This is a genomic window from Bradyrhizobium sp. ISRA464 (genome assembly GCF_029910095.1).
GTDB lineage: Bacteria > Pseudomonadota > Alphaproteobacteria > Rhizobiales > Xanthobacteraceae > Bradyrhizobium.
Window position 1 is genome coordinate 7,813,517 of record NZ_CP094526.1, and the last position, 114,326, is coordinate 7,927,842.

Below are 114,326 nucleotides of genomic sequence, written 5' to 3' on the forward strand. Positions count from 1 at the left end.
TCGGCGAGACCGCACAGGGCACGACCAGCAAGAGCATCAGCGCCGGCTTCAAGCGGACGTGGTGAAGACTCCGTTAGTCTTGTCGTGCTAATGATCAATCATTGCCGCAACTTGGCCCAGATGCGGTCAAATTCGGCGGGACACATAGGTCTGCAACTATCATCACATCAATTCGTCGTGCGGGGGACAGCCGCGCTTCGCCATGCGAACAGGGGAAAGCCGATGAACGTTACCAATCGATCCGAAGACGCTGAGACGAATTCGGACGTCGACACCAACCTCGCCGCCGTCTCGGAGGTCGAGGCTGGAATCCGCGACTTCGTGCGCAACGACATCGCCTATCTGCGGCGGCCCGTGGCGAGCCCGGAGACCGCGCCGGTCGAGCCGAACACCGACGCCACCGTCAACAACGTCAACTCGCTGATCCAGCGCGTTGCCGGCACGTCGCTGGCCGAGATCGAAAAGCTGATCTCGGAACTCGAGAGCCTGCGCGACCTCCTGCATGCCGAGGGCCAGCGCGTGCAGCGTGAGATTTCCGGCTATGCCCAGCTCAGCCAGGCCGCGATGAAGTCGACGCGCATGATCGCCGACAACGTCACGCAGTGGAAGCGCGCCGCCGACGGTCTGCGCAATAGCTGATCTGGCACCTTCACCAAGACCGACAGCCGCCGCCTCTCCCAACGGGAGGCGGCGGCTTCATTTTTGCCATGGCCCTCGAAGCATGCTCGAGCTGGCCCTGGCGGTAGACGGCCTCCGTGCCTGTGTGACGCAACACATCACACAGGCAATTCTTGCGGGAATTGAATTGAACCTTAAATGCAGAGGCCGCACCAAATCCCAAGCGCCATCGGGGCGATGGACATCTTTGGGGGAAATTCATGCAAAGCGTTCGACCGGATAACACCGCTCCGATTCCGCTGCGCCGGTCGCAGCAAGGCGTCGGTACGATCATGATCCGGTTTATCGGACTGCTGGCAGTGGCAACCGCGGTGATGGTGCTGATCTGGAATCGATAGAGATCCGCGCGCCTGCGAATCGGGATCAGCGTCTATGGTGAGAGGATTCCGACCTACCGATTGATGCTCGCGGTGGTCTCGAACGAATAGTCGCCGTCGGCAAAGCCCTTCACGACCATTCCGGTGGCCAGCATCACAACGAGCGTTACCGTCGCGAAGATCAAGCCGACCAGTTTCAGCGCGCTGCGATCTGCCATGGGTATCCCCTGAAGCTGTGCCCTGAAACCATAGGCAGGCACAAAGGTTCACAACGCGTTAGCAAAAAATGCGTTTCACGCAACGCACAACAGCGTGGGCGCGTGTAAGTCGTCTGCTAACCATGGCGTTCCTGCAACATCAGGTGCTTGCGGGCAACATCAGGAACCGGGATGCCGTCGCGGCACGAACGCGGTCGCCAGGAAAGAGAACACCACTTCGCCGCGCTGATTGGTGCCGGTGTTGCGCCCCTGCAGGATGCCCCATTCGGGACGGCTCGACGAGGTGCGCTTGGTCTCGACCTGATTGGAGAAGCTGACGGTGTCGCCGGCGAGCACCGGACGGATCCAGCGCAGTTCGCGGAAGCCCGGCGAAGGCCCCCATACCGCGACCGGCTCGCCGCGCGCGGCGGCCTCCGCCGAGAGCCGCTTGCCGTCGGCGACCAGCAGTTTCATGCACACCGCCGCGACGTGCCAGCCGGATGCGGCGAGTCCGCCGAACAGCGACTTGCGTCCTTCCTCCTCGTCGAGATGGAAACGCTGCGGATCGAACTGCGAGGCGAAGCGCTTGATGTCCTCGGCCGTGAAAGTGAACGAGCCGAAGTCGCGCCGCGCGCCGATCTCGATATCCTCAAAAAAGCGCATGCGCATAACATCCTGACTTGAGCATGATCTCCGCGCAAACGCCTTGCGTTTGTCGCGAGGAAAACCGCTCCACAATTCTCCGGATCATGCTCTACCCGCCCGCACTGTCGCGACGGCTGACGATGATCGGCGACTCCATCTCGCACAGCACCTCGCCGCGCGCATTGCGGATCGTGCCCTTGAAGGTCACGATGCCGGTGCTCGGCCGGCTGCGCGAGACGCGCGCCTCGACGACGTCGACATCCAGCGTCAAATCGTCGCCCGGGCGCAGCGGCGCCATCCAGCGCATCTCGTTGACCCCGGGCGAGCCGAGCGAGGCGGTGCGGCCGATAAAGCCGTCGAACAGCATCCGCATCATCAGCGAGCCGAGATGCCAGCCCGAGCCGGACAGCCCCCTGAGCATCGACTTCCGCGCCGCCTCTTCGTCGAGATGCATCGGCTGCGGGTCGAATTCAGCGGCAAAGGCCAGGATTTCGTCGCGGGTGACATGGCGCGGGCCGAACGTCCCGAAGCGGCCCGGCGTGAAGTCTTCAAAGGTCAGCGTGGTCATTGGGTGAGGATATGCCGGAAGGAAGCCCGATTGTGGCCGTTATTTGCAGCAATCACAACCTGTCCACTCGCATAGCTCGTCCCTGACTTGCCCGGCGCCCGGTTCAGGGCTAGCCCTTGGCCGCAAGGGGGCAGGCTAGGCGGACTGCGGCATCCATCCCCATGGTGAGGAGACGCCTCTCACTCCGTCTCGCGCCATGCGGCCCGGCTGGTGGCCTCGTCCTTCGACAGGCTTGCTTCGCAAGCTTCTTGGGATGAAGTGATCAAGCCGGTTATCACGCAGTAGGATGAGACGCGAATCATGTTCGGCTTGCCGGGAGAACTACCGATGTTCGATTTCCAGGATCTGTTTCAGTGGGACCGTTTCATCACGCCCACGATCATCAAGACGTTCTACTGGCTGGTGATCGGCGTCATCGTGCTGTTCGGGATCTCCGGCATCCTGTCGAGCCTCTCGGCCATGGCGATCAGCCCATTCGTCGGTTTCGTCCTGCTGCTCGCATCGATCGCCAGCATCATTGTCGGCATCGTGTTCTCGCGCATCGTCGCCGAATTCATCCTGATCGTATTCCGCATCAACGAGCATCTCGGCGCGATCCGCGACCAGGGCGGCATGCGCTGAGGCCTTCGGGGGGCGCGGGCTTCCGGTGAAGAAAGGGTGAATGCGGCGCCGCCAACTTGGACGGCGCGGCGAGCGGGAATCTTAGAGCTTTTGGCGTACTGCTCTCCCCCGGGGACGATATCGGGGGGCGACCTCTTGAACACCGACATCGATCACGATCGGCGCTATCCGATCAGCGAACGCGCCCAGCGGCGGCATGACGTATTGATCGGCTCGTCGTTTTTGATCTGGGCGATGCTGATCGGCTTCGCGCGGTTATAAATCGCCTGTGATCGCCTGACGCGACGCCGTGGGCACCGCCATGGTTAATCGGCGGTAGCACCTGTGGTCAAATCCGAGCGAAATTGCGGCCGGGATATTAAAACCGATCGCGTATCACCGTCACCGCCGCAAACAAGAATTGCACGGGGGCGTCGTGAAGTCGGAAGTGCGTTCGATTGCCGTGAGGCCCAAACTTGCTGCCAGGCCGGGCTTCACGATCGAGGATATTTTGTGGGCCGTCGGCATCTGGTCGGTGATCCTGACCCTGACGCCGGTCATCATTTTCTACATGCTGATGGTGGCGTAAGGCCACCTGCCTCGTCATTCCGGGCTCATGCTTCGCATGCCCCGGAATGACATTTCAAATATTCACGACCACAAAAAACGCGCGGAGCCCGCGCGTTACTTCCAGGTCGAAGCGGCGTGATTACGCCGCCTGCTTGTGCATCGCGCCGGACGCCGACGCCGAACCGCGGATCGCCTTGATCGAGCGTTCGATCGCGGCCCACAGCCGATTGATCTCGGCGGCGGCGCGGCCTTCCGCGTAATATTCGCGGGCGCCTTCACCCTGGCCGAGCGCCATCAACAGATCGGCGCGATTGGTGATCTGGCCGCTCCACACCGGCGCGCGGAATTTCGCCAGCGCTTCACGCGCGATCGCAACGATGCGGCTTTCGGCGCCGTCGCGCTGTGCGGGCGCGCCGTTGATCACGACCGCATAGGGCTTGCGCACCGAGCGGCAGGTCTGGATGGTTTCCTGCACCGCGTTGACGTCGAACACGCCGGGCCGCGCCGGAATGATCACCATGGTGGCGTGCTTGATCGCGTCGCCGACCACGGCCGAGAGATTCGGCGGCGTGTCGATGAACACCCATTCGATGCCGTCACGCTGGGCTTGAGCGATGATGCCGCCGACCGAATTCACCGCCGTCTTGATCGGCGGTTCGTTGGTGCCGCGCAGTTTGTGCCAGAGGGTCAGCGAGCCCTGCGGATCGGCGTCGATCAGCAGACAGGGCTTCGTTGCCTTGTGCACTTGCGCGGCAAGGTGAGCAGCCAGGGTACTTTTCCCCGAGCCCCCCTTACGCGAAGCGAAAACAATGACGTTCATACCTTGGCCTCCACATTGACCCCAGAAGCCAAAAATGAATCAGCACGCTGATTCGTGAAAGAAAAAAAACTTGCAATTCGCAAAGTCGCCCAGATTACCGGCGCGTTTTGGCTTTTGAGTCACACTTCGCACATGACACAACTGGAAATGGAGCGAGCTAACCGCTTGATTGGCTCATCGCGCGCGCTTTGCGGCGCGTTTGTTGCGCTCGCGCTCGAGCCATTTGCGTTCGATCCAGCCGAGCAATTGCGCGGTCGGCTTCTGCAGGAATGGAACATCCTGCGCGAACAAAAGGAGTCCGAGCGGCAGCATCCAGAGCCCGAGCACCGGCAGGAAGCTGAAGATGCCGCCGAGCACCAGCAGTATCGCGAGCGGAACCCGCACGTAGCGCGACGACGGCTTGCGCAGCCACGCGACGAACCGCGCCGGCCGCGCCGGAAGCTTGGCTTCGAACCAAGCGAAGTGCCGATCGATTTCCCGCTTATAAAAGTCGCTCACGCCTCTCTCCCGGTCCATCCCGCGCACGGCGCGATGGAGTCTTCATCCGCACAGAACGCCAAACACGAGAGATGATGCTGCGTGACAACGTCACAAGGCGTCAGTCTGTCGCGCGCGCGGGTCTTGAAATTGTCGTGACGGCATCCTGGCGCGGCCAGACCGGCAACCGCGTCTAGCTCGCGGTGGACTTGGACTTCTTTACCCTGTGCGGATGCACCGGTTTGCGCTTGGTGACCGGCCGGAGCGCGGGACGCGCAGTCACCCCTCCCGGTTCCGGAGCTGACCGGAAGAACACCTTGCAGGGCGGCGACAACAGCTCCCGGTTCCGGATCATGCAGGCCGTGATGCGATCGACATCGGGAATCTCGGAGTTGCAGAGCCGGAACGCATCGGGCGTGCAGGCCTGCTGCTGCTCGTCGGTATAGGCCTCGCCCCGCGCCGGCAACAACGCGGCCGCGAGTCCCGTCGAGAGCACAAGCGCAAACGAAAAGCTTCTTGAACGGGCGATTGCCATGCGTCCCCCCAAGGCGTCGTTTGCGGGAATTGTGGGAGAACAGCTTGAGAAGTGCAAGCAGGTGAGATGACGCGCTGAAGTCGCAACGAGCTTGGACTTGTGAGCTTGGACCTGTGAGCTTGGGCTTGCGCTTGGACCTGGAAGGCTTCGCGGTGTCGCTGTCGCGTGCGGGCCGCTTCCGTGGGATGGTACAGTCGGATGGGGACTGCCCGCCCCCAGCTTCAGCATTGACAAATATGGCGAATTTTTCACTCGAGACGGCTTCGCACTGAGCCCCGCACAAGGGATGGCGATCGTGCTGAGATCGCCATCTAGTTGCCCAAGTCGGCGCTGCCTACTGTGGGTTTTCTAGACGGCGGGCCGCCCGTGAACCCTGACGAGTATCTCTTACGACTTCTCAACCAGTTTGCGCACCGGTCAGCGATATTTGATACGGCGGTAGGCTTCGTGGCAGGCCAGGCCGTATTCAAAGGCGCCCTTGTCACATCGTTGCTGTGGCTGGGTTGGTTTCAGCGTGACCCCGATCAAAAGCGGCGCCGGTCTCTGGTCATCTCAACGCTTGCGGCGACAATCGCGTCACTTTTGCTCACAAAGATCATCAGGTCTTATCTGCCGTTCCGGCTACGCCCAATCCATGATCCTGCGGTTGGCTTTACATTGCCCTACCACGTCAGCACTGAGACGCTGTGGAACTGGAGCTCCTTTCCGAGCGACACCGCTGCATTTGAATTTGCGTTGGCTGTTGGTGTGTTCATGATCTGGCGCCGCTGGGGTTGGCTCGCGATCCTGTACAGTCTTGTTGTGATCTCCCTTCCGCGCGTCTATCTCGGTTACCATTATCCTTCTGACATCGTGGTGGGTGCCCTAATCGGTGCTGCTGTCACGCTCATAATGGGCCGTGAAAAAATCAGGATACCGCTGAGCCAACGGCTTTTGCTTTGGAGCAATGAGTATCCCGGCGCCTTCTATTGCGCCTTCTTCCTTTTCACATATGAGGTCGCGGCAGTCTTTGAGAACACTCGCCAGATTTTAACTGCTGCCTGGAAGCTCCCGCACCATTGGTAGAGGTAGCCGCTCATACTCATCGCGCACGTGCGCCGGGATATGGCGATCTGTGCAAACGCGCCCACTTCATTCAACCGTCCAGCGTCTGCGTGCTTGAACGTGAGGTGATCGCCGTAAGCGATCCATTCGCAGCGATGGCGCTGGATTGCTTCCTGCCTGATCCGGAAGGCACGGTGGCGAAGATGAAAGCCTACACGATGTTCCAATCGCGGTGTGCACAACGCGGCCACATCGCGCTCGCCAAGCTCACCTCCGAACGGAATTTTGGAAAGAAGCTCGTGGGGGTCGCCGGGTTCGAAGGTGTGATCACTGGGCCCCGCGCCCACGGTCAACCTCGAACGTGGCTCGGGATGCGCCTACGCACTGCTCAAGAGCGAAAGGCCGGTGATGACTGAACACGCTGAACCACATAAAATACGTGGTTCAGCGACCAGCCCGGCCATGCGCCAGCCGGGACCGATCCCGCCGCCAGCGCCCCCCGGCCCGGCCGGGGCAAAAAGGCGGGCGCGCCTCCGGCACTGCGTGGAAAATTCCATCATGCATACAATCTGGGCCCCGCCCCTGGCCCTCTACGCTGCCCAGTCCATGATTGCGTCAATGAAAGTCTGAGCTTGGCGGATCGCATCCAGCCTAGTAGCGCAAACGCCGACCGAGACTGTCCGGCCCTTTCCCACGGTCCATTTCCAACCGCTCGGATAGCTCATCTCTATGACCGAAAAGCTGATGCCTCGATGTTCCACGGAGGACCTCCGCTAACATGGGTTGTCACGCGCCAATGAGGTTACTGCATTGGATCGGCCCAGCCTAGGTGCCACCCCCGGCTGCGGCCCTGCACCTAATGGCGGCGCACCTAGGGGGACCCCGCCGAATGCTGGCAAAAATGAAAAATAATGCGGGTGGAAATTCCGATCCGGCCCCGACAGTTTTCGAGGTGATAAGCGTAGGGGACTCGTCCACGCTACCTTGCGAACAGGCGGCAACTCTCACATGTGCGTGGCCGGGGCCGGTCCAACCGCCAAGCTAGTCCGGCCCGCCCTTGTCACTGGCGATCCCTATCGGGGACCTGAGCTACAGCGGATCGGCGATCTTGTCGGGGGCGCCAAATTTATCCGCCGCAGGTAAGAGCGAGTCGCTATAGTCCAGTAAAATGCGCGGTTCGAATTCGTGCGTGAGTCGGATTCTGCAATAACAGCGAGTCGGAACCGCGGGTTTTCAGGATAACGGCGAGTCGATGTACTTCGATCTATCTCTAAGCCATTCTACTATCTATGTTTATTGGCGCGTCTTACATTGGCTCTTCGTTGGTACCGTCACTACGCGATGGCACCTGCGGCTGAGACCAGCCTACCGGTTTCTTTGCCGCGGCCTGCCCTATTCGGCTTCAGCAGCTGAGGAGTCATCGCCGGCGTCGACCGGACCTGTCGCGCGCGGGCTCGCGCTCATGATCGTGTCGTACGATACCGGGCTCCACCTTCTGGTCTCGCGATCGAATTCCACGAACTGCCCGCCGTGCACGGAGAATATCCGAAATTGCGGAAAGCAGGCGAAGGCGGCGTCCCGATCGACTTCTCCCTCGCCGCCAGAGAAATGCCTAACGAGGATCGGGCCGAAGGCGAATATTCCGACCGTGCGGTAGCCGCGAACGAGCCACTCGTTGCTGGTTCTTCGCTCGTCGATGCTCCGTCCGCAGCTTTCCGGGGTAGGAGCGTAGCCGCCCGATATGATCTCGCCGGTCGACGGATTGAACGAGGTGCCGTCGTCGTTGGCCCCAACGGTGACAACGGAGTCGTTCGACGGGATATCGACAATGATGCCGATGCTGCCACCGGCATTCGCGTCCGCGGGGTGCATGCCGGGACGCTGATATGGCCCGACATCGCCGGCCATGATCGTGCTGAAGGAGAGCGGGACGTCGGCCAGACCGGCCGCCTGCCGAAGGTCGTCAGGAAAGACCAGGCCGGGGTGGTTGCTCATCAGCGTCGAGAAATGGACCAGCAGTGCCTGGCGCTCCCGGAGGAAAGACCGGATCGAGAAGTCGGTCTGGTCGGACGGCGTGGTTTCGGTGGTGCCTTGAGTGTTCATCGGTATCCTTCTTGGGACCGTTGATATCGTCCTCAGGTTCCGGTCAGGCCTAGGGAAGGAGCCCAGGAATGGGATCGTTGTATTTAGAAATCTGCAGATGGTTTCCGGGCATTCAGGGCGCCAAAACCGATAATATATTGGCGTTCTGGCAGACCTCTCGGCACCCGGGCATGGTCTGCTTCCTATGGAAATCGCGATCTTAACCCTCAAGGACCCGGCCCGAAGCTCCAGGAAGCGAGGCTTCCGGGCGAGCAACACGGTGATCGCCCGGAAGATTTGCCCACTACCCCATCATGGGCCGCGGCGGACCTGATTTCTCCCGTAGCTGGAGATCCCTCAGGACTCCCGCCGGCATCCGAACGTTGCCCACGGACGTGACCATCAGCGGCAACAGGTCGATCAGCAGCGGCAATCCGGTGATACCGAACGACCTCAGGCGGGCCTCTTCCTCGGCCTGGCGGTGCCGATCCTCCCACGGTGCAGTGGCATCTTCCCAGAACCACGTTTCGTCCTGGTGCTTGATCCAGTCTGTCGATGGGACCTGCTGCGGCCGCTGTCCGTCGCGCAGGCGCCAGAGTGGAGCGTAATCTCGCGAGAACAGGACTTTGCTGCCGTCCGGTTCCGTCCAGGCGCCGTAGACGAAGTAAAGCCGGTGCGGCAGAAACGGCGGCAGCGGATCGCGAGGAATGGAGATCTCCTCGCGTGTGCAGATCCCACAGCGATTATCGGTGATGATCTGCACCGGGGAATCGCGCCCACGGCCGAAGTCGGCCGTCAGCATGGCAAGGCGTCGGGGTCCGGCGAAGCTCCCGTGGAAACGAACGGTGGTCCCCGCCATTCCGTAAGCGGGCCGAAGCTCGCCCAGGCTCTCGACATCACGGCCGGGGAGGCGCACCGCGCGGCGAGGTCGAGGATATCAGGTGAGCTCGTCCCGGCGGGCGGATAAGTTTGCGCACGCTCATGGCGCCGCGGCCGCGGGATTGCCACCTTCCTGGGGGAAGGTAGTCGCCCCCTCCAGCCTGGCTTCACGACATGTGCAATGCCGCCAATCATTCCGACGCCTGCGACTGCGGATTCGGTGGAGACACGGGCGGTGGTGGCGGCGGCCGCTGGGGGAGCGTTTCGAATTTCGTCCTCAACTACTCGCCGCCAGCTTTCGGATGGTCTCGCGACAGCGACGGGACGGTCGCAAGCTACGTCAACCCCAATGCGCGTTGCCCGGTTTGCGGATGTTCGGTTTTCTTCTACCGCAGCCCATACAACGGGCGCGTCTATTTCGACGATCTCGGCTGGCCTTGGCCGAAGCACCGCTGCACCGACAATCGCCAGGAGCCCCGGCGAGCGACCCGCACGTCCATAGTGCCGAAGTCGCTCGGGGACACTCGATGGCATCGGGAGGGCTGGAGTCCGCTCCTGTCGCTGCATGTAGCTCAGGAGGGCGGTCGCGCCGCGGTCCGTGGCGACCTCGACGAAACCTTCGTCGACCTGGTCTTGCCGGCGGGTCAGAGGATCGACCGCGAGACTCCGGTCCTGATCAAGCGGATCCTTCCCCGCCTCTTCCGGATCACGTGCCTCGCCTCCGATCCGACGTCGACGAGGCCCGTCGAAAGTCTGGCGTTCGATAGACGGCTGCTCGGCGCCCGCGACGATGCGATCAGGCGAGCCGCGGACGGGGACGCATCCGGCCTCCAGGCGGTCGGCGGCTATCTCCTTTGGAAGCTCGAAGACCCGGCCGGAGCCAGACCATACCTTGAGGCCGCGGCGGCAGGTGGAAGCTTCGAAGCGATCCTCGACCTGTTCGTGGTCTCGCTCTTCGAGACCGCCCGTCCCTCCGATGCCGCTGCGGTTCTGCCGGAGGCCGAGCTCGCGTCGTAGTGCGTATCCGTCGCCACGCGGGACGCCCCCGTGTCGCGGTCTTTTTTGCTGAGGCACGATCCCTTCAGCGGGAGCCAACGATCATGCGCGTTGTGTTCGGGTATCTCGTCAAGGCGGCGCTGTTCATCGGGCTCGATCTCTTCTTGCGTCGATTCCTTGGACCGGTCGTCAGCAATCTTTCCGCCTTGATCGGGTTCGGATTGTGCGAGGCTTGGTCGCTCGTCCGGCACGCCGGAATCGACGCCGTCGTCGATTTTCTCATGGACAAGCCGAAGGAGATTTTCGAATTCGTACTCGGGCTTGCGGTGCTGACCGTCCCGCTCTGGGTGGGTAGTCTGCTGTTGTGGTATGGACACCCGCTCCTCGCATGGCCGCTTATGATCGTCGGCGAACCCGCGTGGCTGGCTTTGGTGTGCGAGGACGAGCGACGCGAGATCATCGAGTGGTCGTTCGCAATTCCGGTGATTGCGGCGCCTCTCCTGGTCGGATGTCTGCTGTCGTGGTTTGAACACCCGATCCTCGCAGCGCCGTTGATTTTCGTCGGCGAGCCCGCGTGGCTCGTCTACGTGGTGAAGCATGCCCCGCCCAAAGAGGCGGGCCCGGAGCCGCCTCCAGGTGGCAATAGGCCTACGGATCCGCCACCGGAAGCCGGAACGCCGGGTGCCGTAGCGCCCGCATAGGCTCGATCCGCACCTTCAGAGGAAAGCAGGGCGTGTATTTATAGATCGAGGTTCATGGGCGAGCTTGACCCATGTCCTACGCCGTCAGATCTCACACGCGGCGATGCGAACTTCTGTTCCGGATCACTGGCGCTGGGACATCACAGGGTGCTCCGTCAAAGCGGACGCGTGCGGCATGGATACCTGACGAAGCCGATGGCCGATCAGATTTCGAGGGCGTTCAGGGAAAAGTAGGGCGCCGGTACGGCGCGGCCGACACGCCTAGAGGCGGCCTGCATAGCGTCGCCGAGGGCTGGCCTCTTCGTCGAGCCGCTCGGCCCAGCACTTGATCTTAGCATCGACCCGCTGCATGAGGTCGCCCTCGAAGTCGGGCTGCGCCGTCATGGTGACGCTCACGAAGCCGGGTTGCCCCGGCGGAAGCCGCCACACCTCGTAGCCCGTCACACCATCCTTGGTTCCCTTCGGCGGCAGCGGATTCGGACCCCAAAGCTTGGCGGCATCGGGCGCGGTCCGCTTCATCTCATCGAAGTCGATCGTCCATTTGTGGTCACTCACCGTACCAAATTTGGGGACGATCTTGGGCAAGAGATAATCGCGCACGATGTTGTCGAGGTCATGTTGCGTGCCAACCGTCACCAAAGCATTTGGCTGAACGATGACCTGCAGGCCCACCGGCACCACAAGCGGCGTGATCAGCCAGCCCCATCGGTTTTGGAAATCCTCGAGCGCCTCGTCGATCTTCTGCTTGAACGCCTCGGACTCGCCTGTTCGAGATGGGAGTTCGCCCAATTGAATGCGGAGACCCGTTTGCCGTATGACCGACGGCCACGGTTCGAGTAGCGGCTGCATGAACGGTCCTTTTGGACGGCCGTAGAGCCACCCGAGGACCGGGATGGAGACAGCCGAAGTACCGTTCAGGAAGGCGCGTTGAGCGTAGAAGCGCTGCATCTTGATCATCGACTCGTACAGTCGATCGCCACCTCGGGTCCGATACTGCGCCTCGTTCGTAAGCAGACGCCTGAAGCTGCCGATCCAGTCTTCTTCACGCTCCCGCTCCACCTCGTCTGAGCCGTCGGCGGCGAGCGCGTGTGTGGCTTCGGCGGCCAACTCGACATCGTCGATCATGTTTGCAAAAGGGCGCGCCACGACGGTTATCGATGGATGTTCCTGGCCGTGCGCGCAGGACACGGACAGCGCGTGAATTTGCACGTCGTTCTTGTAAAGCCGGGTCTTCTGCCAGTTGTTGTCCTTCGGGCCCTGACAGCCCAGGAGATCCAAAAGGTTTTTTGCGATCGTGTGCGCGTGCGGAGGCGATTTGTGGGTCGTTGACAGCTGCAGTTGTAGCGCGATGCCGCCGCGAAAGGCGGTGCGATTGGAGTCCGAGAGCGCTTCTGCGACTTGGCGCTGGAATTCGACCTTGTTTGCCGACGGCATGTTTTTAGAGCCCGGCTCGAGGTCATGAATCACGACGGCGAACCTCCGACGACGGCGGACACGGTATCGCGCCAACTTGCCCGCGACCTTTTTCATGTATTCGGCTATGTGTTCTTTGCGATCCACGCTGTCGGCCCGTCGATGAATGGCTGAACATAGCGGGTTTCGCTGGAAGATGAAGGCAGCACCAGGTTCGCGCGCGCGTGCACGAGGCCGCTGCGGCTCTCGGCGGCGGCGCACCCTATTCAAGTCCGTTCTGGCCGCTAAGGTGCCTAAACAGGAGCTTTCCGGCAGCGGCTTGAACGGCTATGGATCAGGCACAGCTACGCTGGGATCGTCGGCCCGGACTGAAGTCTGCAACTCGCTTGGATCCACGTTCTTGCGCCGAGCCCATTCCACGAGGTTCTGCGGCCGGTAGGTTGGATCGGCCCGCCATCGTTTGAAAACATTGGCGTCAATGGTCTCGTTGACGTTGGTGTGGGTGCCGTCGTCGCGCACATCCGGCGCCGCGCCGATGGTTCGATAAAATGGCCGGGGGGAAATGATCTGGTAGGCGCCGTACAGGAACTCCCGGTAGGAGTTCTTGATCTTCGCGGTGACGTCGTCGCCGTCCAGATTGACTTCCGACCGGAACGACAGCCCCTGCGATTCCGCCTTCTTCATCAGCCAGCGCAGAGGAGGCTGCGCGAGCAGATCGGTCTCGTAGCCGCCGCCGACGTTGGCGTGAGCGCCCACGAACCACCGCTGTTCGACGCTCGAAAGCGGCCTCGGCTTGGCGGTGCTGCGATGGACGTCCCAGATCGTGGGAGCGAACTTAGCGCGGTGTTCATCGATGGCGAGTGCATGATAGCCGTTCTGGATGGGCAGACGCAGTCCCGTCTGCAGATAGTCGAACTGCGAACTGCTGATGCCGGTGAAGTCGCCCGCCGCGATACCTATCGAGCCGACGGTATCCCACACGCCGACCACCTTGACGTTCACAGGCCGCGCGTATTTGAGAAGCCACTTCTCCTGGGCGGATATATTGGCGATGTCGCCGGCCGCTTGCTTCTCCTTCAGCCTCCAGATCGTCTCCTCGTCGCCCCTTTTGTAGCGATCGAAGAGTTCGTTCACGCCGATCGGCGAACCCTGCTCCAGCAGTCCGTCGATGGCGATCAGACCCGCCAGCGCTCTGGCGGTGTACGCGCCGCGACTGAAGCCGAAGATGAAGATCTCGTCTCCGTCCCGGTAGTTCTCGATCAGCCACTCGTAGGCCAGACGGATGTTCTCATCGAGTCCTTGCCCGAAGGTGCCGCCGAGAAAGCCGTTCACGCCGACAGAATAGTAGATCAGTTGAGGCTTGCCGTCCTTGCCTGTCGGCGCGCACAGAGAGCGCATGCGCCACACGTTCGTGTTGGTATCGACGCTGTTCCATGTACCGTCGAGGAAGACCGCCAGGCGCTTCTGCTGCTGCTGGTCCGCGCCGGCGACGTTCGACTGGTTGCCGCCCTTCTCTCCCGGACGACCGATGAAGACGCCAATAGCGATCATCGCCGCGATCACGGCCAGAAGAATGATGGAATGCGCGATCTGCCAGACCCAGTGCCAAACTTTCATGCCTCACCTCCTATTGCGCCTTCGTGCGTTTCCGCGGCGTGCAATTTTCTTCCGTCGTCCGTCGTCGCGTCTCCGGTCCGCAGCGGGCATTCGCGCATGGTGCCGCAGCAAGAAACGCGTCCACGCAGCGTCCGCCAAAAATCGTCTACCAGGACGCGCCGGCGATGCTCGAAAATGATCGGACAGCCGAGTCCGTTGTCATGACAATCCCTCCGGAGCAGAGGGCGTCCCCGGCGGTCTGTGCGTCCGCAGATGCAGGCGCTTCGCCCGTTGCGCAGCATCCCCGTCTTCGCGTTGATCCTGCGTACGCCGAAGGCGATGACACCGGTGTCGAATGCGACTGCTTCGCGATAGGCGGCTCGCAGCCCCAGCTGATCGGCCGCGTTCTCGGCCGCGAGCTCTATCTCGCCGGCTTCGCCATGCGAGAGTTGCGCCTCGCTCGGCCAGAAGCCCGTCTCCTCCGCGGTCTCTTGCCACAGTGCGAAAGCGTGCAGCTTCGTCCACCATGCTGGCGCCGTCTCGTCCGTGATGCCCTCGCCGGCGCGCAGGCCGATGCAGAAGGATCCGCCCCGGTTGATGTGCCGCTCGGGGCAGCACGCCGGCAGCGTGCTTCCGACCGATCGTTCGGACACGATGATCTCGCCGCCGAGAGAGACGGCCCTGAGTTGGAAAACTCGGGTCAAGGCCTTGCTGCTCCGCACCGCGACCACATCGATCTCCGCCTCACGGGCGTGGACAGACCGGAACTCCGCCCAGGTCGGACAGCATCGTGCGAGCGCGTCGAGCGACATGATCGTCGATCATCCCCGCGACGGCTTCGGCGACGCCGCGTGGGACCGTGCTGCCGGTTCGCTGCGCAAGATCTGGACCGCCGGGGCCTGCGGCGTCATCAGCAGGTCCGAGGCCGAATCGAAGGACATCAGCCGCCCGGACGAGAAGTGCTTGCGGACAGTGGGATCTGCGATGGCCGCTGCGGCCGCACCGAGGCGGATACCGCCATGTTCGATGGCTTGCTGGGTGCGTTCGGCGTTGATCGTGGCGCGGCTGGCGGCGCAACGCACGCTGTCATCGCCACGATGGCCCAATCGCGTCATCGGGGTCGGCCCGTATTCGATGCCGACGGCGAGGTCGATTGCGGCATCAGGTTGGACGGCTTCCAGGCAGAGGTCGAAAGACGACCTCATAGCCGAAGCGCACAGCGCGGCCTCACGCACGCTTGCGGCAGCATCGTCGGCGCGTTCGCCTTCGGCAACGCAGCCGTGGATGCAATCACCGATGAAGCGCACGCGCTTGCCGCCGAAATCGTCCTTGAGGACAGAGTTGAGCTCCTCGCGGATGACGTGGACGATCTTGACCGCATCACGGATCGCTTCCGAGCCGCCTTGGATCGACTGGTCGACGAAATTGGTGAACCCGTCGATGTCCGCGAAGATCGAGGCCATCCCCATGCGGATCGAGTTCGCAGGAGAGAGCTCGCTGAACTTCACGGAGGACAGCGGCAACGTGGGGCGCTTGAAGCGGAACATCGGCTCGGAAGAGTCGGAGGCGATGGCCGAAGCGGTCCGGTCGAGGCTGTCGAAAGCATACTTCCTTGCCGCGGTCGCGATGTAGGCTTCGTCCAGCGTCAAGCCGCCCGCATGCTTGCGCATCGCCGCGGCGGCGACACGCTTCTGGGCCGTTTCGGTCAGGAAGATGCCCTCCTCGGCTCCGGATGCGACGAGCTTCGCCGCGTGGTTCGCGGGCCGCCCCAGAAACAGGGTGTCCTTCTCGTGCGCGCCGCGTCCCGTGGTCATGGCGAGGCACTTGCCGTGATCGATGCCGAAGCGGATGCGCGAGGGGAAGCCGTGAGCCTCGCCGACCTTCTGTGCGGCTTCCGTGAGCTTGCGGGCAAGCGCCACGGCTCGCTCGATCTGCGCGGCGGGGTCGCCTATCGGCGAGGCGACAACGGCATGAAGGCGGGCGCCGTGATAATCGATCCGGTCGCCGTCGTCGCCGTCGACGAGGGAATCCCACACCCGATAGTGCATGTTGAGGAAGCGCAGCAGGCGCCGGTGCGCCGCCTCCGTCTCCTGGCCGTGCTCCGTCACCAGGTCCTCGAAGTCGAGAAGCTGGCCGTAGAGATGGGCGCCTTCGACGACGAAGGCTTCCCTGAGCGGCATGCGGCTGAGCAGTCCGCGTTTGGCCAGAACCTTGCTGTCGAGCGCGATATGGCGATCGACGTCGGGCACCGTCTTCAGATGTTCGCGGATCCTCGATTTCGCGCGGTCTTGATTCCAGGACATTACCTTCTCCTCAGATGGAATAGACGTCGAGTTCGACGCCGTGCTTCACTTCCACCTTCGTCGGGCCCCGGAAGGTGTCGGGGTCTGCACCCGACCCGACCATCAGGTCGCGCAGGGTCGGGCTGATTCTGATCTCGCCGAGTTCGGGAGATTTCGCTTGTTCGTACCTGGCCGCCATGTTGACGGCGGCTCCGAGCAGCGTGACGGCGATCCTGTTCTCGGCGCCAAAGTCGCCGAACGCCACGTCACCGGCGTGCAGGCCGATGCGCAGGCCGAGCGGCAAGCCGTGCTTCTCGAAGTAGGCCCGGCATTCCGCGGCTACCTTCAGCACGCAGGCGAGCACAGCGGTCGGCACGCACCTCTCGCGATCGCCGGAATCGACGAACCAGTAGGCCATCGCACCGTCGCCCATAAGCTTGTCGATCTGGCCGCCGCCATCGCGCACCGCGTTGATCTGGATGGCGGCGAGTTCGCTGAGATGCGCGGCGACTTCGCTGGAGGATTTGGAGGCCGACCAGACGCTGAATCCGGCGATGTCACTGAAGAAGATGACCGCGCGGCGGCTCTGGATCGCAGGTCGGTCGCCGCGCGTCGCTATTTTGACGAGCCCGAGGGCGTCTCCATCAGAAAACCTGCGGAGGAGTCGTTCGTGCTGGGAGGCCAGGCTGCGCAACTCGGAGCGCATGTCGGTGGCCTGTTCGAGCTTGTGGTTGATGACGCCCGCCAGCGTCAGCGTCCAGATGACCTTCTCTTGATCTTGCAATCGCTCCTGGAAGGATGCGTCGATGCACAGCAGTTTGACCGGTCCGACAGCCCGCACATCGGCCGTGCGGGTGCCGTCTTTGCCGGACAGGACGTGGACGAGCCCCTGCTCCCCGAAGAGTTCGCCGTCGGCGCGAAAGACGACGATCTGGTCGTCGGCGCGGACCTCCACCTGACCGGCGATGATCAGCCAGCATCCCTGGACGCGCTCTCCGCGTCTGCAGATCGATTCGCCCGGGAGAGCGTCTTGCACGGTCCCCAGTCCCGTCCGCTCGAGCGCTTTCTGGATCGCGACCGGATCCGGGCAGAACTGCCGGAGAAAAACTTCGAGCTTGTCCTCGACATCGGAGGGAAAGGGCATATCTCGTGTTCCACCTGGACGTGTATCAAAGGTTAAAGGGCAACCATTTTGTTTTGCGGCATATTAAGTATGTCTATTCCGAACATACAAAGGCCTTTGCCGCCGGTCAAGGACGGATTATGTTGCTACTCCGAACAGAACGCGAAGGGGAAGCAGCGCGTGGCAGAGACCATCCGGGATCGAATTAAGGCACTGAGAAAGAAGGCGAAATTGACGCTAGATCAGGCGGCAGAACAGGCAGGATTGAGTAAGTCCTACCTGTGGGAGCTCGAAAATCGAGACCTCCCGCGCCCATCGGCGGAGAAGCTCGCCGGGCTGGCGCGCGCCTTCAACGTGACGGTCGATTACCTTCTCGGCGGCGAAGCTGTCGAGAACCTGGGGTCAGCCGAAGACAAGGCGTTCTTCCGCGAATACCAGTCCATGTCGCCGGAGGCCAAGGCTCGTCTGAGGCGGTTGGCGAAAGCTCTGGACGATTGACATGAATTTCGAGGGGTGGGGGCTTCAGAGGTGGGCCAACCACTTCAACCAGATGCTGAACCTGGCGAACCCACCCGACCGTTACCGCTTCGACGTCGGCCGGCTCGCCATGGAAACGACCGCGCAGATGTTTCCGAGCGACCCGATCACGAAGGTCGAAGAAGAGGACCTCGATGGCTTTGCCGGTGCCCTCGTCCCAGCCGAATCCAGGACTCGCTGGGGCATCGCTTACGGCAAGGGACAGTCGCCTGGAAGGCGCAGGTTCACCATCGCCCATGAATTCGGGCACTTCCTGCTCCACAGGAAGAAATATCCGAACGGCATCCATTCGAGCGAAGCCGATGTGGACGGCCGGACGAAAATCGAAGTCGAACGCGAGGCGAACGAGTTCGCGGCGTGGCTGCTGATGCCGCTGGACGATTTCCGACAGCAGATCGCGCCGAGGGACAAGCCCGACTTCGATGCCATCGGCAACTGCGCGGATCGCTACGAGGTCTCTTTGGTTGCAGCGGTTCTGAGATGGCTCAGATACACCGATAGACGGGCCGTCTTCGTCACCTCCGTCGACGGATACGTCAAGTGGGCGTGGTCCAGCGACGCAGCTTTCAAGAGCGGCGTCTTCATCCGCACCAGCCGGGGCCCCGTCGAGCTTCCGGCCGCGTCCGCCGCGGGGCAGGAGCAGTTCACGCCCGAAGTCCGGAGCGGCGTCGATCACGCAGCCGGGGTGTGGTTCAACGAGCGCGTCAGGGAGCATTCGTTCAGGAGCGAGAAGTACGACACCGTCTATAGCCTGCTGCATCTTGGCGATGCCGAACCCAAGTCCTGGAGCGAAGGAAAACCGCTCGAGGACACGTACGAACGTTTCGTGCGCCGCGGGTGAGATCGAGCGTCGCTTCGTAGTTCGGGCCTTACCGCCAGCCCCGACGCATGTGCGCTTCGATGTCGTGGGACGAAAGCACTTTCTCCGTGAACCCCCAATCGAGTTGCAGTTGGCGCAGCGCGCCCGCCAGGTGCCGCCCGAGGCCTGAAGATGTGCAACCTTTACTCAATGACAAAGAACGTTGATGCGATCCGTCGGCTGTTTGGGGCGCTCAACAGCCGCGTGGGCAACCTGCCTAGCATGCCGGGAATCTTTCCGGACTATCCGGCGCCGATCGTGCGCAACGCGCCCGACGGGCCAGAAATCGTCACGGCGCGCTGGGGCATGCCGTCGTCGCAGCGGGCGCTGATGGATGCCACGAAGAAGCGGGCGCAGAAGCTGGAGGCCAAGGGGCAGGCCGTCGATTTCAAGGAGCTGCTGCGCATGGAGCCGGACAGCGGCACGACCAACATCCGAAACGTCAACAGTGCACATTGGAAACGGTGGCTTGCACCGGACAACCGGTGCCTGGTGCCGTTTACGTCGTTTTCCGAGTACGACACGATCGACGGCAAGAAGGTTCCGGTGTGGTTTGCACAGGACGAGAGCCGCCCGCTGCTGGCGTTTGCCGGCATCTGGACGAACTGGACCAGCGTGCGCAAGGTCAAGGAAGGCGAAGTGACCTCCGATGTGTTTGGCTTTCTGACTAGCGATCCCAACGCCGAGGTGAAGCGCGTCCACCCGAAGGCAATGCCGGTTATCCTGACGACTACGGAGGAACGCGACGTGTGGATGCGCGCCCCTTGGGACAAGGCCAAAGCGCTGCAGCGGCCCCTGCCCGACGACGCGCTCGAGATCGTCGCCAGGGGCGAGAAGGAAGACCCATTCCCGACCGCCTAGCCTTGTACACAGGAGCGCGGAACAGGTGGAAAAGCGGCAGACCCCGCAATCCGGAATCCCTGCCCTGTGCTAACCGCCGGGAACAGAGGTGAGACGGGCGGATTCGTTCGGGCAGGAAAGATCTCGATGCTGATGACGAAAGAACGGCGGCCCGCGATCCGGACGCTGCGCGGCTGGGCCATCTCGGCGCTCAACGAAGCCGGCGCCATCCGTGAATGTGAGGAGCACGGCTGGATGCGGGATCGCGCGGATCCGCACGCACGCGACCGCGCGTTCGATATCGCCCGCCGGGATCCGACGACTGGCGTTTCGCCGGAAGCTGCGGCCGTCGCGATCGCCGAGGTGTTGGATTCGATCGGCGACACCTGCCCTGAATGCCCGCCGGCGGATTGCGGCTGACTTCGCCGCGACTCGACTTGCGGATCCCTGTACAATCCGCGCATGATCCCTTCCGATCAGGAACACGACGTCTCAACGTCGCCTCACCGCAAGATCATCCATATCGACATGGACGCCTTCTACGCGTCGGTCGAGCAGCGCGACAATCCGGACCTGCGCGGCAAGCCAGTCGCGGTGGGCGGTTCGGCCGAGCGCGGAGTCGTCGCCGCCGCGAGCTATGAAGCCCGCAAATTCGGCGTCCGCTCCGCGATGCCGTCGGTCACCGCCAAGCGACAGTGCCCCGACCTGATCTTCGTCAAGCCGCGCTTCGAAATCTACAAAGCGATCAGCCGGCAGATTCGTGAAATCTTCGCCGAGCACACGCCGATCATCGAGCCCCTCTCGCTCGACGAAGCCTACCTCGACGTCACCGAGAATCTGCAAGGCATTCCACTGGCCAGAGACGTCGCGCTGCGGATCCGCGAGAAGATCAAGGCTGAGACTGGCCTGAACGCCTCGGCGGGCATCTCCTACAACAAATTCCTGGCGAAGCTTGCCTCCGATCACCGAAAGCCCAACGGTCAGTACGTCATCTCGCCGGAGATGGGACCGGCTTTCGTCGAGACGCTGCCGGTCGGAAAGTTTCACGGCATCGGGCCGGCGACCGCGGCAAAGTTCAACGCCTTCGGGATCCGGACCGGCCTCGACATCCGCAACCAATCCCTCGCCTTTTTGCAGGAGAATTTTGGCAAATCCGGCACCTACTATTACTGGATCTCACGCGGCATCGATGAGCGTCCTGTTCGAGCCAACCGCATCCGTAAATCCGTCGGCGCCGAGAACACGTTCTCCACTGACCTCACTGAGTTCGACTCCATGGCGGCAGAGCTCGAACCGCTGATCGACAAGGTCTGGCGGCACTGCGAGTCGGCGAACACTCGGGCGCGAACGGTAACGCTCAAAGTGAAGTTCGCCGACTTCGAGATCATTACGCGCAGCCGATCCGTTTCTTCGGTCGTCGCGAGTCGCGATGACCTCGCACACCTGGCGATCGGTCTACTGGAAGACAATATGCCTCTTCCGAAGGCGGTGCGTCTCTTGGGTGTGTCGTTGTCGTCCCTGCTAGACGAGAACGACACGGAGCCACAACTGGATTTCGGGATTTGAACCGGACTAGACTTGTAGCTCCAGCAGACTCAATGCGCGGATAACGTGTCCAGAGGATCGCAACACTCCAATGCTTGAACCCGACCTGACTCTGGCCGCCATGGCCGAGGCATTGGCCAAATCTACCGACTATCGCGTCCTCCGACGCCTGGTTCCTCGGACGATGTTCAGCTCATCCATCGGCCAAAGTACAAAAACCGGCATCCTGATCGACACCGAGACTACAGGTCTCGATGTGCAAAAAGACGAGGTTATCGAACTGGGGATGGTAAAGTTCGACTATCTGGCCGACGGCCGCATCGCCGGCGTACGGGATGTCCTCTCTTCGTTCAACGAGCCGACAGTGTCGATCTCACAGGAAGTCACTGCGCTCACCGGCATCACCGACGAGATGGTCGCCGGACATCGGATCGATGCGGACGCGGTTTCTGCGTTCGCCGAGGATGCGGTAATCGTCATCGCCCACAATGCCGGCTTCGACCGCAAATTCGCGGAGCGCTACTGGCCCATCTTCGAACGGAAAGCGTGGGGATGTTCGGCCACGGAAGTCGAGTGGCGCAAGCACGGCTTCGAAGGCTCTCGCTTGGGCTACCTCCTCAACGGAACCGGCTTCTTCCACCACGCCCATAGGGCGGTCGACGATTGCCACGCCCTTCTTGAGATCCTCGCGTTCGAGTTGCCGACGACCGGAACGCCAGCGCTCGCCGTTCTGCTGGAACGGGCCCGCAAAAAGACGATACGCCTATGGGCAGAGCAGTCGCCCTTCGATCTCAAGGACGCGCTCAAGCGGCGCGGCTACCGCTGGAGCGACGGGAGCGATGGCAGGCCGAGGTCATGGTACGTCGACGTCGACGAAAGCATGCTGGACGACGAAATCGCATTCCTCACGACCGAGATCTATTTTTGTGACGTCGAGCCACGTCTTCAGGCCTTGACCGCCTTTGATCGGTTTTCGATCAGGGCCTAGGCGAGCCCAGAGTCGGACGGCGCTGCCCTCAACGTTCACGGCACTTTCTCGACGCGCTCGCAGCCGCCGCCAGCCGAGCTACCCGCAAAGGTTGCCGACGGGCGCCAAACCGGGCATGCTACGGCAATTAGAACAACCAAATGCCCGGGCTTTGCGAGGAATGGCGGCATCGTCATCCGAATTTCAAACGAAAATTTTGCGTCGCAGCGTCCTTCCGGACGAATACAGACTGTATCGAGCGGCGCTCGAATGGGACCTGACCGACCCCATCGTCATCGAGACACGCAAGGACCTCAAATCCGAAAAGCGGTGGCAAGACCACCTACAACCCTATCACCATCAGGTCACTAACCTCATCACCTTTTGCCGCCGCCTCCCGGTGACGCTGCTCGCCGACGACGTAGGCCTGGGCAAAACTATTAGCGCCGGACTGATTGCCAGCGAACTTATCGCGCGAGCGAGGGTCTCCAAGATCCTTATCGTGTGTCCGAAACTGCTTGGACCGCAATGGCAGGCGGAATTACAGGCAAAATTCGATGTCCCTGCTCAAATCGCCACCGGCAGAGAGCTGATAGCCGCCGAACCGGACGATGTTGGCGCGGTGATAACGACCTATGCTTCAGCACGCCTGCATCTCGAGAAGATCCCTCAAGATCGTTTCCAAATGCTGGTGCTCGACGAGGCGCACAAGCTGCGCAACCTCTACGGCGTCGATCCACCTCCGCAGGTCGCTTTGCGCTTCAAGGAGGCTCTTGAAAAGAGGCGCTTTCGCTACGTTCTGATGCTCACCGCCACTCCGATCCAGAACCGGCTTTGGGATCTCTACTCGCTCGTCGACCTCCTTACGGTAGCCCGTGGTCACCAAAATCCGTTCGGAAGCGAGGGGATGTTCGCGCGCAAGTTCATCGCCGACAAGCGCGATACGGCTCGTCAGCTCAAGGCCGAAGCTCGCGAAGAGTTTCGCTCGATCGTGTACGGTTACATGTCACGGGTGCGGCGCGGCGACGCGAAGCTGTACTTCCCGGATCGCGTCGTCCAGCTTCACCGGGTCGAACCGACTCTCGCTGAGCTCGAGCTTATCCGTGTCATCAGCAAACCGATTCAAAAGCTCAATCGGCTCGCCCAAATCGGAATCCTGCAGGCGCTCACCAGCAGTCCACATGCGCTGATGGCCCACCTCACCAACATGGCACGAAACGGGACCGTACCCCGGGAGCTTGCTGCTGCGGTCTGCAGCATCGTCGCTGGCATGAGCACCAGCGCGAAACTGAACGGACTCGGCACGCTGATTGATCAATTGATGCGTCAAAACCCTGAGCGATGGCGCATGGTGGTGTTCACTGGCCGGCTCGAGACGCAGACGACGATTCAGGCTTTCCTGGAGGCACGGGGCCTCAAGGTCGGAATCATCAACGGCAATTCAGGACAACGTAACCAAGACACCATCGCCCGCTTCTGGAAAAATCCGCCCGCCTGCCATGTGATCGTGTCGACCGAAGCGGGCTCAGAGGGCGTGAACTTGCAGATCGCCAACGTGCTGGTGAACTTCGATCTTCCGTGGAACCCGATGATCGTTGAGCAGCGCATCGGCCGAATTCAGAGGCTCGCGTCCGAACATGCGAGCGTCAGCATCCTCAACATCACGCTAAAGGGAACTTTCGAAGAGTATATCGTCGGTCGCTTAATGGAAAAGCTGCAGATGGCAGCGCATGCCATAGGCGACATCGAGTCGCTTCTTGAGGCGTCTGGCGTCGACGACGACGATGGGGAGGATTTCGAGGACAGGATCCTTCGGCTGGTGCTGGCGGCGCTCGCCGGTAAGGACTTTGAAAAGGCCACGAAGCAGGCAGAGCAAAGCATACTCGATGCGAAGGAAAAGCTGGAAGCGGAAGAGGCTAACATCAACGACATGCTCGGCAGCATGGATGGTGCGGAATATGTCGGACCGCGGGCTCCCAAGCTTCCTCCGATCGTGAGGTCGATGGAGCTACGGGAGTTCGCACTCGCCGGCCTCAAGAGCCTTGGAGCTACGGTGACGCCTAAAGAAGGCGGCCTTTATCTACTGGAAGAGGATACTGGCCGCGAATGGATTTGTTTCGAAGAAGGCGCCCGCAATGGCCGCGCCACCTTGTACGCACCCGGATCAGCCGCGTTTTCGAGATTGGTAAGCCGAATGATCGCCACTGGGGTTCATCAGGTGGAGGATATGGATGAGGACCCGGCCGGCCTAGCAAATGAAATCTCGCGTCGTTGGGTCGACAGCTTCGGCGCATCGCCCATCACGACAAAGGTGGAAGGGGTGCGCCGCTGCTTCGAAGGCAAAGCGCTTATCCGGGTGCGCGCGACTGTGGCGCACGACAGCTACGAACGCCTCGTCGAAGTGGAATGTCGGCCCGGCGAACACCGAGCACACGCCGTCCGGTCCGGTCTCTATAAATTGGCCGATACGATCGAGAACGCCCAACATCTCGGAATTGATACCGAACGGCTGGCCGATGCAGCCGGACGTGATCAAGGCATCGGCGAGTTCTGCCGTTTCTATGTCGAGCGGCGCGTTCAGGAGCTGGCGGCCGCTGGCGATGATGCTCGCAAACGCAAGAAGATGGAGGACGACTTCACTCCGCGGCTTGAATTGACGGTCGTCGCGTTGGAAGGCGGCATTCACCGCGAAGTCACCTCAGAGGTGCAGTATAAGTTCGACAAAGGCCCGCATTATGAGAGCCGTTTGACCGTGATACCGCGGACGGGCGATTGCCTTTCCGCTCCGGAACTGGGCCGATGCGACAGCAGCGGCACTCTCGCGCCAAAGGAATGCTTGGGCCATTGCGTCATGACCGGCGTGGATGTCTTGCGACACCTGCTCGTCACCTCAGAAATCAGCGGCCGGATGGCCCTCCCGGACCACGCGCTGCGCTGCAGCCTAAGCGGCAAACTCATCCTGACGGACGAAGCGGAACTTTCCGCGGTTACAGGAAATCCTGTCGCGAGCTCGCTTCTCAAGACCTGCGTTTTGACAGGAAAACGGGCAGAACCAGAGCACTTCGGTCGGTGCGAGTTCACTGGCATCGAGCTACTGAAGAGCGAATTGGCCGTCAGCGACATCTCGGGCAAACCCTATCGTCGCGACCAGAAATCGAAGTCAGTAGTATCTGATCAAACGGGCCACAAGGACGAGTTTCTCCTTTGTCATGAGACACGGCAACCGATAACAAAACAAGAGGCCGAACGGTGCGAAATCACCGGGAAGTTCGTTCGGCCCGGCGTGCTCGAGCGCTGCAGCACCACCGGGAAAGCCGTCTTACCGTCTGAGCTGGAGCGCTGCGCGGTTGCGGATTCTCGCGTGCTGAAAAGGTTACTTGTTATCAGCAGCGTTTCTGGCGCTCGCATCCAGCATCAACTAGCGATCCGTTCGGCTGGCGGCAAATACTGTGCTCCGGCCGAAGCTAGACCCTGCACGTGGAGCGGGCGCAGATCGCACCCGGATGATCTTAGGGTCTGCAGCCTTACCGGAATTTCCTTCCACTTCGACTTCGCCGCCCCCGGCGGCAGTCCCTATCTTCAGCCGCTGGGTGATTTGCTGCATGGGGTGCGCCACACGACGGACGCATCAGATCGCTGGAGCGAGATCGCCCTAAAGGCATCCAACGCCTTGCGCGGAGGCCGCTGCCGTGTGGAATCCGCCTTCACTTCGCCGGATAGGCGGCATCTAGCCCTATGCACTGAGGTTCGCACGCTGTTGGGCTTGCGAGTTCAACAGGCGGGTTTGCTGTACTCGATTGAGGAAGGATCTTTCGTCGGCCGCTTGGCCTTAGGCAAGCGCACGCCGAAGGGATGGATCCAGTCGGCTGTCTAGGCCTGGACCGAGCGCCTACCGGCATCAATCGGCAAGTCCTCTGATTCCGTCCAGCAACACTCGGGTGGCGCGACAATCGTCCTCGTTGTAGTCGAGTATGCGTTGCCGGATGACCGGACTTCGTTCCCGACACCAGCGGTCGAACCATTCGACGGAAGCGGCTCCCGAGGGATGCGTGTCCCTCCACGCAAAGCCTAAGAATTTGGCCAAGGTTTTGATCGAATGATCTCTGGTGGGCCATTCGGTCGCTTTCAGAACGATATCTCCGTAGAGATCAATCGCCCGTCGTGGGTCGAACAACTGTTCTATATCCTCAGGTGTGCAGATGTCCGGATACTTCTGCTGGAGCTTCCGGTAGATTGTCCGTTCGTACTTGGAGTAATAATAGATCCCAGCATCTTCCCGAGAGGCAAAATAGTCGAGGGCTGCGGCGAAAGTCTCGCGTTCTGCTTTCGGCGTCGGCTCGTCCGCAAAGAACGAAACGAAGCGCTCAGTGTCGTTGTCTCCATTCTTCCGCTCAACAAATCCATGCAGGTAGCAAACTCCGCGGAGCGGATCGACTTCGATATCGAAGAACAACTCGACCGAGAAGGAGTCCAGCCTTATGGGCAGGCGCAAATAGGGCTTCGGCGAAGAAGCCTTCAGCATGACGGCACGTGCCTGCAAAGCCCGGAAGCGATCCGCTCCAACGCCGGCGAATACGGTCTTCTTGCCCTTGATGAACGCTTCCGGATCGATCGCCGCCAGGGAGGCGATCGTGGGTATCTGATCATTCATCGTGTCGCGATCTGATCGTCGAAGAAATGGGATCAACGTCAGATCGTCCGACGAGACGAGCTGTTGGATACAGAAACTATACCAATGGCAAAGTTTGCAGGCGCTGGCATAGCCGGGGAGCGGGACGATTTGCCGCGCCAGTATCGACCGCGCTTCGGCGAGCGCATTTTCGTAGTCACCCCAAAGATCTTGACTGGAAAGGTCGCTGAAATCGTACGTGACTTCATCCCCATGAACGTCCAAGACGAACGCCCGACGTCCCGCCGAAAGATTCAATTGCTCAAGGATATCGACATACAGCCCGAGCTGGACAGCATAATGGCGCTTCGGCCTGCCGTCCTGATCGTCATCTCCGCCCTCCTTGCCGCGCCCTGACTTGATGTCGCCCGGGACGTAGCCGCCGACCTCTTTGCGTAATAGGTCGGGCTTACCAAGCAGATCGCCGGCCCTTATGCATCCTCCGTAGATTAGGGGCTCGCCCTTGCTCATAGCGTCGAGCGTGAGCCGCTCACGGTCGACCTCGTTGGCGCCCGAGAGATCGACAAAGGGGACTTGCAACTTCGAAATCGCGTCCTGCTCAAACAGACTCCCCCTTTCCCAGAGCAATCGGACGAAAGGACTGATCTGGTCTCGCTTTGCGGACTCGCCGAACGCGTCCAAAGCAAGACGCTGCGGGCATTCGACGAGGTTGTACAAAATCGTAGCCGTTACGGTCACGGTCTAGCTCCGAGCGCTTGATCGAGAAGTTGTCCCATGTGCGGGCTACAGCGAGAAAAATCGAGCTTAGCTGAAGCTATTTTGAAGCAGCAAACTATACATATGTGGTCGGCGCAGCCTAAATGAAGTTCTAAATCGGAGGAAGCTAGGCTAGCATTACAGTTGTAATTTTTGCTTGAGATGCGCTTTGCGCGCGTTGGCTTGATGAGCCCTGCGCCAGGATGACCATGCGAGGATGTGGGCATGCGGGATGCGCCGCTGGGCGAGCTTCATGGCGATGCGGCGGATTTCCTGGATCGACCAGCGGATCAAGAACGATGCTTCGGTCGGGGCCGCGGTCGCGTTTTTTTAAGCAATGCTCCGGTGTTGGCCCGATGACGGATGACGGCCATCGTGGCGAAGGCAAGCATGACCAGTGAGACATGGCGATGCCAGCCATGCCAGGAGCGGGTTTCGTTGTGATCAAGACCGAGCTCGTTCTTGGCGGTTTCGAAGCTGTCTTCGATGGCCCAGCGATGGCCTTCCACGGATACCAGCTTCTGCATGGACGTGCCCTTGGGGCACCATGTGGAGAAGAAGGCTAAGCTGTTGTCGGCAATATTGCGGCGGATCAGAAGACCTCGGGTCCATTCCCCGGCAAGGTCGTCGTTGTATTCGCCGGCGTCGAGATCGGCCAGCTCAAGATAGGCCCAGTCGTGCCAGCGCGGACCTTTGGTTCCTTCGCCGGACGGCAGGCGGCGCCAGGCCTTCTTGGGAAGGCTCTGCGCGATCGTAGAGGCAGTGCCGGCGACAGGCTGCTGCTTGCCCCAGGAATAGAACACGTGATTGGAAGCAACCCCCAGAACAAGCCTTTGCCCGCCTTGCGCAGCAGGGTTTCGATCGCTCCCGTGCCATACACGCTGTCCGCTGCTACGAACGAGAACGGCACCTTTGCGGCGATCGCGCGAGCGATCATTTGATGCGCGATCCGGGGCTTCGTCGCAAAGCTCACATCGCTCGGGACATGTGCGGCCTTCAGGCGAGCGGGTTCGTCCGTCCATTCCTTTGGCAGGTAGAGCGCCCGATCGATGAAGGCATGGCCATGCCGCGACACATAGGAGGCAAACACTCCGATCTGGCAATTGGTGATCTTGCCCGCCGAGCCAGTGTACTGGCGCGCGACCCCACACGAGGCCTTGCCCTGTTTCAAAAAGCCGGTCTCATCGATGACCAGAACCGCGTCCTCGTCACCCAGCGTTTCCAGCGCGTACTCACGTACAATATCGCGCAGCGCGTCGGCATCCCACTGCCCCCGACCCAGAATCGCCTGCTGGCGCCACGGGCCTGGATCGCCAGCCGCTTCCGCCCGCATCCAACCCGTCTTGCGCGGCTCGTTGCCCAACAGTCCGTCGAGAAATTGCCCCGCCGAGGCCGCGACCCGCTCTTGCGTAAACAGCGGACGGATGCGTTGCTTGGCATCTCGCAACGACGAAGCCCACAGCGTCAGCGTATCCTCAACCGACGCGCCACCAATCATCAGATCCCGAATCATGGTCGCCCATAGATTCAGAACCTTCAGGAAGATGCAACTGTAATGCTAGGACGTGGACTCATTAACGCGAAGCCATAGCCTGATCGAGGCGAGCTGAACGAAAGCAAGATAGTTCGCTGCCAGCTTGTCATAGCGAGTTGCCACGCGACGGCACTGTCTGATCCTGTTGAAGAACCGCTCGACCTGGTTGCGAGCGCGATAGAGATACGGGCTGAAGCAGATCGGATCGCTACGATTGCTCTTTGGCGGGATGTTGGCCCACGCGCCCTTCTTCATCGCAAGTTCTCTGATCCAGTCGGCGTCATAGCCACGGTCGGCGAGTAACATTGCCCCGGATTTCAGACGAGACAGCAGTTTTCCGGCTAGTCGAACGTCGTGCGCCTCACCGGGGCTCAGCGCCAGCCGTACCGGCAGACCATTGCTATCGACCACCGCATGAATTTTGGCTTTCCGGAATATCGTGTTGAAATGCGATCATCCACGACACGGAAAGCTCGGATTATCGTGTTGAGAGTTACCGTGGTGGCCCTCAAAGCAGTCGGCAAAAGGCTGGCCAATCGGATGCGATTGTGCTAGGTTACATGTAACCAACAAGGAGGACGGATGGCGACGGCATCAAGGCCCAAGCCTGGTCGGATGAAGGTGCGGGAACATCGTGAGAGGCTGCGGGCACAGGGCTTGCGACCTATCCAGATTTGGGTGCCCGACGTGCGGTCTTCATCCTTCCGCAAGCAGGCTCATCGTCAGTCACTTGCTGTTGCGGCCAGCAGCCATGCGCGCGACGATCAGGCTTTCATCGACGACGTGTCCGACCTGGACGATGAATGAGACGCGGTGAGATCTGGACCGTCGCTGGCGGCAAGGATTACGCAGACAAGCCGCGCCCCGTCGTCATCGTGCAGGACGACAGGTTCGACGCGACCGACACCATCACCATTTGCGCCTTCACCACCGATCCGACGGATGCGCCGTTGTTCCGGCTCATCATCGAGCCGAATGAGCGCAACGGCTTGCTCTCGACATGCCGGCTGATGGTAGACAAAATCACAACCGTTCCCAAGGTCAAGGTCGGCAGGCGTGTTGGGCGTCTCGACGACGAGAATATGGTACGGCTCAATCAGGCAATGATGGTGTTCCTCGGCATGGCCGTATCCCCCAGGGGCGGAAGAAAATGAAGCCATGGCCGCCGCCTTAGGCGCCGAGCCGCCCACACGGACGGCCATTCCCAGAGCATGGACATTTCAACACGAAAATCCGGATAGGCTGAATTTTGCTCGTCAAGCCGCCGCGTGACCTTCCCATCGATTGGCGCTGGTTTCTCGTAACGCAGGCTCCATGCTGGTGCACGCGGACAATAGATGTGTCGATCATCTGGACAGCGGCATCATGAGCAGTGGCAAGTGCGTCTATGATGCGGCCCCAGACACCAGCCCGCCGCCAACGGACGAAACGGTTATAGCAGGTCGTGTAAGGGCCAAAATGATCCGGCAGATCGCGCCAAGGTGCCCCGGATCGCAGGACCCAGAAGATGCCGTTTAAAACACGTCGGTCGTTTACCCGAGGAACGCCACGAGGCTTGTTTGGCAGCATCGGCTTGATGGCAAGCCATTCATAGTCGGCGAGTTCGTAGCGCATGATTCGTCCCCCAGTTTGGGAGTTTGAATCATGGGGGGCGGTCCAAGCGCAACGCTTCTGGCCTGGCTCGGCGCTCTCTGGGCAAAGCTTCAGCTAACCGCCCACTTGGTCGTTGTCACGGTGCGCGGCGATGAACATGGCGACGGCCGACCGGCAATAGGATTCGATTTCGTTATCGTCCTCTGCTTTCGCCTGATCGAAGCGTGCGATCATCAGGAGATCGGATCCTTTGAAAAGCGCGGCGAACAAGCGGGCGGACCGGAGAGGATCGGGCACGTTCAGAACCGCCTTCGCGTGCAACTGACGCAACAGGGCCTCGATTTCGGCGATGACATGGGCGGGGCCGGCTTCGAAATGGAGCTTGCTTAACGCGTTTTGACTCGTCTTGTCGGCCATGACCATGGCTTCGAGGCTGCGGACGTCTGATCTCAACAGCGTGCGAAGCAGTGATGATCCCACCGCCACGAGCTGATCTTCGACCGAACCGTCGACGCCTTCAAGAAGGGCCTGTGGTGCAAACAACTGTTGGCAGCCGGCCGCCATGGCCTCGCCGAACAGCGCCTCCTTGTTCTCGAAGTGCCTGTAGATGCTGAGCTTGGATATCTTCGCTCGCTGGGCGACCTTGTCCAATGTCGTCGCTTGAAAACCCAACTCCACAAAGAGCTCGCGCGCGGCGTCGATGATGGTTTGGCCAAGCGCCTCGTTGGCGGGCCGGCCGCGCCGGCCCCGGCTGTTTTCGGTCACGGAAATTCCAGTACTTGACAGTATCCTAATTCTTGAATTACGATACCATGAAGTATCTGAAATGTGCAAGCCAGGGGGTAGGGTGACTCCTTCGATGCAACGACGAGCCCTGCTGAAGTTGGCTGCGCTTTCCGCCATCGGCCTCGCCCGCGCTCAGGCCACCGCCAAGCCCAACTCGTCTCCCTCCATCCACAACACGGAGCCCATCACCATGGATGACGTCATCATCATCGGCGGCAGCTTTGCCGGTCTCGCCGGCGCCTTGCAGCTCGGCCGCGCCCGCCGCAAGGTCACCGTTCTCGATACCGGTCTGCCACGCAACCGCTTCGCCGGCCACTCGCATGGACTGCTCGGCCACGATCACAAGCCGCCGCTGGACATCCTGGCGGAGGCGCGGCGGCAGCTGGCGCGTTATCCCGCGATCAAGCTTGTCAGTGCCCGGGCCGACAGCGTCTCCGGCGCCATCGACAATTTCTCTGTCCTTACTGGCGATGGTGAAAGCCTTGCGGCGCGTCGTCTGATCCTGAGCTATGGCGTCGCCGACCAGATGCCTGATGTTCCGGGCTACGCCGAAAGCTGGGGCACGTCCATCGTGCCATGCCCCTATTGCGACGGCTTTGAAGTCGCCGGCCAGCATTGGGGCCTCGTCTGGTCCAGCCCGCAGTCGCACAATCAGGTCAGGCTGTTCCACGATTGGACTGACAAGTTGACGCTCTTCGCCGATGGTCACGACATTCCGCCCGATATCCAGGCCGATCTGGCGCGCCGCAACATACCTCTCGTCGATGGCCGGATCGTCGAGATCGCCCATCACCAGGGCCATATCGCCACCGTCAATCTCGATACCGGCCGCAATGTCGCGGTCGACATCCTGTTCGCCAATCCGCGCAACAAGCCGTCCGCAAGCCTGCATGAAACACTGGGCCTTGCCACCGTGGCTACGCCCGCCGGCATCGTCCTCAAGGTCGACGAACGCCGTCAAACCAGCACGCCTGGCATCTACGCCGCCGGCGACCTCACCACGCCCTTCTTGCCCTCGGTCACCCAGGCATCATCGCAGGGCGCGATGGCGGGCATCTTCGCCCAGCAGTCGATGCTGGTTTGAGAGCACAGATTCCCTCCTCCCGAACTCAGGATCTCCGATGACGGACGACCTCCCCCTTGTGCTCCTCCATGGCTCCGCCACCGGCTCCCACTCCTGGGCCGCGGTCCGCACGGGTCTGGAGGCGCACGGCGCCAGGGTGTTGGCACCCGACATGCTCGGCTACGGACGGTCGCCGACACCGAGCAAGGCGTGGCAGCTAAAGGACGAGATGGCCCACCTGCGCGGCTGGCTCGACATGCAGGGCGTCGGCGCGTTCCACCTCGTCACCCACTCGATCGGGGCCTTTGTCGGACTTCACCTGCGGCTGGCCGTCGGGTCTCGCGTGGCGCGCCTCACGTTGGTCGATCCTGTGGTCGTCAGCGTGCTGCGCGTGCCCGGGGAGGAAGACGCCCTGCGCGAGGTGCAGACCCTCTGCGATCGGTTCATGCGCGCGCTCCCGGATCACGATGCGGCCGCCTGCCTGTTGGTGGAGCACTGGAGCGGCGCCGGCGCGTGGAACGCGCTGGGCGAGAAGGGCCGTGCGCTAGTTGCAGGGCTCGCACCGCGGCTGCGGCTCGATATGACCGCCAGCGCAGCCGATCGGACCACGCTCGCCGAGCTCACCTCGACCGCGGTGCCGACCTCGGTGCTCGTCGGAGAGCGAACGTCGGCCGCTCCGCGGTCGGTGAGCCGTCTGCTCGCGGAAGCGTTCGACGCTCGCACGGTCGTTGTCCCGGGGGCTGCACACATGATCCCACTGACCCACCCCGCCGCGGTCGTCGAGGCGATTCACGCCGACATGGTGGCATCGTGAGTCGCGCCGAGCGCTCGCTCGATCCCAGGTGATCGGCCTCGAACAGCCCCGTCAATCAATTCAACACCAATTCCAGGAGTCGCCAGTGAAGTTGTCCGGTCACACCATTCTCGTCACGGGCGGGAGCGCCGGTATCGGTCTCGCGGAAACCTTGACATGAAACACTCCCATCCCATCCTTGTCACCGGTGCCGCTGGCCAAGTTGGCGCGATCGGACCGAGCGTGACGAAGTCTCTGCTGGAGCGCGGGCTGAAGGTGCGCGCCATGCTCCGCCGGGATGACGGCCGGGCGGAATCGCTGAGGGCACTTGGTGCCGAGGTGATCGTCGGAGATCTGTTCGACCTGGACGCGGTGCACCGCGCCGTGGATGGCTGCAAGCGCCTGTACTTCAGCATGTCGGTCAACGAGAAGTATCTCGAGGCTACGACGAACGTGGCGGTGGTTGCCCGACACCATGGCGTCGAAGCATTCGTCAACATGTCGCAGATGACGGTCTCGGAGATGAGCATCCGCGAGACCGCGCGCAGCCCGCAGCACAAGCAGCACTGGCTGGCCGAACAGGTCTTGCAGTGGAGCGGCTTGCCGGTGGTCACGATGCGTCCGACCGCCTTCATGGACGCGTTCTTCTGGCGATTTGCCGTTCCGACGGTCACCGCTCAGGACGCGCTGATGTTGCCCTTCGGAGAGGGAAAGACGTCGCCAATCGCCGCCCACGATGTTGCGCGGTGCGTGACAGAGGTGTTGGCCAATCCCGAGTCTCACCTTGGAAGGGTATACGAGCTGACCGGTCCCCGTGCGGAGACGCTTCGCGAGGTCGCCGAAGATTTCACAAGAGTCTTGGGGCGTCCAATCACCTACAAGAACATTCCGTTGGAACCGTGGCTGGAGAGCCTGCGATCCATTGGCGCATCCGCACACGTGGTCGCGCACTTGGAGTCGATGGCACTGCTGCACCGGGACGGCCGATACGACCGATCCTCGGGCGATGTGGACCTGCTGACTGGTGTGCCGCCGATGTCGATCGAGGACTTCGTGCGCGCGCATCAGAACGACTTTCTGAAGGCAGACGCGCGCAAGCCGTAATCTTTCGCTTGTCGGCCGGATGAACTGCATCGTCTCGGAAGTCCACGGCGGTCGCCACTGCGCCCAGGGATCGGGTAGCTGGAGGCGGGATCGCTGGAGACGATGATCGCTTTGACATCGGATGGCTTAGTTGAGAACCATCAGAACAAGGATATGTCATGGCACAGCACAATGCCGGTCGGGTCGCCGACTGGAATGGCCAAAGCGGGCAGCGCTGGGTCGCCCACCAGGCCCGGCTCGACGCCAGGCTGGCGGTGTTCGGCCAGGCCGCGATCGAAGCCGCCGCGCCCGCGGCGGGCGAGCGCGTGCTGGACGTCGGCTGCGGCACGGGCGCGTCGAGTCTGGCTCTGGCCGCTTGCGTCGGCGCGGGGGGCCAGGTGCTGGGCGTGGACATATCCGAGCCGCTGATCGCCCGAGCGCGCGCGCTTGCGCCAAAGGATACCCAGGTCCTGTTCCGGGTAGCCGACGTCAGCAGCGCCGAGCTGCCTGAGGGCGGGTTCGACATCCTGTTCTCGCGTTTCGGGGTGATGTTCTTCGCCGATCCGACAGCGGCGTTCGCCCATATGCGCCGCGCGCTCCAACCGGGCGGCCGGGTCGCGTTCGTCTGCTGGCGCGGCGTGGCCGAGAACGATTGGATGCGCCTCCCGATGGGCGCGATCAGAGGCATCGTCCCGCCGATGGCGCCGCGCGATCCCGAAGCGCCCGGTCCATTCTCGTTCGGCGACCGGGGACGGGTGGCTCGCATCCTGACGGCGGCCGGCTTCACCGATATTGCTATCGAGCCATTCGATGCTTCCGTCCCGTTTGGCGAGGGCGCGACGCGGGACGCGGCGATCGACGACGCGGTGAAGATGACGTTCGAGGTAGGCCCGCTGTCGCGCGTACTCGCTGATCAGCCCGACGACATCCGCGCCCGCGCCTCGGCCGCGGTTCGTGCCGCCTTCGCGGGCCGCCCCGGCGAGCGGTCGGTGATGATCAACAGCGCGACGTGGATCGTCACGGCGCGCAATCCGGCAAGCTGAGGGATTAAGAGGGGAAGACGCCCCCGCTCGGTGGCCTTTGGCCGGTCAGCGGGATCAGATGAGGGCGTATCCGCGGTGTCGGAGCAAAGCGATTTATGAGTACGCGCCCTAGGGATTCGTGCCGAACTGTTCCGTTGCGCGGTCGCGGGGGCCTTCCCGACCTACACGGAGTTTTTCAATCGGATCCATCCCGGCAAGCAGATGGGCAACTTTCCCTACCAGACCCATTTCAACGAGATCGCGAAGGAAGAGCGTGACCTCGGATATTCGGACATCACCTTGCTTGTCAGGGGAGTGAATGGATTTCCAGACCAGATCGATTTTCGCGATGCTCGGAAGGGGCCCGACGACGATCAGCTCCCAAGTCTGCGTGCCGGCACAGACAGGCTTATCGAACTCTACTGCCCGCCGCGCACTCCGAATCCTTACTGATCTGCAGAGCCATTAGCTCACCAAACCTCGCGCCCGTTCGCGCTCATTCGCGAAAACCGAGACACAGGGACCTCGCCGGACAAGTCCTCATTTCCGGCCTTGCACAGGCGTTGAACAATTGTTATATTTTGTTCAACGCTGGAGGTTGCTATGGTTATGCGGACCCGCACGTCGACAGAGACCGAGGAGCAAATTGCGCTTAAGCGCAACCGGCTCGTGCTCGAACAGGCGCGCGCCGTCGGGCTGCTCGGTGAGGCAAAGAACACGCGCTTGTCCGGCCGCGTGTCGGCAGGCCTGATAGAAGCTGCAAAGAAGCGGGCTCACGTATCTTCCGATACCGAACTTCTAGAGCTCGCGTTGTCGCGTCTGGCGCTCGAGGACGATTTCGGCGCGCGTCTTGTCAGGCGCAAGGGAAGCGTCCCGGCAGATATCGATCTTGCCATTTGATCTCCAGGGAACGTTGCGGAGGCTGAAGCCGCACAAGCGTTTGGAGCGGTTGACGCGACGAGCAGATTCCGAACTTGCTTGGGCATCCGACGAGCCGCTCATCGGCGGCGCGCTAATTCTCGATACCAGCGTTTACCTCGACGTCTTGCAGGCACGCACGCCGGCCGCCGTCGATGAATTGCTGACATATCGCGTCTGCTACCATTCGGCCGTCTGCCTAGCCGAACTAACGCATGTCTTCGGGCGGCTCGATCCGGCCCACCCCTCAACGAGTGGGGTTCTGCAAACGGTACGCGATTTGATTGAAGACATTCCGCAGCATCGCTTGCAATCTGCAGATACGGCGATGTGGGGCGAAGCGGGAATACTTGCGGGCGAGCTATTTCGTCTCAGCGGCGCGCCGAAAGGTGCGGGTCATGAGCGGAAATACCTCAACGATGCGCTCATCTATCTCCAGGCGCGGGGTATCGGTGCCAGCATATTGACAGGGAATGTCGGCGACTTCGACTTCCTGAACCAACTTGCTCCAGGCGTTCCAACCATTCTGTATCGGCATGCGTGAGCCAATGAGTGAGCGTCGAACAGGCAATTCTGGTCGCGAAGTCTGCCGAGCCGACAGGAGCCCTCCAGCCGCCCGCAGGAGCCTGCGACGGGCGTGGAGGTAGGCCGCGTTGGGCTGCTGCTTGGGCCGCGGCAGACTCCGATTGAAGCAGAAAGACTCATATCGAACGAGAAACGACAGCCCCGACGGCTCAACATCCTCCAACTGCGGATAATTCGGTTTTTCCATCACCCCCACACCGTAGTCCGGATAGCTTTTTTTTGCTGAACGGGTGCCAGGTCGGCTGAGATCGCGGCGGCAATATTGGCTCCGTCGTGCAAAAAATAGACTGACGTGACAAGGCACAACCGATACAGCTCTCCAGGACTATCTCAAGGACTACAACCTGAGGTAGATCAGCGTTTCCGATTGCCCCGCTTTGATCGCCGAACCGGAGCAATCTAGCCTCTGGTCGACTGCGGCGTTAAGCTTTGGACGGAAATGTCCGGTGAATCGGCATCAGCCATAAATTCGTGCCGGCCAGTTGGCCTCGCCAGCGTGGCTTCCGCGAGTTCGCGGTCCGGTGATTTCAAGGAGATATGGCCGTGGCGAGGATGGTAGGTTCCCTTCCCAACACGATGTCCTCGCCGCAGACTGGCGAGATCTTAACTCGTGGCGTGCGACCGTTTGAGGTCACGTATCGGGGGCAAAGTATTACTGTGGACCTGCCAGGATACTACCCGGAGGCCGAGGGCGAGGGTGTGCATGTGGGAGACGATATGAGCGTCGTCGACTGCGCTCGGCGCGCTGAAGAAGAAATTGGGTAGCTATTGAACCAGCCGCTGTGCGATCAGTGGAGCACCCCTTGCTAACCCAGATCTACGAAATATCCACCCCGGACGAAGCGCGAGCGGTCTCGAAAATCGGAGTTGACCACATCGGCGTCCTGGTCGGCGACGGCGAGTTCCCGCGCGAACAGCCTCTCGCCCGGGCGGCCGAGATCGCAGCGGCGATATCGGGTCCATCGAAGTTTTCGGCGCTCTTTCTCACGGCGAGGGAGGACTTCATCATCGAATGGGCGCAAGCGTTGAATCCTGCGATTGTTCACTTGGGCGCAGCGCCTGAACTACTCGATCCGGCTCAGATCGCGGCTATCAAGGCTGCGCTGCCTGATAGCATGATCATGCGGAGCGTGCCGGTGTTCGGGGAGGAGAGCGTCGAGATCGCCCGGAGCTACGACGGTATTGCGGACTATCTTTTGTTAGACAGCCATCGTCCTTCAGACCGGCAAATTGGTGCGCTTGGCGTGCCGCACGACTGGACCATCAGTCGGCGCATCGTCGAACTGGTGAGTAACCCCGTAATCCTTGCCGGGGGCCTGGGTCCCGACAACGTCGCGCAGGCGATCGCGGCCGTCCGGCCGTCCGGTGTCGATTCAAAGACGAAGACTGACCGAGACGGCTCTCACACAAAGGATTTGGAGCGCGTAAGACGCTTCTACGAAGCGGCGCACCCGCTCTGAGCCGCATTGGTTCCCGCTAGGTTGGCTGCCCGAGAAGGCGATCCCCGCGTAGCCGCGAAGTCAGAGAGGCGGTTCTTGGCGCAGCACTCAATTGCTCTCCCCAAGCTCCCCATGGTTGGCTTCCCCGAGCGATTGCAGGAGGCGCGCAGCGTTAGCTGGACTCTTCAGAAGATGGATCGTCTCCAGAAGACCCTCGTAGTCTTCCTCGGATATAAGAACTATGTTGCGAGAATTCTGGCGGGTTACAAGAAGGGTTGCGTGGCCGTCGCAGACCTTATCATATAGCCTGAAAGATCGTTTTGAAACTCGCTAAGAGACATATGTCATTGCTTTCACTCAACCGGATGTTGCTACAAGATATTTGACTGGAATGACTTAGCCGTCGTCGTCAGGGCCAGCGATCTCGTCGAGCGCGCTCATAACCTGGTGCATTCTCTCCACGTCTCTGAGCTGGACGTGGATGATCTCACCGACGTAAGCCTGAACGTCCTTACCTTCACGGGCGGCCGCTTGGGCTAGCCGGCTGTACAGCTCTTCGTCGATCTCAAGGGTTACCGGCACCGGTCGTCCTCCGCATGCCGGCCGAAGATATCAAAATCACGGACAAGAGCCTACCACGGAACGCTCATAGTTAGGGACTCCTGAGAGAAAAGGTGCGGTTCTCGTCAGGAAGAGGATTCCGACTTGCAGCCGCGCCTCATAGTCTCTCTTCAGAACAGGAGAGAGTTCATGAAAGCGCAGGACTTTTGGGCCATTTCGCCAAGAAGATCGCGAAGCCGATCGCCTAGACGTATCTGATGAATGACCGCGGGATTTACATTGAGCGCAACTACGTGGTCGAGCCGTAGCTGTCGATGAAAACACCCTTCATGCAATGGTAACGCTGAAGAGCGAGACCATGCGCGCGGGCCGGGACAAGCCTCCCCGGCCAACTGTTCTCTGTGGCGAAGTTGAGATCCCGTTTCAGGACGGCGATTCAGCACTGGAAGTGCTAGCAATGGCGATTGCCGACGCCGACTTCAGCGAGAAATGCATGCGTTTTGCGAACGAAAACGTCATGCGCCTGGCGTTCCAGGAGCTGAATGCTCGGCGAGCCGACTTGGAAATGCATCGGATCGGCATCATCAAGTTCTGAGGGGCGCGGGAACCGGTCAGGCGACGGCCGAGGAGGCGAACCGGCCAAAGGGCCATCCTCGCCCGCATCTACTATCCGGATTTTCGTGTTGAACTGCCCCTTGGCGCCTCCGCGTGACGGCCGAGGACGAACTGGCTGGCGTCAACGACGCGGCCGTGGAAGGCGAGGTCCGGGATCTTCTGCTTTGTCAGCCTTGGCTGACGTACGGGTCCGATTCGTTCCAGGGCACCGTACCATCGCTCACGAGCTACGTTCGGCCTGAACCACAAGCCGGGAATCCGGCCCGACATGAAGGTCGATGCTAAACCGATCGCCGGGGTGGGCTGCGTCTATCGCCGCACGCCAAACCTTCCCCCATGCGCGCGCCAATTCATCGGACCGTACACGGCAGTCGCGCAAAAGCGGTACGCGGAGCTCACAACGAACATCGCTCTCCTGTCCGCGCCGGATCAGAAGCTTCGTCGCGCGAGACCTTCCAAAATCCTGAAGAGCGTCGACGAGCTGTAGCGGCAGCGGATCGCCATGAGCGTCCTCGTCGTTCCAGATCGCAATCGTGAGCGTCTCGATCGCCATGCCCTCCTATAGAGGACCGTGCGCCGCTGCCCATACTCCATGTAACGTTTACTCCATCTCGGAAGGCAAATGCGGCCCCAATAAAGCCGCAGACGCGGCGAAAACAAACTGCTGAGTGTTAGGATTATTACCTAGCCTGCTCTTCCCCGGTCAGACCCGATGCAAGCGCCTTTGCGTTGGAACGGCCAGCGGGAAGGATGGCAGGCGAAGGTGTCGGCAAAGACATGAGCCTTGTCGAACGCGCCCTTCGCGAGCTAAGATTGCCCGAGTCCGATAGCCACGCCTGCTATCGTGAGTACATGGACAGAGCGAACGAATATCGAGCGGCTTGCTCCGGTCCAAGAATGTAACCGCGCCTTCGCTCAAATTTTGGCTTTCCGGATTTTCGCGTGGAATTGGCCGCGTCCGAACCACAATCTAGTTGAGGATTATCGTGTTGGTGTTCCCTGGTCCGGGCTCGGCACCCGCTTGACCAATCCTCGGGCTGTATCTACATTGTATCATCAATGTCGGAGCCCGAATATGAAGGTAGCATTTCAGAAGTGGGGCAACAGCCTGGCACTGAGAGTTCCAAAAGCATTCGCCGATGAAATCGGTGCCAGCGACGGCAAGGCCGCCGAAATGACCGTGAGCGACGGCAAACTGGTGATCGAGATCGCGCGCTCGCCGCGGCGCAAGCGTCGCTACGCACTCGACAAGCTGGTTGCAGGTATAACGCCGGACAACCGTCATGAAGAGGTTGATTGGGGGCGACCCATTGGCAACGAAGTCTGGTAACTACTGTCCCGAGGCCGGCGACTTCGTCTGGATCGATCTTGATCCCACGATCGGCCACGAACAAAGCGGCCGACGACCGGCCATCGTATTATCGCCGCACAACTACAATGCCGCAGCCGGCCTTTGCGTGATCTGCCCAATCACAAGCAGCGTACGCGACTATCCCTTCGAGGCCAAGCTGCCCGACGGCGCCAGCTTTCACGGCGTCGTGCTCGCCGACCAACCCCGCAGCATCTCGTGGGAGAAGCGACCGATCCAGCATGCCGGACGAGCGCCTGACGTCCTGCTCACCGAAGTCCGTGAGCGTTTGGCCGCGTTGCTCGGAATCGACTGAACTCCCTCCCTTATCTCCGAGAGGGACAGCTTTAGATATTCCGCTTGGCCCATCTCCACGAAGCAGCCATGGAATCCACACGTACCAGCCCAATACCCTTGACTGCGATTCAACACGATAATCCGGATAGCCCAAATTTTAGCGATCTCTCGGACGGACCTTTCAAGGATTCGATTTATACGTTGGGTCATGAGCATCACGACCCCACTTCCCGTCCGCACGCCTCGCGCCCGCGGCCAAGCCGTCTCTCCCAGCCTGAGACCGGCGCGCGCAAGCGCGAGCTCCCGAACAGTCTCCTGATCTCAGGCAAAACACGCGGGCGGTGTCGCCTGCGAACGGCCGAACTTTGCCCGCTGCCCGCGGACGACCTCGCTCGTCCATGCGCCACGGGCGCAACGAAGAGGCAGCCATGGCTAGCGCCAGCTTACTCGTCACCGCCCCGCAATCACCGTACCGGGACTGAGAAATCGAAATCATTCGGTCCGCAGACCAAGCAAGTCCGCCAGGCGGTCTGCACCGAGGCGACGACCGGCTTCATCATCGGAAGCCCGTCCATCTCGTCGGGCCGCGAGCAGGGTCATCAAGAGATCAACGCAGAGGACGTCATCCGCATGATCGGCGGCAGCTACCGCCTAGCCTCGATCGCGGTCGACATCGCGACGGAGGAGTTGGCCCGGTAGACCCGCCGGCTATCTGACGAATTATAGGTGCGACGGCGCTTGTGGCGGCGGCGCCACTAGGAGGCGCTGCCTGCATCCAGCCCACCGGGTCGAAGGTCCAGAACCTGGATCTGCGGCTTCCCATCTCCCTTGAGAACAGCGGCGACTCGTTCCGGAAAGAGCCGATGATACTTCTCCACGAGCCCCTTCTCGGTGCGCCAGCCTGCGTCGCGCAACTTGTCTGCTAGGGGGCGGTCGATAATGACGTATCGAATTCCAATATCAGGAGGCGCGATGGATATCTGCCTCAGTCGGTGCTCTGGCTCAATGTGCATCGCGTCCACAATGACGTCTCGTCCCGTTTGCAGCACGCCGGAGCTTCCTGCACGCACCTGATGAAACACCCAGGCTTGATGCCCCGGAATCTCGCCGTCGGCCTTTTTTTCCCGTCTGATCGCGTCTGACGATACGACCGCGGCCCCCTGTTCCGCCGACCAGGCAGATTTGCCGGCCCCACTCGGGCCGACCGTTAGGGTCAACATCTGACCGCATCTCGGCCAATTCCAGCCTGGAATATCGCTATCAAGCGCGTGTTCGTTTGCTTCGTAGTGTTCTGAAAAGCGCTGGATCCGGCTCGCTGCTATGACATTGCGGTGGCACACCGCATTTCGAGTCCATCGCGCAATTCGCGCCAGTTCATATTCGGGAGGAGTCATGACCTCCTTTGTGAGCTCCATCATGTCGTGGAATTCGAGCTTCCAAAAGTCGGTAACAGGCTCTGCTGCGCGGTCGCCGTACTGTTTGAGCAGAGGCGTTTCGGGCGAAACTTTCTTGGCGAGGGCGTCCCGGTACTTCGATATCAGTGACCGAAGGATGCGATAGGTGAACGGCAGAAGTATGCTAGCCTGAGCGCTCCAAACCCGCCTTGCTATATGGTCCCTGAGCCCATGTTTCACGGCTGCGATGGCGTGCGCCGTTGGTTCATCGTCCCAGTAGTCGACAAGACCGTTCTCCCAACACGGATACGAAAAGGAGACTTGGTCGGCAAGACGCTCCAGTAATGCGAAAGGGTCGAGCTGATCGGAAGTCTCCCAAGCGATCATCGTCTCCAGAAGTTCGCGAGACCAAGCAGCCACATCGATCGCAACTGCATGGCCGACGCGAGAAGCCAAATCGGATGTGGGGCGCGCTCCGATACCTGTTACGTAGCTGACAGTGTCGTACCGGTCGACGCAGCCGAGCGTCGAGACGAGGTTCGCGGGGCCGCGGAGTTCTGCGATTGCCTCGCTGGTCAATTGATTGGGCAGTACGACAACCACCACCGGTCCAATGACCGCGTCGCTGGCTCGTTCCGAATGCAACTGCCGCAGGAAAAGACTCCAACGCCGTATCTGGGCCGGATCAATCCCGTCCACAATCAACGCTTGGTCGACGAGGCCGGGATGGGCCGCAAAATCTGAGATTGAGCCGATTTCGACGGCGGATATCCCGAGCAGGCCCGCCAAAAGGTGCGGAATCGGTTCGGTTTGGTCGAGCCGCGACACGTCTAGGATCGCACCCTCCAGGGATAATTCCGCCCTGAGCTTTTGTTGAATGGCTTTGCACATCCCGGCAGGCCGTGGATAAGGCGCCGAGACGCAGACAACTCTGTCCCGATCTCCAACGGCATGCGTGACCTTGTTGATGACACTTGCAGGCCCGGGCAGATCCCACCACAGCTGAAGCCGTTCCATCGGCTCACTCCGCACGAAGAAGAGCGGCGTGGACAAGAGGATTCAGGTCCACTTTCCGGTGACCTTGCCCGGATGGGTCGGGCGGAAATGACAGTATTCCCAGAAGGTCCGCGTAAATACCCACTGCCCGCGCATGCACGTTTCGGCCGTCGGTGGATAGGTACTGGAAATCTGCTGTCGTTACTGTGGATCCATCGGAGTATGCGGCGAGATCCTTGAAGAAGCTCATGAGCTCAGGCTCCGCAGGGATGCCAAGCCGTTCCAGCAAGTCAGGAGACTTCAGGACCGCCTCCTTTTCGTCGCTGATCATTGACCTAATCGCTGCGGACGCATGGCCGGGACGTTCCGCTATGCGGGACAGCAAAGGACCAGCAGTCTGCGACCAGCCACCAGTCGCCAGGAAGATTCCGTCGACATGTTCGCCTGGCAGATGAAGCGATTCGATACGGTTGCCAAGATAGGACCGAGCCCAAGGTCGTAGCTTCACGATCTTGATCTGCGGAAGGACGCGATTGAGTATCAGCCGATCCCGCGACCATTCCCCAGCGTGCTCAGGTCCTCCGATGAAAATCATTCGGAGATCGCCTTTCCGGATTCGGCCAGCGCGTTCGGCTTCGACGACCCAATCAGGACGCCACGCCGTCTTGTGGGAGACGACTATCACCTTCGGACGCAGCGGCTTGGGGCCTCGCTTCGCGTCGTCGAGCATGTCCTTCTTGCTTTCGTAGGTTTTCACCTCGACGTCGACAAGTTTGTCCTTTACGCGCTTGGCGTCCAACAGCGCCGCTTCGACGAATTTGATTCCAGCGCACTCAGTGCCAAATACCACGCCGACGCTCGATGGCCGCGGATCGTCGTCATTTCCGTCCAATACGGCGACATTGAAGGGCGCCAACAGATCTGCCTCCTGTCCGTCCGTCAGCGGCGAGACGCGGCCTATCGTCTCGAGGCCGGGCATTGGCTTGCCAAATTGCCGGCGGTAGTTTTTTGGGTCGAACGGCTTCGGCGGGGCCCTTAGATTTTTGTAGCTCTCAAGTTTCCTGCTGAGGTCATCCTCGGTAGCCGCCATTAACTCGAGCAGGCTCCTTGACCGCAGCGCAAACGAGCCGGCAACGGTGCGCCGAGCGATGCCAAAGCCCTCCATCTCCTCCAGAAGATATTCGAGCTCGTTTGGATCGGTCCCGCGGGGGAATGCGGCCGGCCAGTACGCCATCGCTCGTTCGGCGACTTCCGCGGCGGTCATTCCTTCCGCGGTCATGCCCGAATCGCGCTCCACGAGTTCTCGAACCGCAAGAATGTACGTTAGGAGTTCGTACCTCCGCTCGATTGAGCCGATTGTCGCCTCGAACGTGGCGAACAGCTTGCTCCTCACGTCGGACGAGGACAGCGCACGCTCGACCAGCACGGTGTTGATGGTGGCGGGAACTTGACCTGTTTTTTGTGCGTGATCGTGAATAAGTCGGAGTAATTCTTGGCAGAAGACCTGGATCAGCACCGGATAGTAGTTTGTGAAGGTCAAAATCCGCCAAACGTCCTCCCGCTTTTCGAACTCGAAGCCCATTGCCGCCAACGGGCCGCGAACCAAAAATTCCGCGTCCCCGACGTCGCGGTTGAGCAATGGGCCGATCTTCAGCGGGCTGCTCGCAATCTGTACGAGGGGAGAGTTTTCGGCTCGCACCATGCGCGAGACGTTGTGTAGACCGGCGAGCACGAACTTGAACCGGTGTTTCGTCTCAGCCATGAGCTGCAACAGCGTCTGGATGCAGGGGAAACCGTTCTCGACCTCCTTGCGGACGAAATTGTCCGCTTCGTCGATCAAGAGCAAAATGCGTCGCCTGTCGTCGGCGTTGAGCCAACTCGTAATCGTCGACGAAAACTCTTCTGCTGTTCGAACCGAGGATTTGAACACGGTTGACTCGACGCGACGCGATATCTGCTCGAAATCATCGGAAGTGTCGTTCACCATGTCGAGATCGACGTAGGCGAAGACAGCATGCGGAGGCTGTGTCGCGTGAATTTGTTGGAGAAGAGCCGTCTTGCCGAGCCGACGACCGCCGAACACGACGTAAGATCCGAATGGTTCGAGGATCGCGTTTCGCTCTAACGTGCGCCCTTTGAACATCTCAGGCGGGACCGCAGACTTTCCATGATCTCGGTAGGGATCGGCGCTGGAATAGGCTTGAGCGATCTCGATAATGGCGCGACGCGGATCTTCCGAGTCAGCGATCGCGTATGCAACCAATGCCTCATCTACAATGAGCATGGTACGCTTCCGTCTGATCATCTCGATCCGAAGTTGCTGTCGGCGTTCAGCGTTGAGAACTCCACGATAGAGAACAAGTACGCCGCGGTGACCGGCTCCGTCGCCAAGGCTCAGCAAGGTCTCCTGCGGAATCGCGGGCGTCACGACGCAAATGCGCCAGGAACCTTGCGTCAGGCTTCCGAACTCGGGCAGGAGTAACGACGCTGGATCCGGAGGCGGGAGCGATACTGTGGCGTCGAACACGAATATCTGTTGCAGCCGCCTCGTCATTGTCGGCTCTTCTACGCACTTCGTGACTTCGTACAGCAGTCGGGACACGACCTCTGTTACGTGGTGCGCGATTTGGGCCGTCGAGGCATTCTTCGTAGGCTTTAGGTTGGGGAAGGCGCGGGTTACACTCCGGGCCTCTTGCCGACGGTCTTCGTCCAGAAGGCTGTAGTCGAGCGGGCCATAGGCTTTCGCAAGATCGATTGCGCGGCCGACCTGTAGCAGATCGACAGCTCCAAGTTGTGGCAAAACCGACTTGAAGTTCGCCAATCGCCAGTTCAGGGGCCCGCTTGCCAGGAGAGGATGGTTCCGAACCTCATCGCCTCGTAACAGGATCAGGCGATCGGCAAGCGTAGTGAATTCGCGTCGCTCCAGGAGGTGGAGGAGTTCTAGACGCGTCTGGGTGTCCAACTTGCCTTTGCGATCCAGGTCCTCGATGCTGGAGGCGTATTCGTTCTGCGATTTGTCGAACTCGCGCTGCGCCTCCGTCTCGACTTCTCGGATACGAGCGAGTGCTGAGTTGAAGTCTTCGATCCTGTCGCCGGTCAAGGTCTCAGGCAGGAACGTGGGCGGAAGCTCGACCGGGAGATTCGATGGTTTGATGGTTGAAAGCATCTCCTTGAGTCGTGCCGATTGCTCGAGCGAGCCAACCGCCATGCGCCTCATTCGGTCTATCGTGCGCTCGGCCTCGCCCAGCAACAATGAAACCTGATGCTTCTTGGCTTCCTTGTCGGCATCGAGTTTGGCCCGCCAGCCGTCCGTCGTCTGGGAGCTGACGCCGAACCAGTGAGCGACGTTCAGCAACATGTACGCGGGAACGAAAGCCGACTCGCTCCGGCGGGCCTCGAACGCTTGATGTATCGATTCCGTCGGATTCTGTCCGATCAGGGGGACGGGAGCGTTGAGAGCCTCCTGGAGGATCTTCTCTGGAACGTAAGGGGAAGGTCGCCATCCTCCGGTCCAGGTAAGTCCAGGAAGCCAAAGTAGCGGAGTATGCAGACCGACCGCCAGAGGGGCCGCCTCTCTTCCACTCGCACCGACGCCTTGAAGAATATTGCGACTGGCTTCCAGAATTCTGTTGCCCTGACGTACGGCCGATTCCGTCAGGAGGCCGAATTCAGCCTGAGGTGTGTAGGACAGCGCTTCCGAGATGCCGGTCAGCGCGAGGTCCCGAAGACGTTTGACCGTTTCAAGACGGCCAGCGTTCCGTCGCAGCACATCGAAGCCTTCGACCGATTGCAAGAGGTGGTGGCACTGTTGGCCGAGCCGGGACAGTGCCCCGAATATTCGTTCGCGTCCCGGTCCGTCGAGTTCGCCGCCGCCCCCGAATTCCTCGACGAGCTTGGCGACGAAGCTGGCGGTCTTGTCTCGACTCTGGAAGAGGTCGGCGACCTCCCGGGCGGAGGTATGGTCTGCCTGCGCAATCCGGGATTCCAGTTGACCCAACACCCCCTGCGGCCGAGTGAGAGCGTGTCGAATGCGCTCGCCCGTCTGGAATCGAAAACGAGCAGAGCGCAATCCCGCGATTGTTTCCTTTATGGACTCGATTGACTCCGAGACGAAAGTTGCCTCCCGGGAATGAGCTTCAATAGCCAAGAGATTGGCGGGCGTCAGCGGGAAGTTCAGCTTTCGGTTTTCCTCTACCGCCTGCACCAATTTTTCGTAGTGCCTGTACCCATCTTGCCGGCCAATGTCTTTTATCACCTCGATGGCGGCGGGGTCGTCGGATCGGAAAAGCGCGGAGGAAAGAGCGCCCGGAAACAGAAGGGTTAGCCTGGCGCGGGAGCGATCGTCGTCGAAGCCATAGAGAGATTGTGCAACGGATAGAGCCTCACCCGTCAACTCCGAGAGAGCTTGAAGGTCATCGGTCGAGAGGCCGACAGTGCGTCCGGTGGCGGCTGCCAGACGGAGTTCAACAGGCGTATAGACGTTTCTCTCTGAGGGCGGGATGACCGACATAGCTGCTGTGCGCAGGTGGTAGGCCAATCCGTGCTCTCCAAGAGAGAAGAGATGATCCAGCCGTTTGGTCAACTCCTGGTACAGCGGATCAACGGGCGGCTGCGCCGGCAGCACTACGTTTGTCGCTTCCAGCACAGAAGTGAAGTGAGGATCCTCTTCGTGCGGTTCCTCGACGGCGAGCGCTTCGTCCTCGGGCCGAACGTCGAGGTCGTCTTCAAGCGCGACGGACGCTTCAGAGTGAACCAACGGTCCTTCCGGCGGCTCTTCAGGATGAGGCTCCGGAGAAGCTGCCGACGATGGGGTTGCAGCCACCGGCGTCCCCTCCGTGGCCAGAAGCCTGACTGCACCCGCGATGAGTTCGAGCGCGCGACGAAGATGCGCTTCCTGCGCATCAATGAGCGGTTCGGTCCGCTGCCGTGCGAGCTTGATGGGAAGGCTGCCCTCGAGACTCTCGATTTCATTCGCCAGTGACCTGGCTTCCGAAAACGCCAGCTCGGCGTCTCTGCGGAGAGAACTGGCCGTGTCCAGATCTGCTACGGGGACCTGATCATTTATCTTGAATAGCTGCAACAGAATGGTCGGAACACTCAGCGGCTCTCCGATGAGGCTTGTCAATGCGTCGGAGATCTGCGCCGTAAGCGATCGAATAGCTTCCTTGATTTCGTCCGTTGGCGCTTCGGAGGGCCTAAGCAGCGCGGCTTTCGCTTGCAACGCCTCCAGTCCGGCGAGCATTGTGGCGAGCTTGGTCGTTGCGTCGCCATCCGGACCAGATGACCTTGCCTCGAAGGCAAGCTTAGCGATTTGGTCGCAATGATGCTGCCACGACTCTAGCACTTCTTCCAGTGTTGGCCCTGCCGCGGAATCCGAGGGTCCGGCTGTCTCGTCCGGAGCCGCTTCGATCGGTGTGTCGGCAAGGCAGACTGCATCATCCTTCGATGGTGGTTGGGAGGTCGCGTCCGGATTCCTTCGCACGTATGGGATGATTACGTCTTGCAGAACCTCTCCGATTGTCCGGTCGTCTCCGAACTGCGCGAACGGACCGACCACCGCTCGGAGGTACCGGCCTAATTCGGCGCACTCATCCTGACGCCCCTCAAGACGGTCGAGCCCCGCGGACGCTCTTGCGCATGGAGATCGCCAGGCCGCTTGCCCGGGAAGCGCCAGAATGTCGGCTAGTAGCGCCTTCTGGTCGCCGCCGTTGTCCAATGCGTGAAGGGAGCACAAGACGCTCAGGTCAGCCTCTCCCTTCGGGATCGGCTTCTCCTTGCGGATGCGTCGAAGGAAATCGCGATTCTTCAGCAGGATCGCCCGCTTGGGCAGGCCACGCTCTTTCTCGTCGGGAAAAAACTGATGCTGGAAGGCGATTGCGAAAGCGGGATAGCGTAACGCGTCGAGATAGAGTCCGGGGAAGTCGTAGGCCGCGGGTCGCTCCTCAGGCCAAGGAAAGCCCGTGACAGTGCGGATCCATTCGCGATCCTGGTGAATCTCTCTGGCGTCGGAATTGACGACGTGCATCGCGTCCGCAAGGAATTCCTCTGTTACGAAGCTTGGAAGCGGCGCAGAAGGACTCCTTAGCAAACGAACAAGTGCGCCAAGGTCGTCGGAGCCATCCGGATAATCGGAGCCACCCGGATAAGATGCATCAGAAGTCGTTGCGACCGCGGGCTGAAGCGGCTCCAGAGTCGCGATGGCCATGGATTTTTCCTCGCCTGGTTTTTGGGGGTTATGTTCGCGGAGCGGTGAGTTATCGAGAGCGACTTGATCGAGCTGAAAGGAGTCGCCGCTCTCGTCCTCGAACGGAGGTATGTCCTTCTCCCCAAACTCAGAGGAGCCCTCGTACCAACGTCGAGTTTCACCATATCCGATCGCCGTCTCGGCGACGTCGCTCTCCTCCGGAAGCTCCGGTTCGTCTACTGAGCGATCATCCTCAGGATCGTCGTCCTCGGTCTCACTGGCGTACCGATCCATGTAGTCCAGGATTTTGGACTTGAACGACAGCGGCGCCGGAAGGAAGGTGCCATCGGCCGTGTGCGAGTATCCGTTCCGGAGAGCCGCGACCAGTGTTGCGGTTGCATCCGCCTCGTCCTCCCGCAGCGTCGGCAGGACGGTTACCTCAAGCGTCACCGGAATTCGGGACGGAACGTCCCATGGAGCAATCGTGGCCCGTTTCCAAAGCACCTTGTTTTTGTATTCAGCGTTCGATTTGGGAGGGCCGGCCTTTTGGAATCCGTCCTTGCTGCGATACACGGATTGCCCGCGCGCGCCTCGATTACGGACGTCGAAGCCATGGGCCGTGAGGTAGTGGCGAGCTCGCGCATTTCCTTCCGGAAGACTTTCCGCGAGACGTTCAGTGGCGGTCGCATATATCTCGTCGACCGGCTCGGCGGCTCTCGAGTTGCCGTCTCGGTTTACGGGCATCCATCTTCTGCGCGCCTCGACCGCAAGCCGTCCCGCCGACCGCTCCCTAACACGGACGAACCGTAACCCTTTCCAGGACGACGGTGCCCTGACGGTCGGATCGTCCAGGTAGAGATCGGAAGAGATGTTTTCGTCCGACAGCCATGGCCACAGCGAGCGAGCTGTGGTCGATTCGACCAGTATCAGAGCGTGCGGATCTTCCGCCGCGACCTCATCCACGACCGCACGCACGAAACTCAAGAAATTCATGCGGCAATCAGGTTGGGTATCGCCAAGAGATGTCCGGCCCGCTGACGCAACACCGATTAATGTCTTCGATAGGGTCTGGAATAGACCGGTATTCATCGCGCCGTTCCGGACGCTGCCGAACCGCCCGGAAATCCGACCGGTGGCAATATCGATCTTCATTGCCGCTGCCAGCGTGGCGCCATTGGGTCGGCCCGTGCGGGTTGCGGCTTGTGAGATCACCGACAATCCGACAATCGATCTCGGACGATTGGATTCCCCAAAAGTGGAAGCTACCAAGTTTGCGAGAACAGGACCTAGCCCAGCATGTCCGAACAGCAGATCGTACAGCGCCGCCTGTACACGATGCATGTACTCGGCAGCCTTACCGGCAGCTGGCGGAAGCAGATACTGCACATTGCAGCCGGCTATCGTGGCAAGCGTATTGCGACCGACGTCCTTATTGACCTTATCGTCGTTTCGCCCGTCGTACTTGAGGGCGGCTTGGACGATGACAGGTGAGTTGGGGAATTCATCTCGAATTTGAGTGGCCAGCGGGGTCCAGGCTTCGCGACGCAATGCTGCGCGATGCATTCGCTTGTGCCTAATCTCTCCGTCGAGATCCTGGCGGGCACCGTGAACGCCCGCGGGCATTGCATGACGCACGACGTTGATGCGGTCTCCGAAGAGAAGCGCAACGACTGAACGAAAGATGTGGGCTTCCTGTTCACGTCGGCAAATGAATATCAGGTCAATGCCGCAGTCCTTACCAAATGCTTTGTCGAGCCGTTCCCGATTCGCGAGCACCATCGGCTCAAGATCGACTGTCTTGATGGGCTGCTTCTTGCCGCGGGCCTTGCTTTCCGGCGATCCAAAAAGCTGTTCAACGCGGCTCGGCAATTCCTCTTCTGTCACCCTCCCGAAATGGTGGGTGATGAGATTGTACAAGGTAGCCTGAAGGTGAAACTCTTCGGAGCGCTCGATCCTTGAATTCAGGAGCCTAAGTCGAGACTCGGCGAAGCCGAACGAGGCAATCCGCTCCTTTACCGCGGACGTCAGATCCACCTGGTCTTGCAGCGTCACCCCAAACGGTATCTTAGGAGCGGCGCTGTAGCCGTGGCGGAATGGCACGCCGACGAACAGATCGGGCATCCGGCCGCGGGACTTTATCAGATCCGGTAAGTCGCCGGTGAGAGATACATCGGTATTACGACCGGCTTCGTGGACGATGGCGTCCAGATTCACGGTCGGAACACCCCTCCCCACGCGGACGGTCAAAGTTGCAGCACGCGCAACCGACGAACGCGTTACAACGCGGACGGATATCCGCCGGCGCCCAAACAAATCATTTGCGGTGGGAAATTCGTTGCACCAAATCCGCTTGGCGGCCCGGACCACGAGGAGCGGCAGTCTAGACGAAGGGCGGGTTTCGACAGAAACCTCGGCTACCATCGAAAACAAGTCGCTCTTGCCGGGTAGCGAGGTCGGCCAGGTCTCGAAGGCGATGGTGTTGCCGTAGTCGCGGTCGAGCAAACGATAGACCGGCCCGAGACCGGGGAATAGTTCGGCTCCTTCCAGCGAAGAAGCTACGATTGCCAGAAGGATATCGGAGAACTGATGGAAGTCGGAACGTAGCGCGTCGGGAGCGCGGCCCTCATCGGTCAAGTGAGGCGTGGAGCGCTGCTCGAACAACTGTTGCTGTCGAGCACGGGTCTCGAAGAGGTCGACATCGCCACAGTCGGCCCCCAATCGTTCTACCCAAGGCCGGAGCGTAAGTTGCGCCCAGGCTGCTACCAAACGGTGAGTAGCTGCCAAAATTTCCGACGGAGCCCCCGTCGCCGCGAACAACGGAGCGTTATCGTTGCGCGGTAAAATCCAGCTCTCCAGGAGGAGCATTCCGCCGACGCGGGCCTGAAGGGCAGCCCGAAGGTCCGCATAGGGAATTTCGTTTCCTTCAGGGCGCTCGCTGCGCAGTGCATTGCGGTGTATGCGTTCAAGCAGGCTTTTGGCCGTCGCTGTCCAACCAAAGCGAAGGGGAGATACGGGGAGAGGCACGCCGGCAGGCAAGCCACGCCAGACAAACGCGCATTCGCGCGTTAGCTGCTCGCCCAAACTGCGGCTCTGCGTTCGAACGAACAGTTCATCCTGCTGGGTACTCATTCCGGATCCATCTCCGGAAAAATGACGTGGGCGCAGTGTCGCAGCGGATGAAGGAACGGTTCGTAGAGCAAGCGGTAAATTTCCCGTTCAACCGGATCAGGGCAGGAAAGCAGGTCTTCCAAGACGTCACGCATTGCGACGATCATGCTCGTGCGCTGAGTGTCGCGCCGGTTCTTGGCGGATTGCGGCGCGAACGATGCGTCCACGAAAAAGACCCTCGTCTTGCACCCGTTGCGCATGGCGCGCCCGATCGTTTGGAGAAGATCGACCATGCCGTCTGCGACGAACGGTCGGATCATGCGGCCAAGACGACTCATCTGTTGCGGGCGGCGGAGTAACCACCTGAGAGCATCCAGCGCCTCGTCGCGCGCCGAGCGCCATTCCCGCGCCAGCCCGGCAAGATCAGCATTCGGGGGGATCACACGTTGGTCGAACCGCAATGCGAGTTGGCCGGCAAGACCGCCCGTGAATGCCAAGCTATCAGCCGTCGGATGAGGTCTGACGAAGAAAGCGATGTTCCCAAGCACCGCGTCCCGCACCCGAGATCCATCAGGGAAGACGATGTTGACGCCGCGCCCGATCGCTTTCATCGGGAAGACGAGTGCATCCCAATCGTCACGGGTGCCGAGCATCTCTACCTGGCTGGCGGAGACCCATTCTGCGCGCTCCTGCGAAGGAACGTTCCTGATATCAGACGTCACCCCGATCACCCGGTGCGCCGACGAGGAGGTTCGTCTGAGGTGCGCTTTGATGAAGGCGACTTGTTCATAGGAATTGACCACGATCCCGGTCCGCCGACCGGGATCGAACTGATCCTCACGGAATTTCCGGACGAGCGGATCTGCCCCGGAGAAGAAATGGTCGGTCAAGAGTCGTAGCGAATGGTTTCGCTCGCGTTCAGACCCTGCGCCGCTCACACGAACGAATTCGCCGGGCCTGTCGGGATCGCGAACCGGAAGGAATGCATAGGCACTGTGTCGCCAGGCGTCACTTTCTCCCTCCCGTCGAAGCACATAGCTGGGTCGGACTGGGACGTGATAGCTCGGACTCGGCGCGAGATAGCTCGTGGCGGATGCCATCAGCACCGCCGGCCCCTTGATTCCGTCTTCTGTCAGTAGTTCGGAAAGATGATACAGAAGTAATCGGGGAACGCCGGCAAACGAGAGATATTGCAGCCTCAACGAGCGCTGGCCGCGATCGTTGGTTTCGTAGGCGAATCGAATGCCCGAGAGACGGCCGATCAAGGATTCGGGCAAGGTCCTCCTGAGATCAGCCGTGACACCCTGACCGAAGACCCTCTCGGTGTGCACGCCCTCGGCAATCATGGCGTACTGCGCTGGAACGAGCGCGAGGAACTGCAGCACGACAGTCGTAACCTCGACCAAAAACCGAAACAGTATTCGCGCCTCCTGAGGATCCAGCCCTTGTCGATGGGGAAGTATTCCGAAGAAGGCGTCTCGCATCTCGTCGTAATTCTCTTCGAACCGCTCGACGAGTCGCACATTGAGAAGGGAGTTTAAGGCGCCGCGAAACCTTGTTGTCGCCGAGATTAGCGCGCCGTGATCGATCTCCAGATCTCTCGCGACGCGCTCCAGGTCGAGCTCGGACAGATCATCCTCACCGTCGCCGCCAACGTCGCTCGCCAGCACGGAGCGGACCAGTTGCTCGAACAGCCGCCTAACCAGGTCGAAGCGTCTGCTGCCATGTTCTTCCTCGTCCGTTTCCGGATCGAGGTACATGCTAGCCAGGATCGAATTGCCGGTAACGAAGGCGTCTTTGAACCTTGCCAGTACGCCGCCTTCCTCTGCCATTCGCTCCAAGAGATGAGCCCGCAATGCGCGGTTGAGACGCATGAAGCGGTTTGATGCAAGTGTATAGTTCTCGATCGAATTTGAGACGGCAAAGCCTCGCCCGGAAGCGACCGGATCGAACACGTCATCCAGGAGAATGGTTTCGTAGGACTCCGAGGAGCCGAACAGGTCTAATTCGGCGAAACCCTTTTGATCGAGGGCGGCTTGTGCGCCGTCGACCTCGTCGATGATCACCAGATCGCTCGTGCGGGCAACGCGCTCGAAATGACGCATCCTTTCGGTGTGGAAATGAGGGGACGCCATGACTTCTGTGGAGATTACGTGCCCGATTTGCACAAGAGCGTCGGCGTCGGCCAAGCGACGGGCCGAACGTTGCCGTCCGCAGGCTGTCGCAAGCGGACACGATCTGTAGCCTTCCTTTCCCTCCTTTCCATCCTTCTTGATGCTGGCCTGTCGCAGCGATGTGCAAGGAGGACGGTCGTGCGGAAATTCGAAGGCGGGGGGCGGCACGGAGACGAAGGCGGATAACGCGCAACGCGTTCCGAGAAGCTCGGCTCCGGGGGCGGTCTGTCCGAATCCCCCGCTGTCCATGGTGGCGATTCGTTCGGCCAGCCTTGTTGAGTGGCTCCTTCTCGCGTCAGGAGACTGACCAACCAGCAAGGCAGTGGGGATCGAATAGCGGGTCAGGTCCGCATCGAGTGCCAGGGCGAATTCGATGGACGGAACGAGGAGAGTTATTCGTCGTCCTTGGCGGGCGAGGAGAACAACGAGAAGGAAGATCAGCGTCGATTTGCCGGCGCCGGGAAGCCCGATCATGTGGCTCACACTGTCGAGCGAGATGACATCAGTGCGGCGGAGCGCCGCGCCCTGTGGCGAAAGCACCGAAAATACCGCCTGCCCCTCCTCGGATCGTAGCCTCGTCAAGAAGTTGCGGGGGACCCGCGCCGGATCGCGAGCATCCTCTTCGTCGAGAGTCCTCGCGATGTTTTCGAGTTCCTCGATCGTCACGACGATAGGAGCTCGGCTTGCCTTGTCCTGAGCGGTAGCGGGACGCGGGGGCAGATTCATTATCTCGCGAGTATCGCAGATGACGTCGGAGCCGTTGTCGCCGTCGATGCGGAAGCGGAAGCGCCTCGTGTGATCGGCAGGGACGAGGTTGTGAATGTCATTGGGTAAGACGCCGAGCAGGGCATCAAGCATTGCATTGCGGCGTGCATCGTCGCGCCGAACGCGTTCACGAATTGCAAAACCCGTTCCCGGATCCGTAGAAATCTCGAACGGAGGCTCGACGTAATCGTCATCCGAAGCGTGATCATCCTCCCAGGCCCTGGCTTCAATCACGGCTTCCTGAAGATGCGCTTCGGATTCGATGTTTACGCCTATCAAGCGGAGGTTTCGCAGTGCCGTGCGGGCTTTCCCAAGAGCTGGATGCCTGGTGATAGATCGATAGCCGGACAGGAGCGCCGGCGCTCCGGATAGTGACTTAAGCCCCAAGAGGTCGTGCATGACGCACGCCATCCATTGTGCCCGCAAAGCGGGGACGAATCCTTCCGGAGCACGCCTCATCCGATCACCATTCTCGCAACATCACTGACTTTCGCGAAAGTCACCGATGTCGCGCCTTGGTAAGCGTGCCGGAGGTCATCCAGGTAGTGAGGACGACGGTTCACGATTGCGTCCGGAATGGCGACGTACCTTTGGTCAAAGGTGGCCAAACCGCCTAGGCGCTCGGAAAGCGTCTCACCGAGCAATCGGGGGCACGAGTAGCTTTTCACGTCGATTCCGAGTTCATGGGATCGGCCTACGTCGGCCGCGTCGTCTCTCGGGTAGAGGGTGACGTCCACGCCTGCGCGGCGTAGTTCGTCGTGGAGCCGGATTTCCGCTAGGCCGGGGCCTACCCAATAGGCGAGGATGTCGTCGGCGAAGGCCCGCCATCCCGTCGCATTCTCGATTGTGGCGCCTGCCCGCGACGATGGCACCTCTTCGAGACATGGCCCGATTCGACAGCGACCGTCGGGGAACGCAGCCCTGTCGCGGTGGGGATAGAGCAGCCCGCCGCAGTTTGCGCATATCTTGAACGAGCCGTCCCGCAGCAACGCGCCGAGCGGAATTCCGGTGGACCAGCGGCGCAGCACGTCGTCCGCCACCACGATGGCGTGGTCTTCAAGAAAGTCGGACAACTCCCGCCGTTCGTATACGGGCTTGCGCACAATTCGTTCGCGTAGGAGCGAGTAGATCTGCAATCGGCTTTCGGTACGAACCCGTTGCACGATCTCGCGCAGCTGCCGGTGATGAATGTCCTCGAACGCGTCGTCCGTCTGCCCTTTTGCCGCTAAGGCACGGCACTCCTCGCTCGGCGCGACAGGCTCACTAGAGAGAAGCTTGACCTCGGCGAATCGAAAGGGCGCAGCGAGGGCCGGCACTCCCCAGTCACCAACCGGCAGACGACGAGCGATATCCGAAAGGCAGTGAATGCTGTCGCCCAAATCGTTGACTGAGGACGTTATGCAGATTTTCGACAACATCTGCATGCCCGCGCCTATCGTTTCCGGCAGGGTATAGGGGTCGACGATATCTCCTGCGCGAACCCCAAGATGAAGATCCAGGAAGCCCCGGCTCAACACACGGAGCATGACTTCGACCTCGTCCTCCGAATCTGTTTGATTATTGATCATATGATTATTAGAATTGAAGATACGATGTCTGTAAAGTTACTATCCGAACTTAATCAGAAGAGGGGTGGGGCAGCGCTGCGTGCCCGGCTGAAGCACATCGACGACAGATTGATCTGGTTTGGTTTTCTGCGACTCGCGGACCATGCCTCAAAATTTGGCATATCCGACGTGCAAGGAAAAATAGATATTAAGACTTATCGCAACCTTTCGACTACACCTCCTCCGGAGCGAAAACCGGGGCCGGCTGCGGCAGGAGTGCGGGCCGGGACCTACACACGACCTGACAGGTTCGTCCCCGTTTTTGACGCGCCGGGGACGCTAGATGATCTCGCGCGGACCCTCTTGCAGGAGGCCCGGCCGGACGAATCCCTGGCGATCGAGCGAGTTCTGCCTCCAGCGCGCTGGATCGAGCCTGACAACGTCAGGGCAATTCTCGCTGCGACAGAGCTTCGGGAGAGTTGCAAGCTTCAGTATCAGTCGATGACAAGCTCCGAAGGGAGCGAGCGCGTCATTTGTCCCCATGCGTTGGTAAAAGCTTCGGGACGTTGGCACGTCAGGGCCTTCGATTTCTCGCGGAAGAAATTCATCGATTTCTCGCTCTCGCGCGCGCTCTCATCTGTGCCGCTACCGAGCCAACCTCCTGTACCTGCGGCCTTAGACGATGATTGGCACGCGACGGTCGCGGTAGAATTCGTGCCTCACCCGAAGCTCTCCGCGGCCCAACGCCAGGCGATCGCACGGGAGTTCAAGATGCAGCAAGGGCTGTTGGTTGTTCCGGTCCGTCGTGCGCTGTTGTTCTATCTGCTTGATGAAATGCGATTGCTGGGGCCAGTCAGGCGGCAGGACAAGGACGCGGCAGACGTGCCTGTCTGGGTGAAGAACGTTCGCGAGGTTGCATCTGAATTGGAGGCAATGGAAGCCGACAGCTAACTTTTTCCTGCGCTTACCGGCCACCGCCTTGCAACCTCTTCCATCACATCCCACGCAGCCCGGTACTCCTCGATGGCGACCTGCCTGAAGTGAGGAACTGCCGTCGATCGCTGAGCTGCGCCATGCTTCTCGCTCTCATGGCCGAAGGCGGTCTGATAAAAGGGGAGCCGCGGAACATTTAATCTGTGGGACGGAAAGCAGCCTCCCCGCGTAGCACGGCCGCTTGCAGTTTCTATTCAAAAGAGTCGGTAGGAGGCGCAATCGATATCCCGATGCCGACCATCTTCCGAAACTGAAATCGAATTCCCGCTTCCTCCAACGTTTTCCGTATGCGATCGGATGTGTCCGAATTGAGTATCGACAGACCCTGCTCGAAGCGATTCAAGGTCGTCTTTGACACGCGAGCCTTCTTCGCCAGAACGTCTTGATTCCAATTGAGCCATGCTCGGGCGGCTCTCACTTGGGCAGGAGACATGCTCGGCTCCGGCGCATTAACCATGATTCTGGACTCTTCTTCCTTCCGGCGTCCGGATTTGTTATTATTAGGATGTTGTTAAGCATGGCGTCCGAGCGGGCGGGACAACAGACGCCGTCAAACCAGCAATCGAATCCTACGATCTAATCCTTGCCAGGTCCTTGGCCCGGCAGGAATGCCTTGGCTCGGCTCTGTCCCGCCCGGCAGGAAAGTGAGCAAATGAGTCCTTAGAGCGACAAGGATAACGGGATCGGGCAAGTACCGTCGAAGGTACGGAATATCCTAACTTGCGAATTCATTGTTCAGTGGCAACCACCTTTGGGGGGACCGTATGCGCACGACCTTTGAAAGCGTTGTTCAGGGCAATCAGCTGCCAAACGCGAGCGTCCGAGCGCTTTTGGCTCGCCGCATGGCGGCCCCGCCGACCCATTGGTGGCGTATTCGAAGCCCACATGACTTCAGCATGCGGGATGTAGGGGCGATCCGTCAGGCGCTCTTAAAGACCGATTTGGTGAGCGACTGCGATTGGTTTCGGGCCGTCGGCGGAGATGCCGCGGCGGCAATCGGGATCGCCATCAAAGGACTCAAGAGCCACGGAATGAGAAATCCTGTGACAGACGCTGTTGTCTCGGCGGTGCTTTGCTGCGCGGTCGAAGGAAACCCTGCCGCAAAGGTCGTGATGATCTCGGCACTATGGCGCCGGGCAAAGATCGACCCGGTCTGTTACGGACTACGCCTCCGCTGGTTGCACGCACGCTTCTAGCCCAACTGCACGCGAGAAGACGCGAATTCGGCGCTTAAGTTCGTCGCAGTTTCACGCGTTACGCAATCTAAAACCAATCCTGTTGAAACCAGGAGTTTGGCATGACCACTCATGTGTGTGATTGGCGCATCGAGCTGATACATGCTCATCGCAGCCTGTTTCGGCCTCCAGCAAAGGCGCCGGTTCTCGCACAAGGCTATCCGGACTGCGGCCCGGGATGGCGCGATCTTCTCGAGAAAGCTTGCGCCCGGATCAGCGCAGCGCTAGCGGCGGAAGAACGCGTCGAGATTCTGCTGATCAAAGAGAAGTACGGCACTCTACGCCTGTACTGGCAGGGGAAGCTCTCGAACGGCTCTCGGCTTAAGGTCGATGAGGCGGTGACGCTTGCGCAGGCTCGCTCTGCCTGCACGTGCGACCAGTGCGGGGAGCGGGGTCGTCTGTTCCGCAAAGGCGGGGTGTTGATGACGCGCTGTGCGTCTCATGCGCAGGGCGAGCACGTGCCGACCGAACCGGGCCAAGAGAACGTGCATCTCGTGCAGATCCCGACTTCAGAAGGCTATCGGATCGCTGCGCGGCGCTACGACCGCGAGACCGACAGCTTCGCCGACGTTCCGTCCGGTTCGATCAAAATCGAGGAGTGAGATGGCGGCCACTCGCAACGATTGGCGGATCGAATTCATGCAGGCGCACCCGCGGCTGTTCGAGATCATGCAGGACGAGCCCGAACTCTCTTTCGGCTACCCGCTCTGCCGGGAGGGTTGGCGGGACGTCCTGGAGCGAATGTGCCGCCGGATCGAAGGTGCGCTCCGGGAGAACGAGACGTTCGAGTTCGTCCGCATCAAGAAAAAGTTCGGCACACTCAGGATTCAGTGGGAAGGCGACATCTCGGATGAGACCGGGAGGCGAATCCGCGAAGCTATCAATCTCGGCGAGGCACGTTCCGCCTGCACCTGCGAAATCTCGGTGCCGAGGGACGGCGGTACGTGAGCCACGGCTGTTTGGCGACGGCCTGCTCCGAGCACGCGATCCGCGATCCCGTGCCCGACAGACCGGGCTTCGAGAACGTCCACCTGCTGCGCCGGACGCCCGGCACGTCGGAGATCTAACCACGCGCGTTACGACCGCGAGACCGACACGTTGATCGAGGTGCCGCCGCCCACGCGAGGAACGGAGCAATAGCCGTGGCCCGGTTTCGCTGCCGCACCTGCCGGAACGAAAACGTTCCCTTTAACGCGAAGCGCCACTGGAGGCTGTGAACATGAAGGTCATTACGATCATGGAGGAGGGCGAGCGCGCGCGGTCCGTCTACGTGCGGACCGACGGTGACGTGACGGTGTTCGACCGGCATCGCAAATTTCGCTTCCGGACCGACATCTCCGGTGCCGAGACGACATGGCAGATCCTTGAGCGGGTGGTGCCGGCCATCGTTCACGCCGAGACCGCCCGTCTCAAGATCGAAGCCCTCGCCGATCGATGCCGCACCGGCTGGCGCCCGGGATATCCGGACGAGATCGATCCCGATATCCCGCAAAGGGCGCTGCGGCGCGCGCAGTTCGGCATCGACCTGATCCGCTATCCGGATCACGACGAGTTCTACAGCCCAGCCACGATCTTGATGGGCATCGAGATGGGCACGGGACCATCGACGAGCCTGGTCGGGAAGAGCGATGGAACGGTATGCGTCACCGGAGAAATCCTCTGGATCGATGCCGCACGCGAGTGGGCGATTTGCGAGGACGGCTTCTGGTGGACGCCAGCGGAGGACTAGCGATGGCCCGATTTCGCTGCCGCGCATGCGGCCAGGAAGGCGAGTTCACTTACGATCCGACGCGGCACGAATGCCCGCGCTGCGGCTCGCCCGACGTTCAGTTCGCACTCGGCATAGACGAGATGCCCGAAGAACTCATCGACCGGATCGTGCAGGCGCTGAGCCAAGCCGAGCCGCTGGACGACCATCCAACCGACGAGGACTGAATCGTGTTGTTGTGGATCCTGTCAGACCTGCATGTCGAGCTGACCCGCGGCTGGGACCTGCCGTCCGGCACCGAGCGTCCGCAATTCGACGTCCTCGTGGTCGCCGGCGATGTCATTCGGCGTGCGGAGCGCGGGGTGAAGTGGCTGCGCGAACGCGTGCCGGATCGACCTGTCATCTACGTCGCTGGCAACCATGAGGCTTATGGCTGCGACATCGACCGCACGGTCGAGAAGGCCAAGGCAGCAGCAGCCGGCACGAACATCCACGTGCTGCAGCACAACTCCATCCGAATCGGTGACGTCACCTTCGCCGGTGCGACGCTATGGACGGACTTCGATCTGTTCGGTGATCAGCATCGCGCAATGAGGGTCGCCGCCGAACGGATGAACGACTTCCGCAAGATCAGGATCAACCGCTATCTTGATCGCTTCCGGCCGGGACACGCCCTGGCTCGGCACCTCCAAGCCCGCGCCTTCCTCGAAGCCGAAATGCGCAAGCCGCGCGGCGGGCCCCTGGTGGTCGTCACGCATCATGCACCGATTCCGAGCCGAGCGCGCCGCCTAGGCCCGTACGATCCCGGTGCGCGGCTGTCCGACGAAGAGGTCCTGACCGCAGCATATCGCAGCGCCCTGGGCTCGCTGATGTGGCCGGAGCCCGTCGCAAGCGGGAGGCCTGAGCTGAGGCCTGCGGACCTCTGGATCTACGGGCATACCCACGAGTCCGAGGACACCGTGATCGGCGCAACGCGCGTGGTGTCGAACGCGAAGGGCTACGGGCCATGGCCGCCGCAGCAGCGCGCCTGGGACAACCCGCGCTTCGATCCGAACTTCGTCATCGAAATCTAAGGGAGGCTGGCCATGACAGACATTGATGACCGCTCGAAACCGACCGACGCCATGCGCCATGCCCTTCCTTCGGCTTCGAGTGACAGATCATGCTCACCAGAAAAGCGGCCCAAGGCCGTCCCGATCTATTCGCTTCAGCCAAGACCACAACCGCGATCGCGGCGCGACATCCTGCGCTTCGAGATGCGCTCATCCAGGCGTCGCTCGATCCGCAGGTGCGGTCGATTGCTTCCATTCCGTCGGCGTTCGTTGCGTCCGAGCCGGTAGAGCTTGAGGCCGTCGTCGTCCAGCGCGACGACGGCCGCTACCTTCTGGACGTCGTGCCGGCCCGGCGCGTCCGGGATCTCGAGCAGGAAGGCCTCGCGCAGATTGCGCTGGCCGAGCTCCGGCTTAAGCCGCTCACCCTGACTGCCGGGGAAATCCGCCGCGAGCCGCGCTACGCCAATTCGTGGTTGGTCCGGTCCCTTAACGGCATTCCGGTCCCGCTGAGCTTGCGATGGGCCGATGCCGCGCGGCCAGCTTCTCAAGTCCGTGCGCAGCGACCGCGATCCGACGCCTTCGGTGATGGCGCTCGCTTGCGCCGATCTTCTCTCTCATGATCTCTAGCACTAGCATCAGGAGCCGTGCGTGACGCGCAAGACCGCAGCGAAATCCCAACGCCCCAAGAGCGTGCCCAGAGCAAAGCGCCGGACTCCGGTAAAGAGAGGGCGCATTCTGCCCAAGGATACGGTCGTGCCGGTCGGGTACCGGAGCGCCAAGGAAGCCGCCGATCTCTTGGCCAGGTCGGTCCTACACGTCACCGATGATGTCGTCGGCATGGAGTCGCCGATGTCGTGGACGCCTGTCGTGAAGAAGGACCGCCCCTCGGCGCAACGCTCGATCGTAGCGAGCGCGTTTCTCGCAGCGACCAGCGCACCGATCCGGCGCCAGTTAAAGGCCAAGCCCGCCCTCGCACTGGTCGTGCTGGTCCCGGAGTCGAGCTGGATCCAGCCGGTTCGTAACCTCTTCGCGCGGCACTTCGGCACTCATTGGCAGACCATCGCCACCGAGGCCTTGAAGACGCCGCAGCAGAAGGCTGAGCGCAACACCGAAGTTGCAACCGACCTCGCTAACGGGCAGTCCGTAGTCGGCGTAGCGGTGGAGCGTGCTGAGCTGCCAACGGCGCTGACGACGGCAGCAGATTTGACGATCCACATCAACCCGCCCACCGGCGCCGTGGTCGCACACATGATCAGAATGTTCACTGGCCGGCGCCATCCGGGCAGTATCGATGACGCCGTCTTCGCCGGGCTCACATTCCACGATCTGGTCGCCGCCTTCCGCGCCAAATCCTCGCCAGTCGAGATCGTTGCGCGCCTCCGCAAGGCTTCCGTTGCCATGGCAGGATCCGGGACGACAGATCGACTGCCGAAGCTGCAAGACGCAATCGAATACGGCGCCGCTCGGACCTGGGGTCTGGCGCTGGCAAAGGATATTGCCGACTACCGCGCCGGTTGCCTTGATTGGCAAAGCGTCGACCGGGGAGCGGTACTGTATTCGGAGCCGGGGCTTGGCAAGTCGCTGTACGCGCGCATCCTCGCGAAAGCCTGCGGCGTGCCGCTGGTCGCTTATTCGATCGCCGATCTGTTCGCGAACTCGCCGGGCTGGTTGGATTCGGTGATCAAGGCGTCGCGCGCGATGTTCGAGCGCGCCGCCGCGATGGCGCCATGCATCCTGTTTATCGATGAGATCGACGCGCTGCCAAACCGAGCCACCATGTCGCCGCGCGGCGCGGACTGGTGGACTCCTGTGATAACGGACTTTCTCCTCAGCCTCGACAATGCGGTCGCCGGGAAGCGCGCCGGAATCGTGGTCTGCGCGGCCACGAATAACATCCAAGGCGTCGATGCGGCCCTGCTGCGCCCCGGTCGCCTGGAGCGGGCGATCGAGATCAGGCGGCCCCATCACGCTGGCATCGTCAACATCCTTCGTCACCATCTGGACGGCGAACTGGGAGGCGCGGACCTGACCGATGTCGCCCATTTGATGGATGGCTCCACCGGCGCCGAGATCATGATGGCCGTGCGTGGCGCACGCCGGATTGCCCGCTCCGCCGGGCGCGTGCTGCAGCTCGAAGACCTCGTGCAGTCCGTGGCGCCGGTCGACGAGATCGCGCCGGCCGCGCTCAAGCGGATATGCATCCACGAAGCCGCGCACGCGGTGGCTTCGCTCGTGGTCCCGTCCGGGATCCTCAAGCGCTGCGCAGTCGGCTCCAGCGGCACGTCGGCCGGCCGCACGCTGATCGAGAACGAGATGAGTGATCTGATGACCCGCGATGCGGTCGAACGGCGCGCCGTCGTTGCACTCGCCGGGCGCACAGCGGAGCGTGTTCTGATCGGCGATGCCAGTGTGGGAGCCGGCGGGGACGACGATTCCGATCTCGCGCAGGTCACCCAGATCATCGCAACTCTCCACGCCTCGACGGGTCTTGGCGACACGCTGGTCTACGTAACCTCCTACGAGAACGCGTTGCAGGCGGTCCGCGGCGATCGGGAGCTTCGGTCCAAGGTCGAGCAGCACCTGCAGATCCTGCAAGCCCGTACCGATGAGATCGTGCGGCGTCACCGTGAGCAGATCATTGCTGTTGCCGACCGGCTCCGAACGCAGCGCCGGCTTTCGGGCGAGGAAATTTGCCGGATCATCGACGCGACGCCTGTGAACGATGAAGCCAGCACCACTAATCACTAGTCCCAAAGGAAGGCCCCACGCCTGTCGTCAGGACCGCCCCCGGTCCCCGTGGATACGATCCGGTCACCAGGCCGGGCCGCATTACGCGGGATCACCGAACACGACAGCCGACAGGCGCTTTGGGCCCTCTTGGAAGGCACTTAGCCGGGGGTGAAATCCGAGTTCGATGATGTCTAGGTAACGGCCATCTTGGAGTTATCCCCGCAATTCAACTTTCCAGCTCGAACAACTCATGTCTCGGACCTCTGAATGCTCCGGCAATTTCGGCAGGAAATTCGACTAACGCCGAAGTTCGGAAATCCATTTGAGCCGCGTCCTAGGCCTCGGGGATGTGGTTGACGGCCGATCCGCTGAGTCGTGCCCACTTGGCGCTTTCGATGAAGGTTCCTCCGGAGTCCGGACGATGCCGGTCGATCGATTTTTGTGGCGATCGCGCGAATTTCGCGTTCAGTTAGGGGGAGTTCCAACGGGGAGACAACGATAGATGCTGCCGTCCGCCTGATGAGGCGGAGACAGGACAGGCGGGCCGTTTCAGCGACCCGCCTGACCTTCACCGGTCGAAAGCAAATCGACAGATGCTGCCCGCAAAGGCATTTGGAGCTTTGCTCATCACCCCGCGCCACGCAAGCGGGTTTTTTGCGCCGATCCGGGCGTTCGACCTCCCATTAACGACATGCCCGACGCCGTCACCTTGCCGGCGAACGGCGAAGCATTGGCCAGTCGGCCGGGGGTACATGGCGAGCAAGAGCAAGATACCGGGCAACCGGAAGGTGGTCGAGGTGAGGATCATCCGCGGCAAAGACGGAACGCCGATCCGAACCATCGTCGAACGGGCCCACGCGAAGCCAACCGGCTCGTTCGTGTCGCTGAAAGCCGGGTGCGCCCTGCCATGGGAGTCGGTCGACGAACGTCACTTCATGTGGATTTCGGAGGTCGATTTCCGCGTTCGCAACTTCGTCGCCCAGCCGTTCCGTATGGAGTTCTGGTTCGAGGACGGCGAGATGATCGCCTACTTCCCCGACATCGAGCGCACGCTCGACGGCGCGATCGAGATCGTCGAGGTCAAGAAGACGCAGAGCGAGGCCGCTCGCGACCCTTACTACGCGTTCAAGCTCTCGCTCGCGCGCAGGGCTTGCCAGGCAAAGGGTTGGAAATTCCGCGTCATAGCAGCGGACAAGCACATCCTGCCCGGCCACCTGCTCGACAACGTCCGCCTGGTACGCCTCGACCGACTCACACGCGTCAGCTCCGAGGATCACTTGCGGCTAGGCGAGGCGATGGAAAAGGGTCGCGGCAAGCTGACCTATGGAGAAGCCGTCGCAGCCCTCAGCGTCCGCAGCGATCCGTGGGACCGCGACGGCCTGGCGAAGCTCCACGCGCTGATCGTCAGGCGGGTCGGCCGTGTCGACCTGACCCGCCGCCTCACCCAGCACTCGGCCGTCGTTCTCTATCGGCATCCCATCTGGCGACCGTCGAAGGCCGCCTAATCCCACTTCCCCACCACCTGGAGTCATCATCGACATGCCGATCACGCTCGACATCAACGGACTGCCTGCTCGACCTGATGCATGAGGCCATCATCGCCTACCAGGGAGAAAAGCACGAAGGGCTCGGCGCCATCCCCGCCCGCGTCTGGCGCGACAACGTTACTCTGCCCACGATCGAGCTCGTCGAGATCAAGAACAAGGAGAACGAGGTCAAGCGCGACCCCGACTGCGAACTCATGGAGAGCTTTTTGACCAAACGCGACGCCAGAGTGAGCCAGATCGCCGCCGGATTGATGCAGCGCGGCCCCCGCATCGTCGAATCCGAGGACGGCGGGCCGTTGCGCCTCATCATCAACGGCCGGCACATCAAACCAACTGGCCGATATCCCGCCTTCAAGGCGCAGGGCGCGTCCCTCCCGTATGAGGCCGACCATGAGATGGGGCTGATGGAGATCAGTGACGCCGACAAGGCCGTCATCAGGATCCTCGCCCAACCGCATCGCGTCGAGATCCCGGTGCCGTGGCAGAACCGGCCACTGATCTATTTCCCAGACCTGCGCAGAGATTTGGCCGACGCCACGGTCGAGATCATCGAAACCAAGCGCGAGGACGACCGCCGGGCGCGCGAGCCGCATTACCAATTCAAACTCGACGTCGTCCGCGAGGTGTACGCCGGCGAGGGCTGGACGTTCCGGATTCTTCAGGAGAAGGAGATATTGGGCGGCCGCCTCTACAGGAACGCGCACGAAATCATCACCTGGGCCTACGCCAAGGTCCCGTCAGCGCGGCAATTCGCCTTGGAAGCCGCCATCGACGCCGCCGGAGGAACGCTGCCTTTCGGGAAGGCGGCAGAGATCGTCGGCGGCGTGCCGCTGCTCTATGCGCTGGTGGTCCGCCGCTCGGTCTATTTCGACCTGAAGCTGCCGGTTTTCGACGACCTCCCGGTGATGCGCGTGGATCACGACGCACTGCGCCGCCACTCGCCGCCGCTGCTCTGAGGAGTCTACGTGACCGTTTCTCTCGCCATCAAGCACAACGATATCATCGTCCGGAAGGGCGCCCTGTACCGCTATGCGCTTGAAATGCCACTGGCCCGGATGCTGTTCATGCCCGTCGAGCCCGGCCATGGGGCCGAGTTCACTTGCACCGAAGACGAATTCGGGAAGTTCTTGAAGGATGGCGAAATCCGCGCACACACGGTTATCCGGGACCATAACGGCGACATCGTCTCGGACGGAGACAAAGATCTCGCCCCCACCAAGGAAGACAGCAAGAAAGTCAAGGACGCCCGTTCGCTGTTCTTCTTTCTGAAGAAATGGCACCAAAAGCCGACGAGCCTCCACCACGCCCGTCTGGACGATTTCGTCGAAGAGCATGCCGACGAGGCGCGCGATCTCGGCCATACCTGGTTGCCGAGCTCCGGCGCCCTTCATCGCCACATCAAGAAGTATCCCGACGTCGAGCAACTGACCGCTCGATTTCTCATCTCAAACTCGGGCAAGGTCACGCGCCAGCGTTGGCATCCGGAAATTGCCAAACTCCTTGAAAAAATCATCGATTGGCATTGGGAAGAAGGAACCAGCGGCCGCCATCTGAGCGACTCCATCGCCGAATTCGACGGCTGGTTCATCGAAGCCGCAGAGCGCATCGCCAGAGATTCCGCGGTCACGGAGCCGCTGCACAAGCCCAGCGACGAAACAGTGCGCGCCTACATCAACTCGGCGGAGTGCTACGAAACCGTCTGCCGCAAGTACGATAAGGCACGAGCCGATGCGCAGTTCGCCGGCAACTACCATCCCATTCCCGCATCCAAGCTGCTCGAAGTCGTTCTGATCGACTCCACGATCTTAGACACCTGGTGTGTGCTCGACGACGAAACCATGCTGCCTCTGGGCAGGCCCACGCTGACCATCGCCATCGATCTTTTCACAAGGATGATCCTGGCGGTCATCATCACGTACGAACCCCCAAGTCTTTATACCGCCATGTCGTGCTTGAAGCGCGTCAACATGTCCAAGGAAGACATCAACGAACGATGGCCGACCATCGTCCGTTCGTCTGACGGCTGGGGCAAGCCGACCACGGTCGTGGTCGACAACGAGCTCGCCCAAGTGGGAAGATCATATCAATCCGCCTGCGAGGACGCCAAGATCAACGTCAAGTGGGCCCCTGTCGCTCGGCCTCAGTACAAGGCCGTGGTCGAACGATTCTTCCTGACGCTCAAGAAGATGCTGCTCGATAAGCTTCCTGGCGGCATCCCCTACAAACCCGACGTCATGCGGCAACTTGGTATCGACCCCAAAGAGGTCGCGTGCATTCCGCTGAGCAAGCTCACCGAGCTTGTTAACATGGCCATCAACGACGTCTACCACTACGAACCCCATTCGACGATCGGAATGCCGCCGGCGCTGGCTTGGGAAAAATCCAAGCGCAAGCACAAGCGCCCGTACATCGGCGATATCGACTTCCTGGATAAGGCCTTCGGCGCGCTGGAAACCGGCACTCTCACCACGTCCGGCATCAAGTTCGAGAACATGGAGTTTCACGAAACCGACATCACGGGGGCCTTGATGGATGATCTGGGCGCGATGGCGCCGCGGCGGAAACGCCGCAAGTCGCTTTTGTCCTCCCTGAATCCCGAGGTGATGTTCAAGTACAATCCGGCGAACGTCGAAGCCATCAACGTCTGGAACACGCGCCGGAAGGAATACATCCGGCTGCCCAACATCGCCGGAGAAGCCGCCGCCGGGTTGTCGATTTGGCACTGGAGGATTCTGCGAATCTGGGCCGAGCAGGAAAGCATTGCGTTCTCGACGCCGGCCGAACAATTGGCTGCCCGCCGCCGGCTGCGCGAAGCGGTCGAGGAACAGATACCGGCGGCGGCGTACAAGGCCATCAAGCAGCAGCGCCGCATCCTCCACGAACCCTCGGAGTTCATCGAAGGCAAGACCGCCTTGAAGACCAAGGCCCCTCCGACGGTTGGCGGGATGGCGCAGGACGACGTCGAAATCGACGTTGCCGCTTTCGCTCCCGATGGCAACCGCGTCCCGCCGCCGGGGCCCGCACGCGGCCGGAGCAAGGGTAAGAAGGTCGACGGCCGGACGAAGGAACGCATGAAGGAGGCCAAGCAGTCGCCTCCGGAAGTACGCTCAGCAAAAAGGGCCGACGTTGTGGCGGCCTTCGCCCGGGATGCTGCAACGAACCACCTCGCGCCGCCGGTACAGGCCGGACCTGCTTCGCCCGCCTCGGGCGTCGACGCCTCCCTCGAGGCTTTCTTCCGCAAACGTAACGCCGGCAAGACCGACGCCGGCAACACCAGCGCGTGAGACTCTCACCATGACCCCTGCAATCCATTCGGCAGATGAAATCGCGCGGCGCATAGCGCTTTTCGAGCGAATTCGCCACCCGCACAAGCTATTGAGCGAGATTCATCGCGCACTGAACATCGTCCGCGCCGAAGTCAGCCAATCCCGCGCCGACATGGTCGAATTCGCAAGACTAAACCCCGGAATGACGATCAAGCCAAGTCCGCTTCCCCTGATCTGCGTCATCGGCCCATCCGGTACGGCGAAATCACACGTGATCAAGACCTACTACGAAGATGTCTGCCGAACCGAGAACTGGCCGGTCGGCAAGCGCGCCGTGTTCGACTTCGAACTGTCGGTCGACGCCAACAAGAGACAATTCCATGTCGATGCCCTGACGGCGTTGAAAGACCCCGATCCCGAGAAGGGCAACGAATCCGTGCTGCGTCGCCGCTTCGGTAAATTGACCGACAAGCTCGGCACGGAATTGGGCCTGTGCGACGAGGTGCAGCATTTCATCGCCAGCGACACCGGCAAGCGCACCAAAAGCGTCATCGATGCCATGAAGAAGACTCTCAACACCGGCATCTGCGCACTGGGACTATTTGGAACCCAAAAAGCATCGGACATTTTCGATGCGAGCGAGGAGTTCGGCCAGAGAGCTCACATCCGATTCGACCTCAAGGGAGGCAATCCCGACGTCGCCGATGACCGCGCGCTGTTCGTCGCCTTCCTGAAAACGTTCAAAACCGAAATCGAAAAGATGGCCATTCTTACAAGCGCAAAGACGCTCGAGGACGCCGAAACCATTGGCTGCCTGTTCCTCCAGGCCAGCGGCAGGCTGGGCCTGTGCCAGAGGATCATGAAAGCCGCCCTCCGCGTCGCACTTGAACGCGGCGCCACGACCCTCCTCCCGGTCCATTTCGCGATCGCCATCGATCGCGGCAAGCTGCTGTTTGGGATCAAGGAGAACCACTTCGCGAGCCATGCCGAAACGTTCGCAGACTAGTTCGGGCATCACATCCATGAACACCTTCCCCATCCCGACAACTCCTCTACCCGACGAAAGCCTGATGGGCTTCGTGGCGCGAGCCTGCGACGACAACGGACATCCTTCGGTCGTCCGTGTGCTGGAGCTCGCTGGCTTCGAGACGCTCCGGGCGCGCTTTCTTCCGATCAGCGAAACTGCCGATCTTGAAAGCCTCGCGCAATTCTTTGGCTGCAAGGAACAAGAGCTACGCTCGCGAATGCAGTTGCCGATCGCGGTCCAGGGCTCGCCGCCAAACACTTTCATCAGTCATTTCGGTTCACCGGTTCGACGCTTGATGCGCGAACCGGCTCTTCGGCGCGTATCTCCTGCGTCCCTTCGCATTTCGCCGCACCATAGGGCAATCTCGACACTGCGACCGCTGCGGTATTGCCCGGAGAGCGGCGAATTGTTGACGTCCGACTGCCCGAACCCGCGATGCGGGAAGCCGCTGGGCTGGAATTACGCGCAGGGCGTCCCTTTCTGCGAATACTGCCTCGACGACGACGGTTGTCCCACGACGGATCTGCGGGATTTGGAGTTGCCGCGTCTTGTTGGAGACGAACTGGCTCTCTATCGCTCGGTAACGGGCTTGCTCGCCGGTCACCCCGAAGCGATGCGCGCGTTGCCCCCGTCTTTCGCGTCATGGCATGGATGGGAAGTCTTCGACATGATCGTCATGTTGGGCAACAACCTCTGCAGACGCTTCCCCGATCGATTCAAATTGAGGGGAGCCGCGTGTTTCGCTCTTCCCGACTGGCATGAGAACCTCATCTCGGCCGCTCGCGTGGTTATGAACTGGCCCGACGGCGCCGGCGACCTGCTGAAGCTCCTGAAGGATGCGGCTGGCGCGCGCAGCGGGTTCTACGGCCGCTATAAAGAGCTCGGCCCCTTGGCCGACTTCGGTCACGCTTATGGCGCGCTCCCGAAGGTCAGGGATGCGATCGAGCGTGCGATCGCCGAACACTATGCAGCCGTTCGCGGGTCAGCGCCCGAGCGGAGCTATCAGGCGCCGCCAGAGCGTGCGCATGAAATGATCTCTTATCGCGAGGCGCTAGCGAAATATGACGTGACCGCGGCCTTCTTGACCTCGGTCGCGAAGAACAAGGACATCGAGGTCATCCACACCGGCGACGAGAAATTTGCCCCGACCTATTACAACGAGCGGCAGCTCGTTGAATTGCTCGAGTCCCGCCGGCAGGTTCTGCTAATCGATCGTCTGGCGGCGACAACGGGCCTGCCCATGTTCGCAATCGAGGGATTGGTGGGGTCGGGGCACATCCGCCTTGCTACAGGCCCACTCGCGAGATTTCGCGATCCGTCCGTGCATGGGTCCGAAATCGAAAGGTTCCGGAGCAGAATCGAAGACAATGCGAGCGCGGCCAGCCTCCCCGGTGGGAAGTCTTTGATGAAAACGGTGATGCATGCCGGTGGCGCCGGCGGCGGCCTGCTGTTGAGGCTGGTCCAACTTTGTCTCGATGGTCGAATTGAGTATTCGCTGTCGGCAAGCCGGGGCGGCATCATTTCGCGAGTAGTCCTGTCCGCTAACGCCATCGAACTCGTTGAGGCAATGGTCGACGAGGTTGCACCGGCCCCTACCCCGGCGAAAATGACGCGTGAGGACGTCCGGATGTATCTCGACTTGCCGTACGAAGACGTCGTCGCGTTCGTCAAGGCAGGAGTGTTGCAGGCTGAGTACAAGGTGAACGGGGAGAGCGTCCGACGATTCAACGAAAACTATGTCACTTCGTCCACGGTCGCGAGACGGCTGAACGTTCGCGTTACGAGGGTCGAGCGCATCTTGGACGGCCACGGCATACGGCCTGCGCACTCGGTCCCCGGACGTTCGACGGCCTTCGCCTGGCACAGGACAGATGTCATGCCGATCATTGAACGGAGCCTATTTGCCCGGCGACATCGTGAAGGTGTTGGATCCAGCACGCAGCAGCCATTCGACCAGCCTACGGCTGGTGACGACAATATCCCGTCGGACCGCCGATCGTCCGAGACGTCAGAACCGGAAGGAGCCGCTTCGAATGGGTGACAGCAGCACTGCACCGGCGGGGCCGACCGACGTACCTCGCCGGCCGAAAACGGGAGCCGAACGACAACGGGCCTTCCGCCAGCGCGAGCGGGAGAAACGCAAGATTGCGCTGGCTTCTGCCGGCACCGCTTCGCCGGGCCCTATCGGCAACCAAATCGCCACTGCCACCTTTGAACCACCAGTCACGACGAGCGGCACGGTCACGCCAGTAACGGTCAGCGCGTTACCCGTGACCCTCGTCACGGACGGCGTAACGTCACGCGTTACGGACGAAGTAACGGTGTCACGCCCTCACGTCACGGAGCGGCGTTCGATCACTTCATACTGCCTGACGGCGGCGGCACTGGCGCTCGCCGGCGTCGGCCTGGTTATGAATGGGTGGTTCGCCCGGACGCTCGGATCGACCGATCTGGCAGGCTGGACGTTCCTTGCGAGCGGTATGGCAAATGACGTCGTTGCTCTGACCGTGCCTGCGGCAGCTGCAAGGCTTTGGCTTGCACGGCAACGAGTAACTGCGGCAGTGGCGTGGCTGGTATGGTCCGCGTCATTTATCTTCGCTCTCATCTCGAGTCTGGGGTTCGCCTCCGTCAACATCGCTGATACGGCCATGGCTCGCGCGTCACGCGTCACACCCGCCGTGACGATCGCTCAGAACGCGTTACGTGACGCCGTGACGTCGCGTGACAGGGAATGCGCGGGCGGCGTCGGCCGCTTCTGTCGCGAACGCGAGCAAACCGTGATTGAGCGTCAGCGTGCGCTGGATGCTGCTGTCGGTTCGGTCGAACGGGCCGTCGATCCGCAAACCGAGGCCGCGAGTAAGATCGTCGCTTGGCTCAGTGCCGGGAATGCTAATCCCACGGCGACGGACTTCGCGATGCTGCGATTGTTGCTGCTGTCGTTGCTTCCGCAGATCGGTGGCCTCCTGTTGATGATCGGCCGAGCACGCTGAGGGATGCGCGCTCGCAAGATCTCGTTCGCGCCCTTGGAGGCAAGGGTTAACGGATTCCCGAGCCGGATCGCGAGTGCGATCTGACATCGTAAGCGTTGGATTTCGTGGGAAATGGTACCTGGTAGACGATTCGAACGTCTATGACCGGTTCCACAGACCGGCGCCTTGAACCAACTCGGCCAACCAGGCTCAACTCATTGTTTTCGATGGCTTCCGCCAGCAGCTCGGAAACGAAATGACCCAGCTTTGAGATTGGGGGCGCGGCGCCGAGGTCCACTTCCATTTCACCGCATATTCGCGCCTCAGCGAAGCTTTCGCGTGGTCCGCCGGCGAAAACGTTGTTCGACTCGCCGCTATCGCCTTACCTTGGGACGGTATTGCGACCGGGCTCCAGATCTGACGGAAACCGACTGTTCCGCCTCTTTTCCGCGAGACGACTCACCGCTATTGCGAAATCCGACTCACCACGGATTCAAAAAGCCCCAGTTTTATTGAGTTCAGACGACTCGCTCTTACCTTGGGCGGATAAAATTCTTGATTTCGTTGGTACAGTTGGGTGGGCTCGAACCACCGACCTCCTGTTCCACAGACAGGCGCTCTAACCAACTGAGCTACAACTGCATCCTGGCACGCGGCCCCTCAAGGCGGGGGCGGCGATTTCGGGCGGAAACTAGGTGCAACGCCGGACTTTGGCAAGACCGTAGCGCAGCGATTTCCGCCACTATCTGACGCCGTTTCGGCGGCTTTCTCCAGCAAAAAGGCCCGGACCACGGCCCGGGCCTTCCGCGAACGTTAAGCGGGCCAGATCAGGCAGCCGGCTTGTAGTACTTCGAGGCGCTGGCCTTGATCGGCTCGGCGGCCTCGGCGGCGACCTTCTGGCCGAGCTCGGCGAGCTCCTTGGCCTGGGCGGTGTAGGTCTCGAACTGCTTGCGGGTGTGCGAGGTCCACAGCTCCAGCGCTTCCGACGGCGACTTCACGCCGAACAGCTCCTGGGCGAAGTCGAGCGACGAGGTGGTGTTGGCCTTGAAGAACTCGATCAGCTTGGCCGAGTACTCGCTGGCGCCCTTGCTCACCGAGGTGAACACGGCCTCGACCGTGCTGTTGTGGGTCTCGGCAGCGTCCTTGAAGCGGGCGTAGTTGTCGCGCGCCTGCGACACGCCCTTTTCGGCGAACGCGCGCATCTGTTCGGGAACCTCAAACGGAATGATCGAGGCGGAAAACGGGTCGGACGGGTTGGTCATGACTGGGTATCCTTCGCAACGGGTGACTCGATGTGACCCCTTGCATGTCCCGGAGCCTGAAAAACCGGGAACGTTGAAATGGATCACGCTGCCTTGGTTCACGGGAATGCCCTTGCCGGGCATGACTAATAAATACCCATATCATGTCAATTTTGTGCAACGCAACGTGAATTCGCTGCGATGCCGCAACTTTTAGCCGAATCGGGTGCAGGTTCCGCTACGGCCACCCCAAGGTTGAGGCAGCGCCACACCCTGAGGTTGCGTGGCTGGCCCCAGGGTTGTGCAGCAATCCCCGGGGGCACAGCAGGTCCCCAGGGACACCGATCTGGGAGGTGCGCAGGCTCAGTTCTTCGGCTTCACCGCCTCTACCGCGGCGTGGCTGATGATCTGGCCCATCTCGCTGGCCTGGTCGGCGAGCGCGCGCATCTGGCTTTGCACGTAATCGCCGTGCAGCTTCATGATCTCGGTCAGGTCCTTGGCCTTGAGCAGCGACTCCGCGTAGTTCAGCGAGTCCTGCACGTTCTTTTCGGCGTAGGCGAACGCCTTGGCGGAAATGTCCTTGGCGCCGGCGCGCACGGTGGCGTTGCGCTCCTCGATCGTGCCGGCGGTCGCCTGCGCGCTCGAGACGAATTGCTCGAACGCCTTGCGTGCCTGCTCGAAGCTCGCTTCCGCCATCGATCGCATGTCCTTGGGGATCTCGAATTGGTCACGCCCGTTGTCGCTCATGGTCGCGCTCCTGTTGGCTGGGTCTTGGCTCGCCGCTGTGCTCGATCGGCCCATGCGAACCTCGATCGCGATACCGCGCCGCAGATGTGACGCGGTGCCGCTGGTTCCGGCGGGCGGGTCGCGGCGATTTTCGACAACGCAAAACTGCTGTGGATCGTTCAGGCGAGTTAACGTTATTCCGCCTTTGGCGTGACACATCAGGCACAGCCGTGGACCCGCCGCCGCCCGCTTGCGATACTAACGATCCGTTAAGGCTGTCATTCCCTGGCCGCCGGTATTTCGGGCGATCAAGGAAAAGAGGCTAACCCCCATGCGGTCAAATCTTGCGTGATGAATGACGCGGAATTCCAGATCCAGGCGATCAGCGATCACAGGCTAGCGGATCACGCGACGAGCGCCCAACCCGCATGGCTGTGGTCGGCCGATGGCGCGCGGATCCTCTGGGCCAATCCGGTCGGCGCAAAGATATTCGCTGCCGCCAGCGGCAGCGAGCTGGCGAAGCGCGTCTTCGGCCCGGCCGATCCGCATCGCCGGCAGGTCGCCCAGCTCGGCCGCAGCCTCGCCGCCACCGGGGCGGTCCGGCTGGAGCGGCTGCGCGGCTTCGGGGCGGCGCCCGGAATGCTCGCGACCTGCGGCTGCGCCCGGATCGACCTGCCCGACGGCAGCCATGGCGTGCTGGTCGCCGCGGTCAATGCCGCCGGCCGCGTGATGCCGCTGGCCGAACGGCTGCAGCGCCTGGTGCAGGGGATCGCCGACCGGCCGGCCGCGGCCTTCACCGGCGATGGCCTGCTGATCGGCGCCAATGAGGCGGCGCGTCCGCTGCTCGGCCTTCACGATCTCTCCGAAGCCGGCCTCGATGCCGCGCGCAGCGATGCCTTGAAGCAGGGCCGCGCGGCCGTAAGCGTCGGGATCGGCCGCGTCGTGCTGCAGCGGATTGGCCGCGGCGCCGACACCGCACTGGTCGCGCTGATCAAGCCGGCCCCGCATCTGGCCGCACCACCGAAGCCTGCACCGCTGGTTGCGCCCGAAGCCGCGGTGCAGGACACGGCCGCAGCGGAAACACCAACATCGGAGACAGCAGCACCGCCACCGGCCGCGCCCGAAAACTCCCTAGCAATGGAACAGCCGCCGGCGCCTCCGGTCAATGAACACGTCGTTGCGAATGACGGAGCGCCTGCACCGGCCGACGGGCCCGCGGCCATCTTCACCCTGTTCGATGCGCTGGAGGTGCCGCAGGAAACGCCCGCAGAAGAACCCGCCGAGCCGATCGTCGATGTGCCGCCGTCCGCATTCGTCGAGACGACGGCCAACGCCGCAGCAGAAGCGCACGCAGAACCCGCGGCCGTCGAGACCAACACCACGCACAGCGACGCCGCGGCGGGCGAAGCCCCCGTGGTCGAGCCATCGCTGACCGAGGCGCTGATGGCGGTGACGGCCGAAGCGGAAGCCGAGGCGCCGCCGCTCGAGGCCTGGCCCGACGTTGCGAACGACCCAAGCACACCGGTCCCGGAGGCATCGGCACCGCCGGTCGCCCCAGTCCCCTCGCCCGCCATGGCCACGGATACGCCGGCTCCAATGCCATCAGCCGAGCCGCCGCCCGCGGCGCTCGCGCCCGCCAAGACACCGTCCTGGCTCGACGAGCCCGTGCCCGGCACGCGCCGGCATCCGCTGCGCTTCATGTGGCAGATGGATCATGAGGGCCGCTTCTCGCTCGGCTCGGACGAATTCACCCGGCTGATCGGCATCCACACCGCGGCCGGCTTCGGCCGGCTGTGGAATGAGATCGCCGAGGCCTTCGGGATCGATCCCGAAGGCCGCATCATGAAGGCGTTCGCCACGCACAGCACCTGGAGCGGCATCACGCTGAGCTGGCCAGTCGACGGCGGCGGCCGCCTGCCGGTCGAATTGTCGGGCCTGCCGGTGTTCGACCGCAACAGGACGTTCGCCGGCTATCGCGGCTTTGGTGTGTGTCGCGATCTTGACGGGCTTGCGCGACTCGCCGCATTGCGCCGCTATGAGTTCTTCAGCGGCCCGACCGCGCCGCAACCACTATCGGCGAGCGCCGCGCAGGCTCGCGCAGAGACGCCGCCCGGGCCGGCGCCTGAAAATCCTCCGCCTGTCGCGGAGCCGCCGACCGACACCAACACTGCACCACCGACCGAGGACGTGACCGAACCGACAGTATCCGAGACTTCACACCAAGCCGATCTGGAACCCGCCGTGGAAACGACCCAGGATACGCGCCAGGATATGCGTGACGAGACGTCTCCGAATGTGGTGCCGTTCCGCCTCGCCGGTGACACCCGGCCGCCGTCGCTGACGCCGGTCGAGAACAACGCCTTCAACGAACTCGCCCGCCAATTGTCGGCGCGGCTCGAGAGCGAAGCGGGCCTCACCGCCACGACCGAACGACACGAGGACGAGACGATTGCCGAGCAGCCGCCGGCAACCGAGCTGCCCGCGGCGAGTGAGCCGCCGCGCGACGACCACGCGGAGAGCCCGAAGGCCGAATGGCTGGCGCAGGCCGAGCCGCCGCCGCGTGCCGAATCCAGACGCGACCGGGCGCTGCTCGACCTGTTGCCGGTCGGCATCCTGATCTACCGGCTCGACCGCCTGCTCTATGCCAACGCCGCGTTCCTCGCGCGCATGGGCTACGACAGCCTGCACGCGCTGGAAGCCGCCGGCGGGCTCGATGCGCTCTATGTCGAGCCGGGCGTCTCGCAAGCCAGCAGCACCTCAGGCACCGGCACTCCGGTGACGATCTCGGCAAATCAGAACGCCGGTCACGACGCGCAGTCGGTCTCCGCGGACGCGCGGCTGCACACGATCTCCTGGGACGACGACTCCGCGCTGGCGCTGATCTTTTCGCGCACGCATGACGAGGACGCGGCAATCGCCGCGGCACTGTCGGTGCAGGATGCGGCTCCCGCATTGGTCGCGGAGCCTGCGCCGCCGCAGGCCGGCCAGGCCGATGCCGAGGAGCTCGGCGCGATCCTCGACACCGCGGCCGAAGGCATCATCATGTTCGACGCCGAGGGCAACATCCATTCCTGCAACCGCAGCGCGGAGGCGCTGTTCGGCTATGACGGCGAGGACTTCATCAGGCACAATCTCGCCGACCTGTTCGCTACGGAAAGCCGGCACGAGATTTTCCAGTATCTCGCCAGCCTGAAATCGGCCGGCGTCGCCAGCCTGCTCGATCACGGCCGCGAGACGCTCGGCCAGGTGCGACAGGGCGGCGTCATTCCGCTGTCGGTGACAATGGGCCGCACCCGCGCCGACGGGCCGAACTTCTTCGCGGTGTTCCGCGACCTCACCCAGGCCAAGAAGAGCGAGAGCGAATTGCGCGAGGCACGACGGCTCACCGAGCGCGCGGCGAACGGCAAGTCCGACATGCTGGCGCGGATCAGCCACGAGCTGCGCACGCCGCTCAACGCCATCATCGGCTTTGCCGAGGTGATGATCGGCGAGCGTTTCGGCGCGCTCGGCAACGAGCGCTATGTCGAATACATGAAGGACATCCGCGCCTCCGGCGAGCGGGTGATCGCGATCGTCAACGACCTGCTCGATCTTTCGCGGATCGAGACCGGCAAGCTCGATCTCGCCTTCTCCGACCAGAACCTCAACGAGATGGTGGAGAGCTGCGTCGCGGTGATGCAGCCGCAAGCCAACCGCGAGCGCATCATCATCCGCACCTCGCTGGCGCACACGCTGCCGCCGGTGGTCGCCGACGCCCGCGCGCTGCGCCAGATCACGCTGAACCTGATCGGCAGCTCGATCCATCTCGCCAATGCCGGCGGCCAGGTGATCGTCTCGACCGCGCTGTCCGATTTCGGCGAGGTGATGCTGCGGGTGCGCGACACCGGGCAGAGCCTCAACGACAACGAGGTTGCCGCCGCGCTGGAGCCGTTCCGCGCACCGACACCATCCGATCACGCCGGATCCGGCGGCGTCAGCCTGTCGCTGACCAAGGCGCTGGTCGAAGCCAACCGCGCCAAATTCCAGATCCGGACCGGCGGCCACTCCGGCACGCTGATCGAGGTGGTGTTTTCGCACGCAACCGCGCGGGCGTGATCATTGCACGCATGATGCCTCGCGTGTGAGGCAGGCACCGGCGGAAGGGCTCCCCTCCCCCTTGCGGGGGAGGGAGCCTGACCAGGGTGCTCACCTTACGTAGTTGGCGAGCGGCAATGTGTCGCCATTGCCCCTCGAACAATCAGATCTTCTCGACGATCGCCGCCTTCATCCGCGCGATCTCGACCTCGTCGCAATGATCAGCGGCGGCAACACCACCGCAGTGGATCTTGGCCGCTGAGCCTTCGTCATTCCGGGCTCGCGCCGAGCGGCGTGCCCAGGAAAGACGCGGGATAGAGACCCGCGCCCCTTGGCACTGATTTGCCCGACGGCGCAAGCCCTCGCGGCAGAAATATTTCTGTTTTCCAGAAGCGCAACTCAGTGTATGAATCGCCCCGTCTCACCCGACACGAGGGGCGGATCGCGATCGTCACGAACGCGGCGTGAGATGCGGTGGACGCTAGTTGCGCAACTGACGAATGCGCATGAGGCGGACGGTGAAGTCGTGTGGTCTCGACGCCCCAGTGGCAGGTGTCTCCTCGCAAGACGCGGAACGCGTCTTGCTGATGACGGTGACAAAAAAGCCAAGTCTCGCCGGGGAGAGCACGAAGTAAGCCGTAAACCATCGCGCAGGGAAAGCCGGCGTGTTTTCCGGTTTCACCTGTGGTCCTACCCCCGGTGCTTTTTTGTTGCACCGGGCCCATGGGTGCGATCGGCACCCGGCTTTCCCTGCGCCCTCTGATTGAGAAGAGGGCGGGAAATAAAGCAAAGCTCGGGCGAAACGCGCCGCGGGAATGCGAGCGTATGACTCACAAGCAGTGCAACACACTCGGTGTCGTCCCGGCGAAAGCCGGGACCCATTACCCCAAATGCTCATTGTTGCGCGACGCTGCGGCCAAGATCCCGTTCATCACCAAATGCGGTGGTTATAGGTCCTGGCCTTCGCCAGGACGACGAACGAGGAGCCCCGCTCACAACGCAGGCCACGGCGTATGGGTCCCTGCTTTCGCAGGGACGACAGTGGTGTATGCGGCGAGATCGAGCGCGATGCCACACCAGTCGCGCGGCAGTGGGCCGCGCTGCGACGCCAGGATGATGCGGGCGATAAAGGTTGCGTCGCCGGGGTGTGCGGGGCGGATCATCGGTCGCCCCGCTCCGATCATCTCAGGTGTTCTTCAGCGCGACGCGGAAGTCGGCCTCGGTCTTGGCCTTGACCTCCTCGAGCGTGACGCCGTCGGCGAGCTCGATCAGCGCCATGCCGTCGTTGCCGTGCTTGTCGATGGTGAACACGGCGAGATCGGTGACGACCATGTCGACCACACGCTCGCCGGTCAGCGGCAGGTTGCACGACTTGAGCAGCTTCGGGCCGTCCTTGGCGGAATGCTCCATCACCACCACGACGCGCTTGACGCCGGCGACGAGGTCCATGGCGCCGCCCATGCCCTTCACCATCTTGCCGGGGATCATCCAGTTGGCGAGGTCGCCGTTCTGCGCGACCTGCATGGCGCCGAGGATCGAGAGATCGATATGGCCGCCGCGCACCATGCCGAAGGAATCGGCCGAGGAGAAATAGCTCGTCGAGGGCAGCTCGCTGACCGTCTGCTTGCCGGCGTTGATCAGATCGGGATCGACCTCGTCCTCATAGGGGAACGGGCCCATGCCGAGCATGCCGTTCTCGCTCTGCAGGCTGACGTCGATGCCATCGGGAATGTAGTTCGAGACCAGCGTCGGAATGCCGATGCCGAGATTGACGTAGTAACCGTCGCGCAACTCCTTGGCGGCACGCGCGGCCATCTGTTCACGGGTCCAGGCCATGGGGCTCTCCTAAAGAGTTGGGTTTCAGGCAGCAGGCCGCGGACGGGTGTTGCGGAATTCAATCCGCTTCTTGGCCGTCCCGACCTCGACGATGCGTTTGATGAAAATGCCGGGCGTATGGATGTGGTCCGGATCGATCTCGCCGGCCGGCACCAGATGCTCGACCTCGGCGACGGTGATCTTCGCCGCGGTCGCCATCATCGGATTAAAGTTGCGCGCGGTCTTGCGGTAGACGAGGTTGCCGGCGGTGTCGCCCTTCCAGGCGTGGACGATGGTGAGGTCGGCGAACAGGCCGCGCTCCATGATGTACTTCTGGCCGTCGAATTCCTTCACTTCCTTGCCTTCGGCGATCAGTGTGCCGACGCCGGTCTTGGTGTAGAAGGCCGGAATTCCGGCGCCGCCGGCGCGGATGCGCTCGGCGAGCGTACCCTGCGGGTTGAACTCGAGCTCGAGCTCGCCGGCGAGATATTGTTGAGCGAACAGCTTGTTCTCGCCGACATAGGACGAGATCATCTTCTTGATCTGGCGCGTTTCCAGCAGCCGGCTCAAGCCGATGCCGTCGACGCCGGCATTGTTGGAGACAACCGTCAGGCCCTTCACGCCGGAGTCGCGAATCGCATCCGACAGGGTCTCGGCGATGCCGCAGAGGCCGAAGCCGCCCGACATGATCATCATGCCGTCCTTGAGAAGACCATCGAGGGCCGATTTCGCGTCGGGATAGACCTTGTTCATGCAATGAATACCTGATGGAGGGCTAACGGCTGTGACAAACCGGATTATTAGGCGAAATCTTCGCAATGCGTCAATCGCGGCCCATTGCGACTATGGGAGGCGGCCTGCGACATCCCGATGGCCTTGAAAGCGACAAGAAAACCCTTCAGGTTGCCTGGGTTGGCACGGGCTTGCTGGCACAGCCCGCAATGTTCCGACGACGACCTGACAACCTCCAACCCGACCGGACATGTCATTGACGATGGCCCAAGGAATAAAGCGCCTGGGGATGCCGATTGTGGCGTTGCTTGGCCTGGCGCTGATCGCCCTGGTCGGAACATCGTGGTTCCTCAACCGGGACGCGTTGCAACGCGCGGTGGAAGCGCAGATCCGCGCCGTCACCGGGCTCGAACTGGTCGTCAACGGCAATATTGATGTCTCGATATTTCCCGGCAGCTACGTCTCCTTCCACAATGTCGGGCTGAAGGGCGCCACCACCATCGACCCCGCCTTGCAGGTCGACGTGCTGACCGCGAATCTGCGCCTGCTCCCCCTGCTGCTGCAGCGGTTCGAGATTGCCGACGTCATGATGCTCCGTCCGCATATCCACGTGGTGCGCGACGCCGCGACAGGCGAGAGCAACTGGACCCCGTTCGTCGAGACCATCGCGAAGGCGATGACGCCGGGTTCGGAGAACCAGGTGTCGTTTTCCGAGATCCGCATCCAGGACGGCGAGCTGAACTACGAGGACGCGACCAATCATGTGTCGGAGCAACTCGGTGATATCGATTTGTCGCTGGCCTGGCCCTCGATCTCGCGCTCCTTTGCCGCAACCGGCCAGTTCGACTGGCGCGGCCAGCGCGTCGACGGTTCGATCAGCGCCAGCGATTTCGCCGCGCTGTTGTCGGGTGACCGCTCCGGCCTCAAGGCGCGGCTTGCCAGCGCGCCGCTGAAGGTTGCATTCGACGGAACAGTCGCCAACCGCACCAGCCTGATGATGGAAGGCATCACCACCATGGACAGTCCGTCCCTGCGCAATGCGCTGCGCTGGATGGGTCAGGCGCCGCCCGGCGGCGGAGGTGGCTTCGGCCGCTTCGCGCTGAAGGCGCGCACCAATGTGGTCGGCGGCTCGGTCGCCCTCACCAATGTCAATGTCGAGCTCGACGGCAATGTCGCCGAAGGCGTGATGACCTACTCCAACAACGGCCGGCAGACGCTGCAGGCGACGCTGGCGGCCGGCAACCTCGACTTCACGCCCTACATCTCGACCTTCCGTCTGCTCGCCCGCGGCCAGCGCGACTGGAACAGGCAGCTGTTCGATCTGTCGTCGCTGTCCAGCGTCGATCTCGACATGCGCCTGTCGGCGGCGAAGGTGACGGTTGGGCCGTCCAAGCTCGGCCGCACCGCGTTCGGTGCGAATTTGCGCGGCGGCGCGCTCGCGCTCAGCGTCGGCGAAGCACAGATGTATGGCGGTATCGCCAAGGGCTCGTTCGCGATCGCGCGCTCGGATGCGGTCGCCGATGTCAGGGCGCAATTCCAGTTCAACGATGTCGACCTGCAGGCCTGTGCCAGCGAACTGTTTGGCATCACCAAACTGTCCGGCCGCGGCAACCTCAACGTCTCGCTGACGGCGGCCGGCTCGAGCCCGTTCGGCCTGGCGCAATCGCTCGACGGGACCGCGACGCTGACCGGGCACGACGGCGCGATCGCGGGCTTCAATGTCGAGCAGCTGCTGAAGCGGCTGGAGCGACGGCCGCTGTCGGGCGGCGGCCATTTCCGCTCCGGCACGACCCCCTACGACAATCTCAACATCTCAGTGAAGTTCGCCGACGGCGTCGCGACCGCCGAGGACATTCGCGTCGAGAGCCCGGCGGCGCGGATCACGCTGACCGGCACGGCCTCGGTGCCCGCGCGCGAATACGACCTGAAGGGCGTCGCCAGCCTGACGGCGGCATCCGGTGGCGGCACTGGTTTCGACCTGCCCTTCGTGGTGCAGGGACCGTGGGACGATCCGCTGATTTTCCCCGATCCGGAAAGCCTGATCCGCCGCTCGCCCGCATCCGCGCCGCTGCTCGATGCGGTGAAGGACCGCAAGACCCGCGACGCGGTGCGCTCGGTGATCGAACGCTTTACCGGCGGCGGAAAATCCAGCACACCCGAAGCCGCGGCGCCGGCCCCGGCGCCGGCCAGCGCACCGACCTCGGCCGAGAATGCAAAGTCGAACTGATCGAGCTGCTCGCTTTCCGCGCGGATGCGACCATGCGACTTCATCCGTGCGCCGTGCGCCCCCTACACAAGTTGGCGGCGTCGCCATCTTTATCAGGTCACAGGCATGCGCTAGTGTTTTCCCCAACCGGTTAAAACCGGCGTGAAAAGGGAGAATAATGACGTGAGGTCCAAGGTTATTGGTGCGCTTTCGCTCGCGGTCGCTGCGGTCGGCCTGTTCGCCGGCACGGCCCCTGCTTTTGCCCAGGGCAAGACGATCACCGTCTGGTGGGGCAAGGGCTTCTACAAGTCCGAAGACGACGCACTGCTCGAGACGATCAAGAAATTCGAGGCCAAGACCGGCATCAAGGTCGAATTGTCGCAATACGCGATCCAGGATATGATTCCGAAGACGGTCGCCGCGTTCGATTCCGGCACCGTGCCCGATGTCGCCTATTCCGACTCTTACGACGTGCAGGCGCAGGGCAAGTGGGCCTATGAGGGCAAGCTCGAGGATCTCTCCGACATCCTGCTGCCGATGAAGGATGCGTTCGCGCCGAACACGCTGGAGACGGCGCTGCTCTACAACGACGCCGCCAAGAAGAAGGCCTATTACGGCTTCCCGCTGAAGCAGCAGAGCATGCACGTCCAGATCTGGGGTGACATGTTGGAGAAAGCCGGCTTCAAGCAGGCCGACATTCCGACCAAGTGGGAGGACTACTGGTCGTTCTGGTGCAACAAGGTGCAGCCCGCGATCCGCAAGGCGACCGGGCAGCGCATCTACGGCGTCGGCCAGCCGATGGGTGTGGAATCGACCGACTCCTTCCAGTCGTTCTACACCTTCATGGACGCCTACCACGTCAAGCTGGTCGACGACGACGGCAAGCTGCTGGTCGACGATCCCAAGGTGCGCGACGGGCTGATCCACGCGCTGAAGGATTACACCGACACCTACATCAAAGGCTGCACGCCGCCCTCCTCCACCACCTGGAAGGACCCGGACAACAACGTCGCCTTCCACAACAAGACGATCGTGATGACCCACAACTTCACGATCTCGATCGCTGCGAAGTGGTACGAGGATTCCACCAATCCGGCGCTGACGCCCGAGCAGCGCGCCGCCGGCAAGAAGGCCTATGAGCAGGACATCATCACCGCGTCCTTCCCGAAGGCGCCGGACGGCTCGACGATCAAGTACCGCTCCGACGTCAAGACCGGCCTGATCTTCGCCAACGCCAAGAACAAGGCCGAGGGCAAGGAGTTCATCAAGTTCCTGCTGCAGGAAGAGAACGTCCGTCCCTATATCGAGGGCGCGCTTGGCCGCTGGTTCCCGGTGACCAAGGCAAGCCAGGCGAGCCCGTTCTGGCAGGCCGACCGGCACCGCAAGGCGGTCTACAACCAGTTCACGGGCGGCACCGCGCCGTTCGATTTCACCAAGAACTGGAAGTTCACCATCCTCAACAATGAGAACGTCTGGGCCAAGGCGATGAACCGCGTGGTGAGCGAGAAGGTGCCGGTGGACAAGGCCGTCGACGAACTGATCGCCCGCATCAAGCAGGTCGCCGGTTGATAATGACTCCCCCTCTCCCCGTTCTTCACGGGGAGAGGGTCGGGGTGAGGGGCTCTATCTACGGGTGCACCTCGCGGAGAGTCCTGCCCCCCTCATTCGAAGCCTTCGGCTTCGACTTCTCCCCGCAAGTGGGGCAAGGTAAAGGGCATCGCAGATCGCGGTGCGCGGTCGGTGGCTTGCTCAAAGAGTAGACGAATGGCGATTACACTCTCTGCATCCGATGCTCCATCGCCGCCCCTGTCGGCACGGCTGTCGCCGCCGCAGGTCTGGGGCATCGTGCTGCTCACGCCCTATTTGCTCGTGTTCCTCGCCTTCGTGCTCTATCCGGTGTGCTACGGCCTGTGGCTGGCGCGCCATCCGGCGAGCTATGTCGCGCTCTATAACGATCCGATCTTCGCGCGCGCCGCGGTCAACACGTTGATCTTCCTGGTCATCGGCATCAACATCAAGATGCTGATCGCGCTGTTCCTCTCCGGCTTCTTTGCCCAGCAGCGTCCCTGGATCAGATGGTTGTCGGTCATCTTCATCCTGCCTTGGGCGGTGCCGTCGATCCCGACCATCCTATCGGTGCGCTTCATGCTCAATCCCGAATGGGGCATGGTCAACCAGCTCATCTTCAAATTCACCGGCGACGACGGCCCGAACTGGCTGAACGATCCGACGGTCGCGCTCGCGATGGCGATCGGCGTGCATATCTGGAAATCGCTGCCGTTCTGGACCCTGATCCTGCTGACCGGACGGCTCGCGATCTCGCACGACCTGTACGAGGCGTCCGACGTCGACGGCGCCAGCTGGTGGCAGAAATTCCGTTACATCACGTGGCCGTCGATGCAGACGCTGTACATCACCTGCACGCTGCTCTCGATGATCTGGACGCTCGGCGACTTCAACAGCGTCTATCTGCTCACCGGTGGCGGGCCTGCCGATCTCACCCACGTGCTGTCGACGCTCGGCATCCGCTATCTCAGGCTCGACCAACTCTCGCTCGCGATGGCCTCGATCGTGTGCGCGATGCCGTTCGTGCTGCCGCTGGTCTATTTCATGATGAAACGGTTGTCGCGATGAAGCTGCCCACCCTCCACGAAGTCGGCACCGAAGCCAAGCTGCTGCTGATCGGCATCCCGGTCTTCATCTGGACCATGGTGCCGATCTACCACATGTTCGTGTTCGCGATCTCGCCGAAGGAGGATGCGTTCTCCGGCAAGCTGTGGCCGGACCATCCAACGCTGCATAATTTCTCGATCGTGTTCCATCAGCAGCACTATTTCCTGCGCGACTTCTGGATCCAGTTCTGGAATTCGACCGTGATCGCGCTCGCCGCCGGCGCGCTGACGCTGCTCGTCGCGACCGCCGCCGCGTTCTCGATCTCGCGGCTGCGCGTGCCGGGCGGCCGCGCCGTGATGAACCTCGCGTTGTTCACCTATTTCATTCCGGCCGCGTTCCTTGCCGTGCCGATGTACCGCACCATGGGCAATTACGGTCTGCTCAATAATCACTGGTCGCTGATCCTGGCGATGGTGACGATCGCCTCGCCCTACGCCATCTGGGTCTTGAAGCAGGCCTCCGACAAGCTGCCGGTCGAGCTGGATGAAGCCGCGACCATGGACGGCGCCACCACGCTGCAGCTGTTCCGCCTGGTTTACGTGCCGCTGATGATGCCCTCGCTGGTCGCGATCGGCACCTACGCGATCCTGCTCGCCTGGAACGAATATCTCTATGCCTTCCTGCTGCTGTCGAACGACACGGACATCACGCTGCCGGTCGCGCTCGGCAACTTCCTCGCCGCCGACGATTCGCCGTGGGAGCTGTTGATGACCACCGGCTTCATCTACGCGCTGCCGCCGGCCGCGATCTACTATGCCTTCAAGCGCTATATGGTGGGCGGGCTGACCGCCGGCGCGGTCAAGTCGTGAGGTCTCACAGCGGCGCGGCGCTCTCGCCGCGCGCGCTCGACAGTTTCGAGGCAAACGAGGCCACCACGATGATCACGGCGATCAGCGCGATCACCAGCGTGCAGATCGCGTTGATCTCGGGCTTCACACCGAGCCGGACCTCGGAATAGATCCGGATCGGCAACGTCGCCGAGCCGGGACCGGTGGTGAAGCTCGCGATCACGACGTCGTCGAGCGACAGGATGAAGGCCAGCATCCAGCCTGCGACGATGGCAGGCACGATCTGCGGCAGCGTCACCAGCAGGAACGCCCGCACCGGATCGCAGCCGAGGTCCATCGCGGCCTCCTCCAGGCTGCGGTCGAGCGAGGTCAGGCGCGACTGCACCACGACGGTGACGAAGCACATCGTCAGCGTGGTGTGGGCGATGGTCACGGTCCAGAAGCCGCGCTCGGCGTTCAGCGCCACGAACAGCAGGAGCAGCGACAGGCCGGAGATCACCTCCGGCATCACCAGCGGCGAATACAGCATGCCGGAGAACAGCGCGCGGCCGCGGAACCGCTCGCCGCGCGCAAGGCCGATTGCCGCCAGCGTGCCGAGCAAGGCGGCGAGCGTCGCCGATACCGCGGCGACCGACAGGCTCATCCAGGCTGCCTCCAACATGGCGCGGTCGTTGAAGAACTCGTGGTACCAGCGCAGCGACCAGCCGCCCCACACCGTGACCAGCCGCGAGGCGTTGAACGAATAGATCACGAGAATGACGATCGGCAGGTAGAGGAACGCGAGCCCCAACGTCAGCGACGTCATGTTGAAACGCGTGAGCCTGGTGCCGGTATGCGCCATCAGCTGTGACCTTCGAGCTGACGCCGTTGCAGCCGGTCGTAGAGCACGAGCGGCGGCACCAGCAGGAGGAGCAGCGCGACCGCTGCGGCTGATGCCACCGGCCAGTCCTTGTTGGTGAAGAACTCCAGCCACAGCGTCTGCCCGATCATCAAGGAATTGGAGCCGGCCAGCAGGTCGGGGATCACGAACTCGCCGACGATCGGGATGAAGCAGAGCAGCGCGCCGGCGGCGACGCCGGGCAGCGAGAGCGGAAGGGTCACCAGCCAGAACGCCCGAAGCGGCGAGGCGCCGAGGTCGCCGGCGGCCTCCAGCAGCGATGCATCCATCTTGGCGAGCGTCGCATAGAGCGGCAGGATCATGAACGGCAGGTAGGAATAGACGATGCCGAGATACATCGCGCTGTCGGTCGACAGCCAGACCACCTGCGCTGAGACGATATGCAGCGCCAGCAGAACCTGATTGAGCAGGCCGTCATGCTGCAGGATGTTGATCCAGGCATAGATGCGGATCAGGAACGAGGTCCAGAACGGCACGATCACCAGCATCATCGCCACGCCCTGCCACCGCCGCGGCAGCCGGGCCATGCCATAGGCGATCGGGTAGCCGATCAGGAGCAGGATCAGGGTCGAGGTCACCGCGACGACGAGGCTGCGCAGATAGGACAGGATGTAGAGGTTATCGGAGATCAGCAGCCTGAAATTGTCGAACGACAATTGCGAGAAAGCGGCCGCCAGGGCCGCGCGCCCCTCGGTGAAGTCGAAGACCGGTGTGTAGGGCGGCTGCGCGATCGCGGTCTGCGACAGGCTGATCTTCAGCACGAAGCCGAACGGCACCAGGAAAAACAGCACCATCCAGAAATAGGGCGCGATCGCGGCAAGCCGCGCCGGACGCGCGAAGATGCGGCGCGCGCTCATTGCTCCAGCACCAGGCAATCGTCGGCCGTGAACCACGCCACCACGCGCTGGCCGGCGAAATAGGCGTCGACATCGAGCCGCGCGGTGTTGGCCATCGACGAACGCACCACCGCGCCCGACTCCAGCTTGACCCTGTAGGTCGTGACGCCGCCGAGATAGTTGACGTCGGTGACAACGCCGTTCAACCGATTGATTGCCTGCGTGCCGCCCTCGTCCGATGCCGGCGCCCGGCGCGACAGCTTCACCTTCTCGGGGCGGATCGCGACGCTGACGGCCTCCTTGGTCACCGGCGGCCACAACTCGCTGACCGCGAGCGACCCCGCCTCCGAGGTCGAGACCGTCAGGCGGCTGGGCTCGCGGGACACCACCTTGCCGCTGAACAGATTGATGTCGCCGACGAACTCGGCGATCCAGCGCGAGGCCGGCGCCTCGTAGAGATTGCGGGGGGTGGCGACCTGGACCAGGCGACCGGCATCCATCACCCCGATCCGGCCGGCCATCGTCATCGCCTCCTCCTGGTCGTGGGTGACTATGATGAAGGTCATGCCGAGCCGGCGCTGCAGCTCCATCAGCTCGTTTTGCGTGCTCTCGCGCAGCTTCTTGTCGAGCGCCGCCAGCGGCTCGTCGAGCAGCAGCACCTGCGGGCGGCGCGCCAGCGAGCGCGCCAGCGCCACGCGCTGCCGCTGTCCGCCGGAGAGCTGATCGGGCTTGCGCTTCTCCATGCCCTCGAGCTTGACGAGAGCGACCATCTCCGCGACGCGGGTCGCGATCTCGGCACGCGCCATGCCGGCGCGCTTCAGGCCGAAGGCGATGTTGTCGCGCACCGACAGATGCGGGAACAGCGCATAGTTCTGGAACATCATGTTGACGGGCCGCTCGTGCGGCAGCACCTGGGCGATGTCGTTGCCGTCGAGCAGGATACGGCCCTCGTCCGGCGTCTCGAAACCGGCAAGCATGCGCAGCAGCGTCGTCTTGCCGCAGCCGCTCGGACCGAGCAGCGCGAAGAATTCGCCCGCACGGATGTCGAGCGAGAGCTTGTCGACGGCGCGGAAATTGCCGAACGACTTGGCAACGCCTTCGATACGCAGCAAAGGCATCTCCGGCGCGGCCGCTTTCGGCAATGGCCTTGCCACCTCCGCACTCGCTTCGCTTGATGTCACGTCCTTCAGCTCCGCTTCTCCGCCGGTCCGACAAAGCGCGCAAGCTAGCGGCGGATCGTCACCGGCTCAACCGCCTCGCACGACAACTCCCGCAATATTGTCGCCCCTCGCGTCTCTGCTAGACTTCGCGTCCAATTCGGGAGGACAACCGATGCACCACGACCGCTATGGCCTGCCGCTGACGACCGCGTCCGACCGCGGCGCCGCCCACTATGTTGACGGGGTCGATCGCATGCTTGCGGCCCTGCACGGCGCGGATGCCGCATTCGACGCGGCGATTGCCGAAGACCCCGATTTCGCGATGGCCCATATCGGGCGCGCCCGCGTGCATCAGCTCAACATGGAAGGTGCCGAGGCCCGCGGCAAGGCGACAACGGCACGGCAACTGGTGGCGGCCGCGAGCCCGCGCGAGCGCCAGCATATCGAGATCATGGCGTCCGTGATCGAGAGCCAGCCCAAAAAGGCGATGACGGCAGCCGAGCAGCACCTCACCGAGTATCCGCGCGATGCGCAGGTGCTGTCGCTGTTGCTCGGCGCCTTCGGCCTCTATGCCTTCTCGGGCCGAGCCGACCATGACGCCGCGCGGCTCGCAGTCTGCGAGCACTACGCGCGCGATTATGGCGAGGACTGGTGGTTCCTGACCTATCTCGGCTGGTCACAGACCGAAGCGGGCCAGATCGTCTCCGGCCGCGCCATCACCGAGCGCGGCTATGCGCTGAAGCCAGAGAACGCCGGCGCCGCCCACGCCGTCGCGCATGCGCTGTTCGAGCAGGGCAATGGACACGAAGGCCGCGCCTTCCTGTCGGCCTGGTTAACGGCGAACGAGCGCACCAGCTTCCTGCAGGGCCATCTCGCCTGGCACCTCGCCCTCATCGACCTCGAGGAAGGCGACGCCGACGCTGCGCTCGATATCTACGAGCGCCATATCAAGCCGGCGGGCCGGCCCTACCCGCCGCTCAACATCTACACCGACACGGCCTCGCTGCTCTGGCGGCTCGCGCTCGCCGGCAAGACCGACCTCGCGTCCCACTGGAAGGACGTCGCCGCCTATGGCGACAGCCATTTCCCGAAGGCCGGCGCGCATTTCGCCGACGTCCATCATGCGCTGGTCGCGGCCACCACGAATGGCGACGCGCTCGAGAGACGGCTTGCCGAGATGGAAGCGCGGCAGGCCGATGGCAAGCTGGCGCCCGGCCCGTCCGCGATCGGCCTCTGCCGGGGGATCGCGGCCTTCGCCGCGGGCGATCACAATGAAGCCGTCCGCATCCTCGCGCCGCTGATGCCCGAACTGGTGCGGATCGGCGGCAGCCACGCACAGCGCGAGCTGTGGGAGGACACCTTCATCGTGGCGTGCCTTCGCGCCGGCCAGGGACGGCAGGCAGTCAATCTGATCTCGGATCGGCTGCATCGCCGCCCGTCCCGGCGCGACCTGGCATGGTCGCAGGAGGTAGCACGGCAATAGCCGTGCTCAATCCTCGTAGCTGTCCATAACGGCGTCGGCGACGCGCTAGAATTGGCGCCGCAAAGACGCTGCGCTCCCTCTCCCGCTTGCGGGGGAGGGCTGGGGTGGGGCTGTCTCCACAATATGACTCGCGGAGACAGCCCCCACCCGCCGCACTACGCGCGGCGAACTCCCCCGCAAGCGGAGAGGTCAAGCGAGCCTGCGGATCGGCCGACTCGACCAAAATCATCATGCTCTAGTCTGCACCGGCCGACGCAAAGAAGCGCTCCGGCCCATCGACTTCCACTAGCTTTCTCCCTTCGATCACCCAGAACCGGTTCGCCACCGTCCGCACGAACTGACGGTCATGCGACACCAACAGGGAACTGGCCTGACGCGCCATCAATTCCTCCTCCAGCGCTTCCTGGCCCTCGATATCGAGGTGATTGGTCGGCTCATCGAGCAGATAGAAGTTGGGCTGAGTGAGCCGCAGCACGAGCAGGCCGAGACGAGCCTTCTGGCCGCCCGATAGCCGCCCGATCGGACGACTCTGCATCTCGATCGACAGCCCTATTCCGGCGAGCAAGCCACGCGCCCGCTGATCGCCGACCTCGAAGCGGCTGACGATCGCGCGCATCGGCGTATCGGCATCGGCGAGATCGGAAAGCGCCTGGTCGCAATAGCCTGTAACCAGCGACTCCGTGGCCTTGATCTCGGCCGGTGCCGCCTCCGCCGTTTCGATCGCCTGGCGCAACGCCGCGACGAACCGGGTCTTGCCCGCACCATTCGGGCCCAGCAGTGCGATCCGGTCGCCCTTGCAGATGAACTGCTTGCCGGTCCTGAACAGCAGCCGTCCGTTGGGTGCGGCGATCGCAGCGTCGCTCAACCTGATCAGCACCTTGGCGTGGGTGTCACGATCGGCGAGCCTGATGGTTCCGGCCGCTCGTTCCAGATGCGCGGGCTCCACCGACTCCTCCAGCCTCTCGGCCCGCTGCTTCAACTGCTTGGTCTTCGACAGCAGGAGATCGCTGCCGGAGTTGATGCCGAGGTTGTTGAGCTTTGCGGCCTGCTGGCGAAGCCGCCGGACGGTCTTCATGTCCTTTTGATAGCGCCGCTCGTCCGAGGCATCGAGCTCGTCGAGCGCCGCGCGCGCCCGCGCATAGGGCAACGAGAACAGCTGCGACCGCTCCGGACGCAGGAACAGCGTCCGGTTCGTGGTCGCATCGAGAAAGGCGCGGTCATGGCTTGCGATCACGACCGGCATCTCGCGCGGCAATGCGTTCAACCAGGTTTCGAGCCGGCCGATCTTGGCGAGGTCGAGGTGGTTGGTCGGCTCATCGAGCAGCAACGCATCGGGCTCGGTCACCAGCACGCGGGCGAGCATGGCGAATCGTAACCAGCCGCCGCTGAGTTGCTTCAGCGGCCTCTGCCACAGCTCCTCGGGCACCTCGAGCGATTGCAGGGCAACGTCGACCCGCCAGCCTTCGCCGGCCTGACGCTCCCTGGAAAGCGCTTGGAGCACCGCGGCATGGAACGGCGTATCCAGCAGCGCCGATGGCGCGTCTTGCGCGACATGGCCGATGGTCAGCCCGCGCGATCTGGTGATCTCGCCTTCATTGGGCTCGATCGCTCCCGCGATACAGCGCAGCAGCGTGGATTTGCCGCGGCCGTTGGCGGCGACGAGTCCGATCCGATCGCCGGCATTGACGACAAGATTCAGTTGGGAGAACAGCGGCGCGTTCAGCGTTACGCCGAGATTACGTACGTTGATAAGGGTCACGATCATTCTCTGGTCTGGCCGGCCATCACGACATCCGGGGCGTGCAGCCATCAACGGATGGGTGTGTCGAAGCGCGGCGAGGGATTAAAGTGCAGGCGCGAACTCAACTGTTCGGCGCCGCACAGCCACGAAGGGCAGACCAGGAAGAGATGTTACGCGAGTTTCCGGTCAGCCCTGCAAACGCATTTGCAGGGCGTTGACGGGGCCACGCCTGAAGTGGTGATCGAGACATGTCACCACGACGCAGCCCTCCTTCCTCGGCTAGAAGTTGTGGTGGCCTGAGGTGTAGCCGGGCATGCAACGGATGGCAAGCTCATCCAATCAATCCGGTCTGACGGTTCAAACCCCGCCTACCCGGCTTTGCGCACGGCTTCCGCAAGGCGGCTGCCGCCGACCAGCGCGGCAAAATGGGCGATCGGCGCGGGCCGGCCGATCAGGTAGCCCTGCACCGCGTCGCAGCCCTCCTCCGAAAGGAAGCCGAGCTGCGCCTCGGTCTCGACGCCCTCAGCGACGATCGACATTTCAAGGCCGTGGCCGAGATCGATAACAGCGCGCACGATCGCAGCCGATTGCGGATTGCGGCCCAGATTGATGACGAAGGTGCGGTCGATCTTGATCTTGTCGAACGGAAACGCCTGCAGGTAGCTCAGCGAGGAGTAGCCGCTGCCGAAATCGTCCATCGAGATGCGCACACCGAGCGCCTTCAGCCGCCGCAGCAATGAAAGGCCGCGGTCGAAATCCTCGATCAGCACGCCTTCGGTGATTTCGAGCTCGAGCCGGTCTGGTGTCAGCCCGGTCTCGAGCAGGATCGAATGGACCAGGCCCACGAGATCACCATGGGTGAACTGCGCCGGCGACAGGTTGACGGCGACCTGCAGCGGAACCGCCCACGAGGCCGCTTCCCGACAGGCTTCGCGCAGGATCCATTCGCCCATCTCGACGATCAGGCCGCTTTCTTCCGCGAGCGGGATGAAATCGCCCGGCGGCACGAAGCCGCGCACCGGATGATGCCATCGCGCCAGCGCCTCGAAGCCGATGATCTCGCTGCCCGCAACGCTCCCGCCCGCCGCCGCCTGCGGCTGGTAGTAGAGCGACAATTCGCCGTTCTTGATTGCGACCGACAGCTCCTGGTGCAGCACCCGGCGGTCGCGGATCTGCTGGTCCATGTCGGGCTCATAAATCGAGATCGTGCCGCGCGACTTCGCCTTGGCGCGAAACAGCGCCGCGCCCGAATTGGCGAGCAGCGAGGCCGCGTCGGAGCCGTTGTGCGGGAACACCGCGATGCCGGTGGTGAGACCGGTGCGAACCGACTTGCCGTCGATCGCAAAATCCTGACCCAACGCCTCGGCGGCCTGCTCGGCCAGCGCAATGCCGGCCGCAGGCTGCCTGCCGTCTATGATGAGGCCGAATTCGTCGCCCGACAGCCGCGCGACCACGCCACCGCGTGCCACCGTCTGCAGGCGCTGCGCGACTTCGATCAACACCTTGTCGCCCATCGCATGACCGAACACGTCATTGATCTCCTTCAGCCCGTCGAGGTCGACGCAAAGCACGGCGAATTCCTCGTCGGTGCCAGCACAAGCCTCGATCATCTGCGTCAGCGCCTGGAGAAAGGCGGCGCGGTTCGGCAGATCAGTCAGGCCGTCGTGATAGGCCATATGCGCCATGCGCGACTCGGTCTGGCGCCGGTCGGTGACGTCTTCATGGGTCTTGATCAGATATTGCGGCTCGCCATTGTCGTCGAGCACGGTCATGCGGCGGGTCAGGAACAGCCGCAACCCATCCTTGGTCGAGATCGGGTGCTCCTCGGCGATCATGCTGCGCTTCCGGATCGCGGCCTCGTCGCGGGCGATGATCAGCTTGGCTTCGCGCGGATTGAAGATATCGGCGGCGGTGAGGCCCGTGGCGTCCTCGCGGCGGCGGTTGAGGATCGTTTCGGCGCTGCGGTTGGCCAAGAGATAGCGGCCGTCGCTGACGCGCTCGACGATCAGCGAGACCGGGATGTTGTCGACCACGAGCTCAAGGAATTTCTTGTTGTTCTCGAGTTCGCGCGACAGCGTGCGGCGGTCGGTGACGTCCTCGAACAGGGCGATCAGGAATTCCGGTTCGCCGGCCTCGTTGCGGGCGATGACACGATTGGAAGCGACGATGCGCTTCTCCGAACCACGCTCGACGAAGAATTCGCTGCGGTGATAGCCTTCCGGCGCGTTCACTGCCGCGCGATCTGCGGCCTCGATGCTGGCTGCGGTCTCCGGACGGAACATCTCGTCCGCGCGCTTGCCGACGATATGCTCGCGCGAGAAGCGGGAGAAGCGCTCGAACGCTCGGTTGGCGAAGATGTAGCGGCCATCCTCGATGTTCTTGGCGGCAACGCAGACCGGGACGTTGTCGAGCACCGATTCCAGGAATTGCGTGGTCGAGGCGAGCTTGCGCGACAGCTTACGCTGGTCGGTGCAATCGAGATGCGTCGCGACCGAGCCACCGTTCGGCAGCGGGAAATACTTCACCAGCACCGATTTGCCATCCGGCAATTCGGTGACCAGCCCCTCGGGCGCCGCTGCCTTCGCGAAAAAATCCTCGGCGCTGACGTCGAGCATGCCGCAGCTGCGGCGCAGCTCCAGCAGTTCAGTGCCGGTCATGTTGCGCCTGATATCGGCGCGGGACAGGCCGTAGATATCGAGATAACGATCGTTGCAGAAGACGATGCGTCCGTGCGCATCCGTCATCACCACGCCCTGGTTCAAGTGGTTAAGGGCTGAAGAGACGAAGGCATTGCGGCGCAGTTGCGCTCGCTTGGCCTTGCGCAACGCCGACAGAATCCACAGCCCGACCGCGCCGAGGAACGACGCGACGACCATGCTGCCGATCAGCAGCTCCCAGATCACATTGGGGTCGAGATCACCAAGATAGGTCGACGGCGCGAAGGCGCTGGACGCCGACCGGGCCATGCCGCATGGGGTGACGACGGCGATCAGTCCAAGCGCCACCTTTGCCGGAATCGAACTCTTCCTGCCTGCCCGCCAATTCTTGCCAGCCATCAGCCACCCGCGGATTTCCCGAGGAGTGTCCGGCTTCGGCAGTTTGGATCGGGTAAACGCGATCCGATGCAACTTGAAAATGCGGCCTGATTTACGGCAATTGCCCTGACGTGATTAATAGTCCACTAACAGGATGGGACGCTGAAACTATCCGAGGCAGCCCAAGCACTTGCCAAGGGAGTCGGACAGGGCAAACGATGATGGTTGCGCGCGATGGCGGGGTGTTATCGCGCCGGAATCCCGGATCTGAAGGACGATATGGACAGGGTTGATTGCGTGATCGTGGGTGCGGGGGTGATCGGCCTCGCAGTGGCGCGCCGGCTGGCACAGGCCGGCCGCGAAGTGATTGTCATCGACGAGGCCGAGGCGATCGGCACGGTGACCTCGTCGCGGAACAGCGAGGTGATCCACGCCGGCATTTACTATCGCGCCGGCAGCCTGATGGCGCGGATGTGCGTCAGCGGCAAGCGCGCGCTCTACAGCTACTGCGTCGAGCACGGCATCCCGCACAGGAATTGCGGCAAGCTGATCGTCGCTACCACACCTGCGGAAACCGAGAAGCTGCAGTCGATCCGGGCGCATGCCGCGGCCAATGGCGTCGACGACATGCAGCTTTTGTCCGGCGAGGCCGCGCGCGCGATGGAGCCGGCACTGAACTGCGATGCGGCCCTGCTGTCGCCTTCCACCGGGATCATCGACAGTCACGCCTACATGCTGGCGCTGCGCGGCGATGCCGAGGAGGCCGGGGCGGCGTTTGCGTTCTACACGCCGCTCACGCGCGCCAAGGCGGCCGCCGGCAGGATCGAGATCGAGGCTGGTGGGGAGGCACCGATGACCTTGGCATGCGACCTCCTGATCAACGCCGCCGGCCTCGGCGCATCGGCGGTCGCGCGCAGCATCGAGGGCATGCCGATCGAACTGATTCCGACGGCCTACCTGGCCAAGGGGAATTACTTCAGCTGTAGCGCGCGAGCGCCGTTTTCGCGGCTGATCTACCCGGTGCCGGAGCCCGGCGGGCTCGGCGTTCACCTCACCCTCGACATGGCGGGCCAGGCCAGGTTCGGCCCCGACGTCGAATGGATCGATCACATGGATTATGCCGTCGACCCTGCGCGGGCCGAACGCTTCTATCCGGCGATCCGGAAATATTGGCCGACCCTGCCGGACGGCGCGCTGATGCCGAGCTATTCGGGAATCCGGCCCAAGATCGTGCCGCCGGCGGTCGCGACCCAGGATTTCCTGATCCAGGGACCGCGCGACCATGGCGTCGCCGGCCTGATCAACCTGTTCGGGATCGAATCGCCCGGGCTTACGTCATCGCTGGCCATTGCCGACTATGTCGGCGAATTGGCCGGGCTTTGAGCGTGCACAACCCCGCCAAGGATGGGCGCTCGAGCGTCCATCCTGATGCGGAAAGGCTTGGTTAATTTTTGCGGGGGGACTGGCTAGTGGATGGTACTGTCCGCGGTCTGCTTCAGCCGCTCGATCTCGTCCTTGACCATCAATTTACGGCGCTTCAACTCGAGAATTTGCAGGTCGTCTACTGAAGGGTGCACGAGCGCTTCGTGCAGTTCGTTTTCGAGAATTTTGTGCTTGCGCTCGAGTTCGACGAGATGGGCTTGTATTGCCATACGAACACTCCTCGGTGGGTTAAACCTCAGGTTCGATCCGGACCGGCGAGTGTACACAAGTGAGCGGAGGTGTCGATGGGGAACGCAAAATGCCGCAGTCAGGTTTCTGCGCCTATCTGTAGCCAATCGTGACTATGGAACCAGTTCAGCTTGCGCCGCGCGCGCCCAAGGACGATATTTCAACAGGCGGCGAGTGCTTCGCCCGCCACAACCTTATCGTGCTTATCAGTTAACGTACACCATGAACGATCAGGATGAGCGCGAACTCCACGCCGAGCTCGCACGTCTGCAACAGGAACACCGCGACCTCGACGCCGCGATCGACGCGCTGCATCAGTCGCCCGCGCCGGATCTCCTGATGCTGCAGCGCTTGAAGAAGCGGAAACTGCAATTGCGCGATCGCATCGCCTTCATCGAAGACCAGATCACGCCCGACATCATCGCGTGACGCGCGCTCCTGGGAGCGCCAAGCGATCGGGTTGACCGGCTCGTCGCGCGCAGACACCTTTCCCCGTCATCCACAGCGGCGGCCTGCTTCACGTTCGCGGCAACGGGTTTGCGACCGCGATGCCCCCTCTTGACTCAATTAGAACAAACAGGGAACATATCGACCCAGCCGCCAGACACAGAAAGGGAGTTTCGCCATGCCCGCACCGCCTTCCCTGCCCGACAACAACCGCTACGAGCAGGCCTGCGACCAGGCGATCGCAATGTGCGACGGCAACCTGCGCAGCACCATCAAGGCGCTGATCATGGCCAATGAATATCTGGAGACCGAGATTGAGGAGCTGCAGGCCGCGATCACCGCGAGCTGTGTACCGGCACCGACGCAGGCGGCGAGCGACGCCGCCTGATCTTCGAGGAGCAAATCCATTTCGAGGAGCAAATCATGGCTGATGTCACCTATTACGTGGCGTTGCCGTTCGTGCAGGACGACGACGGCACGCCGGTCGCGGGCAATGCCGAGGAATGCCAGAGTTCTGCGATCGCGCTGCGGCGCGCTGAGATGATGTCGCGCATGCCCGGCAGCATCGGCGCCGTCGCGTTCAGCCGTACGGGCGATCCTGCGATCGGCGAGTTCGGCGACGCCAAGCTGTTGCGGGCCTTCGGCAAGGTGCCGGAGGATTTGGGCGCGCCCTAGCCTCGTGCCTTAGCCTTGTGTCTTAGCTTTCGGGTCTTAGCCTCGTGCCTTAGCCTTGGGTCTGGTGCCGACGCTGCGCCTTGCGCACATACATCGCCCGGTCGGCCTCATCGAGGGCGCGCTCGACGTCCGAATGCGTGCCGAGGATCGCAACCCCCGCCGATGCCCCCGCAGAGACCTGACTGTCGCGGAAGACGAAGGTCAGGCGGTCGATCACGTCTTCCAGCATCGCGGCCTTGGCCCGGGCGTCGGTCTCGCCGAGATTCCACAACAGGATGGCAAACTCGTCACCACCGAGGCGGCCGATCACGTCGGAGGCCCGCACCACGCCCGACAGTGCGGCAACGATCGCCTTCAGCACCTCGTCGCCTGCTGCGTGACCGAACGCATCATTGATCGGCTTGAGACGATCGACATCGAGCACGATCACCGCACCCGAGGCATGGTAGCGCTGGATGAAGGCGATCGCGCGGGCGAGCTCCCGCTCGAAGCCGCGCCGGTTCAGGATATCGAGCAGGAAATCGGTTTCGGCTGTGGCCTGCAGTTCCGCGATCCGGGCCTGGGCCCGCGCCAGCTGCACCTTCAACCGGCGAATCGTCGATTTATCGTTGGCAGCGACCAAGTCCCGCGCGGGAGCCGCGGTTCCCACCCGGCCCGGCCCGGGCTTACGTAGAACTGTCGTGCTTTTCCGCCGTTTTGCCGCCCCGGAGGCGGTCGCGGTCGTCCTCTTCCTCATGCGCATCCTTGTTGAGGCCTGCTTATGAAGGCTTGCCGGGATTCACCAATACAGGATAGTCCATTCTGACTCCCTTGCCACGCCTTGGATGACGCCCGGGCCGCCCCTATAATCGGCCTATGCTTTTGGATTCCTGCACAGAATTGACGAAATGACCGCCCCGATCGCCATCATCATGGGAAGCCAATCCGATTGGGAGACCATGCGCCATGCCGCCGAGACGCTGTCAGCTCTCGGGGTCGCCTGCGAGACCCGGATCGTTTCCGCCCACCGCACCCCGGACAGGCTCTATGCCTTTGCCAAGGGAGCCAAGGCTGCCGGCCACAAGGTGATCATCGCCGGCGCCGGTGGCGCGGCCCATCTGCCGGGCATGACCGCGGCGCTCACGGAACTTCCGGTGTTCGGCGTTCCCATCGAATCGAAGGCGCTGTCCGGCGTCGATTCGCTCTATTCGATCGTGCAGATGCCGGCCGGGATTCCGGTCGGAACCCTCGCCATCGGCAAGGCGGGTGCGATCAACGCCGCACTGCTCGCGGCGAGCGTGCTGGCACTGAACGATTCCGCGTTGGCGGGCCGGTTGGTGGCCTGGCGCCAGCAGCAGACCGATGCGGTGAAGGACCATCCGGAGGCCTCGGCGTGACAGCTTCGACCGCAGTGAAGCTGAAGCCGGGCGACACCATCGGAATCCTCGGCGGCGGCCAATTGGGCCGCATGCTCGCCATGGCGGCGGCGCGCTTGGGGCTCAGGTGCCAGGTGTTTTCGCCGGACCCGGATTCGCCAGCCTTCGACGTGGTGCAAAACGCAACCTGCGCGGAATACGCCGACGTCGAGGCGCTCGAGCTGTTCGCCAACGACGTCGATGTCGTCACCTATGAGTTCGAGAACGTGCCGGCGGCAACCGCTCTGGTGCTCGCCGCGCGACGCCCGGTCCTGCCCGCGCAGAAGATCCTCGAGACCACGCAGGACCGGCTGATCGAGAAGGACTTCGTCAGCAAGCTCGGCATCGGCACCGCTGATTATGCCGACGTCTCCTCGGTCGGCATGGTGCGCGCGGCGATCGAACGCATCGGCCTGCCCGCGGTCATCAAGACCCGTCGTTTCGGCTATGACGGCAAGGGCCAGGCGATCATCCGCGCCGGCGACGACCTCGACCGGGTTTGGCAGGACCTCGGCACCAAGTCGGCGATCCTCGAGGCCTTCGTGCCGTTCGAACGCGAGATCTCGGTGATCGCGGCACGCTCGGCCTCCGGCGAGGTCGAGTGCTTCGACGTTACCGAGAACGAGCATCGCGACCACATTCTGAAGATCTCCCGCGCGCCGGCGGCCATTCCCGACGCAGTCGCCGCGCAGGCACGCGCCATCGCCGAGAAAATCGCAACCGCGCTGAACTATGTCGGCGTGCTGGCGGTCGAGATGTTCGTGGTGCCAGGCAATGGTGCGCCCACGGTCCTGGTCAACGAGATCGCGCCGCGCGTGCACAACTCCGGCCATTGGACACTCGACGGCGCCTCGATCTCGCAGTTCGAGCAGCACATCCGCGCAATCGCCGGTTGGCCGCTGGGCAAGCCGGTGCGTCACGGCGAGGTCACCATGACCAACCTGATCGGCGACGATATCCTGAATTATGAGCAGTGGCTCACCGTGCCCGGCGCCACAGTTCATCTCTACGGCAAGGGCGCACCGCGCCCCGGCCGCAAGATGGGCCATGTCACCCAGGTGACTCCAGCCCGCAAGCCATAGGTCACGGTCCGCCACAGCGGCACGCCCGACAGGTCAATGAAGACAGACGAACGAAAATGGGATCGTGACGATCACGATCCCATTTGCTTGATCACGCGGTTTTCACGCCGGCGACGACACCGGTCGGCTCGTCGCTGACCCAGCGATAGATCACGCCGCCGAGCACGCCGCCGATCGACGGCGCGACCCAGAACATCCAGAGCTGCGCCAGCGCCCAGCCGCCGACGAGCAACGCCGGTCCGGTGCTGCGCGCCGGATTCACCGAGGTGTTGGTGACGGGAATGCTGACGAGATGGATCATCACCAGCGCAAGCCCGATCGCGAGCGGAGCGAAGCCCGCCGGCGCCTTGCCTTGGGTCGCCCCCATGATGACGAACAGGAACATCATGGTCATCACCACTTCGGTGATGAAGCACACCACCATGCTGTACTGACCAGGCGAGTGCGCGTCATAGCCGTTCGATGCAAAGCCCTTGGCCACGTCGAATCCCGGCGCGCCGCTGGCGATCACGTAAAGCAGTGCAGCGGCCATGATCGCACCGGCGACCTTGGCAATGATGTAGGGCAGGATCTGGCCCGTCGGGAAGCGCCCGCCCGCGGCAAGCCCGACCGTTACGGCCGGATTGAGGTGACAGCCAGAGACATGGCCGATGGCGTAGGCCATGGTGACCACGCTCAGACCGAACGAGAGCGCCACGCCGACGAGGCCTATTCCGACCTGCGGAAAGCCGGCCGCAATCACCGCGCTGCCGCAGCCGGCGAAGGTCAATCAGAAGGTGCCGATGGCCTCGGCCGCATATTTCTTCATATCCATGTCGCATCTCCCCTATTTCCAATGTCCGGGTTATCAAAACGCCGGGAGCGGCCCAATCTGGGCGCCAAATCACCCAAATCAGGGCCGCACAGGGGCAGTTTCGCCGCATTTCGCGCCTTTACTAGGCCGGAAAGTCACTCCACTGGTGGACATCAGCGCATTTCTCTGATACATGCGCGCGCCTAGGGTTAAGAAGCAGGCCTTTTGCCGCCTCTTCACTTTGCCAGAATTCCGAACCGATCAATTCAAAAGAGGATGCCGCGTGCAGGTTCTCGTCCGCGATAACAATGTTGACCAGGCTCTCAAGGCGCTGAAGAAGAAGATGCAGCGCGAGGGCATTTTCCGCGAGATGAAGCTCCGCGGTCATTACGAAAAGCCGTCCGAGAAGAAGGCCCGCGAAAAGGCCGAAGCCGTCCGCCGCGCCCGCAAGCTGGCGCGCAAGAAGCTGCAGCGCGAAGGCCTGCTGCCGATGAAGCCGAAGCCGGTGTTCGGCGCCGGTCCGGGCGGCGACCGTGGTGCCGGTGGCCGTGGTGGCGCAGGCGCTGGTCGCGGACCGCGCTGAACCGTTTGCCGATCTGGAAGTCTAACAGCGCGGGCCTGGGGCCCGCGTTGTTGTTTTGAAGCAGGCGGCATTCCGGGTTACCAATGCAAAATCACCTGCAAGAGCATTTTGCATAATGGCTGTTCCGGCGCCCCGCCCCCGTTCCGGACCTGTGCGGCGCCATCGCGCGTCGCAATTCATCGCCCTTGCGATCGCCCTTGCCCTCCCCCTTGGAGGCTGCTCCATCGACCTCGGGTCATGGGGCTCCGACGACAAGACGAAGCCGGCGGCCGCCGCCGAGAAGCCAGCCGACACGATCACCGCGCAAAATATCAGCGACGCCAGGGATCACGCGACCCGCGGCCAGGCGCTGGCGCATGACGGCAAGCGCGACGAAGCGCTCGCCGAGTTCGACCAGGCGCTGGCGGCAGACCCCTACAACATCCAGGCGCTCTACGGCCGCGGCCTGATCTATCAGGGACAGGGCCAGCATCAGCAGGCGATCGAGGATTTCACCGCGGCGAGCGGCCTGTCACCGCAAAAGGCCGAGCCCCTGCTTGGCCGTGCCACCAGCTACCTCGCTATCGACAAGGCCAAGCAAGCCGCCGCCGACCTCGACGAGGCCGTTCAGGCCGATCCGAACAGCGCGGCGGCGTGGAGCGTCCGCGGCCAGGTCTATGAGCGGCTCGGAGAGAAGGCCAAGGCAGCGGCGTCCTACAATCGCGCGCTCGCGCTGCGGCCAAAGGACGACGGCGCGCGCAGCGGCCTGGCGCGCACCGGCGGCTAAAGCGTCTTCGGGCGGCTTACTTCGGCAGAACCGCGTGGAATACCGACTTGGCGGCGGACAGCATGTCGTCGGCTACCGTGTGGTCCTTCGGAGGCGGCGGCTCAGATGCCTCGGCACGCAGATCAAGCGGCGCGCGCGCGACCGGAATGTCGGCCGGCGGAGTCAGGCGGTCGGGATCAGAAGCATCGGCCGCATAGGGCGGCCGCGGCTGCGACGACTGATCGACCGATTGATCGGTCGGGTTGGAGACCATGATCGGCGGCGGCAGGGGCCGGATCGACTGCGGCGTCGCGGCGCGCTGCGCCTCGGGCAGCCGGGCCATCTCGGTCGGACGCGGTTCCTGGCGGACAGCTTCCTGCGCACGCGGAGGGCTCTCCTTGCGCAGCCGCTCGATCGCCGCACGGGCAAGGTCATTGGCGTCACGTCCCTCTTCCGGTGCGACCGCGGCCTCGGCCGCGGGGGCTGCCGGCGTGAGCTTCGCCACCGCCTTCGGCGCGGAGTGATGGCGCGTGTCGGCAGGGATGCTCGCGGTCTCGGCCGGCGAATCGGCGGCCTTCACGTCGGCGGATTTCTCAGCCGGCTTTTCGGTGACGGTGGCCTTCTCGGACGCCGACCGTTCGATCAGCGTCCTCTCGGAGATGCCCTTGGCCTTCACGCCAGCTTCGGGGAGGCTGCTGACGACGGTGGGCTTCTCTGCGGGCTTGGCGACGACTGGGGTGGCAGTAGCAGACACCGCCGCCTGTGCAGGTGCTTCCGGCTTGGCGACGATGTAGTGGTTAACGATGTACGCCCCGATGATGGTCGCCGCCACCGAGGGAAAGATGTCCATCGCGAATTTCTTCAAGTAACTCAGCATGGCCCTGCCACTCCCCGCCCCGGATTTCATGCTGGAACTTTGAGGCACATTGAGGGATCAACTGCGTCGGATCAGTGGCAAACGCCTGTTCCGCCGTCACCTTTGGTGTCACTTCAGTTTCAGCCGGAGGCGACTCCACGTACAAAATCGCGGCGCCGCTTCCGCTTTCCAGATCATCGTGCAGCCGTTAACGCGCGATGAATTTCCACACCCGTCGGCACCGATCTGCCATTCCGGAGTCGCAATTCGGCCGTGAAACGGCAGGCGCAGGTCTCAAGGCTTGAGTTCGACCTCGAGGAACACGATCTCGCTGGCGGTCTCGTTGAGCACGTCGTGCTGGACGCCCGCCTTGCGGAAGTAGGACTTGCCGACGCCGAGCTGCGCCTTCGAGCGCTCGCCGTTCGGCGTCACGATCGTCATCTCGCCTGCGGTGATCGGCACGATGACGTAGTCCATCTCATGGGTGTGGGGGCCGGTGGCGCTGCCCGGCGCCAGCCGCCATTCGGTGACCCGCACCTCCGGCGTGTCCATCTGAACATCCGATGCAGCACTGAGCATGATATTTTCTCCACGTTGACGCGTTGTCTGGCGCGCGAATACCGGATCCGCCGTCAATGGAGAACAGGGGCTATCGGAAGCAAGGTCAAGAGGAGAAACAGCGGAACGAGAATGCCGGAGGCGATAAACAGATAACCGAAGAAGCTCGGCATCTTGATGCCGCGTTCCGCGGCGATCGCGGCAATCATGAAGTTCGGCGCGTTTCCGATATAGGTCAGGGCCCCCATGTACACGGCGCCCATCGAGATCGCTGCCAGCGTGCCCGAGAGCGCATTCATCAAGCTGTCGACATTGCCCCCGGCCAGCTTGAAGAACAGCAGATAGGTCGGCGCATTGTCGAGAAACGCCGACATCAGACCGGTGTACCAGAAATACGCCACCTCCTTGGGGGTGCCGTTGGCCTCGGTGACGGCCGACAGCAGCCAGGAAAAGGCGCCATCCTTGCCGGCGTCGAGCATGGCCAGCACTGGAATGATGGCGACGAAAATCGCGGCGAACAGTTTCGCAACCTCGCGGATGGGCTCCCAGGTGAACCCGTTGGCTTCGCGGTGCTCCTCGCGGGTCAGCCAGAGCGACAGCAGCGCGATCACGATCAGCATGGCGTCGCGCACCAGGTTCTGCAGTTCGAGATGGGTGCCGATGATGTCCACCGCGATTCCGGGCTTCCAGTTCGCCGACAGCAGGATGCAGCCCACGATCGCGGCGATCAGGGGGATATTGAGCAGCCCCCGGATCCTGATCGGGGCAAACGGGGCTGTGACGGAGGCCCCCGGTCGTTCGCCGCGGAAGCGCCAGAGGTCCACGACGGCGAAAATCGCCAGCAGCGAACCGGCCACGATGAGCGTCTGAAGCCAGAGGTTCCGCGTGGTCCAGAAGAAATCCACCCCGTTCAGAAATCCGACGAACAGCGGCGGATCGCCCAGCGGGCTCAGAGCGCCGCCGACATTGGCCACGAGGATGATGAAGAAAATGACCACATGCCGGTTGTGGGGGCGCGCGAGGTTTGCACTGATCAAGGGCCGGACCAGGATCATGCTTGCGCCAGTGGTGCCGACGATGCTCGCCATCACGGTGCCCAGTGCCAGGATGACCGTATTGTTCAGCGGCGTGCCTTTGATGTCGCCGCTGACGAGGATGCCGCCCGCGACCGTGTAGAGCGCGAACAGCAGCACGATGAAGCTCAGATATTCTGCGAGCAGCGCATGGGTGACGGCTGCCAGCGTCACCGCGCCGCCTGCAAGCCACCAGATCGCAGCGAGCGTCACGACAGCCCACCCGGCCGCGATCTTTCCATAATGGTGATGCCAGACCTTGGGAAACAGCAGCGGTCCCACCGCGATCGAGAGCAGCAGACCGATAAAGGGAAGCGCGAACGGCCAGCGCATCGCCGCGCCATCGAGCGTGGCGGCGTCGGCGGATTGCGGAAAGAGCACGAGCAGCAGGGCCGCGACCGGCAGGTATCTCATCAGGCGAGCGCTACGGCACAAAGACCATGAACACGAACAGGGCAAATACCACCATATGCACGAGCCCAAACAGAATGTTGGTGCGCCCGGTGCCGAAGGTGAGCATGCTGACCATGAAGGTGAGCAGCAGGATCAACATATGCTGGTTGCTGAGCCCGAGCACGAGTTCCTTGTCTAGCATATAAGCGGCAACCGCCACGGCGGGAACGGTGAGGCCGATCGTCGCGATCGACGAGCCGAGCGCGAGATTGATGCTCTTCTGCAGATCGTTCTTGTGCGCTGCCGACACCGCGGCGACGCTCTCCGGCAGCAGGATCAGGAGCGCGACCACGACGCCGGCAAAAGCCGGCGGCGCGCCGATCTTCGCGGTGACGACATCGACCACGATGGAGAACTTCTTGGCCGGCAGCACGACCGACAGGAGCGCCACTAGCAGCAATACGATACTGATCACCAGCATGCGGTCCGAGATTACCTCGCCATGCTCGGCCGCCTCGTTGGCGCTGCTGACGAAATAGTCGCGGTGGCGGATCATCTGGGTGTAGAGAAACACCGCATAAAGCAGCACGGTGACGGTGCTCACGACGGCAAGCTGGGCCGTGGAATAGACCGGCCCGGGCGCGGTCAGCGTGAAGTTCGGCATGTCCAGCGTAATGGTCGCGAGCACGAACAGGACGCTGAGATACAGGTTCGCGCCGGTGATCTGAAAGTCCTGCTCGCGATACCTGATGCCGCCGATGAAGATGCACAGCCCGACCAGGCCGTTGCAGACAATCATCACCACGGCGAAGACAGTGTCGCGCGCCAGCGTCGGCGCCGGCGTGTCGCCGAGCATGATGGTCGCAATCAGCGCCACCTCGATGACGGTAACGGCGAGCGTCAGGAGCAACGTCCCGAACGGCTCGCCGATCCGCTCGGCGATCATCTCGGCGTGGTGCACGGCTGCGAACACCGTGCCAAACAGAACCAGGAGCAGGACGGCCGCGAACAACCAGCCACCGGCCGATGGCGCGAAGGCGTAGCCCGACGCCGTGACGGCGGCAAACAACAGCGCCGCCAGAGCGGGAAACAGCCAGGCCGACCGCGGCATCGGTCCGAGTGCGCTCATGTCGTCAGCCCCCTCAATTCGATGGTCCGATTATGCGACAGACAATCGCCGCCGTCAGCCTCCCGCGGCGTTGATAAATTGCCGTGCGGTGCGGATCGCACCGAAATCATCGAGGTCGTCGTGCCCGCCACCCGCGAAGCGGACGAACTGCTTGGGCTCGTGGGCAAGGCTGAACAGCCGCTCGCCGAAGCCGATCGGGATCACCGGATCATCAGTGCCATGCATGAACAGGAGCGGCACCGTGACGCTGATGATGCGCCGGTCGGAGTGGAACTGGTCCCGCATCAAGAGGCTGACCGGCGCGAAGCGAAACAGCGCGCCGGCGACATCCGCCGTCGAGGTATAGGGCGCCTCGAGGATCAGCTTGCCGACGGGATGTTCGGCGGCCACCGCGACGGCCACTCCGCTCCCGAGCGAGAATCCCCAGGCTACGAGCCGCTCTGCGCTGTAGCGTGCGGTGGCGAACGCATAGGCCGCCTCGGCATCCAGCAGCAGTCCGCGCTCGCTCGGCGTCCCGCTCGAGCCGGCGTAGCCCCGATAGGACAGCGCGACCAGCCCGGTGCCGTCGGCCGTGATTCCCTTGAAGCGCGCCACGCGGCCGGCCAGGAAGTCGCCGTTGCCGTGAAAGAACAGGACGACGGGCCGCCCCGGCTTCGCCGGCACATGCCAGACGATGACCTTCTCGCCATCGGCGGTGGTCAGGACACGCTCTTCGGCCTCAGGAAATCCCGCCGCATCCGGCGCGGTCCGCCCGACCGGTGGAATCGGAAACAGCATGTCGCGCTGCTTGACGAACAACACCCCGAGCCCGCCGATATAGGCAACGGCAGTGGCAATCAGCAGCCACTTCAGGATTGTGATGACCAACGCCATCCAGGTTGCCGTAGCTGCTTCTCGCGCCGGGCTTTGAGCAGCTTCCCGGCGTCAGACCTGATGCTCTCCGGAATAGCCCGGCAAGCGCAAACCAGCGCATGCGCCCCGTGCCAATTGATCCGCGGTTCGCGCGTGACCCGGCGCGGCATGCGATTTTGTCGATGCCACTCCCGGTTCAGTGCCCTACATCGCCTTGACGATGCTCTCGGTGACTTTCTTAGCGTCGCCGAGCAACATCATGGTGTTATCGCGGTAGAACAGCGGATTGTCGATGCCGGCGTAGCCGGACGCCAGCGAGCGCTTGATGAACATCACGGTGCCGGCCTTCCAGACCTGCAGCACGGGCATGCCGTAGATCGGCGAGTTCTTGTCCTCTTCCGCGGCCGGGTTGGTAACGTCGTTGGCGCCGATCACGAAGGCGATGTCGGCCTGGGCAAACTCCGAGTTGATGTCCTCGAGCTCGAACACCTCATCATAGGGCACGTTGGCTTCGGCCAGCAGCACGTTCATATGGCCCGGCATGCGGCCGGCGACCGGGTGAATCGCGTATTTCACCTCGACGCCTTCCTTCTTCAGGAGGTCGGCCATTTCGCGCAGCGCATGCTGGGCCTGCGCCACCGCCATGCCGTAGCCGGGCACGATGATGACCTTCGAGGCGTTCTTCATGATGAAGGCTGCATCGTCGGCCGAACCGAGCTTGGCCGGCTTCTGCTCGCCGCTGCCGCCGCCCGCAGCCGCCGTCTCGCCGCCGAAGCCGCCGAGGATAACCGAAATGAACGAGCGGTTCATCGCGTGGCACATGATGTAGGACAGGATCGCGCCGGATGAGCCGACCAGCGCGCCGGTGATGATCAGCGCCGAGTTGCCGAGCGTGAAGCCGATGCCCGCCGCGGCCCAGCCGGAGTAGGAGTTCAGCATCGAGATAACGACGGGCATGTCGGCGCCGCCGATCGGGATGATCATGAGCACGCCGAGCGCCAGCGCGAGGATGGTGATCAGCCAGAAGTCGAGCGCGCTGCCCGACATCACGAGGCCAACGATGAAGAACATCAGCGCCAGCGCCAGCACGATGTTGATGACGTGCCGGAACGGCAGGATGATCGGCGCGCCGCTCATCCGCGCCGAGAGCTTCAGGAACGCGATCACCGAGCCGGTGAAGGTCAGCGCGCCGATCGCGACGCCGAGCGACATTTCGACCAGGCTCTGCGGGTGGATGTTGCCGGGCGTGCCGATGTCGAACGCTTCCGGCGCATAGAACGCACCGGCGGCGACCAGCACCGCGGCCATGCCGACCAGCGAGTGGAACGCGGCGACGAGCTCGGGCATCGAGGTCATCGGCACGCGACGTGCGATGACAGCGCCGATGCCGCCGCCGATCGCGACCGCAAGGATGACGAGCAGCCAGGCGACGCCGTCGGCCGGCGGATGGCTCGCGAGTGTCGTGCCGACCGCGATCGCCATGCCGATCATGCCGAGCAGATTGCCCCGCCGCGAGCTGGCCGGGCTCGACAGGCCGCGCAGCGACAGGATGAACAGCACGCCTGCCACGAGATACAACAGTGCAGAGAGATTGGCGCTCATCTCAGGCCCCCAATTTTCCTCATCCCGAGGTGTTTGCGCTTACTTCGACTTCTTCTTGTACATCGCCAGCATGCGCTGGGTGACGAGAAAGCCCCCGAAGATGTTGATACAGGCGAACACCAGCGCCACGAAACCGAAGCCGCGGGCCCAGCCCGAGCCGCTCGAAACCATGCCGACGCCGACCGCAAGCAGCGCGCCGACCACGATCACCGACGAGATCGCGTTGGTCACGCTCATCAGCGGCGTATGCAGCGCCGGGGTCACCGACCACACGACGAAATAGCCGACGAACACGGCGAGGACGAAAATCGACAGCCGGAACACGAAGGGATCGACGGCCTGCGCGATATGCTCCATGGCTTTCTCTCCTTATTTCGGCTGGAAGCTGGGATGGACGACGGCGCCGTCCCTGGTCAGGGCGGTGGCCTTCACCAGCTCGTCGTCCCAGTTGACCGCGAGCTCTTTCTTGGCCTTGTCGACCATGGTCTCGATGAATGAGAACAGGTTGCGCGCGTAGAGGCCGGAGGCCGACGCCGCGACGCGGCCGGCGACATTGGTGTAGCCGACGATCTTGATGCCATCGAGGTCGACGACCTCGCCGGCCTTGGCGCCCTCGACATTGCCGCCGCGCTCGACCGCGAGATCGACCAGCACCGAACCAGGCTTCATCGACTTCACCATCTCGCTCGAGACGAGTTTCGGCGCCGGACGGCCCGGGATCAGCGCGGTCGTGATCACGACGTCCTGCTTCTTGATGTGCTCGGCGGTCAGCGCGGCCTGCTTGGCCTGATACTCCTTGGACATCTCCTTGGCGTAGCCGCCGGCGGTCTGGGCGTTCTTGAACTCCTCGTCCTCGACCGCCAGGAATTTCGCGCCCAGCGATTCCACCTGCTCCTTGGTGGCGGGCCGCACGTCGGTCGCGGTGACGACGGCTCCGAGCCGCCGCGCGGTCGCGATCGCCTGCAGGCCGGCGACGCCGACGCCCATCACGAACACCTTTGCGGCCGGAACCGTGCCGGCCGCGGTCATCATCATCGGGAACGCGCGGCCGAAGGCTTCGGCGCCCTCGATCACCGCCCGGTAGCCCGCGAGGTTGGCCTGGGAGGACAGCACGTCCATCACCTGAGCGCGGGTAATGCGCGGCATCAGTTCCATCGCGAAGGCCGCAATGCCGGCATCGGCCATCGCCTTGAGCGCGGCCTCGTTGCCGTAGGGGTCCATGATCGCGATGACGAGCGCGCCGCGCTTGTATTTGGAGAGCTCGGAGGCCTCGGGCCGCTTCACCTTGATGACGATGTCGGCGTCCTTGACCGCGTCTGCGCTGACGGTGGCGCCCGCCGCGGTGAATTCCGAATCGGGCAGGCCCGACTTGATGCCCGCGCCGGGCTCGACCGCCACCTCGGCGCCGAGCGCCTTGAACTTCTTGATGGTATCGGGCGACGCCGCAACCCGCGGCTCGGACGGATCAATTTCCTTGGCAACGGCAATCTTCATGGGCCCTCCGGCGGCGCAAGCGGCGCGCGCGTCTTCAAACTAGCGTTATTTTCGCCAGATTGGATACCCGGTTTTTGCCACCGGGTTGGACAGGAATATGCGCCGCCGAGGCCGGCAGCGCCGCAGCCGATCAAAGGATCAGAGCAGGAAATAGGCCATCAGGATGAGGATGATGGCGACGCTGATGGTGCCGTATTTGACCAGCATGAGGAATCCCTCATAGGTCTGCTCATGCGCCACGTAATCGTTGCCGTCAGCGGTCGTGTATGCCACTTCGCTATGGTCTGCCATCCTTGTCCCCAGTCAGAAATTCGTATCTGGCGAGCCATTACCGCAATCGCGGTGGCAGGGCAACGGCGCGGTCCCGATCAAGCCATTTGTGGGGCCGATTGTCCCGGATCCTGGCCGGCTCGCAACCGGCGCCGGCGGCGGTTCATCGCCATTTGGGCAGGATTTATCTCCCGACCACGAGCGCGGAAGAAAAATCGTGCCGCCCGCCGCGCGAAATAACCAACACAGTTCCTTGTGGGCCGGACTGCCGTCCGGCCCCCTGGATTGGCAAACCCGAATCGATCGGCCTCAGCCCATCGCCTCCAGTTCGTCGATCATCCCGGCAATGACGGACAGACCGCCGTCCCAGAATTTCGGGTCCTTGGCGTCGAGCCCGAACGGCTTGAGCAACTCGGAATAGTGCTTGGTGCCGCCGGCGGCGAGCATGTCGAGATAGCGCTCGGCGAAGCCTTCGGCGGCGTGCTCGTAGACCGCATAGAGCGAGTTCACCAGGCAGTCGCCGAAGGCATAGGCATAGACATAGAACGGCGAATGGATGAAGTGCGGGATGTACATCCAGAACGTCTCGTAGCCCGGCTTGATCTCGATGGCCGGCCCGAGGCTTTCGCCCTGCACGCTAAGCCAGAGCTGGCCGATCCGCTCGGCGGTAAGCTCGCCGTTCTTGCGCTCGGTATGCACCGCGCGCTCGAAGGAATAGAACGCTATCTGCCGCACCACGGTGTTGATCATGTCCTCGACCTTGCCCGCGAGCAGTGCCTGGCGCTGCTTTGCGTTCTTGGTCTGGGACAGGAGCCGCTTGAAGGTCAGCATCTCGCCGAACACGCTCGCGGTCTCGGCCAGCGTCAGCGGCGTCGGCGCCATCAGCGCCCCGTTCTTCGCCGCCAGCACCTGGTGGACGCCGTGGCCGAGCTCATGCGCAAGCGTCATCACGTCGCGCGGCTTGCCCTGATAGTTCATCAGCACATAGGGGTGCGCCGACGGCGTGGTCGGATGCGAGAACGCGCCGGGGGCTTTGCCGGGCCGGACCGGCGCATCAATCCAGCGATCGGTGAAGAAGCGCTCCGCGATCTCGGCCATCCGGGGCGAGAAGCCGCGATAGGCCGACAGCACCATGTTGCGCGCCTCGGGCCAGGCGATCGTGCCTGATGCCGCGAACGGCAGCGGCGCGTTGCGGTCCCAGTGCGCCAGCTTCTTCTTTCCGAACCATACCGCCTTCAAGACGTAATAGCGATGCGACAGCTTGGGATAGGCCGCGCGCACCGAGGCGACCAGGGCGTCGACCACCTCGCGC

Annotated in this window: 107 protein-coding genes, 2 tRNA genes and 3 pseudogenes (2 of these 112 running past the window's edge); 61 read left to right on the top strand and 51 right to left on the bottom strand. The window is 62.4% G+C overall.

Annotated features, from left to right (window positions below; all coding sequences use genetic code 11):
* On the top strand, window positions 1-65 hold the 3' end of the coding sequence (locus MTX19_RS36165) for a hypothetical protein (RefSeq protein WP_280981462.1). It extends 841 nt beyond the left edge of the window; the window shows 65 of its 906 coding nt (coding positions 842-906); the start codon falls outside the window, past its left edge; its stop codon occupies window positions 63-65.
* Between the two features lie 157 nt (window positions 66-222).
* A complete protein-coding gene (locus MTX19_RS36170; protein WP_280975495.1) occupies window positions 223-639 on the top strand; it encodes a hypothetical protein in 417 nt (138 codons plus the stop codon).
* Window positions 640-1,069: 430 nt separating this feature from the next.
* Here the strand turns inward: MTX19_RS36170 and MTX19_RS36175 are convergent, their stop codons facing one another.
* From MTX19_RS36175 to MTX19_RS36185, 3 genes are all read right to left on the bottom strand, one after another.
* Entirely contained in the window at window positions 1,070-1,213 is a 144-nt protein-coding gene (locus tag MTX19_RS36175) for a hypothetical protein (protein ID WP_201456095.1), read from the bottom strand.
* 159 nt (window positions 1,214-1,372) lie between these two features.
* A complete protein-coding gene (locus tag MTX19_RS36180) occupies window positions 1,373-1,855 on the bottom strand; it encodes a MaoC family dehydratase (RefSeq protein WP_280981463.1) in 483 nt (160 codons plus the stop codon).
* A gap of 91 nt (window positions 1,856-1,946) precedes the next feature.
* Window positions 1,947-2,405, bottom strand: a complete 459-nt coding sequence (locus MTX19_RS36185; protein ID WP_280981464.1) for a MaoC family dehydratase — start codon at window positions 2,403-2,405, stop codon at window positions 1,947-1,949.
* Between the two features lie 327 nt (window positions 2,406-2,732).
* On the opposite strand from MTX19_RS36185, the gene MTX19_RS36190 reads away from it, so the two are divergent.
* The 3 genes from MTX19_RS36190 (at window position 2,733) to MTX19_RS36200 (ending at window position 3,594) form a co-directional block, all read left to right on the top strand.
* Entirely contained in the window at window positions 2,733-3,026 is a 294-nt protein-coding gene (locus MTX19_RS36190) for a DUF4282 domain-containing protein (protein ID WP_280975492.1), read from the top strand.
* A gap of 135 nt (window positions 3,027-3,161) precedes the next feature.
* Window positions 3,162-3,287 (top strand): hypothetical protein, encoded by a 126-nt coding sequence (locus MTX19_RS36195; protein ID WP_280981465.1) that lies wholly within the window; start codon window positions 3,162-3,164, stop codon window positions 3,285-3,287.
* Between the two features lie 154 nt (window positions 3,288-3,441).
* Window positions 3,442-3,594, top strand: a complete 153-nt coding sequence (locus tag MTX19_RS36200; protein ID WP_280985020.1) for a hypothetical protein — start codon at window positions 3,442-3,444, stop codon at window positions 3,592-3,594.
* A gap of 120 nt (window positions 3,595-3,714) precedes the next feature.
* Here the strand turns inward: MTX19_RS36200 and MTX19_RS36205 are convergent, their stop codons facing one another.
* From MTX19_RS36205 to MTX19_RS36215, 3 genes are all read right to left on the bottom strand, one after another.
* Entirely contained in the window at window positions 3,715-4,395 is a 681-nt protein-coding gene (locus tag MTX19_RS36205) for a ParA family protein (protein WP_280975490.1), read from the bottom strand.
* A gap of 174 nt (window positions 4,396-4,569) precedes the next feature.
* Entirely contained in the window at window positions 4,570-4,893 is a 324-nt protein-coding gene (locus tag MTX19_RS36210; RefSeq protein WP_280981466.1) for a hypothetical protein, read from the bottom strand.
* 172 nt (window positions 4,894-5,065) lie between these two features.
* A complete protein-coding gene (locus MTX19_RS36215) occupies window positions 5,066-5,407 on the bottom strand; it encodes a hypothetical protein (protein ID WP_280981467.1) in 342 nt (113 codons plus the stop codon).
* Window positions 5,408-5,773: 366 nt separating this feature from the next.
* Between MTX19_RS36215 and MTX19_RS36220 the strand changes: the two genes are divergently transcribed.
* Together MTX19_RS36220 and MTX19_RS36225 are read left to right on the top strand one after the other, a co-directional pair.
* A complete protein-coding gene (locus MTX19_RS36220) occupies window positions 5,774-6,472 on the top strand; it encodes a phosphatase PAP2 family protein (protein WP_280981468.1) in 699 nt (232 codons plus the stop codon).
* Window positions 6,466-6,867, top strand: coding sequence for a hypothetical protein (locus MTX19_RS36225; protein ID WP_280981469.1), 402 nt, complete (start codon window positions 6,466-6,468; stop codon window positions 6,865-6,867). The genes MTX19_RS36220 and MTX19_RS36225 overlap by 7 nt, the downstream gene beginning before the upstream one ends.
* A 976-nt stretch (window positions 6,868-7,843) precedes the next feature.
* Here the strand turns inward: MTX19_RS36225 and MTX19_RS36230 are convergent.
* Together MTX19_RS36230 and MTX19_RS36235 are read right to left on the bottom strand one after the other, a co-directional pair.
* Complete coding sequence (locus MTX19_RS36230) at window positions 7,844-8,554, bottom strand: hypothetical protein (protein ID WP_280981470.1); 711 nt, start codon at window positions 8,552-8,554, stop codon at window positions 7,844-7,846.
* A gap of 283 nt (window positions 8,555-8,837) precedes the next feature.
* Entirely contained in the window at window positions 8,838-9,335 is a 498-nt protein-coding gene (locus MTX19_RS36235) for a hypothetical protein (protein WP_280981471.1), read from the bottom strand.
* A gap of 251 nt (window positions 9,336-9,586) precedes the next feature.
* Here MTX19_RS36235 and MTX19_RS36240 point away from each other — a divergent pair, with 251 nt between their 5' ends.
* Both MTX19_RS36240 and MTX19_RS36245 read left to right on the top strand, forming a co-directional pair.
* On the top strand, window positions 9,587-10,429 hold the full coding sequence (locus tag MTX19_RS36240) for a hypothetical protein (protein WP_280985723.1): 843 nt from the start codon (window positions 9,587-9,589) through the stop codon (window positions 10,427-10,429).
* Window positions 10,430-10,512: 83 nt separating this feature from the next.
* Window positions 10,513-11,109: a hypothetical protein gene (locus MTX19_RS36245; RefSeq protein ID WP_280981473.1), complete on the top strand. Its 597-nt coding sequence runs from the start codon at window positions 10,513-10,515 to the stop codon at window positions 11,107-11,109.
* 261 nt (window positions 11,110-11,370) lie between these two features.
* Here MTX19_RS36245 and MTX19_RS36250 read toward each other — a convergent pair whose 3' ends face one another.
* From MTX19_RS36250 to MTX19_RS36270, 5 genes are all read right to left on the bottom strand, one after another.
* The gene (locus MTX19_RS36250) at window positions 11,371-12,669 is read right to left on the bottom strand and encodes a hypothetical protein (RefSeq protein WP_280985724.1); all 1,299 of its coding nucleotides are present in this window, start codon (window positions 12,667-12,669) and stop codon (window positions 11,371-11,373) included.
* Window positions 12,670-12,849: 180 nt separating this feature from the next.
* Entirely contained in the window at window positions 12,850-14,139 is a 1,290-nt protein-coding gene (locus tag MTX19_RS36255) for a DUF2235 domain-containing protein (RefSeq protein ID WP_280981476.1), read from the bottom strand.
* Complete coding sequence (locus MTX19_RS36260; protein ID WP_280981477.1) at window positions 14,136-14,930, bottom strand: E2 domain-containing protein; 795 nt, start codon at window positions 14,928-14,930, stop codon at window positions 14,136-14,138. The genes MTX19_RS36255 and MTX19_RS36260 overlap by 4 nt, the downstream gene beginning before the upstream one ends.
* Window positions 14,931-14,939: 9 nt before the next feature.
* Entirely contained in the window at window positions 14,940-16,421 is a 1,482-nt protein-coding gene (locus MTX19_RS36265; RefSeq protein ID WP_280981478.1) for an adenylate/guanylate cyclase domain-containing protein, read from the bottom strand.
* A gap of 10 nt (window positions 16,422-16,431) precedes the next feature.
* The gene (locus MTX19_RS36270) at window positions 16,432-17,544 is read right to left on the bottom strand and encodes an adenylate/guanylate cyclase domain-containing protein (RefSeq protein ID WP_280981479.1); all 1,113 of its coding nucleotides are present in this window, start codon (window positions 17,542-17,544) and stop codon (window positions 16,432-16,434) included.
* A gap of 159 nt (window positions 17,545-17,703) precedes the next feature.
* Here MTX19_RS36270 and MTX19_RS36275 point away from each other — a divergent pair, with 159 nt between their 5' ends.
* The 7 genes from MTX19_RS36275 (at window position 17,704) to MTX19_RS36305 (ending at window position 26,145) form a co-directional block, all read left to right on the top strand.
* Window positions 17,704-18,021 (top strand): helix-turn-helix transcriptional regulator, encoded by a 318-nt coding sequence (locus MTX19_RS36275; protein ID WP_280981480.1) that lies wholly within the window; start codon window positions 17,704-17,706, stop codon window positions 18,019-18,021.
* A gap of 1 nt (window position 18,022) precedes the next feature.
* Window positions 18,023-18,901: an ImmA/IrrE family metallo-endopeptidase gene (locus tag MTX19_RS36280; protein ID WP_280981481.1), complete on the top strand. Its 879-nt coding sequence runs from the start codon at window positions 18,023-18,025 to the stop codon at window positions 18,899-18,901.
* 150 nt (window positions 18,902-19,051) lie between these two features.
* On the top strand, window positions 19,052-19,780 hold the full coding sequence (locus MTX19_RS36285) for an SOS response-associated peptidase family protein (protein ID WP_280981482.1): 729 nt from the start codon (window positions 19,052-19,054) through the stop codon (window positions 19,778-19,780).
* Window positions 19,781-19,906: 126 nt separating this feature from the next.
* Complete coding sequence (locus tag MTX19_RS36290; protein ID WP_280981483.1) at window positions 19,907-20,179, top strand: hypothetical protein; 273 nt, start codon at window positions 19,907-19,909, stop codon at window positions 20,177-20,179.
* 42 nt (window positions 20,180-20,221) lie between these two features.
* Window positions 20,222-21,325 (top strand): DNA polymerase IV, encoded by a 1,104-nt coding sequence (dinB, locus tag MTX19_RS36295; protein ID WP_280981484.1) that lies wholly within the window; start codon window positions 20,222-20,224, stop codon window positions 21,323-21,325.
* Window positions 21,326-21,395: 70 nt separating this feature from the next.
* A complete protein-coding gene (locus MTX19_RS36300; RefSeq protein ID WP_280981485.1) occupies window positions 21,396-22,292 on the top strand; it encodes a 3'-5' exonuclease in 897 nt (298 codons plus the stop codon).
* A 160-nt stretch (window positions 22,293-22,452) separates the two neighbouring features.
* Window positions 22,453-26,145 (top strand): SNF2-related protein, encoded by a 3,693-nt coding sequence (locus MTX19_RS36305; protein ID WP_280981486.1) that lies wholly within the window; start codon window positions 22,453-22,455, stop codon window positions 26,143-26,145.
* 24 nt (window positions 26,146-26,169) lie between these two features.
* On the opposite strand, the gene MTX19_RS36310 is transcribed toward MTX19_RS36305, so the two are convergent.
* From MTX19_RS36310 to MTX19_RS36325, 4 genes and pseudogenes are all read right to left on the bottom strand, one after another.
* Complete coding sequence (locus MTX19_RS36310) at window positions 26,170-27,639, bottom strand: TM0106 family RecB-like putative nuclease (protein WP_280985725.1); 1,470 nt, start codon at window positions 27,637-27,639, stop codon at window positions 26,170-26,172.
* 156 nt (window positions 27,640-27,795) lie between these two features.
* Entirely contained in the window at window positions 27,796-27,951 is a 156-nt protein-coding gene (locus tag MTX19_RS36315) for a hypothetical protein (RefSeq protein ID WP_280978692.1), read from the bottom strand.
* Window positions 27,948-29,170: pseudogene (locus MTX19_RS36320) on the bottom strand (IS701 family transposase). The gene MTX19_RS36315 and the pseudogene MTX19_RS36320 overlap by 4 nt, the downstream one beginning before the upstream one ends.
* Before the next feature lie 45 nt (window positions 29,171-29,215).
* Window positions 29,216-29,617 (bottom strand): annotated as a pseudogene (locus tag MTX19_RS36325) (IS5 family transposase); the annotation flags it as partial.
* 156 nt (window positions 29,618-29,773) lie between these two features.
* Here MTX19_RS36325 and MTX19_RS36330 point away from each other — a divergent pair.
* Both MTX19_RS36330 and MTX19_RS36335 read left to right on the top strand, forming a co-directional pair.
* Window positions 29,774-29,998: an antitoxin MazE family protein gene (locus MTX19_RS36330; protein ID WP_213290777.1), complete on the top strand. Its 225-nt coding sequence runs from the start codon at window positions 29,774-29,776 to the stop codon at window positions 29,996-29,998.
* Entirely contained in the window at window positions 29,995-30,345 is a 351-nt protein-coding gene (locus MTX19_RS36335; RefSeq protein WP_280981487.1) for a type II toxin-antitoxin system PemK/MazF family toxin, read from the top strand. The genes MTX19_RS36330 and MTX19_RS36335 overlap by 4 nt, the downstream gene beginning before the upstream one ends.
* Before the next feature lie 91 nt (window positions 30,346-30,436).
* Here the strand turns inward: MTX19_RS36335 and MTX19_RS36340 are convergent.
* Window positions 30,437-30,805: pseudogene (locus MTX19_RS36340) on the bottom strand (IS5 family transposase); the annotation flags it as partial.
* Between the two features lie 93 nt (window positions 30,806-30,898).
* Complete coding sequence (locus MTX19_RS36345) at window positions 30,899-31,549, bottom strand: TetR/AcrR family transcriptional regulator (protein ID WP_280981488.1); 651 nt, start codon at window positions 31,547-31,549, stop codon at window positions 30,899-30,901.
* A 211-nt stretch (window positions 31,550-31,760) separates the two neighbouring features.
* Here MTX19_RS36345 and MTX19_RS36350 point away from each other — a divergent pair, with 211 nt between their 5' ends.
* The 8 genes from MTX19_RS36350 (at window position 31,761) to MTX19_RS36385 (ending at window position 38,494) form a co-directional block, all read left to right on the top strand.
* Window positions 31,761-32,654 carry an NAD(P)/FAD-dependent oxidoreductase gene (locus MTX19_RS36350; RefSeq protein ID WP_280981489.1) on the top strand — a complete coding sequence of 298 codons (894 nt, stop codon included), beginning with the start codon at window positions 31,761-31,763 and terminating at the stop codon, window positions 32,652-32,654.
* A 37-nt stretch (window positions 32,655-32,691) separates the two neighbouring features.
* On the top strand, window positions 32,692-33,447 hold the full coding sequence (locus MTX19_RS36355; RefSeq protein WP_280981490.1) for an alpha/beta fold hydrolase: 756 nt from the start codon (window positions 32,692-32,694) through the stop codon (window positions 33,445-33,447).
* 156 nt (window positions 33,448-33,603) lie between these two features.
* Entirely contained in the window at window positions 33,604-34,530 is a 927-nt protein-coding gene (locus tag MTX19_RS36360) for an NmrA family NAD(P)-binding protein (protein WP_280981491.1), read from the top strand.
* 158 nt (window positions 34,531-34,688) lie between these two features.
* Window positions 34,689-35,552, top strand: a complete 864-nt coding sequence (locus MTX19_RS36365; RefSeq protein WP_280981492.1) for a class I SAM-dependent methyltransferase — start codon at window positions 34,689-34,691, stop codon at window positions 35,550-35,552.
* Window positions 35,553-35,753: 201 nt separating this feature from the next.
* On the top strand, window positions 35,754-35,984 hold the full coding sequence (locus MTX19_RS36370; RefSeq protein ID WP_280981493.1) for a hypothetical protein: 231 nt from the start codon (window positions 35,754-35,756) through the stop codon (window positions 35,982-35,984).
* A gap of 150 nt (window positions 35,985-36,134) precedes the next feature.
* Window positions 36,135-36,431 carry a hypothetical protein gene (locus MTX19_RS36375; protein WP_280981494.1) on the top strand — a complete coding sequence of 99 codons (297 nt, stop codon included), beginning with the start codon at window positions 36,135-36,137 and terminating at the stop codon, window positions 36,429-36,431.
* On the top strand, window positions 36,421-36,993 hold the full coding sequence (locus MTX19_RS36380) for a hypothetical protein (protein ID WP_280981495.1): 573 nt from the start codon (window positions 36,421-36,423) through the stop codon (window positions 36,991-36,993). Before MTX19_RS36375 ends, MTX19_RS36380 begins: the two co-directional genes overlap by 11 nt.
* A gap of 844 nt (window positions 36,994-37,837) precedes the next feature.
* Window positions 37,838-38,494, top strand: a complete 657-nt coding sequence (locus MTX19_RS36385) for a phosphoribosylanthranilate isomerase (RefSeq protein ID WP_280981496.1) — start codon at window positions 37,838-37,840, stop codon at window positions 38,492-38,494.
* Window positions 38,495-38,869: 375 nt separating this feature from the next.
* Here MTX19_RS36385 and MTX19_RS36390 read toward each other — a convergent pair whose 3' ends face one another.
* Window positions 38,870-39,055, bottom strand: a complete 186-nt coding sequence (locus MTX19_RS36390; RefSeq protein WP_280981497.1) for a hypothetical protein — start codon at window positions 39,053-39,055, stop codon at window positions 38,870-38,872.
* Between the two features lie 313 nt (window positions 39,056-39,368).
* Here MTX19_RS36390 and MTX19_RS36395 point away from each other — a divergent pair, with 313 nt between their 5' ends.
* Window positions 39,369-39,629: a hypothetical protein gene (locus MTX19_RS36395; protein ID WP_280981498.1), complete on the top strand. Its 261-nt coding sequence runs from the start codon at window positions 39,369-39,371 to the stop codon at window positions 39,627-39,629.
* 240 nt (window positions 39,630-39,869) lie between these two features.
* Here the strand turns inward: MTX19_RS36395 and MTX19_RS36400 are convergent, their stop codons facing one another.
* Window positions 39,870-40,202 carry a hypothetical protein gene (locus tag MTX19_RS36400; RefSeq protein ID WP_280981499.1) on the bottom strand — a complete coding sequence of 111 codons (333 nt, stop codon included), beginning with the start codon at window positions 40,200-40,202 and terminating at the stop codon, window positions 39,870-39,872.
* 522 nt (window positions 40,203-40,724) lie between these two features.
* Between MTX19_RS36400 and MTX19_RS36405 the strand changes: the two genes are divergently transcribed.
* From MTX19_RS36405 to MTX19_RS36415, 3 genes are all read left to right on the top strand, one after another.
* Window positions 40,725-40,979 carry an AbrB/MazE/SpoVT family DNA-binding domain-containing protein gene (locus tag MTX19_RS36405; protein WP_280981500.1) on the top strand — a complete coding sequence of 85 codons (255 nt, stop codon included), beginning with the start codon at window positions 40,725-40,727 and terminating at the stop codon, window positions 40,977-40,979.
* A complete protein-coding gene (locus MTX19_RS36410) occupies window positions 40,960-41,313 on the top strand; it encodes a type II toxin-antitoxin system PemK/MazF family toxin (RefSeq protein WP_280981501.1) in 354 nt (117 codons plus the stop codon). Before MTX19_RS36405 ends, MTX19_RS36410 begins: the two co-directional genes overlap by 20 nt.
* A 68-nt stretch (window positions 41,314-41,381) precedes the next feature.
* The gene (locus tag MTX19_RS36415; protein WP_280981502.1) at window positions 41,382-41,993 is read left to right on the top strand and encodes a hypothetical protein; all 612 of its coding nucleotides are present in this window, start codon (window positions 41,382-41,384) and stop codon (window positions 41,991-41,993) included.
* Between the two features lie 56 nt (window positions 41,994-42,049).
* On the opposite strand, the gene MTX19_RS36420 is transcribed toward MTX19_RS36415, so the two are convergent.
* The 4 genes from MTX19_RS36420 to MTX19_RS36435 are packed head-to-tail and all read right to left on the bottom strand — an operon-like array spanning window position 42,050 to window position 57,441.
* On the bottom strand, window positions 42,050-43,705 hold the full coding sequence (locus MTX19_RS36420; protein ID WP_280985726.1) for an AAA family ATPase: 1,656 nt from the start codon (window positions 43,703-43,705) through the stop codon (window positions 42,050-42,052).
* Between the two features lie 4 nt (window positions 43,706-43,709).
* Complete coding sequence (locus MTX19_RS36425) at window positions 43,710-52,997, bottom strand: RNaseH domain-containing protein (RefSeq protein WP_280981504.1); 9,288 nt, start codon at window positions 52,995-52,997, stop codon at window positions 43,710-43,712.
* Window positions 52,994-56,314, bottom strand: coding sequence for a hypothetical protein (locus MTX19_RS36430; RefSeq protein WP_280981505.1), 3,321 nt, complete (start codon window positions 56,312-56,314; stop codon window positions 52,994-52,996). The genes MTX19_RS36425 and MTX19_RS36430 overlap by 4 nt, the downstream gene beginning before the upstream one ends.
* 56 nt (window positions 56,315-56,370) lie before the next feature.
* On the bottom strand, window positions 56,371-57,441 hold the full coding sequence (locus tag MTX19_RS36435; RefSeq protein WP_280981506.1) for a hypothetical protein: 1,071 nt from the start codon (window positions 57,439-57,441) through the stop codon (window positions 56,371-56,373).
* Here MTX19_RS36435 and MTX19_RS36440 point away from each other — a divergent pair.
* Window positions 57,403-58,413 (top strand): WYL domain-containing protein, encoded by a 1,011-nt coding sequence (locus tag MTX19_RS36440; protein ID WP_280981507.1) that lies wholly within the window; start codon window positions 57,403-57,405, stop codon window positions 58,411-58,413. The genes MTX19_RS36435 and MTX19_RS36440 overlap by 39 nt on opposite strands.
* A 232-nt stretch (window positions 58,414-58,645) precedes the next feature.
* Here MTX19_RS36440 and MTX19_RS36445 read toward each other — a convergent pair whose 3' ends face one another.
* Complete coding sequence (locus MTX19_RS36445) at window positions 58,646-58,912, bottom strand: helix-turn-helix transcriptional regulator (protein ID WP_348638248.1); 267 nt, start codon at window positions 58,910-58,912, stop codon at window positions 58,646-58,648.
* 307 nt (window positions 58,913-59,219) lie between these two features.
* Between MTX19_RS36445 and MTX19_RS36450 the strand changes: the two genes are divergently transcribed.
* The 15 genes from MTX19_RS36450 to MTX19_RS36520 all read left to right on the top strand — a co-directional run bounded on the left by MTX19_RS36450 (window position 59,220) and on the right by MTX19_RS36520 (window position 74,010).
* Entirely contained in the window at window positions 59,220-59,651 is a 432-nt protein-coding gene (locus tag MTX19_RS36450; RefSeq protein ID WP_280981508.1) for a hypothetical protein, read from the top strand.
* A gap of 101 nt (window positions 59,652-59,752) precedes the next feature.
* A complete protein-coding gene (locus MTX19_RS36455; RefSeq protein WP_280981509.1) occupies window positions 59,753-60,292 on the top strand; it encodes a hypothetical protein in 540 nt (179 codons plus the stop codon).
* 1 nt (window position 60,293) lies between these two features.
* Window positions 60,294-60,638 carry a hypothetical protein gene (locus MTX19_RS36460; protein ID WP_280981510.1) on the top strand — a complete coding sequence of 115 codons (345 nt, stop codon included), beginning with the start codon at window positions 60,294-60,296 and terminating at the stop codon, window positions 60,636-60,638.
* The gene (locus MTX19_RS36465) at window positions 60,635-60,757 is read left to right on the top strand and encodes a hypothetical protein (protein WP_280981511.1); all 123 of its coding nucleotides are present in this window, start codon (window positions 60,635-60,637) and stop codon (window positions 60,755-60,757) included. The genes MTX19_RS36460 and MTX19_RS36465 overlap by 4 nt, the downstream gene beginning before the upstream one ends.
* 152 nt (window positions 60,758-60,909) lie before the next feature.
* Window positions 60,910-61,419, top strand: a complete 510-nt coding sequence (locus MTX19_RS36470; RefSeq protein WP_280981512.1) for a hypothetical protein — start codon at window positions 60,910-60,912, stop codon at window positions 61,417-61,419.
* Between the two features lie 2 nt (window positions 61,420-61,421).
* Window positions 61,422-61,625, top strand: coding sequence for a hypothetical protein (locus MTX19_RS36475; protein ID WP_280981513.1), 204 nt, complete (start codon window positions 61,422-61,424; stop codon window positions 61,623-61,625).
* Between the two features lie 3 nt (window positions 61,626-61,628).
* Entirely contained in the window at window positions 61,629-62,471 is an 843-nt protein-coding gene (locus tag MTX19_RS36480) for a metallophosphoesterase (protein ID WP_280981514.1), read from the top strand.
* Window positions 62,472-62,686: 215 nt separating this feature from the next.
* Window positions 62,687-63,070, top strand: coding sequence for a hypothetical protein (locus MTX19_RS36485; RefSeq protein ID WP_280981515.1), 384 nt, complete (start codon window positions 62,687-62,689; stop codon window positions 63,068-63,070).
* Between the two features lie 28 nt (window positions 63,071-63,098).
* Complete coding sequence (locus tag MTX19_RS36490; protein WP_280981516.1) at window positions 63,099-65,198, top strand: AAA family ATPase; 2,100 nt, start codon at window positions 63,099-63,101, stop codon at window positions 65,196-65,198.
* Between the two features lie 734 nt (window positions 65,199-65,932).
* Window positions 65,933-66,685 carry a TnsA endonuclease N-terminal domain-containing protein gene (locus tag MTX19_RS36495; protein ID WP_280981517.1) on the top strand — a complete coding sequence of 251 codons (753 nt, stop codon included), beginning with the start codon at window positions 65,933-65,935 and terminating at the stop codon, window positions 66,683-66,685.
* A 77-nt stretch (window positions 66,686-66,762) separates the two neighbouring features.
* Window positions 66,763-67,683, top strand: coding sequence for a hypothetical protein (locus MTX19_RS36500; protein WP_280981518.1), 921 nt, complete (start codon window positions 66,763-66,765; stop codon window positions 67,681-67,683).
* Window positions 67,684-67,692: 9 nt separating this feature from the next.
* A complete protein-coding gene (locus tag MTX19_RS36505) occupies window positions 67,693-70,011 on the top strand; it encodes a hypothetical protein (RefSeq protein ID WP_280981519.1) in 2,319 nt (772 codons plus the stop codon).
* Between the two features lie 10 nt (window positions 70,012-70,021).
* On the top strand, window positions 70,022-70,999 hold the full coding sequence (locus MTX19_RS36510) for a TniB family NTP-binding protein (RefSeq protein ID WP_280981520.1): 978 nt from the start codon (window positions 70,022-70,024) through the stop codon (window positions 70,997-70,999).
* A gap of 16 nt (window positions 71,000-71,015) precedes the next feature.
* A complete protein-coding gene (locus MTX19_RS36515; RefSeq protein ID WP_280981521.1) occupies window positions 71,016-73,061 on the top strand; it encodes a hypothetical protein in 2,046 nt (681 codons plus the stop codon).
* Window positions 73,054-74,010, top strand: a complete 957-nt coding sequence (locus MTX19_RS36520) for a hypothetical protein (RefSeq protein ID WP_280981522.1) — start codon at window positions 73,054-73,056, stop codon at window positions 74,008-74,010. Before MTX19_RS36515 ends, MTX19_RS36520 begins: the two co-directional genes overlap by 8 nt.
* Window positions 74,011-74,122: 112 nt before the next feature.
* Here the strand turns inward: MTX19_RS36520 and MTX19_RS36525 are convergent.
* The 4 genes from MTX19_RS36525 to MTX19_RS36540 all read right to left on the bottom strand — a co-directional run bounded on the left by MTX19_RS36525 (window position 74,123) and on the right by MTX19_RS36540 (window position 75,977).
* A tRNA-His gene (locus tag MTX19_RS36525) sits at window positions 74,123-74,199 on the bottom strand.
* Window positions 74,200-74,554: 355 nt separating this feature from the next.
* Window positions 74,555-74,631, bottom strand: a tRNA-His gene (locus tag MTX19_RS36530).
* 185 nt (window positions 74,632-74,816) lie between these two features.
* Window positions 74,817-75,251: a phasin gene (locus tag MTX19_RS36535; RefSeq protein ID WP_280975486.1), complete on the bottom strand. Its 435-nt coding sequence runs from the start codon at window positions 75,249-75,251 to the stop codon at window positions 74,817-74,819.
* A gap of 342 nt (window positions 75,252-75,593) precedes the next feature.
* Window positions 75,594-75,977: a phasin family protein gene (locus MTX19_RS36540; RefSeq protein WP_280981523.1), complete on the bottom strand. Its 384-nt coding sequence runs from the start codon at window positions 75,975-75,977 to the stop codon at window positions 75,594-75,596.
* Window positions 75,978-76,307: 330 nt separating this feature from the next.
* Between MTX19_RS36540 and MTX19_RS36545 the strand changes: the two genes are divergently transcribed.
* Entirely contained in the window at window positions 76,308-80,051 is a 3,744-nt protein-coding gene (locus MTX19_RS36545; RefSeq protein ID WP_280981524.1) for a PAS domain-containing protein, read from the top strand.
* Between the two features lie 103 nt (window positions 80,052-80,154).
* Window positions 80,155-80,292: a hypothetical protein gene (locus MTX19_RS36550; RefSeq protein ID WP_280981525.1), complete on the top strand. Its 138-nt coding sequence runs from the start codon at window positions 80,155-80,157 to the stop codon at window positions 80,290-80,292.
* A 730-nt stretch (window positions 80,293-81,022) separates the two neighbouring features.
* On the opposite strand, the gene MTX19_RS36555 is transcribed toward MTX19_RS36550, so the two are convergent.
* Genes MTX19_RS36555 through MTX19_RS36565 form a run of 3 tightly spaced genes read right to left on the bottom strand, consistent with a single transcriptional unit; the run spans window position 81,023 to window position 82,598 of the window.
* Window positions 81,023-81,193: a hypothetical protein gene (locus tag MTX19_RS36555; protein WP_280985727.1), complete on the bottom strand. Its 171-nt coding sequence runs from the start codon at window positions 81,191-81,193 to the stop codon at window positions 81,023-81,025.
* Between the two features lie 22 nt (window positions 81,194-81,215).
* Complete coding sequence (locus MTX19_RS36560) at window positions 81,216-81,866, bottom strand: CoA transferase subunit B (RefSeq protein ID WP_280981526.1); 651 nt, start codon at window positions 81,864-81,866, stop codon at window positions 81,216-81,218.
* Window positions 81,867-81,890: 24 nt separating this feature from the next.
* Complete coding sequence (locus MTX19_RS36565) at window positions 81,891-82,598, bottom strand: CoA transferase subunit A (protein ID WP_280981527.1); 708 nt, start codon at window positions 82,596-82,598, stop codon at window positions 81,891-81,893.
* A gap of 241 nt (window positions 82,599-82,839) precedes the next feature.
* Between MTX19_RS36565 and MTX19_RS36570 the strand changes: the two genes are divergently transcribed.
* The 4 genes from MTX19_RS36570 to MTX19_RS36585 all read left to right on the top strand — a co-directional run bounded on the left by MTX19_RS36570 (window position 82,840) and on the right by MTX19_RS36585 (window position 88,265).
* Entirely contained in the window at window positions 82,840-84,804 is a 1,965-nt protein-coding gene (locus MTX19_RS36570) for an AsmA family protein (RefSeq protein ID WP_280981528.1), read from the top strand.
* Window positions 84,805-84,966: 162 nt separating this feature from the next.
* Entirely contained in the window at window positions 84,967-86,352 is a 1,386-nt protein-coding gene (locus tag MTX19_RS36575; RefSeq protein WP_280981529.1) for an ABC transporter substrate-binding protein, read from the top strand.
* 195 nt (window positions 86,353-86,547) lie between these two features.
* Window positions 86,548-87,417, top strand: coding sequence for a sugar ABC transporter permease (locus tag MTX19_RS36580; RefSeq protein WP_280975478.1), 870 nt, complete (start codon window positions 86,548-86,550; stop codon window positions 87,415-87,417).
* Window positions 87,414-88,265 carry a carbohydrate ABC transporter permease gene (locus MTX19_RS36585; protein ID WP_280981530.1) on the top strand — a complete coding sequence of 284 codons (852 nt, stop codon included), beginning with the start codon at window positions 87,414-87,416 and terminating at the stop codon, window positions 88,263-88,265. Before MTX19_RS36580 ends, MTX19_RS36585 begins: the two co-directional genes overlap by 4 nt.
* Before the next feature lie 4 nt (window positions 88,266-88,269).
* On the opposite strand, the gene MTX19_RS36590 is transcribed toward MTX19_RS36585, so the two are convergent.
* Genes MTX19_RS36590 through MTX19_RS36600 form a run of 3 tightly spaced genes read right to left on the bottom strand, consistent with a single transcriptional unit; the run spans window position 88,270 to window position 91,096 of the window.
* Window positions 88,270-89,085 (bottom strand): ABC transporter permease, encoded by an 816-nt coding sequence (locus MTX19_RS36590; protein ID WP_280981531.1) that lies wholly within the window; start codon window positions 89,083-89,085, stop codon window positions 88,270-88,272.
* Window positions 89,085-89,999: an ABC transporter permease subunit gene (locus tag MTX19_RS36595; protein ID WP_280981532.1), complete on the bottom strand. Its 915-nt coding sequence runs from the start codon at window positions 89,997-89,999 to the stop codon at window positions 89,085-89,087. Before MTX19_RS36595 ends, MTX19_RS36590 begins: the two co-directional genes overlap by 1 nt.
* Window positions 89,996-91,096, bottom strand: coding sequence for an ABC transporter ATP-binding protein (locus tag MTX19_RS36600; protein ID WP_280984995.1), 1,101 nt, complete (start codon window positions 91,094-91,096; stop codon window positions 89,996-89,998). Before MTX19_RS36600 ends, MTX19_RS36595 begins: the two co-directional genes overlap by 4 nt.
* A gap of 295 nt (window positions 91,097-91,391) precedes the next feature.
* Between MTX19_RS36600 and MTX19_RS36605 the strand changes: the two genes are divergently transcribed.
* On the top strand, window positions 91,392-92,621 hold the full coding sequence (locus MTX19_RS36605) for a tetratricopeptide repeat protein (protein ID WP_280984996.1): 1,230 nt from the start codon (window positions 91,392-91,394) through the stop codon (window positions 92,619-92,621).
* A gap of 235 nt (window positions 92,622-92,856) precedes the next feature.
* Here the strand turns inward: MTX19_RS36605 and MTX19_RS36610 are convergent, their stop codons facing one another.
* Together MTX19_RS36610 and MTX19_RS36615 are read right to left on the bottom strand one after the other, a co-directional pair.
* Window positions 92,857-94,386 (bottom strand): ABC-F family ATP-binding cassette domain-containing protein, encoded by a 1,530-nt coding sequence (locus MTX19_RS36610; protein ID WP_280981533.1) that lies wholly within the window; start codon window positions 94,384-94,386, stop codon window positions 92,857-92,859.
* 344 nt (window positions 94,387-94,730) lie between these two features.
* Window positions 94,731-97,418, bottom strand: a complete 2,688-nt coding sequence (locus MTX19_RS36615) for an EAL domain-containing protein (protein ID WP_280981534.1) — start codon at window positions 97,416-97,418, stop codon at window positions 94,731-94,733.
* A 258-nt stretch (window positions 97,419-97,676) separates the two neighbouring features.
* Between MTX19_RS36615 and MTX19_RS36620 the strand changes: the two genes are divergently transcribed.
* Window positions 97,677-98,780, top strand: a complete 1,104-nt coding sequence (locus MTX19_RS36620; RefSeq protein WP_280985728.1) for an NAD(P)/FAD-dependent oxidoreductase — start codon at window positions 97,677-97,679, stop codon at window positions 98,778-98,780.
* Between the two features lie 83 nt (window positions 98,781-98,863).
* Here the strand turns inward: MTX19_RS36620 and MTX19_RS36625 are convergent, their stop codons facing one another.
* Window positions 98,864-99,049 carry a DUF465 domain-containing protein gene (locus MTX19_RS36625; protein ID WP_280975469.1) on the bottom strand — a complete coding sequence of 62 codons (186 nt, stop codon included), beginning with the start codon at window positions 99,047-99,049 and terminating at the stop codon, window positions 98,864-98,866.
* A gap of 241 nt (window positions 99,050-99,290) precedes the next feature.
* Between MTX19_RS36625 and MTX19_RS36630 the strand changes: the two genes are divergently transcribed.
* The 3 genes from MTX19_RS36630 (at window position 99,291) to MTX19_RS36640 (ending at window position 100,190) form a co-directional block, all read left to right on the top strand.
* A complete protein-coding gene (locus MTX19_RS36630) occupies window positions 99,291-99,497 on the top strand; it encodes a DUF465 domain-containing protein (protein ID WP_029085523.1) in 207 nt (68 codons plus the stop codon).
* Between the two features lie 196 nt (window positions 99,498-99,693).
* Window positions 99,694-99,903 (top strand): hypothetical protein, encoded by a 210-nt coding sequence (locus MTX19_RS36635; RefSeq protein WP_280981535.1) that lies wholly within the window; start codon window positions 99,694-99,696, stop codon window positions 99,901-99,903.
* A gap of 35 nt (window positions 99,904-99,938) precedes the next feature.
* The gene (locus MTX19_RS36640) at window positions 99,939-100,190 is read left to right on the top strand and encodes a hypothetical protein (protein WP_280981536.1); all 252 of its coding nucleotides are present in this window, start codon (window positions 99,939-99,941) and stop codon (window positions 100,188-100,190) included.
* Between the two features lie 49 nt (window positions 100,191-100,239).
* On the opposite strand, the gene MTX19_RS36645 is transcribed toward MTX19_RS36640, so the two are convergent.
* Window positions 100,240-100,770, bottom strand: coding sequence for a GGDEF domain-containing protein (locus MTX19_RS36645; protein ID WP_348638331.1), 531 nt, complete (start codon window positions 100,768-100,770; stop codon window positions 100,240-100,242).
* Window positions 100,771-101,077: 307 nt separating this feature from the next.
* On the opposite strand from MTX19_RS36645, the gene purE reads away from it, so the two are divergent.
* Both purE and MTX19_RS36655 read left to right on the top strand, forming a co-directional pair.
* Window positions 101,078-101,566: a 5-(carboxyamino)imidazole ribonucleotide mutase gene (gene purE, locus MTX19_RS36650; protein WP_280975465.1), complete on the top strand. Its 489-nt coding sequence runs from the start codon at window positions 101,078-101,080 to the stop codon at window positions 101,564-101,566.
* The gene (locus MTX19_RS36655) at window positions 101,563-102,666 is read left to right on the top strand and encodes a 5-(carboxyamino)imidazole ribonucleotide synthase (RefSeq protein WP_280981537.1); all 1,104 of its coding nucleotides are present in this window, start codon (window positions 101,563-101,565) and stop codon (window positions 102,664-102,666) included. Before purE ends, MTX19_RS36655 begins: the two co-directional genes overlap by 4 nt.
* A 91-nt stretch (window positions 102,667-102,757) precedes the next feature.
* Here MTX19_RS36655 and aqpZ read toward each other — a convergent pair whose 3' ends face one another.
* Window positions 102,758-103,435, bottom strand: coding sequence for an aquaporin Z (gene aqpZ / locus MTX19_RS36660; RefSeq protein ID WP_280981538.1), 678 nt, complete (start codon window positions 103,433-103,435; stop codon window positions 102,758-102,760).
* A 307-nt stretch (window positions 103,436-103,742) separates the two neighbouring features.
* Between aqpZ and rpsU the strand changes: the two genes are divergently transcribed.
* Window positions 103,743-104,042, top strand: coding sequence for a 30S ribosomal protein S21 (rpsU, locus tag MTX19_RS36665; protein ID WP_280975462.1), 300 nt, complete (start codon window positions 103,743-103,745; stop codon window positions 104,040-104,042).
* 115 nt (window positions 104,043-104,157) lie between these two features.
* Window positions 104,158-104,808 carry a tetratricopeptide repeat protein gene (locus tag MTX19_RS36670; RefSeq protein ID WP_280985730.1) on the top strand — a complete coding sequence of 217 codons (651 nt, stop codon included), beginning with the start codon at window positions 104,158-104,160 and terminating at the stop codon, window positions 104,806-104,808.
* 16 nt (window positions 104,809-104,824) lie between these two features.
* On the opposite strand, the gene MTX19_RS36675 is transcribed toward MTX19_RS36670, so the two are convergent.
* From MTX19_RS36675 to MTX19_RS36720, 10 genes are all read right to left on the bottom strand, one after another.
* The gene (locus tag MTX19_RS36675; protein WP_280981539.1) at window positions 104,825-105,664 is read right to left on the bottom strand and encodes a hypothetical protein; all 840 of its coding nucleotides are present in this window, start codon (window positions 105,662-105,664) and stop codon (window positions 104,825-104,827) included.
* A gap of 273 nt (window positions 105,665-105,937) precedes the next feature.
* A complete protein-coding gene (locus tag MTX19_RS36680) occupies window positions 105,938-106,222 on the bottom strand; it encodes a cupin domain-containing protein (RefSeq protein WP_280981540.1) in 285 nt (94 codons plus the stop codon).
* A gap of 53 nt (window positions 106,223-106,275) precedes the next feature.
* The gene (locus MTX19_RS36685) at window positions 106,276-107,688 is read right to left on the bottom strand and encodes a sodium:proton antiporter (RefSeq protein ID WP_280985731.1); all 1,413 of its coding nucleotides are present in this window, start codon (window positions 107,686-107,688) and stop codon (window positions 106,276-106,278) included.
* Window positions 107,689-107,698: 10 nt separating this feature from the next.
* A complete protein-coding gene (locus tag MTX19_RS36690) occupies window positions 107,699-108,796 on the bottom strand; it encodes an ionic transporter y4hA (RefSeq protein WP_280981541.1) in 1,098 nt (365 codons plus the stop codon).
* Between the two features lie 54 nt (window positions 108,797-108,850).
* Window positions 108,851-109,669: an alpha/beta hydrolase gene (locus tag MTX19_RS36695; RefSeq protein ID WP_280981542.1), complete on the bottom strand. Its 819-nt coding sequence runs from the start codon at window positions 109,667-109,669 to the stop codon at window positions 108,851-108,853.
* Between the two features lie 183 nt (window positions 109,670-109,852).
* Window positions 109,853-111,250, bottom strand: a complete 1,398-nt coding sequence (locus MTX19_RS36700) for an NAD(P)(+) transhydrogenase (Re/Si-specific) subunit beta (RefSeq protein WP_280981543.1) — start codon at window positions 111,248-111,250, stop codon at window positions 109,853-109,855.
* Between the two features lie 39 nt (window positions 111,251-111,289).
* On the bottom strand, window positions 111,290-111,607 hold the full coding sequence (locus MTX19_RS36705; protein WP_280975454.1) for a proton-translocating transhydrogenase family protein: 318 nt from the start codon (window positions 111,605-111,607) through the stop codon (window positions 111,290-111,292).
* A gap of 12 nt (window positions 111,608-111,619) precedes the next feature.
* Entirely contained in the window at window positions 111,620-112,744 is a 1,125-nt protein-coding gene (locus MTX19_RS36710; protein ID WP_280985732.1) for a Re/Si-specific NAD(P)(+) transhydrogenase subunit alpha, read from the bottom strand.
* A gap of 138 nt (window positions 112,745-112,882) precedes the next feature.
* Window positions 112,883-113,035 (bottom strand): aa3-type cytochrome c oxidase subunit IV, encoded by a 153-nt coding sequence (locus tag MTX19_RS36715; RefSeq protein WP_280981544.1) that lies wholly within the window; start codon window positions 113,033-113,035, stop codon window positions 112,883-112,885.
* Window positions 113,036-113,323: 288 nt separating this feature from the next.
* Window positions 113,324-114,326, bottom strand: the 3' portion of a protein-coding gene (locus tag MTX19_RS36720) for a M3 family oligoendopeptidase (RefSeq protein ID WP_280981545.1). 899 nt of this gene lie beyond the right edge of the window; 1,003 of the gene's 1,902 nt are visible here — the last part of the coding sequence; the start codon falls outside the window, past its right edge; the stop codon is at window positions 113,324-113,326.

What these genes read in the sequence shown, in the direction of transcription:
- MTX19_RS36535 (WP_280975486.1), bottom strand. Translation starts at nt 75,251, where the DNA reads ATGACCAACCCGTCCGACCCGTTTTCCGCCTCGATCATTCCGTTTGAG.
- MTX19_RS36675 (WP_280981539.1), bottom strand. Translation starts at nt 105,664, where the DNA reads ATGCTGAGTTACTTGAAGAAATTCGCGATGGACATCTTTCCCTCGGTG.
- MTX19_RS36510 (WP_280981520.1), top strand. Translation starts at nt 70,022, where the DNA reads ATGACCCCTGCAATCCATTCGGCAGATGAAATCGCGCGGCGCATAGCG.
- MTX19_RS36430 (WP_280981505.1), bottom strand. Translation starts at nt 56,314, where the DNA reads ATGCACGACCTCTTGGGGCTTAAGTCACTATCCGGAGCGCCGGCGCTC.
- MTX19_RS36455 (WP_280981509.1), top strand. Translation starts at nt 59,753, where the DNA reads ATGACCACTCATGTGTGTGATTGGCGCATCGAGCTGATACATGCTCAT.
- MTX19_RS36255 (WP_280981476.1), bottom strand. Translation starts at nt 14,139, where the DNA reads ATGAAAGTTTGGCACTGGGTCTGGCAGATCGCGCATTCCATCATTCTT.
- MTX19_RS36690 (WP_280981541.1), bottom strand. Translation starts at nt 108,796, where the DNA reads ATGAGCGCACTCGGACCGATGCCGCGGTCGGCCTGGCTGTTTCCCGCT.
- MTX19_RS36305 (WP_280981486.1), top strand. Translation starts at nt 22,453, where the DNA reads ATGGCGGCATCGTCATCCGAATTTCAAACGAAAATTTTGCGTCGCAGC.
- MTX19_RS36370 (WP_280981493.1), top strand. Translation starts at nt 35,754, where the DNA reads ATGGGCAACTTTCCCTACCAGACCCATTTCAACGAGATCGCGAAGGAA.
- MTX19_RS36440 (WP_280981507.1), top strand. Translation starts at nt 57,403, where the DNA reads ATGAAGATCCAGGAAGCCCCGGCTCAACACACGGAGCATGACTTCGAC.
- MTX19_RS36640 (WP_280981536.1), top strand. Translation starts at nt 99,939, where the DNA reads ATGGCTGATGTCACCTATTACGTGGCGTTGCCGTTCGTGCAGGACGAC.
- MTX19_RS36695 (WP_280981542.1), bottom strand. Translation starts at nt 109,669, where the DNA reads ATGGCGTTGGTCATCACAATCCTGAAGTGGCTGCTGATTGCCACTGCC.
- MTX19_RS36700 (WP_280981543.1), bottom strand. Translation starts at nt 111,250, where the DNA reads ATGAGCGCCAATCTCTCTGCACTGTTGTATCTCGTGGCAGGCGTGCTG.
- MTX19_RS36205 (WP_280975490.1), bottom strand. Translation starts at nt 4,395, where the DNA reads ATGAACGTCATTGTTTTCGCTTCGCGTAAGGGGGGCTCGGGGAAAAGT.
- MTX19_RS36620 (WP_280985728.1), top strand. Translation starts at nt 97,677, where the DNA reads ATGGACAGGGTTGATTGCGTGATCGTGGGTGCGGGGGTGATCGGCCTC.
- MTX19_RS36610 (WP_280981533.1), bottom strand. Translation starts at nt 94,386, where the DNA reads ATGATCGTGACCCTTATCAACGTACGTAATCTCGGCGTAACGCTGAAC.
- MTX19_RS36375 (WP_280981494.1), top strand. Translation starts at nt 36,135, where the DNA reads ATGGTTATGCGGACCCGCACGTCGACAGAGACCGAGGAGCAAATTGCG.
- MTX19_RS36545 (WP_280981524.1), top strand. Translation starts at nt 76,308, where the DNA reads ATGAATGACGCGGAATTCCAGATCCAGGCGATCAGCGATCACAGGCTA.
- MTX19_RS36170 (WP_280975495.1), top strand. Translation starts at nt 223, where the DNA reads ATGAACGTTACCAATCGATCCGAAGACGCTGAGACGAATTCGGACGTC.
- MTX19_RS36360 (WP_280981491.1), top strand. Translation starts at nt 33,604, where the DNA reads ATGAAACACTCCCATCCCATCCTTGTCACCGGTGCCGCTGGCCAAGTT.
- MTX19_RS36710 (WP_280985732.1), bottom strand. Translation starts at nt 112,744, where the DNA reads ATGAAGATTGCCGTTGCCAAGGAAATTGATCCGTCCGAGCCGCGGGTT.
- MTX19_RS36520 (WP_280981522.1), top strand. Translation starts at nt 73,054, where the DNA reads ATGGGTGACAGCAGCACTGCACCGGCGGGGCCGACCGACGTACCTCGC.
- MTX19_RS36245 (WP_280981473.1), top strand. Translation starts at nt 10,513, where the DNA reads ATGCGCGTTGTGTTCGGGTATCTCGTCAAGGCGGCGCTGTTCATCGGG.
- MTX19_RS36615 (WP_280981534.1), bottom strand. Translation starts at nt 97,418, where the DNA reads ATGGCTGGCAAGAATTGGCGGGCAGGCAGGAAGAGTTCGATTCCGGCA.
- MTX19_RS36265 (WP_280981478.1), bottom strand. Translation starts at nt 16,421, where the DNA reads ATGTCCTGGAATCAAGACCGCGCGAAATCGAGGATCCGCGAACATCTG.
- MTX19_RS36240 (WP_280985723.1), top strand. Translation starts at nt 9,587, where the DNA reads ATGTGCAATGCCGCCAATCATTCCGACGCCTGCGACTGCGGATTCGGT.
- MTX19_RS36180 (WP_280981463.1), bottom strand. Translation starts at nt 1,855, where the DNA reads ATGCGCTTTTTTGAGGATATCGAGATCGGCGCGCGGCGCGACTTCGGC.
- MTX19_RS36450 (WP_280981508.1), top strand. Translation starts at nt 59,220, where the DNA reads ATGCGCACGACCTTTGAAAGCGTTGTTCAGGGCAATCAGCTGCCAAAC.
- MTX19_RS36405 (WP_280981500.1), top strand. Translation starts at nt 40,725, where the DNA reads ATGAAGGTAGCATTTCAGAAGTGGGGCAACAGCCTGGCACTGAGAGTT.
- MTX19_RS36420 (WP_280985726.1), bottom strand. Translation starts at nt 43,705, where the DNA reads ATGGAACGGCTTCAGCTGTGGTGGGATCTGCCCGGGCCTGCAAGTGTC.
- MTX19_RS36445 (WP_348638248.1), bottom strand. Translation starts at nt 58,912, where the DNA reads ATGGTTAATGCGCCGGAGCCGAGCATGTCTCCTGCCCAAGTGAGAGCC.
- MTX19_RS36460 (WP_280981510.1), top strand. Translation starts at nt 60,294, where the DNA reads ATGGCGGCCACTCGCAACGATTGGCGGATCGAATTCATGCAGGCGCAC.
- MTX19_RS36685 (WP_280985731.1), bottom strand. Translation starts at nt 107,688, where the DNA reads ATGAGATACCTGCCGGTCGCGGCCCTGCTGCTCGTGCTCTTTCCGCAA.
- MTX19_RS36715 (WP_280981544.1), bottom strand. Translation starts at nt 113,035, where the DNA reads ATGGCAGACCATAGCGAAGTGGCATACACGACCGCTGACGGCAACGAT.
- MTX19_RS36560 (WP_280981526.1), bottom strand. Translation starts at nt 81,866, where the DNA reads ATGGCCTGGACCCGTGAACAGATGGCCGCGCGTGCCGCCAAGGAGTTG.
- MTX19_RS36425 (WP_280981504.1), bottom strand. Translation starts at nt 52,997, where the DNA reads ATGAGTACCCAGCAGGATGAACTGTTCGTTCGAACGCAGAGCCGCAGT.
- MTX19_RS36230 (WP_280981470.1), bottom strand. Translation starts at nt 8,554, where the DNA reads ATGAACACTCAAGGCACCACCGAAACCACGCCGTCCGACCAGACCGAC.
- MTX19_RS36235 (WP_280981471.1), bottom strand. Translation starts at nt 9,335, where the DNA reads ATGCTGACGGCCGACTTCGGCCGTGGGCGCGATTCCCCGGTGCAGATC.
- MTX19_RS36355 (WP_280981490.1), top strand. Translation starts at nt 32,692, where the DNA reads ATGACGGACGACCTCCCCCTTGTGCTCCTCCATGGCTCCGCCACCGGC.
- MTX19_RS36555 (WP_280985727.1), bottom strand. Translation starts at nt 81,193, where the DNA reads ATGATCCGCCCCGCACACCCCGGCGACGCAACCTTTATCGCCCGCATC.
- MTX19_RS36540 (WP_280981523.1), bottom strand. Translation starts at nt 75,977, where the DNA reads ATGAGCGACAACGGGCGTGACCAATTCGAGATCCCCAAGGACATGCGA.
- MTX19_RS36570 (WP_280981528.1), top strand. Translation starts at nt 82,840, where the DNA reads ATGGCCCAAGGAATAAAGCGCCTGGGGATGCCGATTGTGGCGTTGCTT.
- MTX19_RS36400 (WP_280981499.1), bottom strand. Translation starts at nt 40,202, where the DNA reads ATGGCGATCGAGACGCTCACGATTGCGATCTGGAACGACGAGGACGCT.
- MTX19_RS36605 (WP_280984996.1), top strand. Translation starts at nt 91,392, where the DNA reads ATGCTTGCGGCCCTGCACGGCGCGGATGCCGCATTCGACGCGGCGATT.
- MTX19_RS36285 (WP_280981482.1), top strand. Translation starts at nt 19,052, where the DNA reads ATGTGCAACCTTTACTCAATGACAAAGAACGTTGATGCGATCCGTCGG.
- MTX19_RS36625 (WP_280975469.1), bottom strand. Translation starts at nt 99,049, where the DNA reads ATGGCAATACAAGCCCATCTCGTCGAACTCGAGCGCAAGCACAAAATT.
- MTX19_RS36215 (WP_280981467.1), bottom strand. Translation starts at nt 5,407, where the DNA reads ATGGCAATCGCCCGTTCAAGAAGCTTTTCGTTTGCGCTTGTGCTCTCG.
- MTX19_RS36590 (WP_280981531.1), bottom strand. Translation starts at nt 89,085, where the DNA reads ATGGCGCATACCGGCACCAGGCTCACGCGTTTCAACATGACGTCGCTG.
- MTX19_RS36475 (WP_280981513.1), top strand. Translation starts at nt 61,422, where the DNA reads ATGGCCCGATTTCGCTGCCGCGCATGCGGCCAGGAAGGCGAGTTCACT.
- MTX19_RS36635 (WP_280981535.1), top strand. Translation starts at nt 99,694, where the DNA reads ATGCCCGCACCGCCTTCCCTGCCCGACAACAACCGCTACGAGCAGGCC.
- MTX19_RS36335 (WP_280981487.1), top strand. Translation starts at nt 29,995, where the DNA reads ATGAGACGCGGTGAGATCTGGACCGTCGCTGGCGGCAAGGATTACGCA.
- MTX19_RS36270 (WP_280981479.1), bottom strand. Translation starts at nt 17,544, where the DNA reads ATGCCCTTTCCCTCCGATGTCGAGGACAAGCTCGAAGTTTTTCTCCGG.
- MTX19_RS36630 (WP_029085523.1), top strand. Translation starts at nt 99,291, where the DNA reads ATGAACGATCAGGATGAGCGCGAACTCCACGCCGAGCTCGCACGTCTG.
- MTX19_RS36680 (WP_280981540.1), bottom strand. Translation starts at nt 106,222, where the DNA reads ATGCTCAGTGCTGCATCGGATGTTCAGATGGACACGCCGGAGGTGCGG.
- MTX19_RS36185 (WP_280981464.1), bottom strand. Translation starts at nt 2,405, where the DNA reads ATGACCACGCTGACCTTTGAAGACTTCACGCCGGGCCGCTTCGGGACG.
- MTX19_RS36300 (WP_280981485.1), top strand. Translation starts at nt 21,396, where the DNA reads ATGCTTGAACCCGACCTGACTCTGGCCGCCATGGCCGAGGCATTGGCC.
- MTX19_RS36670 (WP_280985730.1), top strand. Translation starts at nt 104,158, where the DNA reads ATGGCTGTTCCGGCGCCCCGCCCCCGTTCCGGACCTGTGCGGCGCCAT.
- MTX19_RS36260 (WP_280981477.1), bottom strand. Translation starts at nt 14,930, where the DNA reads ATGTCGCTCGACGCGCTCGCACGATGCTGTCCGACCTGGGCGGAGTTC.
- MTX19_RS36290 (WP_280981483.1), top strand. Translation starts at nt 19,907, where the DNA reads ATGCTGATGACGAAAGAACGGCGGCCCGCGATCCGGACGCTGCGCGGC.
- MTX19_RS36395 (WP_280981498.1), top strand. Translation starts at nt 39,369, where the DNA reads ATGGTAACGCTGAAGAGCGAGACCATGCGCGCGGGCCGGGACAAGCCT.
- MTX19_RS36600 (WP_280984995.1), bottom strand. Translation starts at nt 91,096, where the DNA reads ATGCCTTTGCTGCGTATCGAAGGCGTTGCCAAGTCGTTCGGCAATTTC.
- MTX19_RS36415 (WP_280981502.1), top strand. Translation starts at nt 41,382, where the DNA reads ATGGAATCCACACGTACCAGCCCAATACCCTTGACTGCGATTCAACAC.
- MTX19_RS36470 (WP_280981512.1), top strand. Translation starts at nt 60,910, where the DNA reads ATGAAGGTCATTACGATCATGGAGGAGGGCGAGCGCGCGCGGTCCGTC.
- dinB (WP_280981484.1), top strand. Translation starts at nt 20,222, where the DNA reads ATGATCCCTTCCGATCAGGAACACGACGTCTCAACGTCGCCTCACCGC.
- MTX19_RS36365 (WP_280981492.1), top strand. Translation starts at nt 34,689, where the DNA reads ATGGCACAGCACAATGCCGGTCGGGTCGCCGACTGGAATGGCCAAAGC.
- MTX19_RS36515 (WP_280981521.1), top strand. Translation starts at nt 71,016, where the DNA reads ATGAACACCTTCCCCATCCCGACAACTCCTCTACCCGACGAAAGCCTG.
- MTX19_RS36580 (WP_280975478.1), top strand. Translation starts at nt 86,548, where the DNA reads ATGGCGATTACACTCTCTGCATCCGATGCTCCATCGCCGCCCCTGTCG.
- MTX19_RS36435 (WP_280981506.1), bottom strand. Translation starts at nt 57,441, where the DNA reads ATGCTCCGTGTGTTGAGCCGGGGCTTCCTGGATCTTCATCTTGGGGTT.
- MTX19_RS36175 (WP_201456095.1), bottom strand. Translation starts at nt 1,213, where the DNA reads ATGGCAGATCGCAGCGCGCTGAAACTGGTCGGCTTGATCTTCGCGACG.
- MTX19_RS36585 (WP_280981530.1), top strand. Translation starts at nt 87,414, where the DNA reads ATGAAGCTGCCCACCCTCCACGAAGTCGGCACCGAAGCCAAGCTGCTG.
- MTX19_RS36330 (WP_213290777.1), top strand. Translation starts at nt 29,774, where the DNA reads ATGGCGACGGCATCAAGGCCCAAGCCTGGTCGGATGAAGGTGCGGGAA.
- MTX19_RS36495 (WP_280981517.1), top strand. Translation starts at nt 65,933, where the DNA reads ATGGCGAGCAAGAGCAAGATACCGGGCAACCGGAAGGTGGTCGAGGTG.
- purE (WP_280975465.1), top strand. Translation starts at nt 101,078, where the DNA reads ATGACCGCCCCGATCGCCATCATCATGGGAAGCCAATCCGATTGGGAG.
- MTX19_RS36190 (WP_280975492.1), top strand. Translation starts at nt 2,733, where the DNA reads ATGTTCGATTTCCAGGATCTGTTTCAGTGGGACCGTTTCATCACGCCC.
- MTX19_RS36595 (WP_280981532.1), bottom strand. Translation starts at nt 89,999, where the DNA reads ATGAGCGCGCGCCGCATCTTCGCGCGTCCGGCGCGGCTTGCCGCGATC.
- MTX19_RS36500 (WP_280981518.1), top strand. Translation starts at nt 66,763, where the DNA reads ATGCATGAGGCCATCATCGCCTACCAGGGAGAAAAGCACGAAGGGCTC.
- MTX19_RS36350 (WP_280981489.1), top strand. Translation starts at nt 31,761, where the DNA reads ATGGATGACGTCATCATCATCGGCGGCAGCTTTGCCGGTCTCGCCGGC.
- MTX19_RS36280 (WP_280981481.1), top strand. Translation starts at nt 18,023, where the DNA reads ATGAATTTCGAGGGGTGGGGGCTTCAGAGGTGGGCCAACCACTTCAAC.
- MTX19_RS36705 (WP_280975454.1), bottom strand. Translation starts at nt 111,607, where the DNA reads ATGGAGCATATCGCGCAGGCCGTCGATCCCTTCGTGTTCCGGCTGTCG.
- MTX19_RS36565 (WP_280981527.1), bottom strand. Translation starts at nt 82,598, where the DNA reads ATGAACAAGGTCTATCCCGACGCGAAATCGGCCCTCGATGGTCTTCTC.